The sequence below is a fragment of the Sulfitobacter sp. LC.270.F.C4 genome (assembly GCF_032922545.1).
In the GTDB taxonomy this organism is placed as follows: Bacteria; Pseudomonadota; Alphaproteobacteria; order Rhodobacterales; family Rhodobacteraceae; genus Sulfitobacter; species Sulfitobacter profundi.
The window spans coordinates 1000079-1110882 of sequence record NZ_CP136692.1 but is presented as its reverse complement, the minus strand read 5'-3'; the positions used below and the strand labels follow the sequence as shown (position 1 = coordinate 1110882).

At 61.9% G+C, this 110804-nt stretch carries 113 protein-coding genes (2 of these 113 running past the window's edge); 56 read left to right on the top strand and 57 right to left on the bottom strand.

What is annotated here, in order from left to right; genetic code table 11:
• From R1T45_RS09335 to R1T45_RS09325, 3 genes are all read right to left on the bottom strand, one after another.
• Positions 1-244, bottom strand: the start of a protein-coding gene (locus tag R1T45_RS09335) for a 50S ribosomal protein L11 methyltransferase (protein WP_317390664.1). It extends 629 nt beyond the left edge of the window; 244 of the gene's 873 nt are visible here — the first part of the coding sequence; it begins with the start codon at positions 242-244; its stop codon lies off the left edge, out of view.
• Positions 245-326: 82 nt separating this feature from the next.
• Positions 327-1559, bottom strand: a complete 1233-nt coding sequence (locus R1T45_RS09330) for an MFS transporter (protein ID WP_120351657.1) — start codon at positions 1557-1559, stop codon at positions 327-329.
• A gap of 215 nt (positions 1560-1774) precedes the next feature.
• A complete protein-coding gene (locus R1T45_RS09325) occupies positions 1775-3964 on the bottom strand; it encodes a primosomal protein N' (RefSeq protein ID WP_317390663.1) in 2190 nt (729 codons plus the stop codon).
• A 122-nt stretch (positions 3965-4086) separates the two neighbouring features.
• Between R1T45_RS09325 and fsa the strand changes: the two genes are divergently transcribed.
• A complete protein-coding gene (gene fsa / locus R1T45_RS09320; RefSeq protein ID WP_067623130.1) occupies positions 4087-4740 on the top strand; it encodes a fructose-6-phosphate aldolase in 654 nt (217 codons plus the stop codon).
• Between the two features lie 62 nt (positions 4741-4802).
• Here the strand turns inward: fsa and R1T45_RS09315 are convergent, their stop codons facing one another.
• Entirely contained in the window at positions 4803-5723 is a 921-nt protein-coding gene (locus R1T45_RS09315; RefSeq protein ID WP_317390662.1) for a nitrilase-related carbon-nitrogen hydrolase, read from the bottom strand.
• Between the two features lie 269 nt (positions 5724-5992).
• Between R1T45_RS09315 and R1T45_RS09310 the strand changes: the two genes are divergently transcribed.
• The 3 genes from R1T45_RS09310 (at position 5993) to R1T45_RS09300 (ending at position 8192) form a co-directional block, all read left to right on the top strand.
• Positions 5993-6700: a DUF484 family protein gene (locus tag R1T45_RS09310; protein WP_132444331.1), complete on the top strand. Its 708-nt coding sequence runs from the start codon at positions 5993-5995 to the stop codon at positions 6698-6700.
• Positions 6697-7641: a tyrosine recombinase XerC gene (locus R1T45_RS09305; protein ID WP_206054288.1), complete on the top strand. Its 945-nt coding sequence runs from the start codon at positions 6697-6699 to the stop codon at positions 7639-7641. Before R1T45_RS09310 ends, R1T45_RS09305 begins: the two co-directional genes overlap by 4 nt.
• Positions 7642-7763: 122 nt before the next feature.
• Positions 7764-8192: a PACE efflux transporter gene (locus tag R1T45_RS09300; RefSeq protein ID WP_067935974.1), complete on the top strand. Its 429-nt coding sequence runs from the start codon at positions 7764-7766 to the stop codon at positions 8190-8192.
• Here the strand turns inward: R1T45_RS09300 and meaB are convergent.
• Entirely contained in the window at positions 8189-9163 is a 975-nt protein-coding gene (meaB, locus tag R1T45_RS09295) for a methylmalonyl Co-A mutase-associated GTPase MeaB (RefSeq protein ID WP_317390661.1), read from the bottom strand. The two genes, R1T45_RS09300 and meaB, sit on opposite strands and share 4 nt — an antisense overlap.
• A gap of 80 nt (positions 9164-9243) precedes the next feature.
• Between meaB and hrpB the strand changes: the two genes are divergently transcribed.
• Complete coding sequence (gene hrpB, locus R1T45_RS09290) at positions 9244-11667, top strand: ATP-dependent helicase HrpB (protein ID WP_317391062.1); 2424 nt, start codon at positions 9244-9246, stop codon at positions 11665-11667.
• Positions 11668-11721: 54 nt separating this feature from the next.
• Here the strand turns inward: hrpB and msrB are convergent, their stop codons facing one another.
• From msrB to R1T45_RS09270, 4 genes are all read right to left on the bottom strand, one after another.
• Complete coding sequence (gene msrB / locus R1T45_RS09285; RefSeq protein WP_067625832.1) at positions 11722-12204, bottom strand: peptide-methionine (R)-S-oxide reductase MsrB; 483 nt, start codon at positions 12202-12204, stop codon at positions 11722-11724.
• Positions 12205-12286: 82 nt separating this feature from the next.
• Positions 12287-12841 carry a fasciclin domain-containing protein gene (locus R1T45_RS09280; RefSeq protein WP_120351662.1) on the bottom strand — a complete coding sequence of 185 codons (555 nt, stop codon included), beginning with the start codon at positions 12839-12841 and terminating at the stop codon, positions 12287-12289.
• Between the two features lie 170 nt (positions 12842-13011).
• Positions 13012-13704: an anti-sigma factor domain-containing protein gene (locus tag R1T45_RS09275; protein ID WP_120351663.1), complete on the bottom strand. Its 693-nt coding sequence runs from the start codon at positions 13702-13704 to the stop codon at positions 13012-13014.
• Complete coding sequence (locus R1T45_RS09270; protein WP_132444329.1) at positions 13701-14288, bottom strand: sigma-70 family RNA polymerase sigma factor; 588 nt, start codon at positions 14286-14288, stop codon at positions 13701-13703. Before R1T45_RS09270 ends, R1T45_RS09275 begins: the two co-directional genes overlap by 4 nt.
• 201 nt (positions 14289-14489) lie before the next feature.
• On the opposite strand from R1T45_RS09270, the gene R1T45_RS09265 reads away from it, so the two are divergent.
• The 4 genes from R1T45_RS09265 to R1T45_RS09250 are packed head-to-tail and all read left to right on the top strand — an operon-like array spanning position 14490 to position 18579.
• Entirely contained in the window at positions 14490-15692 is a 1203-nt protein-coding gene (locus tag R1T45_RS09265; RefSeq protein WP_317390660.1) for an FAD-binding oxidoreductase, read from the top strand.
• Complete coding sequence (locus R1T45_RS09260; protein ID WP_317390659.1) at positions 15689-16468, top strand: HpcH/HpaI aldolase family protein; 780 nt, start codon at positions 15689-15691, stop codon at positions 16466-16468. The genes R1T45_RS09265 and R1T45_RS09260 overlap by 4 nt, the downstream gene beginning before the upstream one ends.
• A 12-nt stretch (positions 16469-16480) precedes the next feature.
• On the top strand, positions 16481-17323 hold the full coding sequence (locus tag R1T45_RS09255) for an NAD-dependent epimerase/dehydratase family protein (RefSeq protein WP_120351667.1): 843 nt from the start codon (positions 16481-16483) through the stop codon (positions 17321-17323).
• A gap of 23 nt (positions 17324-17346) precedes the next feature.
• Positions 17347-18579: a mandelate racemase/muconate lactonizing enzyme family protein gene (locus R1T45_RS09250; protein ID WP_317390658.1), complete on the top strand. Its 1233-nt coding sequence runs from the start codon at positions 17347-17349 to the stop codon at positions 18577-18579.
• Positions 18580-18705: 126 nt separating this feature from the next.
• Here R1T45_RS09250 and R1T45_RS09245 read toward each other — a convergent pair whose 3' ends face one another.
• Both R1T45_RS09245 and R1T45_RS09240 read right to left on the bottom strand, forming a co-directional pair.
• A complete protein-coding gene (locus R1T45_RS09245; protein WP_317390657.1) occupies positions 18706-20880 on the bottom strand; it encodes a thiamine pyrophosphate-dependent enzyme in 2175 nt (724 codons plus the stop codon).
• A 130-nt stretch (positions 20881-21010) separates the two neighbouring features.
• On the bottom strand, positions 21011-22234 hold the full coding sequence (locus R1T45_RS09240; RefSeq protein WP_067630156.1) for an acyl-CoA dehydrogenase: 1224 nt from the start codon (positions 22232-22234) through the stop codon (positions 21011-21013).
• 97 nt (positions 22235-22331) lie between these two features.
• On the opposite strand from R1T45_RS09240, the gene R1T45_RS09235 reads away from it, so the two are divergent.
• Entirely contained in the window at positions 22332-23228 is an 897-nt protein-coding gene (locus R1T45_RS09235) for a LysR substrate-binding domain-containing protein (protein ID WP_067938686.1), read from the top strand.
• A gap of 92 nt (positions 23229-23320) precedes the next feature.
• The gene (locus R1T45_RS09230; protein ID WP_067630150.1) at positions 23321-23650 is read left to right on the top strand and encodes a hypothetical protein; all 330 of its coding nucleotides are present in this window, start codon (positions 23321-23323) and stop codon (positions 23648-23650) included.
• 83 nt (positions 23651-23733) lie between these two features.
• Here the strand turns inward: R1T45_RS09230 and R1T45_RS09225 are convergent, their stop codons facing one another.
• Positions 23734-24147 (bottom strand): VOC family protein, encoded by a 414-nt coding sequence (locus tag R1T45_RS09225; protein WP_317390656.1) that lies wholly within the window; start codon positions 24145-24147, stop codon positions 23734-23736.
• A 143-nt stretch (positions 24148-24290) separates the two neighbouring features.
• Positions 24291-25847, bottom strand: coding sequence for a bifunctional metallophosphatase/5'-nucleotidase (locus tag R1T45_RS09220; RefSeq protein ID WP_317390655.1), 1557 nt, complete (start codon positions 25845-25847; stop codon positions 24291-24293).
• 129 nt (positions 25848-25976) lie between these two features.
• Here R1T45_RS09220 and R1T45_RS09215 point away from each other — a divergent pair, with 129 nt between their 5' ends.
• Genes R1T45_RS09215 through arsC form a run of 3 tightly spaced genes read left to right on the top strand, consistent with a single transcriptional unit; the run spans position 25977 to position 27705 of the window.
• A complete protein-coding gene (locus tag R1T45_RS09215) occupies positions 25977-26327 on the top strand; it encodes a DUF952 domain-containing protein (RefSeq protein ID WP_317390654.1) in 351 nt (116 codons plus the stop codon).
• Complete coding sequence (locus R1T45_RS09210; RefSeq protein WP_120352272.1) at positions 26327-27367, top strand: quinone-dependent dihydroorotate dehydrogenase; 1041 nt, start codon at positions 26327-26329, stop codon at positions 27365-27367. Before R1T45_RS09215 ends, R1T45_RS09210 begins: the two co-directional genes overlap by 1 nt.
• The gene (gene arsC / locus R1T45_RS09205) at positions 27364-27705 is read left to right on the top strand and encodes an arsenate reductase (glutaredoxin) (RefSeq protein WP_120351674.1); all 342 of its coding nucleotides are present in this window, start codon (positions 27364-27366) and stop codon (positions 27703-27705) included. The genes R1T45_RS09210 and arsC overlap by 4 nt, the downstream gene beginning before the upstream one ends.
• Here the strand turns inward: arsC and R1T45_RS09200 are convergent.
• Genes R1T45_RS09200 through R1T45_RS09190 form a run of 3 tightly spaced genes read right to left on the bottom strand, consistent with a single transcriptional unit; the run spans position 27702 to position 30008 of the window.
• The gene (locus R1T45_RS09200; RefSeq protein WP_206054292.1) at positions 27702-29039 is read right to left on the bottom strand and encodes an MATE family efflux transporter; all 1338 of its coding nucleotides are present in this window, start codon (positions 29037-29039) and stop codon (positions 27702-27704) included. The genes arsC and R1T45_RS09200 overlap by 4 nt on opposite strands.
• Positions 29040-29076: 37 nt before the next feature.
• Positions 29077-29589, bottom strand: coding sequence for a PaaI family thioesterase (locus tag R1T45_RS09195; RefSeq protein ID WP_067938682.1), 513 nt, complete (start codon positions 29587-29589; stop codon positions 29077-29079).
• Positions 29586-30008, bottom strand: a complete 423-nt coding sequence (locus tag R1T45_RS09190) for a PaaI family thioesterase (RefSeq protein WP_067938691.1) — start codon at positions 30006-30008, stop codon at positions 29586-29588. The genes R1T45_RS09195 and R1T45_RS09190 overlap by 4 nt, the downstream gene beginning before the upstream one ends.
• Positions 30009-30126: 118 nt before the next feature.
• Between R1T45_RS09190 and R1T45_RS09185 the strand changes: the two genes are divergently transcribed.
• Entirely contained in the window at positions 30127-30507 is a 381-nt protein-coding gene (locus R1T45_RS09185; protein ID WP_067630178.1) for a MerR family transcriptional regulator, read from the top strand.
• Between the two features lie 9 nt (positions 30508-30516).
• Here R1T45_RS09185 and R1T45_RS09180 read toward each other — a convergent pair whose 3' ends face one another.
• Complete coding sequence (locus R1T45_RS09180) at positions 30517-30741, bottom strand: hypothetical protein (RefSeq protein ID WP_067630108.1); 225 nt, start codon at positions 30739-30741, stop codon at positions 30517-30519.
• 100 nt (positions 30742-30841) lie between these two features.
• Complete coding sequence (locus R1T45_RS09175) at positions 30842-31603, bottom strand: helix-turn-helix transcriptional regulator (protein ID WP_120351677.1); 762 nt, start codon at positions 31601-31603, stop codon at positions 30842-30844.
• Positions 31604-31786: 183 nt separating this feature from the next.
• On the opposite strand from R1T45_RS09175, the gene R1T45_RS09170 reads away from it, so the two are divergent.
• From R1T45_RS09170 to R1T45_RS09140, 7 genes are all read left to right on the top strand, one after another.
• Positions 31787-32188 (top strand): MerR family transcriptional regulator, encoded by a 402-nt coding sequence (locus R1T45_RS09170; protein WP_067630105.1) that lies wholly within the window; start codon positions 31787-31789, stop codon positions 32186-32188.
• 69 nt (positions 32189-32257) lie between these two features.
• The gene (locus R1T45_RS09165) at positions 32258-34039 is read left to right on the top strand and encodes an acyl-CoA dehydrogenase C-terminal domain-containing protein (protein ID WP_317390653.1); all 1782 of its coding nucleotides are present in this window, start codon (positions 32258-32260) and stop codon (positions 34037-34039) included.
• A 50-nt stretch (positions 34040-34089) separates the two neighbouring features.
• Complete coding sequence (locus R1T45_RS09160; RefSeq protein ID WP_067630099.1) at positions 34090-34302, top strand: hypothetical protein; 213 nt, start codon at positions 34090-34092, stop codon at positions 34300-34302.
• Positions 34303-34319: 17 nt separating this feature from the next.
• A complete protein-coding gene (locus tag R1T45_RS09155; protein WP_132444317.1) occupies positions 34320-35471 on the top strand; it encodes an acyl-CoA dehydrogenase family protein in 1152 nt (383 codons plus the stop codon).
• 138 nt (positions 35472-35609) lie between these two features.
• Positions 35610-36248 (top strand): glutathione S-transferase family protein, encoded by a 639-nt coding sequence (locus R1T45_RS09150; RefSeq protein ID WP_067940122.1) that lies wholly within the window; start codon positions 35610-35612, stop codon positions 36246-36248.
• 18 nt (positions 36249-36266) lie between these two features.
• Entirely contained in the window at positions 36267-37481 is a 1215-nt protein-coding gene (locus tag R1T45_RS09145; protein WP_067630090.1) for an acetyl-CoA C-acetyltransferase, read from the top strand.
• A gap of 21 nt (positions 37482-37502) precedes the next feature.
• On the top strand, positions 37503-39707 hold the full coding sequence (locus R1T45_RS09140) for a 3-hydroxyacyl-CoA dehydrogenase NAD-binding domain-containing protein (protein WP_317390652.1): 2205 nt from the start codon (positions 37503-37505) through the stop codon (positions 39705-39707).
• 201 nt (positions 39708-39908) lie between these two features.
• Here R1T45_RS09140 and R1T45_RS09135 read toward each other — a convergent pair whose 3' ends face one another.
• Together R1T45_RS09135 and R1T45_RS09130 are read right to left on the bottom strand one after the other, a co-directional pair.
• Positions 39909-40550, bottom strand: coding sequence for a sulfotransferase family 2 domain-containing protein (locus R1T45_RS09135; protein ID WP_317390651.1), 642 nt, complete (start codon positions 40548-40550; stop codon positions 39909-39911).
• Positions 40547-41479 (bottom strand): DMT family transporter, encoded by a 933-nt coding sequence (locus tag R1T45_RS09130; protein ID WP_120351683.1) that lies wholly within the window; start codon positions 41477-41479, stop codon positions 40547-40549. The genes R1T45_RS09135 and R1T45_RS09130 overlap by 4 nt, the downstream gene beginning before the upstream one ends.
• Positions 41480-41573: 94 nt before the next feature.
• Here R1T45_RS09130 and R1T45_RS09125 point away from each other — a divergent pair, with 94 nt between their 5' ends.
• Positions 41574-43199 carry an AMP-binding protein gene (locus R1T45_RS09125; RefSeq protein ID WP_317390650.1) on the top strand — a complete coding sequence of 542 codons (1626 nt, stop codon included), beginning with the start codon at positions 41574-41576 and terminating at the stop codon, positions 43197-43199.
• An 84-nt stretch (positions 43200-43283) separates the two neighbouring features.
• Positions 43284-44297 (top strand): hypothetical protein, encoded by a 1014-nt coding sequence (locus tag R1T45_RS09120; protein ID WP_132444314.1) that lies wholly within the window; start codon positions 43284-43286, stop codon positions 44295-44297.
• A gap of 76 nt (positions 44298-44373) precedes the next feature.
• On the opposite strand, the gene R1T45_RS09115 is transcribed toward R1T45_RS09120, so the two are convergent.
• From R1T45_RS09115 to R1T45_RS09095, 5 genes are all read right to left on the bottom strand, one after another.
• On the bottom strand, positions 44374-45840 hold the full coding sequence (locus R1T45_RS09115; RefSeq protein ID WP_120351686.1) for an SPOR domain-containing protein: 1467 nt from the start codon (positions 45838-45840) through the stop codon (positions 44374-44376).
• Positions 45841-45927: 87 nt separating this feature from the next.
• Positions 45928-46569 (bottom strand): uracil phosphoribosyltransferase, encoded by a 642-nt coding sequence (gene upp, locus R1T45_RS09110; protein WP_317390649.1) that lies wholly within the window; start codon positions 46567-46569, stop codon positions 45928-45930.
• A gap of 70 nt (positions 46570-46639) precedes the next feature.
• Positions 46640-47830, bottom strand: a complete 1191-nt coding sequence (locus tag R1T45_RS09105; protein WP_317390648.1) for a phosphopentomutase — start codon at positions 47828-47830, stop codon at positions 46640-46642.
• The gene (locus R1T45_RS09100; protein WP_317390647.1) at positions 47830-49134 is read right to left on the bottom strand and encodes a thymidine phosphorylase; all 1305 of its coding nucleotides are present in this window, start codon (positions 49132-49134) and stop codon (positions 47830-47832) included. The genes R1T45_RS09105 and R1T45_RS09100 overlap by 1 nt, the downstream gene beginning before the upstream one ends.
• Positions 49135-49138: 4 nt before the next feature.
• Positions 49139-49531, bottom strand: a complete 393-nt coding sequence (locus R1T45_RS09095) for a cytidine deaminase (RefSeq protein ID WP_120351689.1) — start codon at positions 49529-49531, stop codon at positions 49139-49141.
• A gap of 221 nt (positions 49532-49752) precedes the next feature.
• On the opposite strand from R1T45_RS09095, the gene R1T45_RS09090 reads away from it, so the two are divergent.
• Positions 49753-52026 (top strand): NADP-dependent malic enzyme, encoded by a 2274-nt coding sequence (locus R1T45_RS09090; RefSeq protein ID WP_067940135.1) that lies wholly within the window; start codon positions 49753-49755, stop codon positions 52024-52026.
• Between the two features lie 58 nt (positions 52027-52084).
• On the opposite strand, the gene R1T45_RS09085 is transcribed toward R1T45_RS09090, so the two are convergent.
• Positions 52085-52195: a malic enzyme gene (locus R1T45_RS09085; protein ID WP_120351690.1), complete on the bottom strand. Its 111-nt coding sequence runs from the start codon at positions 52193-52195 to the stop codon at positions 52085-52087.
• 142 nt (positions 52196-52337) lie between these two features.
• Complete coding sequence (locus tag R1T45_RS09080; protein ID WP_317390646.1) at positions 52338-53099, bottom strand: MipA/OmpV family protein; 762 nt, start codon at positions 53097-53099, stop codon at positions 52338-52340.
• A gap of 190 nt (positions 53100-53289) precedes the next feature.
• On the opposite strand from R1T45_RS09080, the gene R1T45_RS09075 reads away from it, so the two are divergent.
• From R1T45_RS09075 to R1T45_RS09065, 3 genes are all read left to right on the top strand, one after another.
• The gene (locus R1T45_RS09075) at positions 53290-55182 is read left to right on the top strand and encodes a propionyl-CoA synthetase (protein ID WP_317390645.1); all 1893 of its coding nucleotides are present in this window, start codon (positions 53290-53292) and stop codon (positions 55180-55182) included.
• A 228-nt stretch (positions 55183-55410) separates the two neighbouring features.
• Positions 55411-56505: a carboxynorspermidine decarboxylase gene (locus tag R1T45_RS09070; protein WP_132444309.1), complete on the top strand. Its 1095-nt coding sequence runs from the start codon at positions 55411-55413 to the stop codon at positions 56503-56505.
• Between the two features lie 19 nt (positions 56506-56524).
• The gene (locus R1T45_RS09065) at positions 56525-57766 is read left to right on the top strand and encodes a saccharopine dehydrogenase family protein (RefSeq protein ID WP_317390644.1); all 1242 of its coding nucleotides are present in this window, start codon (positions 56525-56527) and stop codon (positions 57764-57766) included.
• A 65-nt stretch (positions 57767-57831) separates the two neighbouring features.
• On the opposite strand, the gene R1T45_RS09060 is transcribed toward R1T45_RS09065, so the two are convergent.
• Both R1T45_RS09060 and R1T45_RS09055 read right to left on the bottom strand, forming a co-directional pair.
• On the bottom strand, positions 57832-58029 hold the full coding sequence (locus R1T45_RS09060; protein ID WP_067937510.1) for a CsbD family protein: 198 nt from the start codon (positions 58027-58029) through the stop codon (positions 57832-57834).
• Between the two features lie 142 nt (positions 58030-58171).
• Positions 58172-58933 carry an NAD kinase gene (locus tag R1T45_RS09055; protein ID WP_120351695.1) on the bottom strand — a complete coding sequence of 254 codons (762 nt, stop codon included), beginning with the start codon at positions 58931-58933 and terminating at the stop codon, positions 58172-58174.
• A 181-nt stretch (positions 58934-59114) separates the two neighbouring features.
• Between R1T45_RS09055 and glyA the strand changes: the two genes are divergently transcribed.
• Both glyA and R1T45_RS09045 read left to right on the top strand, forming a co-directional pair.
• Positions 59115-60392, top strand: a complete 1278-nt coding sequence (glyA, locus tag R1T45_RS09050; RefSeq protein ID WP_067940144.1) for a serine hydroxymethyltransferase — start codon at positions 59115-59117, stop codon at positions 60390-60392.
• Between the two features lie 269 nt (positions 60393-60661).
• A complete protein-coding gene (locus R1T45_RS09045; protein WP_067916484.1) occupies positions 60662-61060 on the top strand; it encodes a cupin domain-containing protein in 399 nt (132 codons plus the stop codon).
• Positions 61061-61078: 18 nt separating this feature from the next.
• On the opposite strand, the gene R1T45_RS09040 is transcribed toward R1T45_RS09045, so the two are convergent.
• Positions 61079-61453 (bottom strand): hypothetical protein, encoded by a 375-nt coding sequence (locus R1T45_RS09040; RefSeq protein ID WP_317390643.1) that lies wholly within the window; start codon positions 61451-61453, stop codon positions 61079-61081.
• A 53-nt stretch (positions 61454-61506) separates the two neighbouring features.
• Here R1T45_RS09040 and R1T45_RS09035 point away from each other — a divergent pair, with 53 nt between their 5' ends.
• Both R1T45_RS09035 and carB read left to right on the top strand, forming a co-directional pair.
• The gene (locus tag R1T45_RS09035) at positions 61507-62283 is read left to right on the top strand and encodes an alpha/beta fold hydrolase (protein WP_120351697.1); all 777 of its coding nucleotides are present in this window, start codon (positions 61507-61509) and stop codon (positions 62281-62283) included.
• A gap of 168 nt (positions 62284-62451) precedes the next feature.
• Positions 62452-65811, top strand: coding sequence for a carbamoyl-phosphate synthase large subunit (gene carB, locus R1T45_RS09030; protein WP_317390642.1), 3360 nt, complete (start codon positions 62452-62454; stop codon positions 65809-65811).
• A gap of 54 nt (positions 65812-65865) precedes the next feature.
• Here the strand turns inward: carB and R1T45_RS09025 are convergent, their stop codons facing one another.
• The 3 genes from R1T45_RS09025 to R1T45_RS09015 are packed head-to-tail and all read right to left on the bottom strand — an operon-like array spanning position 65866 to position 68671.
• A complete protein-coding gene (locus tag R1T45_RS09025; protein WP_132444303.1) occupies positions 65866-66429 on the bottom strand; it encodes a TadE/TadG family type IV pilus assembly protein in 564 nt (187 codons plus the stop codon).
• Complete coding sequence (locus R1T45_RS09020; RefSeq protein ID WP_120351700.1) at positions 66426-66956, bottom strand: TadE/TadG family type IV pilus assembly protein; 531 nt, start codon at positions 66954-66956, stop codon at positions 66426-66428. The genes R1T45_RS09025 and R1T45_RS09020 overlap by 4 nt, the downstream gene beginning before the upstream one ends.
• Positions 66953-68671 carry a TadE/TadG family type IV pilus assembly protein gene (locus R1T45_RS09015; RefSeq protein ID WP_317390641.1) on the bottom strand — a complete coding sequence of 573 codons (1719 nt, stop codon included), beginning with the start codon at positions 68669-68671 and terminating at the stop codon, positions 66953-66955. Before R1T45_RS09015 ends, R1T45_RS09020 begins: the two co-directional genes overlap by 4 nt.
• A gap of 418 nt (positions 68672-69089) precedes the next feature.
• Here R1T45_RS09015 and R1T45_RS09010 point away from each other — a divergent pair, with 418 nt between their 5' ends.
• Positions 69090-70214: a beta-ketoacyl-ACP synthase III gene (locus tag R1T45_RS09010; protein WP_317390640.1), complete on the top strand. Its 1125-nt coding sequence runs from the start codon at positions 69090-69092 to the stop codon at positions 70212-70214.
• A gap of 87 nt (positions 70215-70301) precedes the next feature.
• Positions 70302-70883 (top strand): thymidine kinase, encoded by a 582-nt coding sequence (locus R1T45_RS09005; RefSeq protein ID WP_120351703.1) that lies wholly within the window; start codon positions 70302-70304, stop codon positions 70881-70883.
• Here R1T45_RS09005 and R1T45_RS09000 read toward each other — a convergent pair.
• From R1T45_RS09000 to R1T45_RS08980, 5 genes are all read right to left on the bottom strand, one after another.
• Positions 70880-71830 carry a D-glycerate dehydrogenase gene (locus tag R1T45_RS09000; protein WP_317390639.1) on the bottom strand — a complete coding sequence of 317 codons (951 nt, stop codon included), beginning with the start codon at positions 71828-71830 and terminating at the stop codon, positions 70880-70882. The two genes, R1T45_RS09005 and R1T45_RS09000, sit on opposite strands and share 4 nt — an antisense overlap.
• A complete protein-coding gene (locus R1T45_RS08995; RefSeq protein WP_317390638.1) occupies positions 71827-72165 on the bottom strand; it encodes a tRNA-binding protein in 339 nt (112 codons plus the stop codon). The genes R1T45_RS09000 and R1T45_RS08995 overlap by 4 nt, the downstream gene beginning before the upstream one ends.
• Positions 72158-72973, bottom strand: a complete 816-nt coding sequence (gene proC, locus R1T45_RS08990; protein WP_120351705.1) for a pyrroline-5-carboxylate reductase — start codon at positions 72971-72973, stop codon at positions 72158-72160. Before proC ends, R1T45_RS08995 begins: the two co-directional genes overlap by 8 nt.
• Positions 72974-73004: 31 nt before the next feature.
• Positions 73005-73505 carry a YbjN domain-containing protein gene (locus R1T45_RS08985; protein ID WP_067622761.1) on the bottom strand — a complete coding sequence of 167 codons (501 nt, stop codon included), beginning with the start codon at positions 73503-73505 and terminating at the stop codon, positions 73005-73007.
• A gap of 311 nt (positions 73506-73816) precedes the next feature.
• The gene (locus R1T45_RS08980) at positions 73817-74059 is read right to left on the bottom strand and encodes an accessory factor UbiK family protein (protein WP_067622764.1); all 243 of its coding nucleotides are present in this window, start codon (positions 74057-74059) and stop codon (positions 73817-73819) included.
• A gap of 94 nt (positions 74060-74153) precedes the next feature.
• Between R1T45_RS08980 and lgt the strand changes: the two genes are divergently transcribed.
• From lgt to R1T45_RS08955, 5 genes are all read left to right on the top strand, one after another.
• Complete coding sequence (gene lgt, locus R1T45_RS08975; RefSeq protein WP_317390637.1) at positions 74154-75038, top strand: prolipoprotein diacylglyceryl transferase; 885 nt, start codon at positions 74154-74156, stop codon at positions 75036-75038.
• A complete protein-coding gene (locus tag R1T45_RS08970; RefSeq protein WP_317390636.1) occupies positions 75035-76093 on the top strand; it encodes a class I SAM-dependent methyltransferase in 1059 nt (352 codons plus the stop codon). The genes lgt and R1T45_RS08970 overlap by 4 nt, the downstream gene beginning before the upstream one ends.
• Positions 76090-76845 (top strand): peptidoglycan editing factor PgeF, encoded by a 756-nt coding sequence (gene pgeF, locus R1T45_RS08965; protein ID WP_120351709.1) that lies wholly within the window; start codon positions 76090-76092, stop codon positions 76843-76845. Before R1T45_RS08970 ends, pgeF begins: the two co-directional genes overlap by 4 nt.
• A gap of 270 nt (positions 76846-77115) precedes the next feature.
• Positions 77116-77259, top strand: coding sequence for a hypothetical protein (locus R1T45_RS08960; protein WP_317390635.1), 144 nt, complete (start codon positions 77116-77118; stop codon positions 77257-77259).
• A 272-nt stretch (positions 77260-77531) separates the two neighbouring features.
• Positions 77532-78251, top strand: coding sequence for a Hint domain-containing protein (locus R1T45_RS08955; RefSeq protein WP_317390634.1), 720 nt, complete (start codon positions 77532-77534; stop codon positions 78249-78251).
• Position 78252: 1 nt separating this feature from the next.
• On the opposite strand, the gene R1T45_RS08950 is transcribed toward R1T45_RS08955, so the two are convergent.
• Positions 78253-78753: an Lrp/AsnC family transcriptional regulator gene (locus R1T45_RS08950; RefSeq protein ID WP_040700523.1), complete on the bottom strand. Its 501-nt coding sequence runs from the start codon at positions 78751-78753 to the stop codon at positions 78253-78255.
• A gap of 215 nt (positions 78754-78968) precedes the next feature.
• Between R1T45_RS08950 and trxB the strand changes: the two genes are divergently transcribed.
• Both trxB and R1T45_RS08940 read left to right on the top strand, forming a co-directional pair.
• On the top strand, positions 78969-79973 hold the full coding sequence (gene trxB / locus R1T45_RS08945) for a thioredoxin-disulfide reductase (RefSeq protein WP_067622778.1): 1005 nt from the start codon (positions 78969-78971) through the stop codon (positions 79971-79973).
• 193 nt (positions 79974-80166) lie between these two features.
• Entirely contained in the window at positions 80167-81879 is a 1713-nt protein-coding gene (locus R1T45_RS08940; RefSeq protein WP_317390633.1) for a bifunctional sulfate adenylyltransferase/adenylylsulfate kinase, read from the top strand.
• 59 nt (positions 81880-81938) lie between these two features.
• On the opposite strand, the gene R1T45_RS08935 is transcribed toward R1T45_RS08940, so the two are convergent.
• From R1T45_RS08935 to R1T45_RS08925, 3 genes are all read right to left on the bottom strand, one after another.
• The gene (locus R1T45_RS08935; RefSeq protein ID WP_317390632.1) at positions 81939-82817 is read right to left on the bottom strand and encodes a PhzF family phenazine biosynthesis protein; all 879 of its coding nucleotides are present in this window, start codon (positions 82815-82817) and stop codon (positions 81939-81941) included.
• 79 nt (positions 82818-82896) lie between these two features.
• On the bottom strand, positions 82897-83115 hold the full coding sequence (locus R1T45_RS08930) for a DUF1150 family protein (protein WP_007119022.1): 219 nt from the start codon (positions 83113-83115) through the stop codon (positions 82897-82899).
• Between the two features lie 4 nt (positions 83116-83119).
• Positions 83120-83533: an Hsp20 family protein gene (locus R1T45_RS08925; protein WP_067267324.1), complete on the bottom strand. Its 414-nt coding sequence runs from the start codon at positions 83531-83533 to the stop codon at positions 83120-83122.
• 163 nt (positions 83534-83696) lie between these two features.
• Here R1T45_RS08925 and R1T45_RS08920 point away from each other — a divergent pair, with 163 nt between their 5' ends.
• From R1T45_RS08920 to R1T45_RS08910, 3 genes are all read left to right on the top strand, one after another.
• The gene (locus R1T45_RS08920; protein WP_007119020.1) at positions 83697-83921 is read left to right on the top strand and encodes a YdcH family protein; all 225 of its coding nucleotides are present in this window, start codon (positions 83697-83699) and stop codon (positions 83919-83921) included.
• 95 nt (positions 83922-84016) lie between these two features.
• Positions 84017-84502, top strand: a complete 486-nt coding sequence (gene purE / locus R1T45_RS08915) for a 5-(carboxyamino)imidazole ribonucleotide mutase (RefSeq protein ID WP_317390631.1) — start codon at positions 84017-84019, stop codon at positions 84500-84502.
• Entirely contained in the window at positions 84495-85565 is a 1071-nt protein-coding gene (locus tag R1T45_RS08910; protein WP_317390630.1) for a 5-(carboxyamino)imidazole ribonucleotide synthase, read from the top strand. Before purE ends, R1T45_RS08910 begins: the two co-directional genes overlap by 8 nt.
• A 2-nt stretch (positions 85566-85567) precedes the next feature.
• Here the strand turns inward: R1T45_RS08910 and R1T45_RS08905 are convergent, their stop codons facing one another.
• Together R1T45_RS08905 and R1T45_RS08900 are read right to left on the bottom strand one after the other, a co-directional pair.
• Positions 85568-86710 (bottom strand): alpha-D-ribose 1-methylphosphonate 5-triphosphate diphosphatase, encoded by a 1143-nt coding sequence (locus R1T45_RS08905; RefSeq protein ID WP_120351715.1) that lies wholly within the window; start codon positions 86708-86710, stop codon positions 85568-85570.
• Positions 86697-87497 carry an alpha/beta fold hydrolase gene (locus R1T45_RS08900; RefSeq protein WP_317390629.1) on the bottom strand — a complete coding sequence of 267 codons (801 nt, stop codon included), beginning with the start codon at positions 87495-87497 and terminating at the stop codon, positions 86697-86699. The genes R1T45_RS08905 and R1T45_RS08900 overlap by 14 nt, the downstream gene beginning before the upstream one ends.
• Positions 87498-87560: 63 nt before the next feature.
• Between R1T45_RS08900 and R1T45_RS08895 the strand changes: the two genes are divergently transcribed.
• A complete protein-coding gene (locus R1T45_RS08895; RefSeq protein ID WP_132444428.1) occupies positions 87561-88025 on the top strand; it encodes an NUDIX domain-containing protein in 465 nt (154 codons plus the stop codon).
• On the opposite strand, the gene R1T45_RS08890 is transcribed toward R1T45_RS08895, so the two are convergent.
• The gene (locus R1T45_RS08890; RefSeq protein WP_132444290.1) at positions 87991-88839 is read right to left on the bottom strand and encodes a DMT family transporter; all 849 of its coding nucleotides are present in this window, start codon (positions 88837-88839) and stop codon (positions 87991-87993) included. The genes R1T45_RS08895 and R1T45_RS08890 overlap by 35 nt on opposite strands.
• A 181-nt stretch (positions 88840-89020) precedes the next feature.
• On the bottom strand, positions 89021-89647 hold the full coding sequence (locus R1T45_RS08885; protein ID WP_317390628.1) for a sensor histidine kinase: 627 nt from the start codon (positions 89645-89647) through the stop codon (positions 89021-89023).
• Between R1T45_RS08885 and R1T45_RS08880 the strand changes: the two genes are divergently transcribed.
• Complete coding sequence (locus R1T45_RS08880) at positions 89646-90689, top strand: IS5 family transposase (RefSeq protein ID WP_317389285.1); 1044 nt, start codon at positions 89646-89648, stop codon at positions 90687-90689. The genes R1T45_RS08885 and R1T45_RS08880 overlap by 2 nt on opposite strands.
• Before the next feature lie 453 nt (positions 90690-91142).
• Here the strand turns inward: R1T45_RS08880 and R1T45_RS08875 are convergent, their stop codons facing one another.
• Positions 91143-92483, bottom strand: coding sequence for an extracellular solute-binding protein (locus R1T45_RS08875; protein ID WP_317390627.1), 1341 nt, complete (start codon positions 92481-92483; stop codon positions 91143-91145).
• A 176-nt stretch (positions 92484-92659) separates the two neighbouring features.
• Here R1T45_RS08875 and R1T45_RS08870 point away from each other — a divergent pair, with 176 nt between their 5' ends.
• Together R1T45_RS08870 and R1T45_RS08865 are read left to right on the top strand one after the other, a co-directional pair.
• Positions 92660-94690 (top strand): HAMP domain-containing sensor histidine kinase, encoded by a 2031-nt coding sequence (locus tag R1T45_RS08870; RefSeq protein WP_317390626.1) that lies wholly within the window; start codon positions 92660-92662, stop codon positions 94688-94690.
• Between the two features lie 23 nt (positions 94691-94713).
• The gene (locus R1T45_RS08865) at positions 94714-95142 is read left to right on the top strand and encodes a response regulator (protein WP_067629591.1); all 429 of its coding nucleotides are present in this window, start codon (positions 94714-94716) and stop codon (positions 95140-95142) included.
• A 112-nt stretch (positions 95143-95254) separates the two neighbouring features.
• On the opposite strand, the gene groL is transcribed toward R1T45_RS08865, so the two are convergent.
• From groL to R1T45_RS08850, 3 genes are all read right to left on the bottom strand, one after another.
• The gene (gene groL / locus R1T45_RS08860) at positions 95255-96898 is read right to left on the bottom strand and encodes a chaperonin GroEL (protein WP_120351720.1); all 1644 of its coding nucleotides are present in this window, start codon (positions 96896-96898) and stop codon (positions 95255-95257) included.
• A 64-nt stretch (positions 96899-96962) separates the two neighbouring features.
• A complete protein-coding gene (groES, locus tag R1T45_RS08855) occupies positions 96963-97250 on the bottom strand; it encodes a co-chaperone GroES (protein ID WP_067267338.1) in 288 nt (95 codons plus the stop codon).
• Between the two features lie 166 nt (positions 97251-97416).
• Complete coding sequence (locus R1T45_RS08850) at positions 97417-98097, bottom strand: DUF2161 domain-containing phosphodiesterase (protein WP_317390625.1); 681 nt, start codon at positions 98095-98097, stop codon at positions 97417-97419.
• Positions 98098-98161: 64 nt separating this feature from the next.
• Here R1T45_RS08850 and R1T45_RS08845 point away from each other — a divergent pair, with 64 nt between their 5' ends.
• The 7 genes from R1T45_RS08845 (at position 98162) to R1T45_RS08815 (ending at position 103487) form a co-directional block, all read left to right on the top strand.
• Positions 98162-98515 carry an MmcQ/YjbR family DNA-binding protein gene (locus tag R1T45_RS08845; RefSeq protein ID WP_317390624.1) on the top strand — a complete coding sequence of 118 codons (354 nt, stop codon included), beginning with the start codon at positions 98162-98164 and terminating at the stop codon, positions 98513-98515.
• Between the two features lie 99 nt (positions 98516-98614).
• Positions 98615-99535: a manganese-dependent inorganic pyrophosphatase gene (locus tag R1T45_RS08840; protein ID WP_317390623.1), complete on the top strand. Its 921-nt coding sequence runs from the start codon at positions 98615-98617 to the stop codon at positions 99533-99535.
• Positions 99536-99585: 50 nt separating this feature from the next.
• Positions 99586-100458 carry a TIGR01459 family HAD-type hydrolase gene (locus R1T45_RS08835; protein WP_317390622.1) on the top strand — a complete coding sequence of 291 codons (873 nt, stop codon included), beginning with the start codon at positions 99586-99588 and terminating at the stop codon, positions 100456-100458.
• 90 nt (positions 100459-100548) lie between these two features.
• Positions 100549-100992 carry a MaoC family dehydratase gene (locus R1T45_RS08830; RefSeq protein WP_317390621.1) on the top strand — a complete coding sequence of 148 codons (444 nt, stop codon included), beginning with the start codon at positions 100549-100551 and terminating at the stop codon, positions 100990-100992.
• Positions 100993-101053: 61 nt separating this feature from the next.
• Positions 101054-101986, top strand: coding sequence for a bifunctional riboflavin kinase/FAD synthetase (locus R1T45_RS08825; RefSeq protein ID WP_132444282.1), 933 nt, complete (start codon positions 101054-101056; stop codon positions 101984-101986).
• On the top strand, positions 101983-102453 hold the full coding sequence (locus R1T45_RS08820; protein WP_120351725.1) for a YcgN family cysteine cluster protein: 471 nt from the start codon (positions 101983-101985) through the stop codon (positions 102451-102453). The genes R1T45_RS08825 and R1T45_RS08820 overlap by 4 nt, the downstream gene beginning before the upstream one ends.
• Positions 102453-103487 (top strand): threonine aldolase family protein, encoded by a 1035-nt coding sequence (locus R1T45_RS08815; protein WP_317390620.1) that lies wholly within the window; start codon positions 102453-102455, stop codon positions 103485-103487. Before R1T45_RS08820 ends, R1T45_RS08815 begins: the two co-directional genes overlap by 1 nt.
• 4 nt (positions 103488-103491) lie before the next feature.
• Here the strand turns inward: R1T45_RS08815 and R1T45_RS08810 are convergent, their stop codons facing one another.
• Positions 103492-104289 carry an alpha/beta hydrolase gene (locus tag R1T45_RS08810; protein ID WP_317390619.1) on the bottom strand — a complete coding sequence of 266 codons (798 nt, stop codon included), beginning with the start codon at positions 104287-104289 and terminating at the stop codon, positions 103492-103494.
• Complete coding sequence (locus R1T45_RS08805) at positions 104286-104882, bottom strand: 2-hydroxychromene-2-carboxylate isomerase (RefSeq protein ID WP_120351728.1); 597 nt, start codon at positions 104880-104882, stop codon at positions 104286-104288. Before R1T45_RS08805 ends, R1T45_RS08810 begins: the two co-directional genes overlap by 4 nt.
• A gap of 102 nt (positions 104883-104984) precedes the next feature.
• On the opposite strand from R1T45_RS08805, the gene R1T45_RS08800 reads away from it, so the two are divergent.
• Positions 104985-106004, top strand: a complete 1020-nt coding sequence (locus tag R1T45_RS08800) for a ribose-phosphate pyrophosphokinase (protein ID WP_120351729.1) — start codon at positions 104985-104987, stop codon at positions 106002-106004.
• 80 nt (positions 106005-106084) lie between these two features.
• On the opposite strand, the gene R1T45_RS08795 is transcribed toward R1T45_RS08800, so the two are convergent.
• From R1T45_RS08795 to atpA, 5 genes are all read right to left on the bottom strand, one after another.
• Entirely contained in the window at positions 106085-106435 is a 351-nt protein-coding gene (locus R1T45_RS08795) for an H-type lectin domain-containing protein (RefSeq protein WP_300054943.1), read from the bottom strand.
• A gap of 110 nt (positions 106436-106545) precedes the next feature.
• On the bottom strand, positions 106546-106986 hold the full coding sequence (locus R1T45_RS08790; protein ID WP_067629565.1) for a F0F1 ATP synthase subunit epsilon: 441 nt from the start codon (positions 106984-106986) through the stop codon (positions 106546-106548).
• Between the two features lie 12 nt (positions 106987-106998).
• The gene (gene atpD / locus R1T45_RS08785) at positions 106999-108423 is read right to left on the bottom strand and encodes a F0F1 ATP synthase subunit beta (RefSeq protein WP_067629563.1); all 1425 of its coding nucleotides are present in this window, start codon (positions 108421-108423) and stop codon (positions 106999-107001) included.
• Positions 108424-108441: 18 nt separating this feature from the next.
• Positions 108442-109323 (bottom strand): F0F1 ATP synthase subunit gamma, encoded by an 882-nt coding sequence (locus R1T45_RS08780; RefSeq protein WP_067629562.1) that lies wholly within the window; start codon positions 109321-109323, stop codon positions 108442-108444.
• A 15-nt stretch (positions 109324-109338) separates the two neighbouring features.
• Positions 109339-110804 carry the 3' portion of a F0F1 ATP synthase subunit alpha gene (atpA, locus tag R1T45_RS08775; RefSeq protein WP_132444279.1) on the bottom strand. Its footprint extends 73 nt past the window's final position, so only the last 1466 of its 1539 coding nucleotides appear in the window; the start codon falls outside the window, past its right edge; its stop codon occupies positions 109339-109341.

Below are 110804 nucleotides of genomic sequence, written 5' to 3'. Positions count from 1 at the left end.
AATCGGTTTCGGGCAATTCAGAGACGGTGAAATCCTTCGCGCCCATCGCCTTGGCCAGCACCGCCAGCGCGGCCGTATCGGGTGCTTCTTCGAAATAACCGCCGACTTCCCACAGGCCCGAGCCGTCTTCGACCTCAAACACGCCAACGCCGGTGGGCTCGGGGATCAGCCGCTCCATCGCCTCGCCCAAGGCATAGGCGGGGTCGCGGCCCGTAAGGGTAGTGAGGGCGGTGAAAGTGGGCATGGCGCGGTCCTTTGCTGCGGTGCGGTTGTGCTTCGCCTAGGGCCGCGCGCGTGTCGGGTCAAGCCATGCTGGGTTTCGCGGCCTATTCGGCGGCCTGCGGCACAGCAGTTTGAAAGATCGTCTCATGCCCCGGTGCCGGGTGGCGCGGGATCAACAGTGACAGCATCAGCGACACTGCCGCCATCCCCGCGGCAAGGAAGAACACCGCCGCAGGCGAGACGAGCCAAAGCAGGCCGAGCCCGACTGGTAGGAACACCGCCGCGATGTGGTTGATGGTAAAGGCCACCGCCGCCGTGGGTGCAATATCTGCGGGATCGGCTATCTTTTGAAAATAGGTCTTCAGCGCCAGTGCGAGGGCAAAGAACATGTGATCCAGCACATAGAGCGTCGCCGCGATCACCACGCCCCAGCCGAGGTAATAGACACCGCCGTAAGCGAGAAAGACAAGGATCAGCCCGACATATTCGACCGTGAGCGTCCGGCGTTCGCCAAAATGGCCGACCGCGCGCCCCATCAGCGGAGCAAAGATCATATTGGCCACGAGGTTAATGAGATAGAGCATGGTGATCTCATGCACTTCAAAACCGAAGCGTTCGACCATCATAAAGCCCGCGAAGACCACGAAAATCTGCCGCCGCGCGCCTGACATGAATTGCAGCGCATAATAGAGCCAGTAGCGCTTGCGCAGGATCATCTTTTTGTTCTGCACCGTGGGCGCTTCGAACTGTGGATAGGCCAGCATGGCGATGATGGCCACGGCAACGGTGACGCCGCCGCCGATCATGTAGACGATGCTGTAGCTGAGGTTCAGCGTTTCCCACAGCGCCATGATCGCCAGATAGGCCACCAGCGTCGCCAGCGATCCAGCCGCCATAAGCCAGCCGATCATGCGCGGCGCGTCTTCGATCTTAAGCCATTGAAGTTGCAGCGATTGATTCACCGTCTCGTAGTAATGGAACCCGATCGAGCTGAGCATGGTGATCGTCAGGATACCGCCCATTGAGGGGAAATAAGCCGTGATGGCCGTCGCCGCGCCGAGCAGCGCGAGCGAGATCAGCCCCAGCACCTGTTCGCGGACAAAGAGCAAGATCGCGATGACCCCGATGGCCAGAAAGCCGGGAATTTCGCGCACCGTGTGCAGCAGGCCGATGTCGGACCCGTCGAAGTCTGCCACCTCGATGACGAAGTTATTCAGCAGCGCCGACCATGTGTTGAAGGCGATGGGCATGGCCAGCGCCATGAGGAACAGCAGAGCCACGGGGCGGCGCCAGAACGGCAGGCCCTTGGCCTCTTCGAGGGTGATGAAACGGGTCATGCGGATTTATTACGCCGGGGTTCTGGGAATGGCGAGAGAAAAGGCAAACGCTGAGCCGGGCAGTGCCAGACCGGGGGCTGGCGCATCTAATTTCTCAGCCGGGCACTTTATGGCTGCAACGCATGTGACACATACGCAAGCCGCCACTCCGATTGCAAAAGCGCCAGACCATGGGACGATCTGGCGCTGGCCCTCATCCTGCGATGGCTAAAGCCTCAATAAAAACTCTGCGGATCGATATCCACGGCCAACCGTAAATCGCCCTTCAGCCGCAGCGCACCAACCCACTTGCTCAGCGCCTCCTGCAGCGCCACGCCCTTATCCGCCTTGACCAACAACCGCACCCGATGCCGCCCGCGCACCCGGGCGATCGGCGCGGGCGCGGGGCCAAAGACCTGCGCCCCCACCGCCCGCAACGGCCCGTCATGCCGCGCCAGATGGTTGCCCAAATCAAACACCGCTGCCGCATCGCTGCCGCTGAGGATGATCCCTGCCATACGGCCGTAAGGCGGCACCCCGGCCTGCCGCCGCTCGCCCGCCTCGGCGGCCCAAAATTTCTCCTCCTCGCCTGCGAGAATCGCCCGGATCACAGGATGCTCGGGCTGATAGGTCTGTAACAACGCCGCCCCCGGCGCTTCGGCCCGCCCCGCACGTCCCGCCACCTGCCGCATCAGCTGAAACGTCCGCTCCGCCGCGCGCAGGTCCGACCCGGTGAGGCCTAAGTCCGCATCAATCACCCCTACCAACGTCAGCTTGGGAAAGTTGTGCCCTTTGGCCACCAACTGCGTCCCGATGATGATGTCTGCCGTTCCTTCGGCGATCCCCGCAATCTCGGCCTTGAGCGCCCGCGCCGAGCCGTACATGTCCGAACTCAATGTCGCGATCCGCGCCTCGGGCCAAAGCGCCGTGGCCTCTTCCCCCAGCCGTTCAACCCCCGGCCCGATGGGCGCAAGCTTGCCCTCCACTTTGCACGAAGGACAGGCTTCTGGCATCGGCTTGGTCTCACCACATTGGTGGCAAACGAGCCGCTTGAGAAACCGATGCTCCACCATCCGCGCGTCACATTGATCGCAGCCAATCTGCTCGCCACAGGCACGACACAGCGTAATCGGCGCATAGCCGCGACGGTTGATGAACAGCATCGCCTGTTCGCCGCGCTCCAGCCGCGCATCGACCTCGCGCTTCATCTCGCCCGAGATCCATTTATCCCCCGGCAAACCCGCCTGCCGCATGTCAATCGCGCCCATCTTCGGCATCACCGCCGGACCAAAGCGCGAGGTCAGCTCCAACCGCCGATACTTGCCCGCCTCAGCATTGGCCCAAGTCTCAAGACTTGGCGTCGCACTCGCCAGCACCACCTGCGCCCCGCAGATTGACGCGCGCAGCACCGCCATGTCGCGGGCGTTATAAAGCACCCCATCCTCTTGTTTGTAAGACGTGTCATGCTCTTCATCCACGACGATCAGCCCGAGGTTCTGGAACGGCAGGAACAGCGCTGACCGCGCACCGATCACCAATTGCGCATTGCCCTGCCCCACCATGCGCCAAATGCGGCGGCGTTCGGTCATGGTGACACCGGAATGCCATTCGGCAGGCTTCGCGCCAAAGCGCTCCTCGACCCGGGCGAGAAACTGTTCGGTCAGCGCGATTTCCGGCAGGAGGACCAGCGCCTGCCGCCCGGATTGCACGGCGGCGGCGACGGCTTCGAGATAGACCTCAGTCTTGCCCGATCCGGTGACCCCGCGCAGCAGGGTCGTGCCATAGGTCTCTGCCTTGATCCCTTCGCGCAAAACCGCCGCCGCTGTCGCCTGATCCTCGGTCAGTGCCTTGCCGGGCAACGATGGATCCAGCCGCCGAAACGGCAGATCGCGGGGGCTTTCCTCTTCGCGCACGGCACCTTGATCGACCAAACCTTTGACCACCGAAGAGGTGACCCCGGCCATCTCCGACAACTCCTTTAGCGTGAAGGCCAGATCGCCGTATTCCTCCAACACCGCCATCACGCGCTGGCGCGCGTCGGTCATGCGGGTCGGCAGGCCCTCGCCCGCGCGGTAAATCTTGCGCATCGACGGCGGATCGCCCAAACCCGGCGCACGGGTGGCCAGCCGCAGCATCGCGGGCAGCGGGGTCAGCGTATAGGCCGCCGAGCGCAGCAAAAACTCGCGCATCTCATCGCGCATCGGCGGGGCGTCCAGCACCCGGATGACATGGCGCACCTTGTTGATGTCATAGTCCCCGGCCCCCGGCCCCCAGACCACGCCCATCACCTTGCGCGGGCCCAATGGCACCTCGACGAACGCCCCCGCATGGCAGCCACCTTCGGGCGCGCGATAGTCCAAAGCGCGGCCCAAAGGCTGGGTGGTCATCACCGAGAGCAACTCGCCATGATGGTAGAATTCAGCCATGTCTGCCGCATGCTCCGTGTCGCTAGGGAGAATTGAGGCTTTAAGCATCGCAGATCATGCGGTAAAGCCAAGGCAAGCAATAGACCTGTTAGCGTTCACATTCCAACCCGGAAGGAAAGCCCATGAAATTCTTCGTAGATACCGCCGAGATCGACGCCATTGCCGAACTCAATGACCTTGGCATGGTCGACGGCGTGACAACTAACCCCTCCCTGATCCTGAAATCAGGCCGCAACATCCTTGAGGTCACCAAAGAGATTTGTGACCTCGTCGACGGCCCCGTTTCCGCTGAAGTGGTGGCGCTGGAAGCCGACGCGATGATCGCCGAAGGCCGCAAACTGGCTGAGATCGCCGACAACATCACCATCAAGCTGCCGCTGACATGGGACGGGCTGAAAGCCTGTAAGGTTCTGTCGGGCGAAGGTCACATGATCAACGTGACGCTCTGCTTCTCGGCGAACCAAGCGCTGATCGCTGCCAAAGCTGGCGCGACCTTCATCTCGCCCTTCATTGGCCGTCTGGACGACATCAACCTCGATGGCATGGACCTGATCCAAGACATCCGCACCATCTATGACAACTACGGGTTCGAGACGCAGATCCTCGCGGCCTCCATCCGCAGCGTGAATCACGTGCTCGACGCCGCGCGCATCGGTGCCGACGTGATGACCGCGCCGCCAGAAGTGATCAAGAAACTGGCCTCCCACCCGCTGACCGACAAAGGTCTGGAGCAGTTCATGGCCGATTGGAAAAAGACCGGTCAGAACATCCTCTGATCCGGCCTTGATGCAAAACAACAAACCCCTTCCGCCACTGACGGAGGGGGTTTTTCTTTGCCTCAGGCCGCGTTGCCTTCGACCGTCAGATGGTCACCGGACCACAGACCGGGGCGCACCTCGGCCTCAGCCGCACCAGCGCGAATACGGCGACATTGGCCCACAGGAATCGCAGCGGCCTGCAAAACCAAATCGGTGCCATGCGCCGCTGTTTGCGGCGGCAAGGCCGCGTGCATCCCGTCCAATGCCACCGAAACATCGCAAGGAAGATAGACCGACGCTCCCCCCACGCCGGTATCCTCTTGCCACGGGGTAAGCGGCGCGCCAACAGCGCCAACGCAGCAAACAGCGGTCTGCAATTCAATCGCCCGTGCCCGTGCACAGCTAAACACGCGGTTGTAGCCGGTGATCATGTCGGTCTTGGCGGGGATGATCACCAGATCAAGGTCAAGCTCGCCCAGTTTCGACCAAAGCGCGGTATATTCCGCATCCAGACAGATCGCGATGACACAGCGCAGCCCGTTCCAGTCGAACAGGTTGATCCCGGTGCCCGCGATGGTCACGCCGCTGGCGCCATTTGCCTCAAGCGGCGTCAGGCTCAGTTTGTTTTGAACTTGCATCTCACCATCCGGCGTCAGGAACCACGCCTGATTGAGATACCCCTCGGGCGCGTCGACCGATGGAAAGGCCACAGGAAATGTGCCGGGCAGCAGGGCGACGCCTGTCTGCTCCACCATGCGGCGCATCGGGTCGAGCGCCAGCGCGGCGGTCTGCGCGAGCCAGCCCAGTTGCTGCTCTGCGGGCAGGTCCGCCGGGGCAAAACTCAGCCATTGTGCGCAGCAAAACTCAGGCATCACCAAAAGCTGTGCCTCGCGCGCGGCGGCTTGTTGCAGACGCAGTTCCACACTGGCAAGCCAGCTTTGCAGCGAATCCGGCGTGACCTGAAGGTTGGCGGCCCAAAGATCGACAGAGACATGTTCCATGTAAGATTTCCTCTCCCGGCAAGGGCCATTTCGCCGCATCCGGGGATATGCAGCAGGCTTCGATCAGGCGCGCGCGCCTTGCGGCTGAAATCCGCGCGTCGACCGGGGCCAACACACCCGCGCCGCTTTTGTTCCCGTGGGCTTCGTTCTACATCCCGGCCTGACGCAAGGCGGCAACAAAGACCGCAGGCGGCAAGACCCGTGACCAATTGGGGGCAGATCTTGACGCCCCACCATGCTATGACACCGCAAATCAAAAAGAGACGCCCATGAGCAGCAGCCCCAAAATCGACGACGCCCTGCGCGAGGCGATCATCTCAGCGCCCGATGTCATCCTTGACGACAGCGATGTGATGCAGGCGTTGATTGCAGCGAATGAGAAGGCCATGGGCGGCAACATCGTCGACCTGCGCGGCATCGCGATGGAGCGTTTGGAAACCCGGCTTGATCGGTTGGAAGACACCCACCGCAGCGTCATCGCCGCGGCCTATGAAAACCTCGCCGGGACCAACCAGATCCACCGCGCGATCCTGCAAATGCTAGACCCGGTGGAATTCGAGACCTTCCTACGCAATCTGGGTGGCGAAGTGGCCGACATTCTGCGCGTCGACGCGGTGAAGCTGGTGCTGGAATCAACCCAGAACGACAATGACCCGGCGGTGCAGCGGCTGGGCGACGTGTTGACCGTGGCCGAGCCCGGCTTCATCGACGATTACCTCAGCCAGGGCCGCGGTGGTCTGGTGCGGCAAGTGACCCTGCGTGCGATTCAGGATGGTGCCGAGGCGCTCTATGGCACCAAGGCAGGGTGGATCCGCTCCGAAGCCTGCCTGAAGCTCGATTTCGGCGCGGGCCGCCTTCCGGGTCTGCTGGTCATGGGCGCCGAAGACCCGCATATGTTCGGTCCGCAGCAGGGCACCGATCTGCTCACTTTCTTTACCGGCGTGCTGGAGCGATCCATGCGCCGCTGGCTGTCTTGAGCGAGAAGGCAAATCCCCTGCTGATCAGCCCCGCCGCGCGGGACGCGCTTCAGACATGGCTGGAGCACCAGAGCGCCTTGAAGGACGCGGCAGAGAATACCATCATCGCCTATCGGGGCGATGTGACCGAGTTCCTTACCTTCATGACCCTGCATAAGGGCGACACCCAAGGCCTTGGCGCGCTGGCGAAAATCACCATCAGCGACATGCGCGCTTGGATGGCCAGCACGCGCAGCGGCGGGGTCGGCTCACGCTCTGTGGCGCGCAAACTCTCGGCGGTGAAAGCCTTCTACCGCTGGCTGGCCGAGCGGGAGGGGTTCGAGCCCACTGCCGTCCTGCTTGCCCGGTCGCCCAAGTTTCAGAAAAAACTCCCCCGCCCGCTGGCCGAAGATGCCGCCCGTGCGCTGATCGACTGCGTCGAAACCCAAGCCCGCGCCCCATGGGTCGCGGCGCGCGATGTCGCTGTTCTGACGATGCTTTGGGGCTGCGGGCTGCGGATCTCCGAGGCGCTGGCGCTCAAGGGCGGCGATGCGCCCCTGCCGAATAGCCTGCGTATCATCGGCAAAGGTGGCAAGGAACGGGTCGTACCGGTCTTGCCTGCTGCACGCGCCGCTGTCGAAGATTACCTCGCTGTCTGTCCCTACCCGCAAGAGCCGCAGGCCCCGCTGTTTCGTGCCATTCGCGGCGGCGCATTGGGCGCGCGGGCCGTGGCGCAGGTGATGGCCGATGCGCGGATGCAACTGGGCCTTCCGGCGACGGCCACGCCCCATGCCATGCGCCACAGCTTTGCCACGCATCTGCTCGATGCGGGCGGTGATCTGCGCGCGATTCAGGAATTGCTGGGCCATGCGTCGCTCTCGACCACGCAGGCCTATACCGCCGTCGACACCGCGCGGCTGATGGAAGTCTATAACAACGCCCATCCCAAAGCGGGCCGCTGAGCCCTTCCAAGCCGACCCTCTTGCACCCTGCGCCCCAATCGCCATATTAAGCCCAAGCGAGGACGACCTCCCCCATTTGGGCAGCCACTCGGGACGACCCGACTAATACCGGGACCGACCCCATGCGCAGTACTGCAGACCGCATCCGCCACGCCATCAGCTTTGAAGTTCTCGCCCTGTTGATCGTCACGCCCATGGGCGCTTGGCTGTTTGACAAGCCACTGCATGAGATTGGCGTCGTCACCATCGTCAGCGCCAGCATCGCGACGGGGTGGAACTACCTCTACAACCTTGGCTTCGATCACGCCCTGCGCCGTCTGCGCGGCACGGTGCGCAAGACGGTGCCGATCCGGGTACTTCACGCCGTGACCTTCGAGATTGGCCTGCTCTTCGTGCTGATGCCCTTCATCGCGTGGTACCTGAGCATTTCGCTGATGGAGGCCTTCCTGATCGACGTGAGCTTTGCGCTGTTCTACCTGATCTACGCCTTTGTTTTTAACTGGGTTTACGACGTGCTCTTCCCGGTGCCAGAGCCTGCCCGCCCGTCTTAATCGGCGCGCAGGCGGCTGACGAACTCAGCCGCCGCCTCTGCCGGATCGCGCGCGCCCTCGGCCACGGCGTCACTGAGCCGTGCCAGATCGTCCTTCGCCTGCGGTGTCTCCAACTGCGCCAAGAGCCGGTGCTTCACATCCTGCTCGAACCAATAGCGCGCCTGCGCGGCGCGGGTGTGGTCCCAAAAGCCCTGCGCGCGGCGCCAGTCGGTCAATTCCTGCAAGGACGCCCAAGTCTCCTCCAGACCGTTTTCCTCCAGCGCCGAAACCGCCGTGGCGCGCGGAAAGCCTTCGGGGTCTTGCGGGCGTTTGCGCAGCAGACGCAGGGCACCGGCATAGTCGGCGCGGGTACGCGCAGCGGCGGATTTCAGATCACCATCGGCCTTGTTGATCACGATCAGATCGGCAATCTCCATAATGCCGCGTTTCACGCCCTGCAACTCATCCCCGCCCGCTGGGGCCAAGAGCAACACAAAGGCGTCCGACATCTCGGCCACCACCGTCTCGGACTGGCCAACGCCCACGGTTTCGATCAGCACCACGTCGAAACCCGCCGCCTCGCAGAGCCGCACCGCCTCCCGCGAGCGGCGGGCGACACCGCCAAGATGGGTCTGGCTGGGCGAAGGACGGATGAAAGCGCGCGGCTCACGGCTGAGCCGGTCCATCCGCGTTTTGTCGCCCAAGATCGACCCGCCCGAACGCGCCGAACTGGGATCCACCGCCAGCACCGCCACGCGCTTGCCCTGCCCCGTCAGCATTATGCCAAAGCTTTCGATAAAGGTGGATTTGCCCACCCCCGGCGTGCCTGAGAGCCCGATGCGCAGCGCCTGCCGGTCGGTCGGCAGCTTCGCCAGCAGGTCCGCCGCCGCCGCACGGTGATCCGCACGTCCCGATTCCACCAGCGTGATCGCCCGCGCCAGCGCGCGGCGCTCGCCTGCTATGATGCCCTTGGCCAGATCGTCGATATCCATGGGCCAACTTTTGCGGGGGTGGCGCGGAATTGTCCATCCCCACCCTTGGCGCGGCGGCGGCTTTGCCCGATAACCACGCCATGTCCAACGCTGATTTCGCCCTGCCCATCGACGCCGTTCTGCCTGACGTGATCGCCGCCCTGCGCGACACGGGCCGCGTGGTGCTGCAAGCCCCCCCCGGCGCGGGCAAGACGACCCGCGTGCCGCTGGCAATGCTCGACGCTCGCCTGACCAAGGGCCGCATCCTGATGCTGGAACCGCGCCGCCTTGCGGCCCGTGCCGCTGCCGCGCGCATGGCCGAAAGCCTTGGCGAAGAGACCGGCCAGACGGTGGGTTTTCGCGTGCGCGGCGCTTCGGCGGTATCGAAGAACACCCGCATCGAAGTCGTCACCGAAGGCATCCTGACCCGCATGTTGCAAGACTACCCCGACCTGCCCGGCATCGGTGCGGTGATCTTTGACGAATTCCACGAACGCTCGCTGAACGCCGATCTGGGCCTCGCGCTCTGCCTTGAAGTGGCGGGCGCCTTGCGCGACGACCTGTTGCTGGTCGCCATGTCCGCCACGCTTGATGCCGCCCCGGTGGCAGAGTTGATGGAAGCCCCCATCGTCACCTCCGAAGGCCGCAGTTTTGAGGTAGAGCCGCGCTGGCTCGACAAGCCCATGGGCAAGCAACGGCTTGAGAATGCGGTGGCCGACCTGACGCTGACGGCGCTGGCCGAAGCCCCCGGATCGGCGCTGGTCTTCTTGCCGGGCGAAGGTGAAATCAAGCGGGTCGAGGCGCTGTTGCGTCCTGCGCTGCCGCCGGATTGCACCTTGGCCCCGCTCTTCGGCGCGCTGGAATTCAAAGCGCAGCAGGCCGCCATCGCGCCTGTGCGGTCGGGGCGGAAGGTCGTGCTGGCGACCTCCATCGCGGAAACCTCGCTCACCATCGAAGGCATTCGCATCGTCGTCGACGCTGGCCGCTCGCGCCGCGCGCTGTTCGACCCGGCCTCTGGCATGTCGCGACTGGTGACCGAACGTGTGACCCGCGCCGAGGCCACACAACGCGCGGGCCGCGCAGGGCGGGTTGAGGCGGGCGTGGCCTACAAACTCTGGACGCGCGGCGAAGAGGGCGCGCTGGCCGCCTTCCCCCCAGCCGAGATTGAGGCGGGGGACCTCACCGGCTTCGCGCTGGAACTGGCGCTTTGGGGCGCGCAGGCCGAAGAATTAAGCTTTGTCACCCCGCCCCATCCGGGCCGTTTGGCCGAAGCGCAGGCGGTGTTGCGCATGCTCGGTGCGTTGGACGACACAGGCCGCATCACCGACCATGGCCGCAAATTGGCCAAGCTGCCCCTGCACCCCCGTCTGGCGCATATGGTGGCCCGCGGCGGGCCGCGTGCGCCGCTGCTGGCCGCACTTTTGGCAGAGCGTGACCCGATGCGCGGCGCGCCGGTGGACCTGTCGCTCAGGATGGATGCATTGGACGGAAAGCGCAGCGCCACCCCGCCCCATGCCCCGACACTGGCGCGGATCAAGGCCGAGGCCAAGCGGCTGGGCCGGATGACAAAGGGCGACGGACCGGACGGACTGGGCGTGCTGGCGGCCCTTGCCTACCCAGACCGCGTCGGGCTGCGCCGCAAGGGCGAGGCACCGCGCTATGTCCTATCGGGCGGCAAGGGCGCAATCCTGCCCGCGGCCGACCCGATGGCAGGCACGCGATTGCTGGTGGCCACCGACCTTGACGGCGACCCGCGAGAGGCGCGTATCCGGCAGGCGGCGCTGATCTCGGACGCTGAGCTGCGCAGCACTTTTGCCGACCAAATCCATTGGCAGGAGGTCTGCATCTGGTCGCGCCGCGAGGGGCGCGTGCTGACCCGGCGGCAGGAGGTGTTCGGTGCGCTGGTACTCGAAGACCGCACATGGCCCGATGCGCCCGCGGATGCGGTGGCGGTCGCGATGCTTGACGGTGTGCGGCAATTGGGGCTGAACCCCGGCAAGGCGGCGGCGCTGTTTCTGGCCCGCGCCCGGTTGATGCCCGCGCCCTTCCCCGATTTCAGCGAAGCGCATCTGATGGAGACGCTGGACGACTGGCTGCTGCCGCATCTGGCCGGTGTGCGCAGCACTGGCGATTGGAAAGCGTTCGACATCACCCCGGCGCTCAATGCGCGGCTGACGTGGGAGCAACAGCAAGAGTTGGACCGCAACGCGCCCGCGCATTTCGAAACCCCATTGGGGCGGCGCGTGGCCATTGACTACAGCGGTGAGACCCCCGGCATCGCCCTGCGCCTACAAGAGATGTTCGGCGTTACCCGGCATCCGACGGTGGGCGGGCAGCCATTGCAGGTCACCCTGCTCTCCCCCGCTCAGCGCCCGGTGCAGGTCACGATGGACATCCCCGGATTTTGGGCAAGTTCCTACGGGGATGTGCGCAAAGACATGCGCGGGCGCTATCCCCGCCACCCGTGGCCCGAAGACCCCACGGTCGCGGACCCGACCCTGCGGGCCAAACCGCGCGGCACCTGAAACGACAACGCGCGCCGAAAGCGGCGCGCGGTCTAATCGTCAGAGCGTCCGTACTCAGGCGGCGGTGAATTTCAACGAGACACCGTTGATGCAATGCCGCTTACCCGTAGGCTCGGGCCCGTCGTCAAAGATATGGCCCAGATGGCTGCCGCAACGGTCGCAATGCACCTCGGTCCGGCGCATAAAGAAACTGTTGTCGGACATCGTCTCGACCGCATTTTCTAGCGGTTGGTAAAAGCTCGGCCAGCCGGTGCCGCTTTTGAACTTGGTCGCGGCATCGTAGAGCGGCTGGTCACAGCCTTTGCAAATGAATGTCCCGGCGCGCGTCTCATCATTCAGGGGGCTGGTAAAGGCGCGTTCCGTATCGCCTTCGCGCATGACCGCATATTCGGTATCGCTCAGCATGGCGCGCCACTCGGTTTCCGTTCGCTCAACCTCAAAATCGCCTTCGACATAGGCTGCCAAAGCGCCGCGTGCGCCCAACCCGATGGCGGTGGCGCCCAGAAAGGTCGATGTCAGAAAATGACGTCTGTTCATGGTGTTACTCCTCGCTTTCGGATTAGGTCAACGCCGGACCAGCATGGAGGTTCTGGTCCGGCCACATCGTGCGGGTTGCCTATTACTTGGGCACCAGCACGCTGTTTACAACGTGGATAACGCCGTTGGACTGGTTCACATCTGCGATAGTCACGCGCGATGCGTTGCCGCTCTCGTCGATGATGTAGACGTTTTTACCCTTCACCTGCGCCGACAGCGCGTCGCCGGACACGGCGTTAAAGTGGTAGAACCCATCGCTGGAGGCGCGCGCCTTGGCGGCGATGTCGGCAGCAGACCAGTTGCCTGCGACCACATGCGCAGTCAGCACTTTGGTCAGCATGTCTTTGTTCTCGGGCTTGAGCAGCGTGTCGACGGTGCCAGCGGGCAGCGCATCAAAGGCGGAATTGACCGGGGCGAAAACGGTGAACGGACCTTCGGAGGCCAGCGTGTCGACCAGACCGGCGGCCTTCACAGCGGCGACCAGTGTGGTGTGATCGGCGGAGTTCACGGCGTTCTCGACGATGTTCTTGTTCTCGAACATGGGCGCGCCGCCCACCTCGGGATTGGCAGCGATGGCACCGGTGGCCAACAGGACAGCAGTGGCGGTCGCGGCGGCAAATGTCTTGAGCGTTTTCATCTGGTTTCCTCCTCAGATGCCCCCCGTTGTGGGCGGCGATACTGGACCCACGGGCCAAGAGTGAGAGGAGTTTCAGAATGGTTCAAAAAATTCGGAATAAAAATGTAGCGCGTTGTTTTACCCTAGAAAAGTGAAACGCCCCGCTCGATCAGAGAAGGGCGTTTCGGGGTCTAAAGTTCGGCGACGGTACCGGCAGCCATGATGGTGCCGGTAGGGGCGCCGTCGGGGGCGCCGCCCGGTGGCTCATCCGTGATGGCCAGTGTGATCTGCGCTGCCTCGGGTGCCAAATCGGCGGGCAAGACCACGCGGTTGACTTCACCCTCAGGCAACACGCCCAAAGAGATCGGCGCGCGGTCCGGCAAGATGGCCCAAAGCTCCAGAACGCGGCCTTCTGGTGCGGTGCCCGAGACCCGGCGCAGCGCGATATCGCCGCGCGACATGTCCATGACAGCCAGCAGTTCCAGCGCGCTGTCTTCGGCGGCCATGCGGGTGGCATAGACCTCGCCCGGCGACTGAACCGGCGCCTCGCGCAGCATCGGCAAGGCAAGGAAGGCCACGGTGGCGAGTGCCGCAACCGATATCACTTGCCAGAGCCAGAGCCGCTGCATCAACGGCACCTGCCGCGCGGGGAAGAGCCGCGACATCAGCGTGCGGCGCAGTTTCGCAGGCGGGTCGACGGGCGCGATATCGTCGGTCATCGCCACGAAACGCTCCTGCCAATCGGCGACGCTGCGGGAAAAATCACGGTCTTGAAGTAGGCGCGCGCGCGCCGCCACACGGTCTTCGCCTTCCAGCAGACCCAAGGCCACTTCGGCGGCCAGAAGATCGTCGTCTCCGGCTGGAATGATGGGGGTGTCACTCATGCGCTCATACACTCCCGCAGGCTCATCAACCCGCGACGCAGCCAAGTGCGCATGGTATTGAGCGGCACGTTGAAACGCTGCGCAAGGTCGGCATAGCTGTCGCCGTCGAGATAGGCACCGCGCACTGCGGCACTGCGATCTGCCTCAAGGTCGTCCAGACAGTTGCTGAGGCGCGTGGCCTCGGACGCGGCCACGGCGGATTGCTCGGGGTTCGGCCCCGGCGCGGCCAGTTCCAGCCCCGGCGTATCAATATTCTGATGGCCTTTGCGGGTGGCGCGCAGCCGGTCGATCGCAGTGTTGCGCGCAATGGTGATCAGCCAAGTCATCGGCGACAGGCCATTGGCCTGATAGCGGTCTGAATGGTTCCAGATTTTGACGAAACTGTCCTGCATGGCGTCCTCTGCTGCGGCCCGTGTATCCAACACACGCAGGCAGACCCCGAATAGTTTCGCAGACACACGATCATAAAGCGCCTCAAAGGCGGCACGATCCCCCAATGCAACCTGTGCAATCAGACGTTCAATCTCTTCACGGTCGCTGTCCAAGGGCCACTCCTTCGGGCGGTGATATCTTTTGCGGCACATCGATCATGGTGCGACAGCCGCTACAAAAGTCAACGATGCAATAGAACCGCATCTTTTGAATGCCACACTGCCCCAACCTAGGGCCGTCGCGCAACCCATCGCGGAAAAACGAAAAATCGCCCCGCCGTTCACAAAGATTGCAGGCTCTGGATGCTTAGGCTACCCACAATTCAGAGGGGAATGCGCAAAGGGAGACTGTGCATGCAAAACGCGCTTGAGACGTCATATGACGTGGTGATCGTGGGCGGGGCCATCTACGGTTCGGCACTGGCTTGGTGGCTGACCAACACGCCGGGATTTGACGGTGAGGTGCTGGTGGTGGAGCGTGATCCCACCTATGAATTCGCCTCGACCAGCCACACGAATTCCTGCATCCGGCAGCAGTTCACCGCGCCGGTAAACATCCAGATTTCGCAGTTCGGGGCCGAGTTCATCCGCAACTTCCGCCAGTTCATGCATGACGATCCCGAGGTGCCGGAACTGGCGCTGCAGAGCTTTGGCTACCTCTACCTTGCCGACACGCCCGAGTTTGCCCAGACCCTGCGCGAGGCGCAGAGCATTCAGGCCTCCATGGGCGCGCATACCCAGCATATGACCAAGGATGAAATCGCCGCGCGCTATCCGTTTTACATGCTCGACGACGTGATCGCGGGCAACCACAACACGGTGAACGAAGGCTACTTCGACGGCGGCACCATGTTTGATTGGTTCAAGCGTATGGCCAGGCGCCGGGGCGTGACCTTTATCCATGATGAGGTGACGGGCATGACCCTGAACCCCGCAGGCAGCGCGGTGGATGCGGTGACGTTGAAATCCGGCGCAACGGTCGCTTGTGGCACGGTGGTCAACGCCTCTGGCCCCCGCGCGGCAGCGACGGCGCAGATGGCGGGCATCACCCTGCCCGTCGTGCCACGCAAACGCTACACCTTCATCTTTGACGCCGCCGAGCCGCTAGAGATGGACCTGCCGCTGACCATCGACCCCAGCGGCGTGCATATGCGCCAAGAGGGTAAGTATTATATGGCCGGCTGCCCGCCCGAAGATGACTATGACGCGGCCTATGATGACTTTGCCTTTGATCATTCGATCTGGGAGGAGAAAGTCTGGCCCATCATTGCCACCCGCGTTCCGGCCTTTGAACGGGTCAAGGTGATCAATGAATGGGTCGGGCATTACGCCTTTAACACTGTGGATCAAAACGCAATCGTCGGGCGGCACGACAAGGTCGAGAACTTCGTCTTTATGAACGGATTTTCCGGCCATGGGTTGCAGCAAGCCCCCGCCATCGGGCGCGGCACGGCTGAGTTGATTACCCATGGCGCCTATCGCACGCTAGACCTCACGCCGCTGGACTACGCGCGGATCGTGCGTTCCGAGAAATTCATCGAAAAGGCCGTGATATGAAGCACCCCGAGAATACATTCCTCACGGCCATCCGCGCCGGGAAAAAGCAACTGGGCCTCTGGGTCTCCCTCTCGGATGGCTATGCCGCCGAGGTGGTGGCCCATGCGGGCTATGACTGGGTGATGCTGGATATGGAGCACGCGCCGAGCGACATGAAATCGGTGCTGGGGCAGCTACAGGCGTTCTCGGGCAGCGACACAACGGCGATGGTGCGGCCTGATTGGAACGACGCGGTCAAGGTCAAACGCCTGATGGACCTCGGCGCGCCGGGGCTGCTGTTTCCGATGGTGCAGACGCCTGACGAGGCCCGCGCCGCTGTTGCCGCCTGCCGCTACCCGCCGCGCGGTATCCGGGGCGTGGCCGGGCTGAACCGCGCTAACCAATTTGGCCGGGTCGAGGATTACAACACCGAGGTCGAGAGCCAGACCGCCATCCTGATCCAGCTTGAGACCCGCGCCGCCGTCGGAAACGCCGCCGCCTTTGCCGAGGTTGAGGGGATCGACGGCATCTTCTTTGGCCTCGCCGACATCGCTGCTGACATGGGCCATCTGGGCCAGACCCTGCACCCCGAAGTGTGGGAGGTCATCCGCCCCGCCGCCAAGCTGCTGATGGACAAGGGCATTCCTGTGGGCACGCTGGTCACCGACCCCGATTTCGCCGCCGAATTGCTGAACGAAGGCTTCACCTTTGTCGCCTGCGGCACCGATGTTGGTCTTTTGGCCAAAGGAGCCGATGCCCTGCGCACCCAAGTGCGCGACAAGATTTCTGAGACGTGAAAGGAAGATATTATGAAATTTAAGAAACTGGTCCTGACAGGTGCTGCCGGTCGGCTTGGCTCTTACCTGCGTGAGCCGCTGGCCGCGATGTGCGAAGAATTGGTCAGCTCCGACATCGCCGACGACATCGGCAAGCTTTATGAGGGCGAGCGCTATCAGAAGGCCGATCTGGCAGAATACGATCAGGTCGCCGCCCTGATGGAAGGGGCCGACATGGTGGTGCATTTCGGTGCCATCGTGGACGAAAAACCCTTTATGGAGCTGCTCGGCCCGAACTTTGTCGGCTCTTACAACGTGTGGGAAGCGGCCTATCAAGCAGGCGCACGCCGCGTCGTCTATGCCTCCTCGATCCATGCCGTGGGGATGCACAAGAAATCCGATTTCATCGGCATTGACGCCCCCCACAAGCCTGACACGTTCTACGGCCTCGCCAAATGCTTCACCGAAGACCTCGGCTCAATGTATTGGGACAAACGCCAGCTTGAATCCGTGCATCTGCGCATCCTCAGCGCCGCACAAGTCAACAACTCCCGCGCGCTTGGCTCGTGGCTGAGCTATGACGATCTGATCCAGCTTGTGACCCGCGCAGTCGACACCCCCTCGGTCGGATTCTCGGTGATCTACGGTGTCTCCAACAACGACCGCGCCCCGGTGGACAATGCCAAGGCGGCCTTCCTCGGCTACCGCCCCAAGGACAACGCCGAGCAATTCGCCGAAAAAGTGCTGGCCGAAGAAGGCCCCGTCGACATCACCGACCCCGGCCAGATGTGCCACGGCGGCCCCTTCGCCAAGGTCGATCTGGGCGAAAGCGGCATCGCGCAGATGACCATCGTCGACGACAAGAAAGAGACCTAAGCGACCAGACGAAAGGGACCGTCATGAAACTGCAAGACCTCGACATCATCGTGACGGCCCCGCCCGCCCCCGGCTGGGGCGGGCGCTATTGGATATTGGTCAAGGTGACCACCGACACCGGCGTGACCGGCTGGGGCGAATGCTACGCCGCCAGCGTCGGGCCCGATGCGATGCGCGCGGTAATCAAAGATGTCTTTGCCCGCCACATGCTGGGCGAGAACCCCGAGAACATCGAGCTGATGTTCCGCCGCGCCTATTCCGCGGGCTTTACCCAGCGGCCAGACCTGACTGTAATGGGCGCGTTTTCAGGTCTTGAAATCGCCTGTTGGGACATCCTTGGCAAAGACCGCGACCGTCCGGTGCATGCGTTGATCGGCGGGCGCACCAATGACCGGGTGCGCGGCTACACCTACCTCTACCCGCTGCCGCATCACAGCATGGCGGAGTTTTGGACCTCGCCCGAGATGGCGGCGGAATTGGCGGCGGATTGCGTGGCCCGCGGCTATACGGCGGTGAAATTCGACCCCGCTGGCCCCTATACGCTGCGCGGCGGGCATATGCCTGCGATGTCGGATATCAGCACCTCGGCGGCGTTCTGCAAAGCCATCCGTGAGGCCGTTGGCGACCGTGCCGATCTGCTCTTTGGCACCCATGGACAGTTCACCACCGCAGGCGCGATCCGGCTGGGCCAAGCGATCGAACCCTACAGCCCGCTCTGGTACGAAGAGCCGATCCCCCCAGACGCGCCTGAGCAGATGGCCAAGGTCGCGCGCGGCGTGCGCATCCCGGTGGCAACGGGCGAGCGGTTGACGACGAAGGCCGAGTTCGCGCCACTGTTGCGCGCCGGTGCGGCAGAGATTTTGCAACCGGCACTTGGCCGCGTGGGCGGCATTGCAGAGGCCAAGAAGATCGCCGCCATGGCCGAGGTCTATAACGCGCAGGTGGCACCGCATCTCTATGCCGGGCCGGTGGAATGGGCGGCGAATGTGCAGCTTGCCACGGCGATCCCGAATATCCTGATGTGCGAGTGCATTAAGACGCCATTTCATGACCAGCTGATCAAGGGGGCGATCCGGGTGGAGGATGGGTTCATCACCGCCCCCGACGCGCCCGGTCTGGGGATCGAAGTGGACGAAGACCTTGCCCGCGCGCATCCCTACACAGGCGACGGGCTGCATCTGGAGATGCGCGAAGAGCCTTGCGATTATGTGAACGGGAATAATTTTCAAGGCGGTGCGCCAGCGGATAGCCACTAGGCGCGCCCACCCGGCCCGGATTCAAGCCGCAGGCGCCGGGCCATCGCCTGCCCGCCCGTCACGCCGAAGGCGTGCCGGCAGATACTGGCCCACCTCTGGTGTGACCGGGCAGGCGCTGGCCCTCAACTACCCCAACAACTCCCGCGCCGCCGCCACAATACCCTCGCGCGAGGGCAGGGTCGCCGCATAGGCCGGACCCGTCGCGATAAAACTGTCCTCCGCCGTTAGCCGCGCAAAACGCTCAACCCCGCGCTCTGCCATCAGCGCCATCAACGCTTCGGCCTGCCCGCCGGTGCGGCGACATTCATCAACGATCAGCACAGGCCGATCCCCGATGGCCGCCATCAACGCCTCATCTGGCATCGGAGCCAGCCAACGCAGGTCAATCACCCGCGCCGCGACACCCTGCTCTGCCAGATCATGCGCAGCCTGCTGGCTCAGGTAATGCCCGTTACCATAGCTCACGATCGCCAAATCGGCCCCCTCGCCCGTGACACCAACCTCGCCCAGACCAATCCGCTGGTCCGGCGCCGGATAATTCCGCATCCAGCCGCCGTCCCCGGCCTCCAACAAATCCCGCATCGGGTAAAGCGCGATGGGCTCGACAAAGACCACCACCCGCTGCTCCTCACGCGCCAAACGGTGCGCCTCGCGCAGCATCATCGCGGCGTCATCCCCGGCCGAGGGGCAGGCAATGACGATTCCCGGAATGTCGCGCAGCACGGCCAGCGAATTGTCGTTGTGGAAATGCCCGCCAAAGCCTTTCTGATAACCCAGCCCGGCGATGCGCAGCACCATCGGATTGGTCCATTGCCCGTCCGAGAAGAAGGGCAGGGTGGCCGCTTCGCCGCGCAACTGGTCTTCGGCGTTGTGCAGATAGGCGAGGAACTGAATCTCAGGCATCGGCACGAAACCGTTATGCGCCATACCGATGGCGAGACCCAGAATGCTCTGTTCATCCAACAGCGTGTCGATCACACGCCCCGGCCCAAACCGGCCCTGCAACTTTTGTGTCACGCCATAGACCCCGCCCTTGCGGCCCACGTCCTCGCCCATCAACATGGTCTCGGAATGCGAGAGCATCAGATCATGCAGCGCCCAGTTGATCAGCCGTGACATCGGCTGCGGGTTGTCCATTTGCGCCATGTCGCTGCCAAAGGTTTCGGCCCGCACTTCCGCGCTCGGCCCATTGCTCGGCGCGCAGTCGCGTTTGGGCGGCACGAGGCTCGCCATCACATCCGATGCAGTCTTGAGCCGCGGGCGTTTGACCACCTCTGCCGCCGCTTTCGCCACGGCATCTTGGGTCTCACGGTAAATCGCCAGCGCCTCATCGGCGTTCATTCCGGCCTCCACCAACAGGCGCGCGGAATGCAGCAGCGGATCGTTCGCCTCATCTGCCTCGACCTCTGCACGCGGCAGATAGGAAGTCGCCACATCCGCCCCCGCATGACCATAGAGCCGCACAGTGCGCAGATGCAGGAAGGCGGGCTTGCGGTGCACCCGCACGTAATCCGCCGCCTCTTGCGCCGCAGCGAAAGCGGCATGAAGGTCCAGCCCGTCGCCCTCGAAATACTTCAAGCCCGGACGGGCAGACATGGAGGCTTTGATCCAGCCCGTCGGGGTCTTGGTTGAGATACCGATGCCATTGTCCTCACAGACGAAAAGCAGCGGCAGCGGCACGCCCTGTACGGCGGTCCAACAGGCGGCATTGATCGCGCCCTGCGCGGTGGAGTGGTTGGCCGAGGCATCGCCGAAACTACACATGGCAATCGCATCGCGTGGCAAGATTGCGTGCTCAGGCCGGTTGCGCCGTGCCATGCCGATGGAATGCGCAGCCCCCACGGCCTTGGGAAGGTGGCTGGCGATGGTCGAGGTTTGCGGCGGGATCATCAGCGGGCGTGAGCCAAGCACCTTATGCCGCCCGCCGCTGATCGGATCCTCGGCGGAACAGGCGAAACTCAGGAGCATATCGCGCAGCATGTCCTGCCCCTCGGCCTGATCGGCGCGGGCGATCTGGAACGCCGCATCACGGTAGTGCAGGAAGGCGATGTCATCGACCCGCAGCGCCGCCGCCACCCCCGCCATGCCTTCGTGCCCGGACGAGCCGATGGTGTAAAACCCCTGCCCCTCTTTCTGCATCACGCGGCTTTGCAGGTCGAGCGCGCGGCTCAGCACCTGCGCGCGGTAGAGCTGCTCCAACGCGGCACGATCAAGCGCCTTTTTGTCGGAGGTGGAAACGGGAAAATCCCCCGCCGCGACGCGACGGAGGAAGTTTTCATGAACGATGGCAACGCGGTCCATGGGGCCTCTTGGAATAGGAATTAAACGCCGATGGCGAAAGTATTTCGGCCAGAAAGAAAGGCGCCGCCTCTCTTTCTGGCCATAAGTATTTGGGAGTGGCCGGGGGAACAGTTCCCCCCGATGCTGGTCTTTAGAAGAACGCCTGCAGGCCGGTCTGGGCGCGGCCCAGGATCAGGGCGTGCACGTCATGGGTGCCCTCATAGGTGTTCACTGTCTCAAGGTTCATCATGTGGCGGATCACTTGGAATTCACCCGAGATACCGTTGCCGCCGTGCATGTCACGCGACATGCGCGCCACGTCGAGCGCCTTGCCACAGTTGTTGCGCTTGACGATCGAAACCATCTCGGGCGCGGCATTGGCGGCATCCATCAAACGACCCACTTGCAGCGAGCCCTGCAGGCCGAGCGAAATCTCGGTCATCATGTCGGCCAGCTTCTTCTGGAAAAGCTGGGTTTGGGCCAGTGGCTTGTTGAACTGTTTGCGGTCCAACCCGTACTGCAGCGCGGCGTGCCAGCAGAATTCCGCAGCACCCATCGCACCCCAAGAGATGCCATAGCGCGCGCGGTTCAAACAGCCGAACGGCCCCTTCAGACCCTGCACGTTGGGCAGCAGCGCGTCTTCGCCCACTTCGACGCCGTCCATCACGATCTCGCCGGTGATCGAGGCGCGCAAGGACAGCTTGTTGCCCACTTTCGGCGCGCTCAGGCCCTTCATGCCCTTCTCCAGCACGAAGCCGCGGATCTTGCCGTCATGCGCCTCGGACTTGGCCCAGACCACGAAGACATCGGCGATGGGGGAGTTTGAGATCCACATCTTGGAGCCGGTCAGCTTATAGCCATTCTCGGTCTTCACGGCGCGGGTTTTCATGCCCGCAGGGTCGGAACCTGCGTCAGGCTCGGTCAGGCCAAAACAACCGATCCATTCGCCCGAGCAGAGCTTCGGCAGATACTTCTGGCGCTGCTCTTCGGAGCCATAGGCATAGATCGGGTACATCACGAGGCTTGCCTGCACCGACATCATCGACCGGTAGCCGCTGTCGACCCGCTCAACTTCGCGCGCGACGAGGCCGTAGGAGACATAGCTGCCGCCCAGCCCGCCGTATTCCTCGGGGATGGTAACGCCCAGAAGGCCCATCTCGCCCATCTCGCGGAAGATTTCGGGGTCGGTCTTTTCTTCGGCAAAGGCTTCGATGACGCGCGGTTGCAGCTTTTCCTGCGCATAGGCACGGGCGCTGTCGCGGATCATGCGTTCGTCTTCGCTCAACTGGCTGTCGAGGCGGAAGGGATCCTGCCAATCGAAGGTACCAAGATCGGGTTTGTCCTTGGCGCGCAGCTTGGGGGCGTCTGCAGTCATGATGCATCCTTTCGGGTGATGTGATTTGCGGCAGTATTGCAAATTGGCGGCGCAAACTCTATCGCTGCTTTGTCCTGAGTTCATGAGAAAAAGTCATATGATCGCGCCCCGCCGCTTCCTGCCCTCGATCTCGGCCCTGCTGTCCTTCGAGGCTGTGGTGCGGCTGGGCACCGCCACGGCGGCGGCGCAGGAACTGAACCTGACGCAGAGCGCGGTAAGCCGCCAGATCAAGACGCTGGAGGAACAACTAGGCGTGTCGCTGATGATCCGTCAGGGGCGGCGGCTGAGCCCGACGCAGGCGGGGTTGGATTATGTAACGCAGGTGCGCGACATCCTGAACCGGCTGGCGCAGGCCTCGGTTTCGGCCCGGACGAACCCCACGGGCGGCACGCTGGATCTGGCGATCTTGCCCGCCTTTGGCATGCATTGGCTGGCCCCCCGGCTGCGCGATTTTGCAAGGGATCATCCAGAGGTGACAGTCAACCTCTCCACCCGGTTGCGGCCCTTCGCCTTTGCAGGCAGCCGATTCGACGCCGCCATTCATTTTGGTCATGAAGACTGGCCCGGCGTGCGCTATCTGCCGCTTTTGCCGGAAACGGTGGTGGCCGTCTGTGCGCCTGATTTGCTGGCCGAACCGTTGGAGGATGCGCGCGATGTGCGGCATCTGCCGTTGTTGCATCTGGAAACCCGCCCGCGCGGGTGGGCGCGGTGGTTGTCCTCGCTTGGGGTAACCGATGAGCCGCCGGGCGGGATGATGTTCGACCAATTCTCGACCATGGCGCAGGCGGCGATCCACGGGCTGGGGGTGGCTCTGCTGCCGACCTTTTTCGCCCGCCCCTACCTGCGCGACGGGCAATTGGTGCTGGCCGCGTCGCAAACCACGCAGAGCATCGGCAATTACTACCTCGTCTGGCCCGAAGACCGGGATGAGACCGCGGCGCTTGCGTCTTTCCGCGGCTGGCTCGCCCAGCAGGCAGAGCCCGCGACAGACTGATAATCCGGCCCGAACCGGCCAAAGTTATGCCGCATTTACATTGTATAAAACCGGCTAGCCCGCCCGCATCGGGCGATCCAAAGGAGCAGATGATGCTAAGTTCATATCGCAAAAGCGCCGGTGCTCTGGCCCTCGCCCTGAGCGTTTGCGCCGCCAGTGCCATGGCCGAGAACCGCAACGTGCTGATTGTTGACGGTGCCTATTTCCCAGCGCTTTCGCATGTGCAGCCGGGCGATCAGGTGGTCTTTACCAACAATGCCACGGGCAGCCACACGATCACCGGTGAAGGCGATGCCTGGACCAGTGACGCGATCCCCGTGAACGGGAGCTATACGCTCGACATTACGGCAGAGACCCCGACGACCTTCAGTGGCCAGACCTTGGAAGAGCCTGCCTTTGAAGGGGCGATCAGTTTCGACTAACCGGCCCCGCGGTTGCACGGCCCATTCAGACTTACCAAAGCCCCGCCCTCAACCGCGGGGCTTTGGCGTTTCATCGCTTGGCCTTACTGGGCAAAGACACGTTCCATATCGGCAAAGCCTTTGACCTCGATCGGGTTGCCCGAAGGGTCGCGGAAGAACATCGTCGCCTGTTCGCCCGGCTCCCCTTCGAAACGCAGCGACGGTTCGATCACGAAATCAACCTTCGCGCCTTTCAGCCGCTCGGCCAGCGCCTTCCAATCGTCCATCTGCAAGACCACCCCCAGATGCGGCATCGGCACCATATGTTCGCCCACCTTGCCGGTGGCTTCTGTGGCGAAAGGCTCCCCCAGATGCATCGAAATTTGGTGGCCAAAGAAGGAATAATCGACCCAAGTCTTGGTCGAGCGGCCCTCGGTGCAGCCCAGCACATCGCCGTAGAAGGCGCGGGTCTCATCAAGGTCGCGGACGTTATAGGCAAGGTGGAAGGGGGTGAGCATGGAGGGTCTCCTATCTATCTGCTGCCCCCTGTGTATCCTGCCCGGTGGAAGGTGCAATAGCGCGGCGTTTCTCAAGGATCACCAAACCAAAAGGGCGCGCCCCTTTCAGGACGCGCCCAAGTCAATCAGGCCAAAACCTGTCCTTATTTCATGGTGATACGACCGTCGGTATAGGGCTTGTATGTGCCATCCTTGGCCAGATACTCGGCCGTGACATCCGCCAGATCGGGGCCGTAGTCATAGGCATTGGCGGCGTCCTTGAACATCGCATAGCCATCGCCACCGTTGCGAACGTAGTTGTTCGAGACGGCACCATAGGTTTTCTCAAGGTCAATCGGCGCACCCGCGACCATCACGTCGCTGATCCGGCTGCCAGCTTCTGCCTTGGGATCAAAGGCAAAGGACATGCCCGCCACTTGGGGGAAACGCCCTGCGCCCTCTTCATGCTGGCTCACGCCGTTTTCCAACGCCTCGATCAGTTGCGCGCCGGTGACTTGGAAGGTCGACAATGTGTTCTGGAACGGCAACACGGTCAGCACTTCACCCATCGTCACCTCGCCCGCGTCGATAGAGGCACGCAGCCCGCCCGAGTTGGCAATCGCCACGTCGATGCCCTGATCCTTCACCCGGTCAAGCATCGCGTCGGCCACAAGGTTGCCCATTGAGCATTCCTGCGCGCGACAGTTGCCGCGCTCCCCGTCGATTGCCTCGGCTGTATCGGCCACCACCCGGTTGCGGATTTCCTCAAGCGGCTTGGCAGCTTCGGCGATACGGTCAACGGTGTCCTGATCTTCGGTCACGGCAGCGTCCATGATCAGCGGCTCGCCCTCGGCCTTGGTGATATTGCCCTCATCGTCAAAGGTCACATTCAACTCGCCAAGGAATTTGCCATAGGCATAGGCCTGCACGATTGCCGTCTCGCCCACCATCGTCGGATAGGGACCCTCGGCACGCTCGTTCGTATTGCTGAGCAGCGTGTTGGTATGGCCGCCCACGATCACATCGACCCCAGTGGTTTCCGCCGCCACTTTCTGGTCAACGCTATAGCCTGAGTGGCTGAGCACGATGATCTTGTTCACGCCCCTAGCAATCAGCAGATCAACCTCGCCCTGCACGGCGGCAACAGGATCAGAGAAGGTGATATTGTCGCCGGGGCTGGCCAACTCATGCGTGTCTTGCGGCGTCAGGCCGATCAAGCCGATCTGTTCGCCTCCCTTTTCGATCACGGTCGATTTGGCCAGCTTGTCGGCCAGAAGCGGCTCCGCCGTAACATCAGCGTTGGACATCAGCACCGGGAATTCCAAGGCGTCCATAAAGCCGCGCAGCACTTCGGGGCCATCGTCGAATTCATGGTTGCCCACGGTCATCGCGTCATAGCCCATTTGGTTCATCATCTCGGCGGCCAATGCGCCCTTGTACTGGGTGTAGAACAACGTGCCCTGAAATTGGTCACCGCCGTCCACAAGGATGCTGTTGCCTGCCCGCTCGCGCGCCTTGGTGATCGCGGTCATCAGCCGGCCAGAGCCACCGAAGCACTCGCCTGCTGTATTGTCTTCGGCACCGCAGGGACCGTCATATTTGCTGATCGGCTCAAACCGCGCGTGAAAATCATTGGTGTGCAGAATGGTGAGGTTATATTCAGCTGCCGCCATGCCACTGGTCAAAGCCAGCGCTGCGGTCGCGGTCAGGAATTGTTTCATGATAGTTCCCCTGTTGGTTGTTATGCCGGTATCGTGGCGCGGGGTTTGGTCTGTGTCAAAGGTCATATCACCTGCCCTATGGTCACCCGCGGGTCTTGACCCCGCCCCGCCCGGCGGGCATCACAAGCCATGCTGATTTTCAAGATATTCCGCGCAGACGAATGGGCTGCGCTGCGCAAGAACGGGGTCTCAGACGGGGCGCCGATTGATGTCACCGATGGCTATGTGCATTTCTCCACCGCCGAACAGGCCGAGGAAACCGCCGCCAAGCATTTCAAGGGCGAAGAGGGTCTTTTCCTGCTCGCTCTTGAGGCCGAAAGCTTGGGCGATGCGCTGGAATGGGAGCCGTCGCGGGGCGGCGCGCTTTTCCCGCATCTCTACCGCCCGCTCAAGATCGAAGACGTGGTCTGGGCACAGCCCCTGCCCTTGGTGGATGGCGCTCATGAATTCCCCGCCGGTCTGGGCGCAGCAAGCGCATGATGCCGGTGATCGAAAAAATGGGCCTTAACGCGCTGCACCGGATTGACCCCGAAGCGGCGCATGGGCTGGCGATCCGGGCTTTGCGGGCGGGTTTGGCCCCGGCCCCCGGGCCGCAGACCTCTGCACGCTTACACACAACGGTTGCTGGGCTGGATCTGCCGAACCCCGTCGGGCTGGCCGCGGGTTTTGACAAGAACGCGACCGCGGTCGCCCCGCTTTCCCGCGCCGGTTTCGGCTTTATCGAAGTGGGCGCCGCCACGCCCCTACCCCAGCCCGGCAACCCGCGCCCGCGTCTGTTTCGCCTGACCGAAGACCGCGCCGCGATCAACCGCTTCGGCTTTAACAACGAGGGGATGGAGGCGATCTGCGCCCGGCTTTCGCGCCGCGGCGCCGGTGTGCCGGTGGGGCTGAACCTTGGTGCGAACAAGACCAGCCCAGACCGCGCTGCCGACTTTGCCCGGGTGATGACCGCCGCGCGCAATCACGTCGATTTCGCGACGGTCAACGTTTCCTCCCCCAACACCGAGAAGCTGCGCGATCTTCAGGGCAAGGCGGCGCTTTCGGCCCTGCTCGAAGGGGTGATGGACGTGCGCGGTGCCACGCCCGTTTTCCTGAAAATCGCCCCCGATCTCAGCGAAGCCGAGATTGAGGACGTGGCCGAGGTTGCTCAAAATTCAGGCGTTGCTGCCATCATTGCGACCAATACCACGCTCGACCGGACGGGTCTTGCCAGCGCCCATGCGGCCGAGGCGGGCGGCCTCTCCGGTGCGCCGCTGTTTGAACGGTCGACTCGCGTCTTGGCGCGGCTGGCGGGGCTAACGGATATTCCGTTGATCGGCGTTGGCGGGGTGTCGGATGCGCAGACCGCCTATGCCAAGATCTGCGCCGGTGCCTCGGCGTTGCAACTTTACACCGCGCTGGTCTTTGGCGGTCTTGGGCTGGTGCGTGAGATCACCACGGGGCTCGATGCGCTTTTGGCGCGCGATGGTTTCGCCACCGTGGCCGAGGCCGTGGGCAGCAAACGCGAGGATTGGCTATGATCACCCTGTGGCACAATCCGCGCTGTTCGAAATCGCGGCAGGTGCTGGCCTTGATCGAAGAGGCGGGCGTGGACGTGAGCCTCCGGCGTTACCTCGAAGACGCCCCGACGCGGGATGAGATCATCGCCGCCCGCGACGCTCTTGGCCTCCGCCCAATTGAGATGATGCGGACCGGCGAGAAGGTGTTCAAAGAGATGGGTCTGACCAAGGACAGCCCCGAAGAGACGCTGATCGACGCCATGGCCGCCCATCCGATCCTGATCGAACGCCCCATCGCCTTTGGCCAAAGCGGCGCCGTGATCGGGCGCCCGCCGGAAGCGGTGCAAAGGCTGCTCTAGCCCGCCGCGCGTTCCAGTGCCGGATAGCGCAGCGCCAAGGTTATGCCCCGCACCACGAAGGACACCAAGAGCGATATCCACAGCCCGTGGTTGCCCAAGCCAGGCACCAAAATCAGCGCCGTCACGGCATAGACCAGAAATGACACCAGCATCATATTGCGCATGTCGCGCGACCGCGTGGCACCGATGAAGATGCCGTCAAACATATAGGCCGCGCAGCCCAGAACCGGGGCCGCGACCATATAGGGCAGATAGACCCGCGCGAGGTCTTGCACCTGTGGCGCCTTGGCCATCAGATCAATGATCCCCCCGCCCGAAACGGCAAAGACCAGCGCCAGCGCCAAGCTGACCAGCAGCGCCCAAGCGGAGGTCAGCACCGCTCCGCGCCGCAGGACATCACGCTGCCCCGCGCCGTAGGCCCGGCCAATGATCGCCTCGGCGGCAAAGGCGAAACCGTCCAGCCCGTAGGAGGTGATCATCAGGAATTGCAGCAGCACCTGATTGGCCGCCAGCGTCACATCGCCCAAGCCCGACCCCATGAAGAGGAAGGACACAAAGATCGCCTGCAACAGCAGTGAGCGGATCAGGATGTCGGTATTCACCCGCATCATGCGCGTCCAGCGCGGTCCGTCAAAGACCTGCGCCCAGTCGCGCCAGGCTACCCCGGCAAAGGCCGCCCGGCAGAACCACAGCCCCAAGGCCGCCCCGCTCCATTCCGCGAGGAAGGTGGCGATGGCCACGCCCTCGACACCCCAGCCGAGGCCCAGCACGAACCACAGATCCAGCAGGATGTTCAGCCCGTTCATCCAGACCTGCAACACCAGCACGGCACGGCTGCGCTCCTGCGCGATGAGCCAGCCGGTGATCGCATAGATCGAGATGGCAGCAGGCGCGGACCAGATGCGGATCGCCATATATTGCCGCGCCAGCCCCTCTACCTCCGGTGATCCGGGGGCGAGTTGAAACGACGCCCAAAAGAGCGGCAGTTGCAGCGCCATCAGCACCAGTCCGGCGCCCGCGCCGATCAGCAGCCCGCGTGTCAGCAGCGCCGCGACCTCGCCCTCTTCGCCATTGCCCGCCGCCTGCGCAGTCAGGCCCACGGTGCCCATCCGCAGAAAACCGAAAATCCAGTAAAGCGCCGACAGGATGATCGCCCCCAGCCCCACCGCGCCGATGGGTGCCGCGGCCCCCATCTGCCCGACCACGCCGGTATCGACCGCGCCGAGGATCGGCACGGTGGCGTTGGAAATGACAATGGGAACGGCGATCTTAAGCACGCGGCGATGGGTCACCACATCGCGCGCCACCAGCGTGCCACGCTTAACCGCGCGCACCTCTGCCTCGCTGAGCGGCTCGGCTTCTGATTTAGAGTCAGCCACGCCGCTGCGGCATCAGGAAATGGCCCGTGGCCTGAGCGAAAATGCGGCTGCGGTTGTCCTGCCACGCCTCAACATGAACAGAGGCATAGCGCCGCCCCGACCGGTTGATCCGCGCCCGTGCATAGGCATCGCGCGGCAGACCGGAGCGCAGGTAATCCACGGTGAAATCGATCGTTTTGGGCAGCCGGGGCAAATGATCGGCATCCAGATTGTCCAGATCAAGCGCGCCGCTTTCCATGTCCTCCCAGATCAGCCCCCAGCTTAGGGTGATGATCGCGGTCACCTCCAAGAAGGCCGCCGTTGCACCGCCATGCAACGCAGGCAGGATCGGGTTGCCGATCAACTGTTCGGAAAAGGGCATGATGCCTGTCAGCTCATCCCCACGGCGCTCAAACTCGATGCCCAGAAAGCGGATATAGGGCACACCTTCGACCATGGCGCGCAGCACCCCGTCGCGGCGTTGCTTGATCACCTGAACCGGCTCTGGCTTGCGATGTTTGGTCATTTGTGGCCCTCCACGGTGAAGGTTCCTGTGGCGGTGGCCACGAAATTCTCGGCGTCCTCATCCGTCGCCGTAGCGCGCACAAAGGCGACCGAGCGGGTGACGTGATAGCAGGTCGCGCGGGTGGTGATCGTTTGGCCCGGCGTGGCGGCGCGCAGGTATTCGATCCGCAGATCCATGGTGGCGGTAGCCGAGGGATTGCTGGGGTGGCTCATCACCGCCGCGCCACAGCAAGTGTCCATCAAGGCCGAGACCGCCCCGCCGCTGATCACTCCGGTTTTGGGGTCGCCCACCAGTTTGTCATCATAGGGCATGGTGATCACGGCAGAGCCATCGCCCAACTCCTGCAGCTCCATCCCGAGCGCCATGGAATGGGGCAGCGCCTGAATGAACTGTCGCGCCATTTTCAACTTATCCGACATGCAGCCCACCCCTTTGCGTCTGGTTTTGACCTTTATCATGGGGGGATGGCGAAAGGGCAAGACCACCTGTTGCGCATCCCCGCGCGTGACCATAGTTTGCCTGAAGGGAGTAGATGCTTTGGACGATGAACGCCTGACATTCAAAGAGATGTGCGCGGCATTTGACGTGACGCCACGGACGTTGCGCTATTACGAGTATATCGAATTGCTGCAACCGCACCGCGAGGGGCGCTCGCGCTTCTATGGCCCGCGTGAACGGGCGCGGATGAAGCTGATCCTGCGCGGCCGCAAGTTCGGCTTTGCGCTGGAAGACATCCGGCAGTGGCTGTTGATCTATGAAAAAGAGGGGACCGAGGCGCAGATGCGCACGTGGGTCACCATGGCAGATGGTCAGCTAGAAGAACTGGCCGAGCAGCGCCGCCAGTTGGACGAAGCCATGGCGGAACTGCAAAAGCTGCGCGACGACACCGCCGCGGCAATCGCTTCGAACGAGGGCTGACCCGCAGCCTCAGCGGCCGCCGGGCTGCGACAACTGCGCGATCAGCATCTGCAAATCCGCGGTGATGCGGATGAGGTCTGAAACCACATCTGGGCTCGCATCGCCCGCCAAATCGAATGCGCTGTTCTCGATGGTTTCGGAAGCGGCTTTCAAATCCGCGACCACGCGTACGCGCGTCTGCGCGTCGGAACCGTTGCCAGCCCCATTACCTGTCTGTTCTTGTTTTTGTGACATGCTTCGAACCTCTTTGGGTGAAGGACCCGCACCTACAGCCGGTCCGACGCAGGGTCATGTCACGCAGTCACGCGACAATAACGCGGGGTCAGCATACCGCCTAGGGCGGCCCTTCTTTCGGACGGCGCAGCAGCCCCGCGCCCAGGCCCCGGATGGCGGCGGTGGTGCGGTCATTCACGTCAAGCTTGGAAAAGATCCGCCGCACGATCGTATCGACCGTATGAGGCGAAATCCCCAGTATCTCGGCAATGACGCTGTTGCTCTTGCCGGTGGCGATCCACTCCAGCACCTCAACTTCGCGCGGGGAAAGGCCGAAATCGCGTGCCGATTGGCTTTCGGCCAAGGCGCAATAGCGCAGATGCGCGATTTGGGCCGCGCTGAGAAGTTTGTACAAGGCCCCCGGCGACAGACGCGCCTGTTTGGCGGCAAACCCCAGCCCCACAACGGCGGAATCCCCGCCCGGGCCATGCACTTTGAGGGAGATGCCGTCATTCGGGTAGCGCCGCATCAACCCTTTCATATAGACGCTTTCCGCAGGGGTCAGCCGCGCCGCGCCTGCCACATCCGACCAATAGAGCGGCATCACCTGTTGTCGGGCCAGCGCTTCGACAGGGCTTTCGCGCAGCTTCTCGACATCCAGAAATTGCGAATGCCACTGCGGCCCCTCCGCGCCATTGCCGTTGAACTTATAAAGGATCGCAGGCGCGCCGGGGCTGTCCCCGTGATAGCTGACCAGATCAATCCCAAGCCCTTGATAATAGCCTAGACCGCAGGCCAAAATACCCGCAGCGGAGGTGGCGTTCTGCGCGCAGTGAACCAGTTCGTCCAGCGTTTTCGGCCCGTTTTGATCGAGGTTCGCCATCTCCTACCCACTTTGATGCCCAAGCCCATCGGGGGCGGGGGCGCCCCACCTGTCCCAACCTACAGGAAATCCCCCCGCGTATAAAGTGACGCAACGTATCGCTTACGTCAACGTCAACTCCCGTTGTATCAGCAAGGTCAGCCCCCAACTGAAGTCTCGAAACGACGATTGGAGAGTGAAGAGATGACCGCCGACACGCTGACCATTCGCCAGATGTGCGACGCTTTTGAAGTGACCCCGCGGACCCTGCGGTTCTACGAAGCGAAAGAGCTGCTCTTTCCGTTGCGCGAGGGCCAAAAACGCCTTTTTACCAAAAGCGACCGTGCCCGGCTCAAGCTGATCCTGCGCGGCAAACGCTTTGGTTTCAGCCTCGAAGAGATCCGTCAGTTGCTCGACCTTTATCACATGGGCGACCAGCAGCAGACGCAAATCGCCGCAGCCTATGAAATAGCCCGCGCCCGTCTGGCCGACCTCGAGTCGCGCCGCGAAGAGCTGAATGAAGCAATCGAAGACCTTAAAGACCAGTTAAAATGGGGGGAAAAGATGATCTCCTCCATGAACCAACCCCGCCGCGCCGCTGAATAAACGCAGCCGAATAACCCCGGCGGCAAGGCCCGCACCCACATCCATAAAAAGACGACCCGGAGAGCAAAGATGCCCAGTTACACAGCCCCCACCAAAGACCTGCAATTCGTTCTGCACGACGTGCTGAAAGTGACCGAAAGCAAGACCCCCGGCTATGATGAGCTGGAGCCTGATTTCACCTCCGCCATTCTTGAAGAAGCAGGCAAGCTGACCTCCGAAGTCCTCGCCCCGCTGAACGCCGTGGGTGACCAAGAAGGCTGCCGCTTGGAGAATGGCGTCGTCTATACGCCCAAAGGGTTCAAAGAAGCCTTTGAAAAGGTGAAAGAAGGCGGCTGGACGGGCCTCGACATGCCCGAAGCTTATGGCGGGCAAAACATGCCCTATGTCCTCGGCACCGCCGTGGGCGAAATGTTCTCCGCCGCGAACCAAGCCTTCACCATGTATCAGGGCCTGACCCACGGCGCGGCCTCGGCGATCCTCGCCCATGGTACCGACGCGCAGAAAGACACCTATCTGCCCAAGATGGTCTCTTGCGAATGGACCGGCACCATGAACCTGACCGAGCCGCATTGCGGCACCGATCTGGGCCTGATGCGCACCAAAGCCGCGCCACAGGATGACGGCAGCTACAAAATCTCCGGCCAGAAAATCTTCATCTCGTCGGGTGAACACGACATGGCCGACAACATCATCCATCTGGTGCTCGCCAAGATCGAAGGCGGCCCCGAAGGCATCAAAGGCGTGTCGCTCTTCATCGTGCCCAAGTTCATGGTGAACGAAGACGGCTCCTTGGGTGAGCGCAACGGCGTCTCCGTCGGCTCCATCGAAGAGAAGATGGGCATCCACGGCAATTCGACCTGCGTGATGAACTACGACGGCGCGACCGGCTACCTGCTGGGCACCGAACACAAGGGCATGCGCGCCATGTTCACCATGATGAACGAAGCCCGCGTCGGCGTCGGCATGCAGGGTCTGGCACAGGCCGAAGTCGCCTATCAGAACGCTGTGATCTACGCCAACGACCGCCTGCAGGGCCGCGCCGTGACCGGTGCCGTGGCCCCTGAAAAGCCCGCCGATCCGCTGATCGTCCACCCCGACATCCGCCGCTCGCTGATGGACCAAAAAAGCTTTGTCGAAGCCGCCCGTGCCTTCATCCTTTGGGGTGCGACGATGATCGACGCCGCCCACCGCGCCGAGGATAAAGACGCCGACGGCCTTGTGTCGCTGCTGACCCCCGTCATCAAAGGCTTCCTGACCGACCAAGGCTACGATATGACCGTGAAGGCCCAGCAGGTCTACGGCGGCCACGGCTATATCGAAGAATGGGGCATGTCCCAGTTCACCCGCGACGCCCGCATCGCCCAAATCTACGAAGGTGCCAACGGCGTCCAGGCGCTCGACCTCGTGGGCCGCAAACTGGCCCAAGACGGCGGCAAACATGTGATGGCGTTCTTCGATCTGATCAAAGGCTTCATCAAGGACAACGCGGGCCAAGATGCCGAGTTCGACGCAGCCTTCCTCGACCCGCTAAAGGCGGCCAGCAAAGACCTTCAATCGGCGGGCATGTACTTCATGCAGAACGGCATGAAGAACCCCAACCACGCGCTCGCAGGCTCCAACGACTTCATGCATATGTTCGGCCATGTCTGCCTTGGCCTGATGTGGGCCAAAATGGGTCTCGCGGCAAAAGAGGCGTTGAAGAACGGCAGCGGCGACGCCACGTTCTATAAGACGAAGTTGGCCACCGGGCGCTACTATATGGCACGGCAACTGCCCGCCACGGCGCTGCACCTGACCCGCATCCAATCGGGCGCGGATACTGTCATGGCGCTGGAGGCAGCAAACTTCTAAAACGGGTGGTGGGGGCCTGTCCCCCACCCTGCCCAACACCCGGAGAGACCATGCCAAAACGCTTCCGCCTGACCCGCCGCTTCCCCGTCGCCATGACCGAAGAGGGCTACCGCAGGCTGAAGAAGTTCAGCACGGATGCAGGTCTTGATGAAGGGGAAGCACTGTCGTTCCTGTTCGAGAATTTCAACTCGGTCATGAACGAAGAAAACCTGACCGCGCGGCTGCGCCTGTTCAACGCCGAACTGGAAAGCCGCAAACGCTGAACCCTGGGGAGGGGCGGATGACGCAAGGCAAGACATCCAGCTGGATGACCGACGAACACCAGATGATCGCCGATATGACGGCGCAATTCATCAACGCCGAATGGGCGCCCAAGTTCGAGAAATGGCGCAAACAAGGCCAAATGGACCGCGAGACTTGGGCACAGGCGGGTGAGCTCGGCCTGCTCTGCCCCTCGGTGCCCGAAGAATATGGCGGGGCCGGCGGTGATTTCGGCCACGAAGCCGCCATCCTGATCGAAGGCTCACGCGCCAATCTCGCCTCTTGGGGCCACGGCATCCACTCGGGCATCGTGGCGCATTACATTCTCGCCTATGGCACCGAAGACCAGAAAAAACGCTGGCTGCCAAAAATGGTCTCGGGCGAGCTGGTCGGCGCGCTGGCGATGACCGAACCCTCTACCGGCTCGGACGTGCAGCGGATCAAAACCAAAGCGATCCGCGACGGCAACGCCTATAAGCTGTCGGGCCAAAAGACCTTCATCACCAACGGCCAGCACGCCAATCTGATCATCGTCGCCGCCAAAACCGACCCCAAGGAAGGCTCCAAAGGCGTCTCGCTCGTTGTCGTCGAAACCGACGGCGCACAGGGTTTTCAACGCGGCCGTAACCTCGACAAGATCGGCCTGCATGCGGCGGACACCTCAGAACTGTTCTTCGACAACGTCGAAATCCCACCAGAAAACATCCTTGGCCAAGACGAAGGCCAAGGCTTCTACCAAATGATGCAACAACTCCCGCAAGAACGCCTGATCATCGGCTGCGGTGCGGTCGGCGCGATGGAAGGCGCCGTGGCGCGCACGATTCAATACTGCAAAGAACGCGAAGCCTTCGGCGGCCCGCTGACCCAGTTCCAGAACACCCGCTTCCAACTGGCCGAAGTGAAAACCAAAACCATGGTGGCCCGCGCCTTCCTCGACGAATGCATCAGCGAACATCTGCGCGGGGAGCTAACCGTCGATAAGGCCGCGATGCAAAAATACTGGCTGACCGACACCCAAGGCGAAGTGCTTGATGCCTGCTTGCAACTGCACGGTGGCTACGGCTTCATGCAGGAATATGCGGTCGGCGAAATGTGGGCCGACGCGCGGGTGCAGCGCATCTACGGCGGCACCAACGAGATCATGAAGGAACTGATCGCGCGCAATCTCTGACCGCGCGCCCAGCCCCGGCCGCCGCGCAGAGGTATTTAAGAAAGGATGAAAATAAGGGCGCAAGACCCCCTCTTCATCCTTTTACCAAATACCGTCCGACCGTGCCGCGAACGATGACAGATTGAGGAGGAATGATACGTGACCATCCAGCTTTACTGCTTTGGCGAATCCGGCAACGCCTATAAGGCCGCGCTTGCCTTGGAACTCTCAGGCTTGGACTGGAAGCCGGTGAAGGTCGACTTTTTCGGCGGCCAGACGCGGCAGCCCGACTATCGCGCGCAGATCAACAACATGGGCGAGGCCCCGGTGATGATCGACGGCGATCTCCGGCTCACGCAATCGGGCGTGATTCAGGATTACGTCGCGGAAAAGGCGGGCAAATTCGGCGGCGGCGACGCGACGGAACGGCGTGAAATAATGCGTTGGGTGCTATGGGATAACCACAAGCTGAGTGGTGTTGCTGGGATGACCCGTTTCTTGATGAATTTCCTGCCCGAAGACAAACGCCCCGCCGAGGTTATTGCCTTTAGCCAAGGGCGGCTCAAGGCAGCCTACGGCGTGCTGAACGACCATCTCGACGGCCGCGACTGGATCGTGGGCGACGAATTGACCAACGCAGACCTCAGCTGCTGCGGGTATCTTTATTACCCCGAGCCTTTTGGCTTTGACCGCAGCGACTGGCCCCATATCGACGCGTGGCTCACGCGTTTGAGCGAAACACCGGGCTGGAAGGCCCCATACGACCTGATGCCCGGCAGCCCTGCTGACCGCGCCTGACCCTCGGAGGACATGAACATGACCCAAGACGTTTACATCTACGACGCGATCCGCACCCCACGCGGCAAGGGCCGCAAGGACGGCGCGCTGCATGAAGTCACCTCGCTGCGGTTGTCGGCACAGACATTGAACGCGCTGAAAGAGCGCAACAACCTTGAAGGTCATGCCGTTGAGGACGTGATCTGGGGCAACGTCACGCAGGTGATGGAACAGGGCGGCTGTCTGGCACGCTCAGCGGTGCTGGCGTCCGATTTGGACGAGCGTATCCCCGGTTTGGCCATCAACCGTTTCTGTGCCTCCGGCATGGAAGCCGTGAACCTTGCTGCCAACCAAGTCAAAGGCGGCGCGGGCAATGGTTATATCGCCGGCGGTGTCGAGATGATGGGCCGTGTCGCGATGGGCGCTGACGGTGCCGCGATTGCCGTAGACCCGACGCTGGCGATGGAGAAATACTTCGTGCCGCAGGGTATTTCGGCCGATATCATTGCCACCGAATTCGGTTTCACCCGTGACGAGGCCGACCAGTTGGCCATGCAGTCCCAGCAGCGCGCGGCGCGGGCTTGGGAAGAGGGCCGCTTTGACAAATCCGTCATCACCGTACGTGATCAGAACGGCCTCGCGATCCTTGACCGTGACGAATACATGCGCCCGCAAACCGACATGCAGTCGCTTGGCGGCTTGAACCCGGCGTTCCAGCAGATGGGTGAGGTCATGCCCGGCTTCGACAAGGTCGCGCTGATGAAATACCCGCATCTGGAGCGGATCAACCACATCCACCACGCGGGCAACTCGTCGGGCATCGTCGACGGTGCTGCGGCTGTTTTGATCGGCAACAAAGAGTTCGGCGAGCAGCACGGGCTTAAGCCCCGCGCCCGCATCCGCGCCACCGCCAAGATCGGCACCGATCCGACCATCATGCTGACCGGCCCGGTGCCGGTGACCGAGAAGATCCTGAAGGACAACGGCATGACCATCGGCGACATCGATCTGTTTGAGGTCAACGAGGCTTTTGCCGCCGTGGTCCTGCGCTTCATGCAGGCCTTTGATGTGGACGACAGCAAAGTGAACGTGAATGGCGGCGGCATCGCCATGGGCCACCCTCTGGGCGCCACCGGTGCCATGATCATCGGCATTCTGCTCGATGAGATGGAGCGCGCTGACAAGGAAGTGGGGCTCGCCACGCTCTGCATCGCCTCCGGCATGGGTGCCGCCACCATCATCGAGCGCGTGTAAGCCGCGTAAGGGAGCAAGAGAATGACCGATTTTACATTGAATAAAGACGCCGACGGCATCGCCACGATCACATGGGACGTGCCGGACAAAAGCATGAACGTGATGTCCTTTGACGGGTTGCGCGATCTGGAGAAGCATATCGACGACGCGCTGGCCGATGACGCCGTGAAGGGCATCGTCATCACCTCGGGCAAGGAAGGGTCTTTCGCCGGGGGGATGGACCTGAACCTGCTGGCCAAGATGAAGGAAGACGCGGGCGACGATCCGGCCAAGGGGCTTTTCGAGGGCACGATGCAGATGCACGCTCTGCTGCGCAAGATCGAGCGCGCGGGCATGGACCCCAAGACCAACAAGGGCGGCAAGCCCGTGGCCTGCGTGATCCCCGGCACCGCCGCGGGCATCGGGCTGGAACTGCCGCTGGCCACGCATCGCACCTTTGCGGCGGATAACCCGAAGGCGCGGATTGGCCTGCCGGAAATCCTTGTGGGCATCTTCCCCGGGGCCGGTGGCACCACGCGGATGGTGCGCAAGCTCGGCGCGATGGCGGCATCGCCCTTCCTCTTGGAAGGCAAAATGGTCGCCCCTGCTGCTGCCCAGAAGGCCGGCATTATTGATGAGGTCAGCGAAGACCCGATGGCCGCGGCACGCGACTGGGTGCTGAATGCCAAGGACGCCGATATGGTGAAGCCGTGGGATGCCAAGGGTTATAAAATGCCCGGCGGCGCGCCTTATCATCCGGCGGGTTTCATGACGTTCGTCGGCGCCAGTGCGATGGTCAACGGCAAGACGCAGGGTGTCTATCCGGCGGCCAAGGCGCTTTTGTCGGCGGTCTACGAAGGCGCGCTGGTGCCTTTCGACACGGCTCTGAAAATCGAGGCGCGTTGGTTCACCAATGTGCTGATGAACCCCTCCTCGGGCAATATGATCCGCTCGCTCTTCCTTAACAAAGAAGCGCTTGAGAAAGGTGCCGTGCGCCCCGAAGGCGTGCCGGACCAGCGCGTCAAGAAACTGGGCGTGCTGGGTGCGGGCATGATGGGCGCGGGCATTACGCTGGTGTCGGTTCAGGCGGGCATCGAGGTCGTGCTGATCGACCAAACCCAAGAAGCCGCCGACAAGGGCAAGGCCTATTCCGCGAGCTATTTCGACAAGGGCATCGCCCGGAAGAAATCGACCGAAGAGAAGAAGGCCAAAGCGCTCGACTTGATCACCGCGACCACCGATCTGGATGCGCTCAAGGGCTGCGACCTGATCATCGAAGCGGTGTTTGAAGACCCCAAGGTCAAGGCCGAGATGACCCAGAAGGTCGAAGCCGTGATCCCCGAGGATTGCATCTTTGCCTCCAACACTTCGACCCTGCCGATCACCGATCTGGCGAAGGCGTCGAGCCGTCAGGAGCAGTTCATCGGCATCCACTTCTTCTCTCCGGTCGAGAAGATGTTGCTGGTGGAAATCATCAAGGGCGCTGAGACCGGCGACCGGGCCGTGGCCAAGGCGCTCGACTATGTGCGCCAGATCCGCAAGACCCCAATCGTGGTCAACGACGCGCGCTTTTTCTACGCCAACCGCTGCATCATTCCCTACATCAACGAAGGTGTGCGCATGGTGCAGGAGGGTGTTGAGCCTGCGCTGATCGAGAATGCGGCCAAGCTCGTCGGCATGCCGCTTGGGCCATTGCAGTTAATGGATGAGACCTCGATCGATCTGGGCGCCAAGATTGCCCGTGCCACCAAGGCGGCGATGGGGGCAGACTATCCCAACGACGATATCGACCCGCTGGTGTTCTGGATGGAGAAAGAGGGCCGTCTGGGCCGCAAGGCGAATGCCGGTTTCTACAGCTATGACGCCAAGGGCAAGCGGATCGGTCTGTGGCAGGGCATGGGCGACAAATACCCCGTGGCCGAGGAACAGCCCGATCTGATCGAAGTGCAGCACCGTCTGCTGTTCTCGCAGACGCTGGAAGCCGTGCGCGCGCTGGAAGAAGGCGTGTTGATGGACATCCGTGAGGGTGACGTCGGTGCGATCCTTGGCTGGGGCTTTGCGCCTTGGTCCGGTGGGCCGCTGAGCTGGCTTGATATGATCGGCGCGCCCTATGCGGCGGAGCGTTGTGATCAGTTGACCGAGAAGTTCGGTGAGCGGTTTGCATGCCCCGAATTGCTGCGCGAGATGGCCCAGAAGAACCAGTCGTTCTACGGGCGGTTCAACCCGGACGCCAGCAAGGCAGCATAAAAGATCGGGGCGCTTCGGCGCCCCTTTTTCGTAGAGCTATGAGGGCCATCGCCTGCCCGCGGGTCGGCGATCCAAGGTGGCCTCGTGCCACTTTATGGCGCAGCAGTGATGTGTGCCCGCAAAGTACCGCCCAGCCTCGCCAAATCGCCTACCCGGGGGGCGGGCAGGCGATGGCCCGGCGCCTGCGGCTTGATTCCGGGCCTAGGGGCCGTCGTCAGCGTAGCCAAATCGCGCGATATCCTCGGCGCAAACCTCCGCCACAATATCGCGCAACTCAGGCGTATAGGCCGCAGCCCCTGCTGAGGCATTCACTCGCGGCAATTCCAATTCAAAACCCAGATGCTCGAACAACGGCTGCGCATCCGCTGGGAAATGCTCCAACCGAATATAGAGATCACAACGCTCCCGCCCCGCCGCATCCGCCATATAGCGCCGCGCGGGCCAAGCGCGCAGGCTGGCGCGGGTCTGCGGATGGGTCACAAAACCGGCAAAGTCATTCGCCTTCGCCAGACCCACCGCCGGATGATCAAACCCCTGCCCGCGCAGCCAGCGGTAATAGCTCGCCACCCGGTCCCAAGGGTTGCGCACCAGCGTGAAGCAAAACAGCCCATCCAACTCCTCAGGCCGCAGCAGCCCGTCGACATCCGCCAGCGTTGAGTGTTTCCAGAGCCGCCCCGCCGCCTGCACGCCTTGCAACCGCCGCCGCCGTTTCAGCGCCTTCGGCGTGTCACCCAGCATCAGGTCGTCCTTCATCGCCCGCCCTTCCAAAGCCAGCGCGAGCGAGGTGCCCCCCGTTTTGGGGATATGCACAAAGACATAGCGACGGCCCCGGCTGATGATCACTCCACCGCCTCCGGCGCGCGCAAGGTAGACGGCTCATCACTGCGCAGCGCGATGACCGCCCCCGCCAGTGCAATCAACGCCATGCCCGCAAAGCCCATGGGCGGCACCTGCTGGTCCCATAGGACATAGGCCCAAAAGCTGGCGAAAATCAGCAGGGAGTATTCGAAAATGGCGACATGTCCGGCCTCGCCCAATTGGTAGCCGCGCACCAGAAACCCGATGCCGATGAGCGAGCCTACCGCTTGCACCGCGATCCAGAACCACATCGCGCCATCCAGCGGCCCCCATGTGCGGCTGACGAAACCTTCGGGCCCTGCCACCTCCGCACCCGGCAAAACCATGACACCGATGCCGCCCATGACCGCCAACATGCCGAAAAAGCCTGCGGTCATGACCATCGTGCTCTCCCCTTCGCACCATGCCCGCGTCGCCACGGCGCCGATCGCATAGAGCGCCCCGGCCAAGAGCGGCAGAAAGGCCACGGGGTCAAGATCGCTCGGGTCGGGGCGGATCACCATCAACGCTCCGGCAAAGCCCACCGCCACGGCCCCCCACCGCCATGGCCCGACACGCTTGCCTTGGAACAGGGCCGAGATCATCAGCACGAAGAGCGGCGAGGTGAAAAGCCCGGCCACCACCACGCCGATGGGCAAAAAGGCCAGACAGCCGAAATAGATCAACATGGCCCCGGCCTGAAACAAGCTGCGGCCCGCCACGGCCCAGAACCGCTTTGGCCGCAGGATGCCGAAACCAAGGGCCGCCAGCACCATCAGAATGGCCACCGCCATAACACCGCGCACAAAATGAAACTGCCAGAGCGAGCCGCGCTCGGTTATGAAGGGGACGAAGTTATCCGTAAGCCCCAAAGCCGCCATACCGCTTACGGCGCAAAGCGCCGCCAAGCCTGATTTCACCGCTGCGTCTTGCATCTGCCCTCCTTTTCGCTCCTGCCCTCTTTTCAAAGTCACGTCCCGGCAGCAATACTCAACCCCAAATCGCAACCAATGCCTTGGGAGGGGTCACATGGGGTGGATGACGGATGAGCGCGGGCTTGAAAAATGCGCAGCGAATTTTGTGGCGCTAACGCCACTGTCGCATCTGCGCCGGGCGGCAGAGGTCTTCGCCGGGCAAACCGCGGTGATCTACGGTGACCACCGCGTCACCTATGCCCAGTACCATGACCGCTGCACCCGCCTTGCCGCCTTGTTGGCCGAGATCGGCGTGGCTCCGGGCGACGTGGTCGCGACCCTGATCCCCAACCTGCCCGCGCAGGCCGAGGCGCATTTTGGCGTGCCGGCCTGCGGGGCCGTGCTCAACACCATCAACATCCGCCTCGACCCTAAAACGGTGGCCTATATCCTCGACCACGGAGGGGCCAAGGTGCTGCTCGTCGATACCGAATTCCTGGCGCTGGCCGAAGACGCTTGCGCGCGGATGGACGGCACATGCCCTGCGATCATCGAAGTGCCCGACCCCGCCGTCGGCCTCCCTCCCAGCGGGCGGCATCCGCAATACGAAGACCTGCTGGCTGAGGCCAATCCGAACTTTAGCTGGATCATGCCCGACGACGAATGGGAGAGCCTCGCGCTGAACTATACCTCCGGCACCACCGGGCGGCCCAAGGGCGTGGTCTATCACCACCGCGGGGCCTATCTGATGACCATGGGCACGGTCGTCTCTTGGCAGATGGTGCTGCGCCCGGTTTTCATGCAGATCGTGCCGCTGTTTCACTGCAACGGCTGGAACCACACTTGGATGATGCCACTGCTGGGCGGCACGCTGGTCTGCTGCCGCGACATCACAGCGGGCGCGATCTATGACGCCATCGCGGATCACGGGGTCACCCATTTCGGCGGTGCGCCCATCGTGCTGAACATGCTGGTCAACGCCAGCGCAGAAGACCGCCGCGCCCTCGATCACCGCGTCGAGGTTTTCACCGCAGGCGCGCCCCCTGCCCCCGCAACCCTGTCGAAGATCGAGAAACTGGGTTTCAACGTCACGCAGGTCTACGGGCTGACCGAGACCTTTGGCCATGTCACCGAATGTCTGTGGCAAGGCGATTGGGACGGGCTGCCCGAGGCTGAGCGCGCCGGGATCAAAGCCCGCCAAGGCATCGCCATGCCGATGATGGAAGAGATCACGGTGATGGACGCCGAGATGGCCCAGACCCCGCGCGACGGCACCGCACAGGGCGAAATCATGATCCGCGGCAATGCGGTAATGAAAGGCTACTTCAAGAACCCCGAGGCCACCGCCGAAGCCTTTGCGGGCGGTTACTTCCATTCCGGCGACATCGCGGTGCAGCATCCCGACGGCTATATCCAGATCGCCGACCGCGCCAAGGACATCATCATCTCCGGCGGAGAGAATATCTCAAGCGTTGAAGTCGAAGGCGTGCTGATGGGCCACGGCGCGGTCAATCTGGCTGCCGTGGTGGCCCAACCGCATGAAAAATGGGGCGAGGTGCCCTGCGCCTTTGTCGAGTTGAAGCCGGGGTCGGAGGCCAGCCAAGAGGCGCTGATCGCCTTTGCCCGCGAACGTCTTGCCGGGTTCAAAACGCCCAAGCGGGTGATTTTCGGGGAGTTGCCCAAGACCTCCACCGGGAAGATCCAGAAGTTTGAACTGCGCAAGCAGGCGGCGGACCTCTAAGGCGGGGCATTATGTCACCTGCCATTGCTGATCCCGCAGCGCGTGGTAGAGTGGCGAAAACTGACAGGCCCGCAGCAGAACCCCATGACCGCCTTGACAAAATACGCCCGGCTCGAAGCGACGGGCCTTTGGCGCGCCACGCCCGATGCGCAGCGGCGCGAGGTGATCGTCTCTATCGGTGATGCGACACTGGTGATCAGCGATCTCAAGGATCAGGCGCTGACCCATTGGTCGCTGGCTGCCGTCGACAGGACCAATCCCGGCCAGACCCCCGCGCTCTATCATCCGGACGGCGATCCGGGAGAGACGCTGGAACTGCCCGACAATGAAACCGAGATGATTGAGGCCATCGAAAAGCTGCGCCGCGCCATTAGCCGCAGCCGCCCGAAGCCGGGCCGCTTGCGGTGGGTGGGCATGGTCGCCTCTGTCGCCGTGGTGGCGGCGCTGGCGGTCTTTTGGATGCCCGGCGCGCTGCGCGATCACGCGATCAAAGTGGTCCCAGAGGTCAAGCGCGTCTCATTGGGCACGGCGCTGCTGAAGCGGCTTGAACGGGTATCCGGCCCCGCCTGCGAAAGCCCCGGCGGCAGTGCCGCGCTGTCGCGGCTCACCAAACGCTTGGAGGTGGGGCGCGTGGCGATCCTGCCCGATATGACCCGCGCCAGCCTGCATCTGCCGGGGCGTCTTATCGTACTCGACCGCGCGGTGCTGGAGGATTACGAAGAACCCGATGTTGCTGCGGGCTATGTGCTCACCGAAGATGTGGCACGCAGCGAACATGACCCGCTGCGCGCGCTGCTAGAGGCCGTGGGCCTGCGCGAAAACTTCCGCCTGCTGACCACCGGCGATATCTCTTCGGAAGCGCTGGACGCCTATGCCGAGCAACTGCTGATGCGCCCCGCCGCGACACCGAAAGTCGACGCCCAGTTGGCACGTTTTGCCAAGGCCGAGTTGCGCAGCAAACCCTATGCATTTGCCCGCGACATCACCGGCGAAAGCACCCTGCCCCTAATCGAAGGCGACCCGATGAACGGCAAGCTGACCGCGCCGCTGATGTCGGATGCCGATTGGCTGCGACTGCAAAGCATCTGCGGCGGCTGACTGAACGATCCGCCAAAGAAAAAGGCCAGCCGGGGGGACACCACGGCTGGCCTTTTTGCTTGTCCTTGCAACGCGCTTAGCGGCGCAGATAGGCGTCCCGGTATCCCGCCCGGCGCAGCTGACCAAGCGCCGCTTGGGCCGAGCCACCTGCGATGGGGCCCGCCTGAACGCTGTGATAGGTCTTGCCGCCGCGTGTCTGTTTGCCGATGCGGGCAGGCATGCCCATGGATGCGATCTGACGCGCCGCGCGCTGCGCATTGGCTGGGCTACCAAAGACACCAACCTGCACATAGCCTGCCTTGGTGCTGACCTGCGCCGCCGGGGCCGACCGGCTGGAATAGACCGGTGCAGCCTTAACCGGCGCGGTCTTCACCGGCGCTCTCTTGACGGGGCGGGCATCGCGGTGGATCGGCGCGGCATTGCGGTAGCGCAGAACACGTTTCACCACTTGGCCGTCCCGTTCAACAATCTTGACCACCCCCAGTTTGCGGCGCTGCGTTTCGATATCGAGATAGGGGTAGATCAGCGGCACTTTGGCGGTCACGTCTTCGCCGGTGGCCTTGTTCACCAAACGGCGCGGCACGGTCTGGGTCCAGACCAGCAGCATATCGGCGCGGCCTTCCAAGGTCTGCTCGGCGCGGTGCGGGTTCAGACGGTCGTCCTCCCAGACCTTACGATAGCCGTGGGGAACTTTGACGTTTGTCGTGTTCAATCGGTTGATCGCCACATGTTTCGGCACGATCCGTGTTTGGGTGCCCACGGCCCGGGCAGGCGGCGCGCTGACCACCGGCGCCGCAACCACGGCGGGGGCGACGACACGTGCGGGCGCTGCGGCCACGCCGGGCATCATCCCTGCGCTACGGTAAGGCTGAGGGGCCGTGCCGCGCTGTGGGGTGGTGGGCGCAAGACGGCCTGTCACGATAGGTTCGGCCTGCGGGCCACAACGCACGCTATAGCCATCCCCGCGCCGCATATAGCGCTGCGACAGAGGCGAAGCGCCGGGGCAAGCGGTGACGAACCCAGCCGGTGCCGGAGCAGCCAGAGCGACGGGTTTGCTCGGCACCACGGGCACGGGGCGCGGTGCGGTTTCGCGCACGACTTTGGGGGCGGATGCGCGAACCGGGGCCGGAGCCACACGGCGCACCACCTTTTGCGGTGCGGGCCGGGCCACGGGGGCTTGCGGTTTCACCTTGGGCGCTTGCACTTCGGCGACGCGGGTCGGCGGCGTTTTGGCGGGGGCGGCTTCGACCTTGGTCTTCGCTGCTGTTGTCGCCTGTGCAGCCGCCACTTGCACGCCGTTCGTGGGCTGGAAACCACAGATCTGCTGGCGCGCGCGGCTCATGCGGGGGACCCATGACACATCGCCGTCGATGCCCGCACGGATGAACACACATCCCGCGCTGTCGACATATTGCTTGCCCTTGTAGGAAGACGGCGGAAACTCCGCTGGCTGGCTGCGGCTGTCTTGCGCTTGGGTCTGCGATCCGCCGACGCCCAAAGCGGCCACGATCACTGCCATGGCAATACTTTTGGTAAGTGTCATCTAATGCCCCCACACTATCTAGTAGAACGATGCCTCAGCGCGCGGCCTGAGTAAAGCACCACGCGCTGAATAGCGAAACTTACCGGATCACTTTGTGCCGAACATCCGGTCGCCCGCGTCGCCCAGACCCGGAATGATATAGCCCTTCTCGTTCAGCGCCTCATCCAGCGAGGCCGTGACGATGCGCACGTCCGGATGCGCGGCCTTCATCGTGGCCACACCTTCGGGCGAGGCGAGCAGGCAAAGGAAGATGATGTTGGTGGCCCCGGCCTCTTTCAGCAGGTTGATCGCCGCGACCGAGGAGTTGCCGGTGGCCAGCATCGGATCCACAGCAATGACCAGACGATCTTCCATCGCCTCGGGCACCTTGAAGTAATACTGCACCGGCTGCAGCGTCTCTTCGTCACGGTAAAGACCAACAAAACCGACCCGTGCCGAGGGGATCAGCTCCAGAACCCCGTCCATCAGCCCGTTGCCCGCCCGCAGGATCGAGATCAGCGCAAGCTTCTTGCCGTCGAGCGTCGGCGCGTCCATCTCCTGCATCGGGGTCTCGACCCGCTTGGTCGTCATCGGAAGGCCGCGCGTCACCTCATAGGCCAAAAGCTGGCTGATCTCGCGCAGCAATTGCCGGAAGGCGGCGGTCGAGGTGGTTTTGTCGCGCATGATGGTCAGCTTGTGGTGCACCAGCGGATGGTCAACGATCGTCAGATGATTGGGGGTATCGGTCATGCGGCAGGCTCCTTTATTTGCCTCGCTTCTAGCCGCACAAGCGCCCCGCTCGCAAGCAAAGGCTGCGCGGCTAGGCTGGCACCTCTACCCCCAGATGCCCGGCGACAAGCGCTGCCACATCGGCAAAGCCGATCTGACCCAGCTCCCCTGCCCCGGTCCCGGCGACCAGCACCGGCACCCTTTCGCGCGTGTGATCGCTGCCTGCCCATGTCGGATCATTGCCGTGATCCGCCGTCACGACCAGCATGTCCCCCTCGCGCAGCGCGGCGATCACCTTGCCGATCTCGGTGTCGAACCACTCCAACGCGCGGGCATAGCCCGACACATCGCGGCGGTGACCATAAAGGCTGTCGAACTCCACGAAATTGGCAAAGGTCAGGCTGCCGTCTTCGGCCTCTTCCACCAGATCATGCAGGTGTTCCATCAGCTTGGCATCCGGCCCTTTGCGCAATTCATCAATGCCTTGCATGGTAAAGATGTCGCCGATCTTGCCCACCGCATAGACCCGCCCACCGGCGTTTTGCACCCAATTGGTCAGCACTGGTTTCGGCGGCATGATGGCATAGTCGCGGCGGTTCGCGGTGCGCTGGAATGCGCCCGGTTCGCCGGTGAAAGGCCGCGCGATGACACGGCCCACCTTCATCTCATGCAGGCGGGGTGCGATGTCTTCGCAAAGCTTCAGCAAACGGTCGAGGCCAAAGGTCTCTTCATGCGCGGCGATCTGGAAAACACTGTCGGCTGAGGTATAGCAGATCGGCCAGCCGCTTTCGCAATGCGCCGCCCCCAGCCGCTCAATGATCGCCGTGCCTGAGGCATGACAATTGCCCAAGATGCCATCGGTGCCCGCCAGCCGCGCGACCTCTTCGGTCAGGTCGGCCGGAAAGGCCGGTGTTTCATCCGGGAAGTATTGCCAAGCCCAAGGCACCGGCAACCCCGCCAATTCCCAATGACCCGAAGGGGTATCCTTGCCCTGCGAAACCTCCGTCGCAGCACCCCAGCGGCCCTCTGGTGTCGCCCCCAAACCCGGCGCTTCCATCCCGCTGGCGAGCGTCAGCGCGGCACCCAGCCCCAACCGGTCAAGATGCGGCAGGGCAAGCGGTCCGCTGCGGCCCTCTTCGGCCTCTCCCGCGGCACAGGACTGCGCGATATGGCCCAGCGTGTTGGCCCCGGTATCGGGCAGATCGCCGTTAAAGAAATCCCCCGCGTCCGGCGCGCCGCCGATGCCCACGGAATCGATCACGACCAAGAATGCACGTCCCATCAGCCGATCCTTTCCAAAATCAATTCCGGCACTTTGCCCGGCGTATCGCCCAGCGTGATTGCTGCCAAAACCGCCGCCTCTGCCGCATCCGCCGCCTCTGGCCCCGCCGCGTGGATCAGTGCCAAGGGCTGGCCCGCAGGGACCTCATCGCCCAAGCGCAGCACTTCCGACAGGCCCACTGCCGGGTCGATCTGGTCCGCTTCAATCACCCGGCCACCGCCAAGATTGACCACCGCCATCCCAAGCGCCGCGCCGTCGATCTCGCTGACGGTGCCGCCGCGCGGCGCAGGCACAGCGCGGATCACCGGAGCTTTGGGCAGGATGCGCCCCCAGTTTTCGGCGAAATCGGCGGGCGCGCCCATGGCGCTCAGCATCCGAGTGAAATGTTCCAATGCGCGGCCATCGCGGACCGCCGCGCGCAGGGCATCGGCCCCGGCCTCGGCACTCGCGGCCAGTCCGCCATTGGCGAGCAGACCGCCCCCTAGTTCAGCCGTTACATCAAGGATTGGCCCGGTGGCCGCCCCGGTCAGCACCCGCATCACCTCGGCCACTTCCAGCGCGTTGCCAAGGCTCGGCACCAGCGGCTGGTTCATGTCGCTGATCACCGCCGTTGTGGGGCAACCCGCCGCCGTGGCGGTGCCGCTCAGCGCTTCGGCCAAGGCGCGCGCCTGCGACAGTTCTTTCATGAAAGCGCCCGAGCCGACCTTTACATCCAGCACCAGCCCATCCAGCCCAGCGGCGAGCTTTTTCGACAGGATCGAGGCGGTGATCAGATCGAGCGAATCCACGGTCGAGGTCACATCCCGCACCGCATAAAGCCGCCGATCCGCCGGGGCGATGTCGCCGCTGGCGCTGACGATGGCGCAGCCCACGTCGCGCACGACCGCGCGAAACTGCGCCTCTTCCAACTGGGTGCTGACGCCGGGGATCGCCTCCAGCTTATCCAGCGTGCCGCCCGTGTGCCCCAAACCCCGGCCCGAGATCATCGGCACGTAAGCGCCGCAAGCCGCCAGCGCCGGGGCAAGGATCAGCGACACGCAATCGCCCACGCCGCCGGTGGAGTGTTTGTCGAGCACCGGACCGTCCAAATCCCAGTCCAACACCTGCCCCGAATCGCGCATCGCAAGGGTCAAGGCCACACGGCCCGGTTGGTCCAATCCATTGAGGCAGATGCCCATGGCAAAGGCCCCGGCCTGCGCGTCGCTGACACGGCCGTCGGCCAGCGCTCGGGCCATCCACGTCAGCGCCTCTGCGTCCAGTGCCTCTCCATGGCGCAGCCGCGCCAGAATGTCCCGCGCGCTCATGAGGTTAACCCTGCATATGGGCGGCGCCAAAGGCCCCCGGAAGCAGGTCGCCCATGGTCATCTGCTGCTCTTTGCCCGCCACGGTCGCCATGGTCACCGACACCTTGTCGCCCGAAAACTCGGCCAGTTTTTGGCGGCAACCGCCGCAGGGGGTCACCGGCAGATCGCTGCCCGCCACCACATAGACCTCGGCGATGTCACGCTCGCCCGCTGCGACCATGGCGGCAATCGCCCCAGCCTCGGCACAGGTGCCCTGCGGGTAGGCGACGTTTTCGACATTGCAGCCGCTGAATACCGCGCCCGACGCCGTGCGGATCGCCGCACCGACCTTGAAATTCGAATAGGGCGCATGGGCATTTTCCCGCACCATCACAGCCGCTTCGCGCAAATCAGTCATTAGGCTCTCCCCTTTTCTCGGACTATAGAAAATTGCCCCGCCCTGTGCGATGCAAAACCACATGTCACCTCAATCGCCTCATAAAGCCTGCGTAAAATGACCTGCAAGGACGACGCTGGGGCAAAGCCACCCGCCGCCAAGACCGACCCGCCCAAATGCCGCTTTGCTTGCGCGCAAAAATTAGTTTAACGCTAAACCATTATTCGGGAGGAGCATGAACGATGTCCGACACCCCCAACTTGCGCCAAGCAGCATTGGACTACCACGAACACCCCCGGCCCGGTAAGCTGGAGGTCCGCGCGACCAAACCGCTGGCCAATGGCCGCGATCTGGCGCGCGCCTATTCGCCCGGCGTGGCCGAGGCCTGCATCGAGATCAAGAACGACCCCGACACCGCCGCCCGCTATACCTCGCGCGGCAATCTGGTGGCCGTGGTCACCAATGGCACCGCGGTGCTGGGGCTGGGCAATATCGGCGCGCTGGCCTCGAAACCGGTGATGGAGGGCAAGGCCGTGCTCTTCAAGAAATTCGCCAATATCGACTGTTTCGACATCGAGCTGGACCAAGCCGACCCCGAAAAATTGGCCGAGATCGTCTGCGCGATGGAGCCGAGTTTCGGCGCGATCAACCTCGAAGACATCAAAGCCCCCGATTGTTTCGTCGTCGAGAAAATCTGCCGTGAGCGAATGAACATCCCCGTTTTCCACGATGACCAACACGGCACCGCCATCGTCGTCGGCGCGGCTGCGAAAAACGCGCTACATGTGGCGGGTAAGAAGTTCGAGGACATCAAGATCGTCTCGACCGGTGGCGGGGCGGCGGGGATCGCCTGCCTCAACATGCTGCTGAAACTCGGCGTGAAGCGCGAGAACGTCTGGCTGTGTGACATCAACGGGCTGGTCTATGAAGGCCGGACCGAGGACATGAACCCCAGCAAAGCGGAATATGCGCAGAAGTCCGATCTGCGCACGCTGGACGATGTGATCGACGGGGCGGACCTTTTTCTTGGCCTGTCGGGCCCCGGCGTGCTGTCGCCTGAAATGGTCGCGAAGATGGCCAAACGCCCGATCATCTTTGCGCTGGCGAACCCGACGCCCGAAATTCTGCCCGATCTGGCCCGCGCCGTGGCACCCGACGCGATTATCGCCACAGGGCGCAGCGATTTTCCCAATCAGGTCAACAACGTGCTCTGCTTCCCCTTCATCTTCCGGGGCGCGCTGGATGTGGGCGCGACCACGATCAACGACGAGATGAAGATCGCCTGTATCGATGGTATCGCCGCCCTCGCCCGCGCGACGACAAGTGCCGAGGCGGCAGCGGCCTACCAAGGCGAACAGCTGACCTTTGGCGCGGAATACCTGATCCCGAAACCCTTCGATCCGCGCCTCATCGGTGTGGTATCCTCTGCCGTGGCCAAGGCCGCGATGGAGACGGGCGTGGCGGCGCGGCCCATCGAAGACCTCGACGCTTACAAACGCAAACTTGACGGGTCGGTGTTCAAATCCGCGCTGATCATGCGGCCGGTCTTCGAATCCGCCCGCTCCTCCCCCCGCCGTCTGGTCTTTGCCGAAGGCGAGGACGAGCGCGTGCTGCGCGCCGCGCAAGCGATCATCGAAGAGACGGTGGAACGGCCCATCCTCATTGGCCGCCCCGAGGTGATCGAACGGCGCATCGAAAAGGCCGGGTTGAACCTGCAACTGGGTCAGAACGTCGATCTGGTGAACCCCGAAAACGACCCGCGCTACCGCGACTATTGGGAGACCTATCACAGCCTGATGTGCCGCCGCGGCGTCAGTCCCGACATCGCGCGGGCGATCATGCGCACCAACACCACCGCCATCGGCGCGGTCATGGTGCATCGCGGAGAGGCCGACAGCCTGATCTGTGGCACTTTTGGCGAGTTTGGCTGGCATCTGAACTACGTCAATCAGGTGCTGGGCCGCGACGGTTTCCGCCCGCATGGCGCGCTTTCGATGATGATTCTCGAAGACGGGCCGCTTTTCATCGCGGATACGCAGGTGAACCTACACCCCACCCCCGAACAGATCGCCGAGATCGCCATCGGGGCTGCCCGCCACGTCCGGCGCTTTGGGATTGAGCCGAAAGTCGCGCTGTGTTCGCAAAGCCAGTTTGGCAATCAGGGCGAAGGGTCGGGCAAACGTCTGCGCGCGGCGCTGCAAATCCTCGACGCAGGCAACCACGATTTCGTCTATGAAGGCGAGATGAACATCGACACCGCGCTTGATCCAGAATTGCGCGCGCGGCTGCTGCCTTGCAACCGGATGGAAGGGGCCGCCAATGTGCTGGTCTTCGCCCATGCCGATGCCGCCTCGGGCGTGCGTAACATCCTGAAAATGAAGGGCGATGGGCTTGAAGTCGGGCCGATCCTGATGGGGATGGGCAACCGGGCGCATATCGTCTCGCCCTCAATCACCGCGCGCGGGCTGCTCAATGTGGGCGCCATCGCGGGCACCCCGGTCGCGCATTACGGCTAAGCCCCCAAGCCAAACGCCGCCCCCTTCGGGGGACGGCGCTGCGTGGTCGGGGATAGGTTTATTTACGGGGCGTGGCGGGTTTGATGTCCGCGACGGAGGACGGGGCCTTGGCGGCGGGTTTTGCCGCGGCCTTGGCTTGCTTCTTCTTGTTGCTGATTTTGTCACCCATGGTCGGGCCCTTTGTCATGCGAGGGGCGCTGGCCTCATGCCGCGCCTAACCTCATCATGACAAGAATCCTGCCGCAAACTGATCCGTTTTCGACCGAGATGTCGCAAACAACGCGCCGCCCCGAGAGGCGGCGCAATGCCGCTTAGAACCGCCAGTTGAACGCGCGGCTAACGCCGATGCGCATGGTCCATTGATCATCAGAACCGGCCTGCGTGATCGGGCTGTCGGCGGCGTCATTCAGCAGACGCTGATAGGCCACGGCCCCCTCAAGCGCCCATGCCTCGTCCAGACGGTAGGTCGCCTGCACTTCGACGCCCGCCCCCAGCAGGCCGCCTTCGGCCTCATAGGCCGCCAAGGTCGGTGTGGCCGTGTCGACGCCGAAATAAGTGTCGGCATAGGTGTCATTGCCAAGGCTGAAACGCGGGCCTGCGGTGATGGTCCAACGCTCATCGGGGCGGAAAATCAGGTCAGCGCCGATGTCGCCGGTCACGCCTTCATGCCCGCCAAACCCTTGGCGCACTTTGCCGAAGACCTGCCAGTTCACCTCGCGGTAGACCACGCCAAAGCCCAGTTCGACCGCCGCATCGATGTCCTCAAGCCCCGCCAGTTCGGGGTGATCGGAACTGTCACGCTCGCCCAGATAGCGGAACGCGCCAGTAAAGCCGAAACCGGTTTTGGGCGCTTCACCGATTTTGGTGCCGATCTTGCGCCCGCCCCATTCGAGCGAGCCAAAGGTAAAGGCCAAATCCGGCGTCGCGCGGTAGCTGCTGGCGCCCGGATAATCCGGTGCCGCCCCCACCCCGCCGCGCAGGGCGAAGTTGAAGGAACGGTCCTGCGCCGCAACCGGCAGCGCGGCAACCATGGCGAGGCAGGAAGCAAGGGGCAGAGAAAGGGCGAGACGCATGTGGGCAGGCTCCAAAGGTAATAGGGTTTCCGCCCAACCTAGCATGACGCGCCGCAACTGACAGGAACAATAGCGATCCGCTTGCTGAATTCTTTCTAAGCGGCCAGAGTGGCTGGAAATATTTGCGCGTCAGTACAGCTATACCCGGCCCGCGGGTTTGCCCCGCCCGTGCAATAAGAGGAGGATCACCATGGGATACCGCGACACCTACGACCGTTGGAAGGCCGACCCCGAAGCCTATTGGCTGGAGCAGGCCGAGGCGATCGATTGGGACATCGCGCCGAAACAGGCGCTGTTTGACCGGGGCGACGACCTCTATGAATGGTTCGCGGACGCGAGCGTAAACACCTGCTACAACGCCGTGGACCGCCATGTGGAACAGGGCCACGGCAAGCGCGTCGCGATCATCTATGACAGCCCCATCACCGGCAAAAAATCGACCCTGACCTATAGTGAGCTGCAGGCCCATGTCGCCTCGCTCGCCGGGGCGCTGGTCGCGCAGGGCGTGGAAAAAGGTGACCGCGTGGTGATCTATATGCCCATGGTGCCCGAAGCGGTTGAGGCGATGCTGGCCTGCGCACGGATCGGCGCGATCCATTCGGTGGTGTTTGGCGGCTTTGCCTCCAGCGAGCTGGCGGTGCGGATCGACGATTGCAAACCCAAGGCGATCATCGCCGCCTCTTGCGGGGTCGAGCCATCGCGCGTGGTCGATTACAAACCCTTGCTGGACGGGGCTATCGAACAGGCCACGCATAAGCCCGACACCTGCATCATCCTGCAACGCGGCCAGAAACCCTGTGAGTTGAACCCCGAGCGGGACATCGATTGGTATGCCGCCCAAGACGGCGTGCGCCCGGCCCCATGCGTTCCGGTTGAGGGGAACCACCCCGCCTATATCCTTTACACCTCTGGCACCACCGGCGCGCCCAAAGGCGTGGTACGCCCCACGGCGGGGCATCTGGTGGCGCTAAACTGGACGATGAAAAACATCTATAACGTCGAACCCGGGGAGGTGTTCTGGGCCGCGTCGGACGTGGGCTGGGTCGTGGGTCACAGCTACATCTGCTACGCGCCGCTGATTGCGGGAAACACCACCGTTGTGTTCGAGGGCAAGCCCGTGGGTACCCCGGATGCGGGCACCTTCTGGAGGGTGATCGAAGAACATAAGGTCGCCAGTTTCTTCACCGCCCCCACCGCGATCCGCGCCGTGAAACGCGAAGATCCCAAGGGCGAGGAGATCAAGAAATACGACCTGTCGAGCCTGCGTGCGCTTTACCTCGCGGGGGAACGGGCCGATCCCGATACCGTCGAATGGGCGCAGGAGAAACTGGGCAAGCCGGTCTACGATCATTGGTGGCAGACTGAAACCGGCTATACCATCGTCGGCAACCCGGCGGGGCTTGAGGCGCTGCCGGTCAAGGTCGGCTCGCCCACCGTGCCGATGCCGGGCTATGACGTGCAAATTTTGGATGAGCGGGGCGAACCGCTGCCTGCCGGAGAGTTGGGCGCGATTGCCATCAAGCTCCCCCTGCCCCCCGGCACCCTGCCCGGCCTGTGGAACGCCGAAGACCGCTTTCGCAAATCCTACCTCGCCACCTTCCCCGGCTATTACGAGACCGGCGATGCGGGGCGGATTGATGAGGACGGCTATGTCTGGATCATGGCGCGCACCGATGATGTGATCAACGTCGCGGGCCACCGCCTGTCGACTGGCGCGATGGAGGAGGTTCTGGCAGGCCACCCCGATGTGGCCGAATGCGCCGTGGTGGGGGTCAGCGATGACCTCAAGGGCCAGTCGCCCGTGGGCTTTTTGTGCCTCACCAAGGGCGTCGACCGCCCGCATGAGGAAATCGTCGCGGAATGCGTCACCCGAATGCGCGAACAGATCGGCCCCGTTGCCGCCTTTAAACAGGCCGTGGTGGTGGACCGCCTGCCCAAAACCCGCTCGGGCAAGATCCTCCGCGCGACCATCGTGAAAATCGCGGATGGAGAGGATTTCAAGCCGCCCGCAACCATCGACGACCCGGCAATCTTGGACGAAATTCGTGACGCGCTGAGAGGCATCGGCTACCCGCAAAGCTAACCAATCAGACCTATGGCGGTGGACCTTTGCAGGACTGGCGCTAAACTCAGACCCAAGGAAACGCACGGGCTTGCCTGCCCGCGCGTTTTTTTTACAATTGCGCTGCTTGCGCGAAATATGCGAAGCGCCCTCGGAAATGCCCCGCAGCGGGGCCAACCACGACAGCACATCCAGTGGGTCTTTTCCCTCCCGGAGCATGCCCTCCGGCCGCGCAGAAAGGTTTTCGACGTGCAGACACCTTATTACCTGATCGACAAGGCCAATCTCCGCGACAATATGGAGAAGATCGCCCGCCTCCGCGCGCTTTCGGGCGCGCGTTGCCTGCTGGCGCTGAAGTGTTTCGCCACATGGTCGGTCTTCGACTTCATGTCGGAGTATATGGACGGCTCGACCTCCTCATCGCTCTACGAAGTGCGGCTGGGGGCCGAGAAATTCCCCGGTGAGACCCACGCCTACTCCGTCGCCTATGCCGAGCATGAGATCGACGAGGTGCTGGGCCACGCCGACAAGATCATCTTCAACTCCATTGGCCAGCTCGACAAGTTCGACGCGCAGTCGCGCGGGCATATCCGGGGGCTGCGGGTGAACCCCGGCGTCTCCACCTCCGACTTCGATCTGGCCGACCCCGCGCGGCCCTTTAGCCGTCTGGGTGAACACGACCCTGCGGCGATCGACGCGGTCGCAGACCGGATCACCGGGCTGATGTTCCACAACAATTGCGAGAATGATGACTTCGCGCGTTTCGACGAGATGCTGACCCTGATCGAAGAGCGCTTTGGCGCTGTGCTGCACAAGATGGACTGGATCAGCCTTGGCGGCGGCATCCATTTCACCGGCGCGGACTACCCGCTTGATGATCTGGCGCTGCGGCTGAAATCCTTCGCCGAAGCCTTTGGCGTGCAGGTCTACCTAGAGCCGGGCGAGGCCGCGATTACCGGGGCGGCGACGCTGGAGGTCACCGTGCTCGACACGATGCACAACGGCAAGAACCTTGCCATCGTCGACAGCTCGATCGAGGCACATATGCTTGACCTGCTGATCTACCGCGAACCGGCCAAGATCGCGCCCGACACCGGCGACCACGAATGGATGATCTGCGGCAAGTCCTGCCTTGCCGGCGATATCTTTGGCGAGTTCCGTTTTGACGCGCCGCTAAAGGCGGGCGACCGCCTCTCCTTCCAAGACGCTGCCGGTTACACGATGGTCAAGAAAAACTGGTTCAACGGCGTCAAAATGCCCGGCATCGCAGTACGCGAGTTGGACGGAACCACCCGAATGGTGCGCGATTTCGACTATGACGATTTCGCCGCCGCCCTGTCGTGACAAGAAAGAGGTCAACACTATGAAACGCAATGTTCTTATCATCGGCGCGGGCGGCGTCGCACAGGTTGTGGCGCATAAATGCGCTCAGAATAATGATCGTTTGGGTGAGCTTCATATCGCCAGCCGCACGGTTTCCAAATGCGAGGCGATCATCGCCAGCGTGCATGAGAAAAACGCGATGAAACAGGACGGCGTGTTCAAGGCGCACGAAGTCGATGGCATGGACACCGACGCTGTCGCCGCCTTGATCAAGGAAACCGTCTGCCAGATCGTGATCAACGTGGGCTCGCCTTTCGTGAACATGACCGTGCTGCAGGCCTGCATCGACACCGGTGCCGCCTATATCGACACCGCGATCCACGAAGACCCCCGCAAAATCTGCGAGACCCCGCCGTGGTATGGCAACTACGAATGGAAGCGCCGCGAGGCCTGCGCCGAGGCGGGTGTGACCGCGATTCTAGGCGCTGGCTTTGATCCGGGTATGGTCAACGCCTTCGCCCGTTTCGCAGTTGATGAGTTCATGGACGAGGTCAAATCCATCGACATCGTCGACATCAACGCAGGCGACCACGGCAAGTATTTCTCGACCAACTTCGACCCTGAGATCAACTTTCGCGAGTTCACCGGCACGGTTTACAGCTGGCAGGAAGGCGAGTGGAAAGAGAACAAGATGTTCGAAGTCGGCCGCGAATGGGATCTGCCCGTCGTCGGCAAGCAAAAGGCCTATATGTCAGGCCATGATGAGGTCCATTCGCTGGCTGCCAACTACCCGGACGCCGACGTGCGCTTCTGGATGGGCTTTGGCGATCACTACATCAATGTGTTCACCGTCTTGCAGAACCTCGGCTTGCTCTCCGAACAGCCCGTGACCACCGCCGAAGGGCTTGAGGTCGTGCCGCTGAAAGTGGTGAAGGCCGTACTCCCCGATCCCTCGAGCCTTGCGCCGAACTACACCGGCAAAACCTGCATCGGTGATCTGGTGAAAGGCGTGAAGGACGGCGAAGAGGTTGAGGTTTTTGTCTACAACGTCGCCGATCACAAGGACGCCTATAACGAGGTCGGCAGCCAAGGCATTTCCTACACCGCAGGCGTGCCGCCCGTGGCCTTTGCGATGCTGATCGCCGATGGCACCTATGATGGCGGCACCATGGTCAATGTCGAAGAACTGGACCCCAAGCCGCTGTTCGGTCTGCTGGATGACATTGGCCTGCCGACCCGCGTGAAAGACGACAAGGGCGACCGCGCTTGGCACGAGGCCTGAGCCTCTCTTGAAACGCAAAAGGCGACCCCCGAGGGGGTCGCCTTTTTTTATGCCAGCTACGAAAATCAGTATTTCGCAGCGAAGTCATCGACTTGACGCTCGGCCTCATCTTTGGCGATGCCATAGCGTTCTTGAATCTTACCCACCAGCTGCTCGCGGTTGCCGCGCGCTTCGGTGATTTCATCATCGGTCAGATCACCCCATTGCGATTTCACCGCGCCGGTCATCTGGTTCCAATTGCCTTCGATACGGTCCCAATTCATGTCAGGTCTCCTTTCACAGGCTGTGAAGATGCGGGATTGTCCCGCTCTTGCAGGTACAACGCTGGCGCGAAGTCAGGGTTCCCTGTCCGAGGAGCGCAGAGGCGGAAAGACGCCGTCTGCAGGGCCGCAGTGACGGGGGACGTTAGTTGAACTGTTCCGAGATCAACCGCTCTTCCAACCCATGACCGGGATCGAAGAGGATCCGATGGCTTACGCTTGGATCCGAAGAGACCTCAACCGTGGTCACATCGCGGTGCGATTGCCCGTCGGCATCCGCCATCACGGGGCGTTTTTGCGGTTCTTGCACGTCAAAGCGCACCGTCGCCCGTTTCGGCAGCAACGCCCCGCGCCAGCGGCGTGGGCGGAAGGCGGCGATCGGGGTCAAGGCCAGCACATCCGACCCAATCGGCAGGATCGGCCCATGCGCGGAATAGTTATAGGCGGTGGAGCCCGCAGGCGTCGCCACCAGCGCCCCATCACAGACCAGTTCCTCCATCCGCTGCCGCCCGTCTATCGTGATGCGCAACTTGGCCGCCTGCGGCCCGGCGCGCAGCAGGGACACCTCGTTGATCGCCAGCGCGGTCGAGATGGTCCCGTCGATATGGGTGGCGCGCATGACCAGAGGGTTGATCACCGCCTCTTCCGCCGCCGCCAGCCGCGCTTGCAGGTCGCCCTCGCGGTAAGCGTTCATCAAAAAGCCGATGGTGCCGCGGTTCATCCCATAGACCGGCGCGTCCATGTCTTGGGTGCTGTGCAGCGTGTGCAGCATGAAGCCGTCACCCCCCAAGGCCACGATCACCTCGGCCTGACGCAGGGACACGTCACCATAACGCCCGATCAAAGCGGCGCGCGCCGTTTGGGCCACGCTGGCCCGGCTGGCCACAAAAGCGATCTTTAGAGACATGTCAGCAGGCTCATTCCGGCGAAGTTTCCGATCATCGGCGTTTGGGGCCAAAACAATCACATTATTCCGCGCGCCACCAGTGTTGACGCACATATCTTGCAACCTGTCGGTTTACAGCCTTCACCTCGGCCCGCGTTTCCGATAGGCAACACGCGAAACCAGCCCCAATGAGGATCCCCTGATGTCCGATTTCTTCACCAAATCTCTTGCTGATTCCGACCCGGCCCTCGCCGCTGCGATTGACGCCGAACTGGGCCGCCAGCGCGACGAGATCGAGTTGATCGCCAGCGAGAACATCGTCTCTGCTGCGGTGCTCGAGGCGCAGGGCAGCATCATGACCAACAAATACGCCGAAGGCTATCCGGGCCGTCGCTATTATGGCGGATGCGAGCATGTCGACGTGGCCGAGAACCTTGCTATCGAACGCGCCTGCGCGCTGTTCGACTGCGCATTCGCCAACGTCCAGCCGAACTCGGGCAGCCAAGCAAACCAAGGTGTCTTTACCGCGCTGCTGCAACCCGGCGACACCATTCTGGGTATGAGCCTTGATGCCGGGGGTCACCTGACCCACGGGGCCAAGCCGAACCAATCCGGCAAATGGTTCAACGCCGTACAATACGGTGTGCGCAAACAGGACAACCTGCTGGATTACGATCAAGTTGCCGAACTGGCGGCTGAGCATAAGCCCAAGATGATCATCGCCGGTGGCTCCGCCATTCCACGCCAGATCGACTTTGCCAAAATGCGTGAGATTGCCGACAGCGTCGGCGCCTACCTGCTGGTCGACATGGCGCATTTCGCGGGTCTCGTGGCGGCGGGTGAGCACCCCTCCCCCTTCCCGCATGCGCATGTGGCCACCACAACCACCCACAAAACCCTGCGCGGCCCGCGCGGCGGCATGATCTTGACCAATGACGAAGCGATCTCGAAAAAGATCAACTCCGCCATTTTCCCCGGCATTCAGGGTGGCCCCCTGATGCATGTGATCGCAGCCAAGGCCGTGGCCTTTGGCGAAGCACAGCGCCCCGAGTTCAAAACCTACGCCAAGCAGGTCATCGCCAACGCGCAAGCGCTGTCGGACCAGCTGATCAAAGGCGGCCTCGACACCGTGACACATGGCACCGACACCCATGTGGTGCTAGTCGATCTGCGCCCCAAAGGCGTGAAGGGCAATGACACCGAGAAGGCTCTGGGCCGGGCGCATATCACCTGCAACAAGAACGGCGTGCCGTTTGATCCCGAAAAGCCGATGGTAACCTCGGGCATTCGTCTCGGCTCCCCTGCAGGCACGACGCGCGGCTTCGGTGAGGCCGAGTTCCGCCAGATCGCCGATTGGATCATCGAAGTGGTCGACGGGCTTGCGGCCAATGGTGCTGAAGGCAATGCCGAGGTTGAGGCGAAAGTCGCCGCCGAAGTCGAAGCGCTGTGCCAGCGTTTCCCGATGTATCCGAACCTTTGAGAAGTTTGGCCCTCGCAGCGATGCGGGGGCCTTTCTTTGCCCGGAATCAAGGCGCCCTGCGCCGCCGGGCAGCGCCCGACCGCCCCATGGGCGGGCGCTTCTGCGACGAAGCACGTCAAATCACCCCCACATCAAACTTGAGAAATAAAGTGGTCTCGGCGCGGTTGCGATGCCCACCCGCGGTCGGGCGCTGCCCTCTGATGCTCTGTCACGCTCCCCCTTGCCGATCCCCCCTCCCCGCGCCACATTCTTCTGCAAAGGAGAACCGCATGATCATTCACCCCAAAGGCAGCCGCCCCTCTGAACCCGGCCCCGAAGATTACTTCACCGGAGAGGTCGAGATGGCCCCGCTGATCTCTGCCCCGGCCCCCGCCCGCCTGCGCGGGGTGACGGTGACCTTCCAGCCCGGAGCGCGCACGGCGTGGCATGTCCACCCCTTGGGCCAGACCCTGATCGTCACCGAAGGCACCGGCCGCGCCCAGACCGAAGGCAGCCCGGTGCAAACGCTTAACAAAGGCGATGTCGTCTGGTTCGGCCCCGGAGAGAAACACTGGCACGGCGCCGCGCCAGACAGCGCCATGACCCATATCGCCCTGCAAGAGGCGCAGGTCGGCGAGGCTGTCGAATGGATGGAAAAGGTGACGGACGCGGATTACGACCCGGCCTAAGCCCTTGGGCGCGGCGGCTTAAACGTAGCCGCGCCACCAAAGCCAGATCACGAAGCCCACGAAAACCACGAGGATGTTAAAGGCCACCACCGCCAAACGATCCAGAATGATCCCGCGCCGCCGGGCCTTGGGGTCGATCTCACGCAGATGCGCCGTGACCCGGTTGAAGGCCGCCCAAACGGGGGCATCCTCCAGCTGACGGGCGATATGAGGGTTTGCGACCAGATGTTCGGTCTTGCTCAGCAACACCCCATCGCCGCGAATGCCGCGCGGCAGTTCCGGCCCGGTGCGGTGAAACGCCTCGCGCAGATCGCGGGCTTTGATGCGCAGCCGATCCTCGAACAGGGGGCGCAGCGCCTCGGCGCGGGTGTTGAAATCTTGGCGGTCAATCATGCGCGCATCTAATCGCTCTGGTCCCCGGGCTGCAATGCCCGTAATTTGACCGCATGTTGAATTACACCGAATATGGCGAAGCCGCCGCCGACCGTCCGTCCCTGTTTATCGTTCATGGCCTCTATGGCTCTGGCCGCAACTGGGGCGTCATCGCGAAACGTCTTTCCGACAATCGCCACGTCGTCACGGTGGACATGCGCAACCACGGCAGCAGCCCGCATCACGACACCCATAGCTATCCCGAGATGGCGCAGGACCTGGCCGAGGTTATCACGCATCTGGGCGGCCCGGTGGACATCTGCGGTCACTCCATGGGCGGCAAGGCGGTGATGATGCTGGCGCTGACCCAGCCCGATCTGCTCCGCCGGGTGATCGTCGCCGATATCGCGCCCGTCACCTATGGGCACACACAGCAGATGTTCATCGACGCCATGCGCGGCGTGGACCTCACCCAGATCGAACGCCGCTCGGACGCCGAAGCGCAACTGGCCACAGCCGGGGTAGAGCGCGCGTTGCAGAGCTTCTTTACCCAATCGCTCGACGTGCCCGGAAAACGCTGGCGGCTGAACCTTGACGCACTCGAGGCTGAGATGCCCAAGATCATCGGCTGGCCCGATGATGTGAGCGGGCAATTCGAGGGACCGACCCTGTTCCTCTCGGGGGGGGCCTCGGACTATGTTCAGCCCGAACACCGCGAGGCGATCAAGGCGCTTTTCCCGCAAGCGCGCTTTGCCAAAATTCCCGGCGCGGGGCATTGGCTCCACGCGGAAAAACCGCGCGAGTTCGAGGCGACGCTGCGCATCTTCCTTAATACCGAAGGGTCTGACTAGCCAAGCTGATCCCTTCAGCAGCCCCCTAAGGCCCCCCGGATCGTTGCCCTTGAGGGGGTGAAGCCACAGCGCCACCCTTATTTCTCGGGCCGTGATGGCCATTCCCCCCTTGCAGCCAGAGCCGCCTTGCCTATAAGGCAGGACAATTTGCAAATTTAGGGGGCCGCCATGCCGAAACGTACCGACATCCAGTCGATCATGATCATTGGTGCGGGGCCGATTGTCATCGGACAAGCCTGCGAGTTTGACTATTCCGGCGCTCAAGCCTGTAAGGCGCTGAAAGAGGAAGGCTACCGCGTCATCCTCGTCAACTCCAACCCGGCTACGATCATGACCGATCCAGGGCTCGCCGATGCCACCTATATCGAGCCCATCACACCTGAAATCGTCGCCAAGATCATCGAAAAAGAGCGCCCCGATGCGCTGTTGCCCACCATGGGCGGCCAAACCGGGCTGAACACCTCGCTCGCGCTCGAAGAGATGGGCGTGCTTGAGAAATTCGGCGTCGAGATGATCGGTGCCAAGCGCGAAGCCATCGAAATGGCCGAAGACCGCAAACTCTTCCGCGAGGCGATGGACCGTTTGGGCATCGAAAACCCCAAAGCCACCATCGTCACCGCGCCCAAGCGCGAGGACGGCAAGAAAGACCTCGCCGCTGGCGTGAACCTCGCCCTTGAGGCGCTGGAATACGTCGGCCTTCCCGCGATCATCCGCCCCGCCTTTACCATGGGCGGCACCGGCGGCGGCGTGGCCTACAACCGCGAGGATTACGAATTCTACTGCCGCTCGGGCATGGATGCCTCGCCGATGGGGCAAATCCTCGTCGATGAGTCGCTGCTGGGCTGGAAAGAATACGAGATGGAAGTGGTGCGCGACACCGCCGACAACGCCATCATCGTCTGCTCGATCGAGAACATCGACCCGATGGGCGTGCATACCGGCGACAGCATCACCGTGGCCCCGGCCCTGACGCTCACGGACAAAGAGTACCAGATCATGCGCAACCACTCCATCGCCGTGCTGCGCGAGATCGGGGTGGAGACCGGCGGCTCCAACGTGCAATGGGCCGTGAACCCCGCCGATGGCCGCATGGTCGTGATCGAGATGAACCCGCGCGTTTCGCGCTCCTCGGCGCTGGCGTCCAAGGCCACCGGCTTCCCCATCGCCAAGATTGCGGCGAAGTTGGCCGTGGGCTTTACGCTGGACGAGCTCGACAACGACATCACCGGCGTCACACCCGCGTCTTTCGAGCCGACCATCGACTATGTGGTCACCAAGATCCCCAAATTCGCCTTTGAGAAATTTCCCGGAGCCGAGCCTTACCTCACCACCGCGATGAAATCGGTGGGCGAGACCATGGCCATCGGCCGCACCATCCACGAAAGCCTGCAAAAGGCGCTGGCGTCGATGGAATCGGGCCTCACCGGCTTTGACGAAGTGGCCATCACCGGTCTCAACAGCGACCTGCCCGGCGACGCGCCAGAGAATATGGCGGCGCTGATCAAAGCCGTGTCGGCCCCGACCCCTGACCGGATGCGCACCATTGCCCAAGCGATGCGTCACGGCATGTCCGACGACGATCTGCACGCGCATACCATGTTCGACCCGTGGTTCCTTGCCCGGATCCGCGAGATCATCGAAGCCGAAGAGGGCATCCGCGCCAGCGGTCTGCCCGACGATGCAGATACCTTCCGCGAGTTGAAAATGATGGGCTTCACCGATGCCCGGCTCGCCATGCTGACTGACAGCCGCGAGGCGCAGGTTCGCGACGCGCGGCTTGCTCTCGGCGTCAAAGCCGTCTTCAAACGCATCGACACCTGCGCCGCCGAATTCGAAGCGCAGACCCCCTACATGTACTCCACCTACGAAAGCCCGCTGATGGGCGAGGCGGAATGCGAAGCGCGGCCATCGGACCGCAAGAAGGTCGTCATCCTCGGCGGTGGCCCGAACCGCATCGGCCAAGGCATCGAGTTTGACTACTGCTGCTGCCACGCCTGCTATGCGCTCACCGACGCGGGCTATGAGACCATCATGGTCAACTGCAACCCCGAGACGGTCTCGACCGACTATGACACCTCGGATCGCCTGTACTTTGAGCCGCTGACCTTTGAACACGTGATGGAAATCCTGCGCGTCGAGCAGGAGAACGGCACGCTGCACGGCGTCATCGTTCAGTTCGGCGGCCAGACCCCCTTGAAGCTTGCCAATGGCCTGCAAGAGGCCGGCATCCCGATCCTCGGCACCACGCCCGACATGATCGATCTGGCCGAAGACCGCGAGCGTTTCCAGCAGCTTGTGCTGAACCTTGACTTGAAACAACCACACAACGGCATCGCCCATTCCGACGCCGAAGCGATGGAAATCGCCAAGGAAATCGGCTTTCCGCTGGTGATCCGCCCCTCCTACGTTCTGGGTGGCCGCGCGATGGAGATCGTCCGCGATCAGGCCAGCCTCGAGCGCTACATCACCAATGCGGTGGTCGTGTCCGGCGACAGCCCGGTGTTGCTCGACAGCTACCTGTCGGGCGCGGTCGAGCTGGATGTCGACGCCCTCTGCGACGGCGAGAATGTGCATGTCGCGGGCATCATGCAGCATATCGAAGAGGCGGGCGTTCACTCCGGCGACAGCGCCTGCTCCCTGCCGCCCTACTCGCTCCCGCGCGAGATCATCGCAGAGGTCGAAGAGCAGACCCGCGCGCTGGCAAAAGCGCTCAACGTCGTGGGCCTGATGAACATCCAGTTCGCGGTGAAAGACGGCGAGATTTACCTCATTGAGGTCAACCCCCGCGCCTCGCGCACCGTGCCCTTCGTGGCCAAAGCGACGGACAGCGCCATCGCCTCCATCGCCGCGCGGATCATGGCCGGGGAGCCGCTCAGCAACTTCCCGCAGCGCCCGCCCTACCCCGATCAGGCCGCATATGAAGACACCCTTCCGCTTGGCGATCCGATGACACTGGCCGACCCGAATATGCCGTGGTTCTCGGTCAAAGAAGCGGTGCTGCCCTTCGCCCGTTTCCCCGGCGTCGACACGCTTTTGGGGCCGGAAATGCGTTCCACCGGCGAGGTCATGGGCTGGGACCGCGACTTCCCCCGCGCCTTCCTCAAGGCGCAGATGGGCGCTGGCAACCCACTGCCGCGCAACGGCTGTGCCTTCCTCTCGGTCAAGGACGCCGACAAGGGCCAAAACATGCTGGAGGCCGCGGAAATCCTGCTGGACCAAGGCTTTACCTTGATCGGCACCCGCGGCACCGCGGAATGGCTCACCGCCAATGGCCATGCCTGCGATGTGGTGAACAAGGTCTACGAGGGACGCCCCGACATCACCGACATGATGAAAAACGGCGATGTACATCTGGTGATGAATACCACCGAAGGCGCGCAGGCGGTCGAAGACAGCAAGTCGATCCGCTCTATCGCGCTTTACGACAAGATCCCCTACTTCACCACCGCCGCAGGTGCCCATGCCGCGGCACTGGCGATCAAGGCGCAGGCCGAGGATGCAATCGGTGTGAAAGCGCTTCAGGGGTAAGAAATCGGGGCTGTCCATTGGGCAGCCCCTTTTTTCAGGCGGCGCAGTGCCCGCTTAGCTGATGACGCACCTTATCCAGCAAAGCTGGGGCGCGAAACGCATCCTTGTGGCATGCGACACGCTGACCTCTTTGGCTTCCAAGCCGATCTGCGCAATCGGTTCGTGGGTAAAACTTGTCTCGACCAGCACCAGACGGTCGCCATCGGCCATCAGCGGCACGCGCTCACGCGAGAGACCGGCGATAAAGTCGAGATCAAGCAGGCTGTCCAGACCGATCCCCTGCGAGAAATCCACCGCGAGGATCCGACGGCCCAGACTGTCACAGTCCAAAATGCAGCGCACCTGAGTGATCCGCAAAGAGACCTCATACCCGGTGAGTTGCTCTGCGACCGATTGCAGCCCCAAGAGGTCATTGGCGGTGATTGGCGTCGTCTGGCGCGACAGGCTGTCGGCGATGACGGCGGTGGCATCGGTCGCCATCCCGCGCACCCGAAAGGCATCCGTGAAGGTCAGCATCGCCATGATCGACCAAACCAGCAAAGGCAGCAGCACCAAGAAGGCAATCGTCTGGCTGCCCTCTTCGGACTGGAAAAAACGCTTTAAAGAAATCGCCCTCATCCGCGTGGCTCCGTTACGAAAGCGGTTGTGACCCGCACGCCGTATTGCCCGTCGGAGCCTTCGGGCAGTTGACGGCCTAAACCGGTCCCCGGCAAAAGTGGCTCAAAAAGACGACATACGCGCATCATCATCAGATTGTTCTGCTGGCCGGGCAGAAAGCCGTTTGCCGGGTCGAAATCTTCGTCCCGGTCCACGCAAGGCGCAGGGCCGCCCAAGTCAGCCCAATCGGCAATCGGCAAGGCGCGCATCTCGATCCGGATATTCTCTAGGCAGCCCGCATCAAAGACCGAACGCTCGCAAATCAGCGCTTTCATCGCGTCATAGCCCGGCGTGGCGCCAGTCGCCAAACGCACGTCCCGCACGGCCAAATTGGTAGCACGGCGCAGCATGATCTCACGCGCGCTCCACAGACCGGTCTCAAGCGCAAGGAAGAAGAAGTAAAAGACCAGCGGTAACAGGATGACGAACTCAACGGTGACCCCGCCCGCCTCGGACCGGCGAAAGCGGTCTTTGAGAAAGCGGATCATTTCGTCAGCCTCAGCATAGAGATGGACGCGGCGATCATGTCGAATGCGGTTTGGATTTCCAAACCCTGAACGTCGAAGTAATGGGCCTCGGATGAGGCGCAATCCTTCAGGAGGTTGAGTGAGTTGGTACTGTCGACATCCATGCCGATGGAATAGACCACGACCCCAGCGGTATTCGCGACACCGCAGATTTGGCGGAGGCGTCGGTCCTTCTCCCCAGAATCTACGGTCCAATGTATATCATTCCATAGGCGGTTCTTATAGGTGCTAGCCGTGTACCATTCTCCCCACCAATTCGGATTGAAACGGCGTCCATACAGAAAGTACCCATAGTAACTCGGCGACATTTCTGCCCAGACTTCAGGCCAATCCATACGTTCCTCCCGCGCAGAAGCGCGGTCCCGAAAATCAGGATGTTCAATAAGCCGCCGATCGTCCCACATCCGGGAAGAGCCAAACGGATATGTCCCATAGAAATACGATTCAGGATACCTTGAGTCGCTATCATACTGTCCGGAAGTTTCTGAAGTGATGGCTGTATAATACTGATTTTGCCCAACCGTGGTCTTTATGATATCGGAAGCACCTGAGGCGTACGCTGTTCGAAGACGATACTCGGCGTTGTTCGCACCGTCCGTCATCAAGACCAAAACCTTCATGCTGTTATCGGCATCGAATTGATGAGGGCGGCCTTGGAAAAGGGGATCAACCTGTCCCGCAGTGATAAGCGCTCCAATTGGGGATTGCGCGGAAGGATCAAGAAGCGCCAATCCCCACTTAGCACCGACATCAATAGAGGTGGAGCCTTCATCGGTTAGGGCCCTAATCTGGGCTTGAAGTTGTGAAACGGAACCCGATAAAGGCGTGATCGGAAAGCCAGCATCGTGCCTGCAAACCCACTGTCCCGGTCCAGTATATGGGTACGGATCATCCTGCTCCCGGAGCCCACCCATCATAAAATGGCCCGCCCGCTGGAGTTGTTCATTCGGATCGATCGACAGATTCGCAAAATCACTACCAGCAAACTCGATACAATGGGAATAATCGTGCTCTTGGGTAGTGGAATATTGATTTAGCAGCGCCTCGCCAGCGTTTACTTGGGTCGCATAGGGCACGATAGAAATCGACACCCGCCCCTCCTCGGAATCGCTCAGGATCGTCTCAACAAAATCACTGGCCGCATTCTTGAGCAGATCAAGCTTTATCTGCCTACTGCCATCGCTGGTCTCCCACCCCATTGAGCCCGACACGTCGAGCACGAGCGAAATCTCGATATCTTCCACCCGCTCGGTCGCCTCTGACGTGATCGTCATGCCAAGCGTGTCGATGTCGAAAAATCGAAAGAAATAGGTGTTCAGCCCGGCAGGAAGCGAGGCTTCGACCGTCCGCCCCACCAAAATGCCGCCGATCTTTTCTTCGCTCGTGTCGATCGCCACCTCGGATGGGTCAAGCCCCGCAGACGTCAGGTAGCTGCGCACGACCTCTTCGGGGTCGAGGTTTTGCGACAGGCTGGCCGCGGCCAGCACGGCATTGTCGAGGTGGGTCTGAAATGTGGTCCGCGTCCGCTCGTGGTTCGCCAGATCCACGGCCAGACCGCCAAAGATCGTAATGCCGAAAAACACGACCAACATGAGGACCAGCATCCCGCCGGCCTCGTCCTTGGAAAAACGCTTCACTCGATCGAAAAGCATTCGACTAATAACTTTGCGCCTCATGACACCTCTCTTTTTCGGAGGTTGAATTCGTGAGCAAATTCTGTGCTCTAGGCTGCAGCATCCGTCATTGATGGACCTGTAAATCACGCACCGAAATGGCCGCTGCCCTGAAAAAAATCTGTCTGTTCTTGTTCAATTAATGATTACTAACGAGCGATCACTGCGCCCTGCTGGTTGCATAGTCAAGCCAGCGCGTATCGTCATAGGCGATCAAATTTTTCAACTGTAGCGGCATTCACACGCCTGCCACCTCAAAGCCGTGGCAAGTCCCGCGCGGTTTCGCTAAAGTATGGAACCTGCACCTTGCTGCCCCCTGCGTCAGCGTGCGCCGACCATGACAACGGCCCCTTGCAATTCCACCGGGGCTGCTCAGCTTTAGTAGACCAGCCACGCCGTTGGAGAGAAAGGGATCACACCGATGTATCAAGCCGCTATCACCGGCACGGGCGTTTTCACGCCTCAGCAAACCATTACCAACGCCGAACTGGTCGAAGCCTTCAACGCCTATGCCGACCTCTACAACGCCGAGAATGCCGAGGCGATCGACGCGGGCACCCTAGAGGCCAAGGCGCATTCTTCGGAAGAGTTCATCGTCAAAGCCAGCGGCATCGAGCAGCGCTATGTCATGGACAAATCCGGCGTGTTGGACCCCAATGTCATGCATCCCCTGCTGCGCCAGCGCGCGGATGAGGAACCCTCCCTGATGGCGGAAATGGCCGTTGATGCTGCGCAAAAGGCGCTCGTTGCCGCTGGAAAGACCGCCGATGATGTGGATGCGGTGATCTGCGCGGCTTCCAATCTAGAGCGCGCCTACCCCGCCGTGGCCATCGAAATTCAAGAGCTTCTGGGCGTGAAGGGCTTTGCCTTCGACATGAACGTGGCCTGTTCTTCGGCCACATTCGGCATTCAGGCGGCGGCGGATATGATCCGCTCCGGCTCCATCCGCTCCGCCCTCGTGGTGAACCCGGAAATCTGTTCCGCCCACCTCGAATGGCGCGACCGGGATTGCCACTTCATCTTTGGCGATGTCGCCACCGCCACGCTGCTGGAGCGTGCCGAAGATGTCGAAGGCCCCTGTTTCGATGTCATCTCAACCCGCTGCGCAACTGAGTACTCCAACAACATCCGCAACAACAACGGCTTCCTCCGCCGGTCCCGCCCCGACGGGCTGAGCGACCGACGCGACATGCAGTTCATGCAGAATGGGCGCAAAGTGTTTAAGGAAGTGTTGCCCATGGTGGCCGATCATATCGGCGGGCATATGGCCGACAATGGGCTGGAGTCCGACGACCTTAAACGCATTTGGCTACATCAGGCGAACAAATCGATGAACGATTTCATTGGGCGCAAGGTGCTGGGCCGGGAGCCTGAGCTAGGCGAACAGCCCAACATTCTACAAGACTACGCCAACACCTCCTCCGCTGGGTCGATCATCGCTTTCGCGAAGAATTCCGATGACCTGCAAGACGGGGACACGGGGCTGATCTGCTCTTTCGGCGCGGGCTATTCCGTCGGATCGGTGATCGTTAAAAAGCGCGGTTAACCGCCCGCGCCTTGCCCCGCCCGCCAGCGAGATCGAGGCGGGGTTTCTATCTTGATCCGCTGTCATGGGCGGCGTAACACCCTGCCCATGGCAAAGCTCTACTTCAATTACTCCACCATGAACGCTGGCAAATCCACTGTGCTGCTACAGGCGGCGCATAACTATGTGGAGCGCGGGATGGTGCCCTTTTTGCTGACCGCGCAGTTCGACAATCGCGCAGGCGAAGGGCGCATCGCCTCGCGCATCGGCATCGGGCAAGAGGCCGATACTTTTGCCCCGGGCGAAGACCTTTTGGCCAAGATCGAAAGCCGGTTAGAGCAAGGCCCCTGCGCCTGTATCTTTGTCGATGAGGCGCAGTTTCTTGAGGTCGAGCAGGTCTGGCAACTGGCCCGCGCGGTGGATGATCTGGGCGTGCCGATCATGTGCTTTGGGCTGCGGGTCGATTTCCGTGGTGAGCTTTTCCCCGGCTCTGCCACGCTGCTCGCGCTGGCCGATGAGATGCGCGAAGTGCGCACCATTTGCCATTGTGGGAAGAAAGCCACGATGGTCGTCCGCCGCGACGCCGAAGGGCAAGCGATGCGCGACGGCGCGCAGGTGCAGATCGGCGGGAACGAGACCTATGTCTCACTCTGCCGCAAACACTGGCGCGCCGCCGTGGGCGATGGCTAAACCCGGTTCGGCGGGGTGCTTCCGTCAATGAAGGCTTGTAGATTGGCCACAGCCATCAGCCCCATATCGACGCGGACCTCATGCGCCGCCGTGCCCAGATGCGGCAGCAGCACAGCATTGTCGAGATCCCGCAGCGCCTGCGGCACTTTGGGCTCGAATTCATAGACATCCAGCCCGGCGCCACCGATGCGCCCCGCTTGCAAGGCCGCGATCAACGCCGCCTCCTGCACCACATCGCCGCGGGCGATGTTGATCAGATGCGCATGGGGCTGCATCGCGCCGAGCACGGTCTCATCGATCAAATGCCGCGTGGCACCGCCGCCGGGCACGGCAACGACAAGCACATCCACGGCCTCGGCCAGCGCAGTCAGGCTTTCGACACGGGTGGCCGGGAAATCCAACTCCTTCGCGCTGCGGTTAAAATAACTGACCTGCATCTCGAAGCCATAGTGACACCGCCGCGCGATGGCCTGCCCGATCCGGCCCATGCCGACGATGCCGACCCGCTTGCCGGTCAGGTGCAGCCCCAGCATCTGGGTCGGGTGCCACCCTTCCCACGCGCCCGAGCGGACCAACCGCTCCCCTTCGCCGGCGCGGCGGGCGGACATCAGCATCAGCGTCATGGCGACATCCGCCGTCGCATCGGTGACCGCGCCGGGGGTGTTAGTTACCTCCACCCCCGCCGCGCGGGCCGCTGCCGCGTCGATGTGGTTATAGCCGACGCCAAAATTGGCGAGGATCTTGCAGCGCGGAACGGGCACATCGGCAAAGACTTCGGCCGAGAATACATCCCCCAAGGTCGGCATTACCCCGTCATAGTCGCGCAAAGCCGCGCGCATTTCATCGGCCGAGAGGGGCGCGGTTTCCTCGCGAACGGTTACTTCGCAGCCCGTCAAGGTGCTGGTGACCTCGTCGGGCAAGGGTCTGGCAATTAGTATCTTTTTCAATGCATCCGCCCTCCTTCGGGCACTTTTTGATCGGGCGACAACAGCACGATCTCTCCGCCCTTATCCGGCAGGCCAAGCACCAGCACTTCGGACATGAAAGGCCCGATCTGGCGCGCGGGGAAGTTCACCACGGCCATGACCTGCCGCCCCACCAGCGTTTCGGAGTTATAATGCGCCGTGATCTGGGCAGAGGTCTTACGCTCCCCGATCTCCGCGCCGAAATCCACCCAGAGTTTGATCGCCGGTTTGCGCGCTTCGGGGAAGGCTTCGGCCCGGGTCACGGTGCCGACGCGAATGTCGACCTTGAGAAAATCGTCAAAAGTGATCTCAGCCATTGGCCAACTCCCGCGATCTGTCCGCGGCAGCGGCCACGGCGCGTTTCAACAAGGGCGGGAAGCCTTCGGCCTCATCCATCAGAACCTCAAGCGCCGCTTGGGTGGTGCCATTGGGGCTGGTCACGTTGACGCGAAGCTGGGCGGGGTCTTCTTCGGCCTGCATCGCCAGCGCCCCTGCCCCGGCCACGGTCGCCTTGGCCAATTGCATGGCCAGTTCTTCGGGCAAGCCTTGGGCCACACCGGCGGCGGCCATGCATTCGATCATGTGAAAGACATAGGCTGGGCCCGAGCCGCTGACCCCCGTGACCGCGTCGATCTGCGCCTCTTCGGTCAGACGCACGACCTCACCCACGGCGCTGAGCAGGGTCTCGGCCTCATCCAAAGATCGGCTGCCCGCCTTGGCGTTGCCAACGATGGCGGTGATCCCTTTGGAAATGGCAGCGGGGGTATTGGGCATGGCCCGCACGATGGGTGTGTCGCCGCCAAGGACGCTTTCGAAATAGCCGATGGTGGTGCCCGCTGCGACGCTGACGAATAGCGTCTCGCCGTTGCCCATCGCCTGAAGCGTCGGCAGCGCATCCGCCATCATCTGCGGCTTGACCGCCACCAGCACCACGGCCGGAGCGGCAGGCAGCGTGGCGTTAAGGTTCACGCCCGCGCTTTGCAGCCAATCGGAGGGCTTGGGGTCCACCACCCAAACCGAGCTTGCAGGCAGTCCCTTTGCCAGCCAGCCTTCCAACATGGCCGATCCCATTTTGCCACAGCCCAGCAAAACCAAGCCGTCGCGCGCCACTCTGCCGTCTTTCATCGTCATCCCCCGAAGTTGTTCGGGGACTTTGTTACGCGCGGCCGTAAGCCTCTGCAATGGCGACGTCCATCGCGGCCTTGGGGGTTTGATCGCCCCAGACGAGCAATTGCAGCGCGGGGTAGTAGCGTTCGGCGCTCATGACAGCGGCACCGATCATCGTATCAATCTGCTCTGGCCCCGCGACCTGCCCACCGGCCAGCACCAAGCCGTAACGGTAGACCATCAACTGCTGATCCGGCCAGAAACTGAACGCCCCCGCCCAGCATTGATCGTTGACGAGGTTTAACAATTCGTAAAGCTGAGGCAGTTTTTCGGCAGGCGGCTCCATCTCGAAGGTGCAAATCAGGCGCAGCGTTTCGTCATAGGCAGACCATGCCAGCGTGATCGAATAGGTTCGCCATTGGCCTTCGACAGCCATGGCGATCTGGTCATCCGCCACGCGGTCAAACTCCCAATCATGGTGCGCCGCGATATTTTCAACGATATCAATCGGGTGAACGTCTTCTTCAAGGTAATGCTCGGACAGGGCCATTTCGCCACCTCTCAATCTGTTCCACGGGGCGGGACGTGGCCCACCATTCATGGAAGCCTGCACAAATAGGCGTGTAGGTTCACATCACCTATACAAGATATGGTGCTTCTAGCGGAACAGTCTGGCAAGGTTTTTCTTGGGGATAACCACAATTGATAGGGGATAACCGCAATAACTTGTGGGTAAATCGCGGAAAACGTCTACAATTTGGAGAGAGGTGCTGCGCCGGGGCATAATTAGCCTCAGTCGGCGCGGAGGATCGCCGCCCCAACCTTGGGGGCGGCAGATCAGATTTGGCCTGGGCTCGGGCCTCAGCCCTTGGTTTCGAGCTTGTCGAGCCGCGCTTTCAGCGCTTCGTTCTCTTCGCGGGCCTTTTGCGCCATGGCACGCACCGCGTCGAATTCTTCGCGGGTGACAAAATCACGATCAGCGAGCCAACGGTCGAGCATGCCCTTCATGGCAGTCTCGGCCTCATCCTTGGCACCTTGGGCGACGCCCATCGCGTTTGTCATCATCTGTGAGACGTCATCGAAAAACTTGTTACGGGTCTGCATGTCTGGCCTCCGGAGGTTTGTTAGCCTCTATATGGGGCGCGAAGCCCTTACTCGCAAGGTTGACTTCCCCGCGTGGCCTTGCTCAATCAGCACCATGATAGCAATGCTCCCCTTCCCCGATATCGCGCCGGAAATTTTTTCGGTTAACCTGTTTGGTGCCACCTTCGCGCTGCGCTGGTATGCGCTGGCCTATATCGTGGGCATTCTGCTGGGCTGGCGCATCGCCACCGCGGCGGTCAAACGCCCACAACTGTGGAAGAATGACACGCCCGTCATGAAGCCCGGTCAGGTCGAGGACCTGCTCTTTTGGGTCATTCTGGGCGTCATTCTTGGCGGACGGTTGGGCTATGTGCTGTTTTACCAACCGGCCTATTACCTGTCGAACCCCGCCGCCATCTTGCAGCTCTGGGAGGGCGGCATGTCCTTCCATGGTGGGGCGCTTGGGGTCATTCTGGCCGGGCTCTTCTATACTTGGCGGCATCGCATCCCGGTGATCTCGACCGGAGATATGGTGTGTTTGGGGTTGGCGCCGGGCCTGTTTCTGGGGCGGCTGGCGAATTTCATCAACGCCGAGCTCTGGGGCCGTCCGACCGATCTGCCTTGGGGCGTGGCCTTCCCCGGCGAGGCAGCGCAGTTCTGCCCCGACGTGGCCGGCATCTGCGCCCGGCACCCCTCGCAACTCTATGAGGCGCTGCTGGAGGGGCTGGTCTTGGGCGGCGTGCTGATCTGGATGGCATGGAAACGCGGTGCGCTGAAAATGCCCGGCCTGATCGGCGGCACCTTCCTTGCGGGCTATGGCGCGGCACGTTTCGCGGTTGAGTTCCTGCGCCAGCCAGATGCGCAATTCGTCACCCCCGGCAACCCACTGGGGCTGGCGTGGCATATCGGCGGCTGGGGGCTGACCATGGGGCAGATCCTGTCGCTGCCGATGATCGCCGCAGGCATCTTTTTAATCATTCGGGCGCGGCGGCAGGCATGAGCCTGAAGGACCATCTGCTGGCGCGGATCGCCTTGGAAGGGCCGATGCGGCTGGACGACTATATGCAGTCCTGCCTGCTGCATCCCGACTGGGGCTATTACACGACCCGCGCGCCCTTTGGCGCAGAGGGGGATTTCATAACGGCGCCGGAGATCAGCCAGATGTTTGGCGAGTTGATCGGCCTGTCGCTGGCGCAAAGCTGGCTGTATCAGGGTGCGCCCGCGCCTTTTACATTGGCCGAGCTTGGGCCGGGGCGCGGCACATTGATGGCCGATATGCTGCGCGCCTGCGCGCAGGTGCCGGGATTTCTGGCCGCTGCGAAGATTACGCTGGTCGAAGCCTCCCCCGCTCTGCGCGACGTGCAGCGTGAGACGTTGCAAGGCCATGACATCACTTGGTTGGATAGCGCTGCAGACTTGCCCGATGCGCCGCTTTTCCTGATTGCGAACGAGTTTTTTGACGCGCTCCCGATCCGCCAGTTCATCCGCCAAGGCGCAGGCTGGGCGGAGCGGCGGGTCGGCGCGGCAGAGGGCGCGCTGGCCTTCGGCCTTGGGCCCGTGACCCCGCAGCCCGCCCTCACGCACCGGCTGGAGGATACGAAGGACGGCGATCTGGTCGAGCGTTGCGCCCCAGCGGCAGAGATCTTGCAACAGATCGGCAGCCGCATCGCAGCCCATGGCGGCGCCGCACTGATCGTCGACTATGGCGATTGGCGGGCCTTGGGCGACACCCTGCAAGCCTTGCAGAATCACGCCCCCGTAGACCCGCTGGCCAGCCCGGGCCATGCCGATCTGACCGCTCATGTCGATTTCGAGGCGCTCGCCCTCGCCTGCCCCTGCCCCCATAGCCGCGTCGTCACCCAAGGCGTTTTTCTTGAGCGTTTGGGCATCACCCCCCGCGCGCAGAAATTGGCCGAACTCCTGACCGGTGACGCGCTTGGCAGCCACATTGCCGCACATCGGCGGTTGACGCACCCGGCGGAAATGGGAAACCTGTTCAAAGTAATGGGGCTCTACCAAAAAGGTCAGACCCCGCCCCCGGGGACAGAAGTATGACGCTCGAAATTCTCACATCCGATGCGCTTGCCCCTCTGCGGCACGGGTTCTTCACCCGCCGTGGCGGCGCGTCATCGGGAGTGTTTTCCGGGCTGAACTGCGGCAGCGGCAGCTCGGACCAGTCCGAGATTGTGCGCATCAACCGCGCCCGCGCTGCCGAGGCGATGGGCCTGCCCGCTGACCACCTTGTCGGGGTGCATCAGGTCCACTCTGCCACCGTCGTCACCGTGACAGAACCGCGCGACGACAAGCCCCGCGCCGATGCGCTGGTGACCAAAACCCCCGGCATCGCCCTGTCGATCCTGACCGCCGACTGCCAGCCCGTGCTCTTTGCGGATGCGCAGGCCGGTGTGGTCGGCGCGGCCCATGCGGGCTGGCGCGGCGCGCTTGATGGGATACTTGAGGCGACCGTCGATGCGATGGTTGATCTGGGCGCCACGCGCGAAAAGATCACTGCGGTGATCGGCCCCTCGATCAGCCAGCGCGCCTATGAGGTCGGGCCAGAGTTTCTTGACAACTTCATGAGCGCCGACCCAGAGTTTGCCCGTTACTTTGCCCAAGGCGAAGGTGACCGTCTGCATTTCGACTTGCCGGGCTTTGGCCTGAACCGTCTGCGCGCGGCGGGTGTGGGCCATGCAGAATGGACGCGGCATTGCACCTATGCCGACGCCTCGCGATTCTATTCCTACCGGCGCACGACCCACGCCAAAGAGGCAGACTATGGCCGCCTGCTCTCGGCCATCACGCTCTGAACGGGGCGAGATTGGGGCGAGGGTCGCCCGTTTCATGCCGCATTACTGTCGCCAGACTGGACGTAATCGCATCCGGTTTGCTCAATTGTTTCCTGAGCTGGCGATAACTGTAGGATTTTAAACACTTTATAGATTTTGGCCTACGCGCCCCAAAGCGCCCAACTTAGCCGTCAAATTTGCGCAAGTTTCTCACCCATCGTCAAAAACCGGCCCGATTGCACTGCGATAGTGAATGGAACGATGCCCGCATGACCGAAGAGGAACCGAGCCATGAAAAAGAACCCGCGCTTCATCAAGTCCGTCGTCGAGACCGCCGCAAAGACGGACACCGTCATGCCATGGGCGCGTGGCGCGCGCCGCGCCGCCTTTATCGCAAAGCGCGCTAGCAACGCCCCGGTCCGCAAGACCGCCTGAAAAGTTTCCCCCGGTACCGGCGCCAAAGCGTCCGGTACAAATGACCGCCCCTCAGGACGTTGATTCGTTTCGGGGGGCGTTTTCCTGCAAATATGGCAGCCAAGAGCCGAGCCAAGAAACATACCGCGGTTTTAGCCGAAATTGGCGCGGGATGGGCTGTGAATATCCCGGATATTTTGACAATTCCGGCAGAACATGGCGAATTACCTGTCAGTCCGCGCCTAAAAGGGCCGCGTTCCGCCCCGCTGCGCCGGGTAGATAAGGGGTTTTGCATGACACAGACCGCCGCCACCGATCTTGAAGTTCCGCCGCCTGCGCCAATGCGCAGCTATGAAGTTGCCGCCCTGCGCGCCGATGGTTCGCTCTATATCGGGCAAGACACTGCGCCCGCCGCGCCGCTTTTCGAATCCGCCTTTGCGGCCTTCGCCCGTGGGACGCTGATCCAGACGGTGCAGGGCGACATCGCCATTGAGGACCTTCAGCCCGGCGACATGATCAATACCTCATCGGGGGAACCGGCGCGATTGATCTGGATCGGGTCCAGCAGCTTTATCCCGGCGGACAGCGGGCAGCGGCTTTCGCTGATCCGCATCATGCCCGACAGTTTCGGAGAGGGGCGCCCCAGCTCGTTCCTCACCCTTGGTCCCGCCGCACGGGTGCTACAAACGCCGCCTCACCTGCGGGCAGAGGCGGGCAGCACCCGTATGCTGACCCCGGTTCGCGGGTTTTTGGATGGGGTCAACGTGATTGAGGTCGCCCCGCCGACCCCGGTGCGCCTGTTCCATATCTGCCTGTCGCGCCATGCGGCGATCAAGGCAGGCGGGTTGGAGATGGAGACCTTTCACCCCGGTGCACAGGCTCTGCGCGACGCCGCGCCCAACCTTCGGGATCGGTTTCTGTCAATGTTTCCGCAGATCGCGCATGCGACGGATTTCGGCCCCCTCGCCCATCCCCGCGCGCCTGAAACCACAGAAGACAGCCCAAAGGACTGATTCAGGGCGCGGTCGACAGCCGCGCTTCCAGCACGTCGAAGGGCACGCCGGGATCATCCTTGGCCCCACGGATCACAAGGCTCGTCTTTACGCTTTCCACATTCGGCGTCGTCAGCAATTGCCCCGTGAGGAAGCTTTGAAAACTCGACAGGTCCGGCGCCACGCATTTCAGGATGAAATCAACCTCACCGTTGAGCATATGGCACTCGCGCACCAACGGCCAACCGCGACATTTCTCTTCAAAAGCGCTCAGATCGGCCTCGGCCTGACTGGCAAGTCCGACCATGGCGAAAACCTGCACCTCAAAGCCCAGTTCGCGCGCATCTACATCGGCGTGATAGCCTTTGATGTAGCCTTGTTCTTCCAGGGTGCGGACCCGGCGCAAACAGGGCGGCGCAGAGATGCCCACGCGCTTGGCCAGTTCGACATTCGTCATCCGGCCATCCGATTGCAATTCGGCCAAGATCATCCGGTCGATCGGATCTAGTCGTGTACCCGCCATATCATCCTCAGTGAATTTTCGATTCTTATAGCAGCCTGCGTGGTACGCGCAATAAAGTTTCACGCAGGCGCAATATTCTTTATCTCACCCATCGAGCCGATCCAGCCGCCTGCTCACGCAAGCGTAATGGCAGGGCGGTGACGGTGGGGGTTTAACGGCTTCCCCGCTATCGCTATATGAGGCGGGCAATATCAATGACAGCCCGGGGGCGCCAGATGGCCGAGACACGTAAAACCAAGGTACTGATCATCGGCTCCGGCCCTGCGGGCTACACCGCCGGGGTCTACGCGAGCCGCGCCATGCTGGAGCCGATCCTCGTTCAAGGGATTGAGCCCGGCGGCCAGCTGACCACCACCACCGAGGTCGAGAACTGGCCCGGCGACAGCGAGGTCCAAGGCCCCGACCTGATGATCCGCATGCAGGACCACGCCAAGGCGATGGGCACCGAGATCATCGGCGACATCATCACCGATCTCGACCTCTCAAGCCGTCCGTTCCACGCCAAAGGCGACAGCGGCACGACCTATGTCGCCGACGCTGTGATCCTTGCCACCGGGGCGCGGGCCAAATGGCTGGGGCTGGAGAGCGAGGAAAAGTTCAAAGGGTTCGGCGTGTCGGCCTGCGCCACCTGTGACGGCTTTTTCTACCGGGGCCAAGAGATTGTGGTGATCGGCGGCGGCAACACCGCCGTGGAAGAGGCGCTGTTTCTGACCAACTTCGCCTCCAAGGTCACGTTGATCCACCGCCGTGATGAGCTGCGCGCTGAGAAAATCCTGATCGACCGGCTGATGAAGAACCCCAAGATCGAGCCGCTGTGGTTCCACGAGCTTGAGGAAGTCTATGGCACCGACAGCCCGCTGGGCGTCGAAGGCGTGAAGGTTAAACACGTTAAGACCGGCGAAATCACTGATATCCCGGCCAAAGGTGTCTTTGTGGCCATCGGTCACGCGCCCTCGAATGAATTGGTTAAGGACACGTTGGAAACCCACATGGGCGGCTATGTCGTGACCAAACCGGACAGCACCGAAACCTCTATTCCGGGCGTCTTTGCCGCGGGCGATCTGACGGACCACAAGTATCGCCAAGCGGTGACAAGCGCTGGCATGGGCTGCATGGCCGCGCTGGAAGCTGAGCGTTTTCTGGCCGAAGTGGGCGATGATGAGGGCAAAGACACCTCCCTTCCGCTTGGCTATGGGGCCGAAGTGAAGGAAGACGTTTAAGTCAACCGAAGGCGCGGCGGAGATAATTCTGGTTTCCGCCGCCCTTGAACACCCGAATTGCAGGCCATCCCGAGATCGCGGGATAACAGCCTTTAACGATACGATTCCCCCTAGAACTATAGACTTTTTACGCCTTTTGCAGCTATGGCAGCCAAGACCGAAGCCGCCTGCCCCCTGAAGAAAAGTGATAGTTATGATGCCCAGCAACCTGACGCCGATCCCCGAACTCTATGTCTCTTACGAGTCTGCGCAGAAACTGAAGATCGAAGCCGGCAATCTGGTGAGCCTTGATCTCACCCCGCGTCAGATCTGCGATCTGGAGCTTTTGATGAACGGCGGTTTCAACCCGCTCAAAGGTTTCCTGTCCGAGGAAGACTATGACGGCGTGGTCGAGAACATGCGGCTGGCCGATGGCACGCTTTGGCCCATGCCGATCAACCTCGACGTAAGCGAAGCCTTCGCCGAAAAGCTGGAACTGGGTCAGGACATTGCCCTGCGCGACCAGGAGGGCGTGATCCTTGCGACCATGACCATCACCGACCGTTGGACCCCCAATAAGGCACGCGAGGCCGAGAAGGTCTTTGGCGCGGATGACGATGCGCATCCGGCGGTGAACTACCTGCACAATCAGGCCGGTAACGTCTATCTCGGCGGCCCGGTGACCGGCATCCAGCAGCCCGTGCACTATGATTTCCGCGCGCGCCGCGACACGCCTAACGAGCTGCGCGCCTATTTCCGCAAGCTGGGCTGGCGCCGCGTCGTGGCCTTCCAAACCCGCAACCCGCTGCACCGCGCGCATCAGGAACTCACCTTCCGTGCCGCCCGTGAGGCGCAGGCCAACCTGCTGATCCATCCGGTCGTCGGCATGACCAAGCCCGGCGACGTCGATCACTTCACCCGCGTGCGCTGCTATGAGGCGGTGCTCGATAAATACCCTGCCGCCACCACCTCGATGAGCCTCTTGAACCTCGCCATGCGCATGGCTGGCCCGCGTGAGGCCGTCTGGCACGGGCTGATCCGCAAGAACCACGGCTGTACACACTTCATCGTCGGCCGCGACCACGCTGGCCCCGGCAAGAACTCCGCCGGCGAAGATTTCTATGGCCCCTATGATGCGCAGGATCTGTTCCGCGCGCATCAGGAGGAAATGGGCATCGAAATGGTCGATTTCAAACATATGGTCTGGGTGCAGGAACGCGCTCAATATGAGGCCATGGATGAGATCAAGGACAAAGACGATGTCACCATCCTGAACATCTCGGGCACCGAGCTGCGCCGCCGCCTGCGCGAAGGGCTGGAGATCCCTGAGTGGTTCTCCTTCCCCGAGGTCGTCAAGGAACTGCGCCGCACCTCCCCGCCGCGCTCGAAGCAGGGCTTCACCGTGTTCTTCACTGGTTTCTCCGGCTCGGGCAAATCCACTATCGCCAACGCACTGATGGTCAAGCTGATGGAGATGGGCGGCCGCCCGGTGACGCTGCTGGATGGCGATATCGTGCGCAAGAACCTTTCCTCTGAGTTGGGCTTCTCCAAAGAGCACCGCGATCTGAACATCCGCCGCATCGGCTATGTCGCGTCAGAGATCACCAAGAACGGCGGCATCGCCATCTGCGCGCCGATCGCGCCCTATGCCACCACCCGCCGGGCGGTGCGTGAGGATGTGGAAAACTTCGGCGCCTTCGTCGAGGTCCATGTCGCGACCTCTATCGAAGAGTGCGAGCGCCGCGACCGTAAGGGGCTCTACAAGCTGGCGCGCGAAGGCAAGATCAAAGAGTTCACGGGCATTTCTGACCCCTACGATGTGCCGCAGAACGCCGAACTGGTGTTGGAAACCGAGAACGTCGAGGTCGACAACTGCGCGCATCAGGTGTTGCTGAAGCTCGAAAACATGGGGCTGATCGCGGGTTAAACCGCTCGGCCTTCCTAGAATGGAAACGCAGCCCCTCGGGGCTGCGTTTTGCGTTTGGGTCAGGCCGTTTCCGGCATGAAGACCTGCCCCGACATCACCACACGCCCCTGCCCCGCGACGCGCACCCCGGAGATCGCATCGCGGGGGCCCAGCACTTCGACCTCTGCCCGCCCCGGACGGCCCATGAGGTGCCCCTGTTCGGCGACAAATCGGGGGCTATCGATCAGCCCCCGCGCCCAGAGATAGGCCGCCATCGCGCCTGTTGCCGATCCGGTGAAAGGGTCTTCGGCGGGGCTGGGCGGGGCCAATAGCAGCCGCGCATAGGTATCGCCCGTCGAAGTTGCGCCGTCGAGTGTTACCCAAAAAGGCTCCATCATATCGCTGTCTTGCCCCAGATGGGCGTTGTAATCCGCCAGCGCCCGGGGATCGAGTTTCAGCCTTTCCAGCGCCCTGCGGCTGCGCAAGACCGTGATGCAAAAGGGCAACCCGGTAGAGACCACCTGCGGCTGCCCGATGATATCGGCCGGTTCCAAACCGCCCACGTCTGCGACGAGATCAACAGGCACTTCGACCCCGAAAACCGGCGCGATCTGGGTCATTGCGATCTGGGCACCGCGGACCTCTATCTCCACGATACCCGCGCCCGTCTCCAGCCGCAGCAGTCCCTCACCGATCAGCCCGCGATGGCGCAGGGCCGCGACGGTGGCGATGGTCGGATGGCCGGCAAAGGGTATCTCTCGGCTGGCGAGGTAGTATTTCACCTTGAAGTCAGCGATCTCGGACGGCCCTGTAAAGGTGCATTCTACCAAAGATGTCTCACGCACATAGGCCGTGCAAATGGCATCAGGCAGCACCGCCCCGCCATGCACCACGGCACAGCCGTTGCCCCCAAAGACCTGATCGGTGAAAGCATCCACCCAGTCGAAATCGAAATCCATACGCCCGCTCCCAATAACAAAAGGCCGCAGCGGACTGCGGCCTTGCATCGGGCTTAGCGTATCGTCGTGAATGTCGGCGTCAATGCACCATGACCGGGCGGTAGTCATGCTCACGTGCCAAAGAGAACGCGAGCTTTTGATCGCCAACCAGCGCCAACTGCTGCCCTTCGGCGTCATGGACCGCATAAAGAAGCTCGAGCCCTTCTGCCTGATCGCGCACTTCGCGCGGCAGATCAGCGACAGCGATCGTTTTGACATAGACCATACGGTCATTCCCGTGGGTGATTGCGTCTTGCATGATATTACCCCTTCTTGATCTTGATGGTTTGAACCACTGTTTCAGGCTTGGCGCGGGTCAGGTCGACATGCAGCAGACCATTCTCCATAACGGCTTCGCCCACATCGACCCCATCGGCCAGTACGAACGAGCGCTGAAACTGTCGCGCAGCGATCCCACGGTGCAAGAACACCCGGTCTTCGCCATCGTCAGACTGACGCCCACGGATCACGAGCTGTCTATCCTCAACTGTTATCGAGAGATCCTGTTCCGAAAAACCCGCAACCGCCAGTGTGATCCGGTAGCTGTAATCAGAGGTCTGCTCGATGTTGAACGGCGGATAACCTTCGTTTCCGGCCTTGGCGCTGCGTTCCAGCACCCGTTCCAATTGTTCAAACCCCAGCATGTGAGGGTAAGAGGCAAGCGTTAGTTTCGTCATGCGACACGTCCTTATCAGGTCAAGCGACAGTGTTTCACAGGCCCCGCAACCGGCAACCCGTTGCATTGAATATGGGGGGGCTTAAGCAGGGGCGCAAGGGCTATGCCAAATGATCTCAAGCGCTTATATTCAAGGTTCAGATGCCCAACGGAATCACCTACCCATGAATGCCCCTACCGATCTGTCGATGAAAACGGATGAAGTGCTGCGTGTTGAGCTTGAGGTCTTCCGACGGGAACATCGCGATCTGGATGACGCCATCCACGCTCTTGTTGAAAAAGGAACTGGCGATCAATTGACCCTGCAGCGGCTGAAAAAGCGCAAGCTGCGGCTCAAGGATCTTATCGCCCAGATCGAAGACCGCCTGACCCCCGATATCATCGCCTAAACTTTGATCTCTGTTGCCTGCGGCAATCATCGTTGCCACATGGGCCGGGATGGGTATAGTGCGCGCTCTGATCCACCAAGAGAAGGCCCTGCGCAATGACCACGCCCCCGGTTGGCATCATCATGGGGTCCCAGTCCGACTGGGCCACCATGCGCGAAGCAGCAACCCTGCTGGAAGAGCTTAACATCCCCTTTGAGGCGCGCATCGTATCTGCGCATCGCACGCCCGACCGGCTGTGGGACTATGGCAAAACGGCCGTCGACCGTGGCCTGCAAGTGATTATCGCAGGCGCTGGCGGTGCGGCGCATTTGCCGGGCATGATGGCCTCCAAAACCCGCGTGCCGGTGATTGGCGTGCCGGTACAAACCAAAGCGCTGTCGGGTGTGGATTCGCTTTATTCCATCCTGCAGATGCCACGCGGCTTTCCGGTCGCGACCATGGCCATCGGTGCCGCGGGCGCGGCCAATGCGGCCTTGATGGCGGCGGGCATCCTTGCCTTGCAAGATGCGGAACTGGCCAAGCGGTTGGACGATTGGCGCGACGCGTTTAGCGCCTCAATCCCCGAGGTGCCGCATGACTGAGCCACTGCAAACCGGCGCCACCATCGGCATTCTGGGCGGCGGTCAACTGGGGCGCATGCTCTCGGTCGCCGCCGCGCGGCTTGGCTTTCGCACCCATATCTTTGAGCCGGGCGCCAACCCGCCTGCCGCCGATGTGGCCCATGCGGTGACCACCGCAGGCTATGACGACCACAGCGCGCTAGAGGCTTTCGCCCGCGCCTGTGACATCGTCACTTTCGAGTTTGAGAACATCCCAACCGAGGCGCTCGACGTGGTTGAGGCGATCACCCCGCTCCGTCCGGGCCGCGAAGCCCTGCGCATTTCCCAAGACCGGCTGACCGAGAAGACCTTCCTCGGTGACCTTGGTTTGCGGGTGGCGCCTTTTGCCGATGTCACCGACGCCGCGACTTTGAAGGCCGCCGTGGCGCAGATCGGCACGCCCGCAATCCTCAAGACCCGACGTTTCGGCTATGACGGCAAGGGCCAAGCGCGGCTGAAAGACGATACCGACCTCGACACCGCTTGGGCCGAGATGAACGGCGCGCCTTCGGTGCTCGAAGGGTTCGTGAATTTTAGCGCCGAGATTTCCGTCATCGCCGCGCGCAGCGCCACGGGCGAAGTCGCCTGTTTCGATCCCGGTGAGAACGTCCACCGCGATGGCATCCTGCACACCACCACCGTCCCGGCAAAGATCAGCAACGCGCAGCTCACCGATGCGGTTTTGCTGGCCGGTCGGGTGCTTAACGCGCTTGAGTATGTCGGCGTCATGGGGGTTGAGCTTTTCGTCACCCCGCAGGGGCTGATCGTGAACGAAATCGCCCCACGGGTGCATAACTCGGGCCATTGGACCCAGAATGGCTGCGCGATCGACCAGTTCGAGCAGCACATCCGCGCCGTCGCGGGCTGGCCCTTGGGCGATGGTCAGCGCTATGCGGATGTGGTGATGACCAACCTCATCGGTGACGATATGGACCGCGTGCCAGAGCTTGCCCGCGCGCGCGACACAGCGCTGCATCTCTACGGCAAGGCCGAGGTGAAACCGGGCCGCAAGATGGGCCATGTGAACCAGATCATTCGCGCCTGAGGTCAGGCGACGAAACGCTCCGCAACCGCGCCGGACATGAAGCTTACCCGCCCCGCCACGAAAGTGGCGGCGACGCGGCCTGTGGCCTTGTCCAACACAACGATATCGGCGCGCTTGCCCGGCGCCAGCGTGCCACGATCGGTAAGCCCTAGCACCTGCGCCGGCCCGGATGAGACCAGCGCCCATGCCCCCGCAAGGTCGAGCAGCCCGCTTTGCGCCAGCATGAGGGCGGCACGGCGCGGCGAAGGGTAATGGTAGTCTGACGCCAAGGCGTGACACAGCCCCATGCTGATCAGGTCCAGCGCCGACAGATTGCCGTTATGCGACCCGCCGCGCACCACATTGGGCGCGCCCATGATCACCGCATCGCCCGCCCCATGCGCGGCCTCGGCGGCCTCCTGCGTTTCGGGGAATTCTGCCAGTGTCACACCCCGCGCCCGCCACAGACCGCGCCCCTCGGCGGTCTGATCATCATGGCTGCCCATCTTGACCCCGCGCTGCGCCAGTTCTGCGCACAGTCGATCCAAGGCCGCTGGCACCTCATCGCGCCGAGCGTGCATCTCCTGCATCTGCGCCAGATGGCTCTCGGGGCTACGCCCGGCCTTCAGCGCCTGCCCCACCAGCCGTTTCGGCATCCTACCCGCCGCCAAGCGGTCATGCGGCAAGTGATCGTTGAACACCACATAGCCCACGCCCCACTCCGCCATACGCCGCGGCAGACTGTCGTAGAGGTCGAGAATATGGGTCTCAAAGCGCAACTGCGGGCGGATATCAGTGACCAATTCCGGCGCCGTGTCGCGGATGCCGCTAAAGACCTGATCGGCAAATCCCAGCCCCCGCAGGCCGCCTTCCCAGCTGACGAACTGGGCCAAAACAGCCGTGGTCATGCCGTTGGCCGCCAGTTCCGCCTCTGCGGCGACCAGCCCTTCGGAAAGCTGCTTCATCGCCCCGCGGCGCGGTGCCAAATGCCGCTCGAACGCATCGCCATGCAGATCGACAATCCCCGGCAGCACTTGGAAGCCGGTTAAATCAACGCTCCGCCCCACCGGGCGGTCATTAATCACCCCCTCGGCAAAAGACAGCGGCGCGCGGCTAAGCCCTTCGGGATGCAGGACCTCTGCGTTCATCAGGTCAAGGTTTGGCATCGTCCCCTCCCAACCCCGGCAGGCACCCGCCTTCGGGGCAGCCAATCGCGTTCAATACGCCATCGATAAAGGTCATCGACCGGTCAAAACTGCCGGTTCTCAAAAACGCCATGGTCTGGGCGATAACGCGCGGGTTGTTCATCATGAAAGTGTGGGTCACGGGCAAAACGATATGCTCTTTCATCCCCGCCACACGGGTCGACGCGACCGAGACCTTCCCGTCATCCGGACCCGGCAAAAGGCTTGAGAAATACGGGTTTAGAGACTGTGACCCCGCGATCACGCCCAACTCAAACGGCACAGGCGGCAATTGGTTCGGGAGCGCCCCATCCCCGGTGCCGATCTCGGCCCCGGCCGGGCCGTTCAACCACTCAAAGGCGGGGTTCTCGACCAACTCGTCGACCACTTCGCTGCCGTGATTGGGCGGCCCCAGCATCACCACGCGGCCGACACGGTCGGCGCCAGCCTCTGCCACCCATTTGCGCACCAGAATACCACCCATAGAATGGGTCACGAAATCAATCTGCGCGGTGCCACAAGCGGCAACAGCCTGTGGCAAGGTCTGCTTGGTCAACTCTGCGATATTGGCTTCGGTCGAGGGATAGCCGGGGCGCACCACGCGGTATCCTTCGGCGGCCAAGGCGGCTTCCATAACAGCGAAAGACATCTCGGTTCGTGCCAGCCCATGCAGCAATACAACACAGCGGCCCGCAGCCGTTTCAGCCGCCGCAGGCAAAGGGATTGTCAGCCAAATCGCGGCGATCAGCAAGGTGAGAGGTTTCATCATGCCCTCCAGATAGACTGATTGGCGGGACTGTGAAATGGTCTTGGCGCGTTACCTGACGAAAGTATGCCGATGCCCCGCCCCTGCCCCCGATTGGCCGCCCGCGCAGTCTTGCTGCACGAGGACCGCCTCCTGCTGGTCAATGCCTATGCCGACAATCGGCTGGGTTTGATGTGCGCCCCCGGCGGTGGGGTAGAGGCCGGCGCCTCCGTGCCCGACAACCTGCGCCGCGAAGTGTTCGAAGAGACGGGCCTGACAATCTCGGTCGGCGCGCCCTGTCTGGTCAACGAATTCCACGACCCCAGCGGCGATTTTCATCAGGTGGATATCTATTTCAGGTGCCATATCCTCGGCCCCGCCCAGATCGCGTCAGACTGGAAGGATCACGAAGCCATCGTCACCCGACATCAATGGGTCACCAAATCCGAATTGGCGCAGATTCCACACAAGCCCGACAGCCTCGGCGCAGTCGCCTTTGGTCCGGCGGAGGCGGCGATCACCTACGATCCGTTGGAGCCGATCTTGCGCTGATCGCCCAAGCAATCCCGCCCAAAACCAACGCCGTCGCGATAAGCAGCGTGAGGTCCAGCGGTTCACCCAAAAGCAGCGCGCCAGCAAGGATGGCGATGATCGGCACGCTAAGCTGTGCCACCGCCGCCGTGCCACCGTCGATCCGGGCCAGCACCGCATACCACAATGCGTACCCAAGGCCCGAAGTTACCCCACCGCAAAGCGCGCCCAACAGCAGGCCCGTCATACTGAAATGCGACCCTGTCAAAGCAGGCAGGATAAGCATGAAAGGCAGGCAAAGCAGAAAATTCGCCGAAGTCGCTGCTAAGGGATCGCCCGATGTGCGACCAATGATCGTATAGGCGGCCCAGCCCATCCCCGCGGCGACCATCAACCCAGCGCCGATGATATCTGTCGAACCCTGCCCATCCGGCCAAAGAACAAGCACCAATCCGGCAAAGGCCGCGGCGGCGCCTGTGATTTGCCGCGCGGTGGGGGCCGCGCCGGTCATCGCGGCGTAGGTAAACATGGTAATCTGCACGACACCAAAAAGAATAAGCGCACCGAGCCCGGCATCCAACGTTAGATAAGCGAGGCTAAAACCAATCATATAGACAGCAAGGCTGACAGCGCCGCCGATCCTGTTGCGTCGCAAGAGCGGCAGTCGCCCGCCCCGTAGCGCCACCATGACCCCCAAAACCAAAGCACCTGCGGCGACGCGAACGAGCGCAAAGCCCGCAGGATCAATATGCCCACCATCTACTGCCATCCGTGTTAAAATGGAGTTTGCCGCAAAAGCGCACATGGTGAGAGCGGAGAGAAGGAAAAGCTGCATGACCATTCGCTTAGCCCCACTACCCAGCTGCGCCAAGCGCTGATTTTCCCCTACATAGCAATCTAACTGGGTCGTGATGACAAACCCCCTCGATTTGACCAGCGCGATCGGATGAGGCGATCCAATCAGCGCATCATTCCGACAGGTGAAACCAGATGCCTTTGCCAGGATCATTCGAGTTTCATGTTGCACTGCCTATATTGCCTCCCTCCAAACGCACCTCTACCAACGCACCGCGTTCGGCACCGGTCGAAATCAAACGGGCATGTCCGTCATAATTCCCGGCGATTTTTCGAACCAAAGCCAGCCCAAGCCCGGAGCCTTCCACCTCGTCCCGGGATCGCAACGTGGTCATCGGCTTGAAAACACGCTCGTGAAATCGCGGATGAATCCCCGGCCCATCGTCTGAAACGGTCAACATCAGGGCAGACCCTTCGCGCCATGCCGCCACCTTGACCCTTCCTGAAAACTTATCATGATGCTTGATCGCGTTTCCGATCAATGCCGAAAGGAGCGTGTGAAGGTCTGCTTCATCAATAAGAAATGAGCCGCAACCAAAGTCATGATCGATCCGGAAACCACTGGTCGGCCCAATTTCCTTTACCACAGCATCGAATTTCTCTTGGAGACTAACCTCTTGTATATTCGCCATCTTCCCTGCGCGGGAATACTGCAACAGATCGAACAGCATCCGATCCAAACGCTGCGTATGCCGCTTCATCAAAGTAATGGGCACCTCTAAAAATTGCGCTGACCTTGGCGCTGCTTTATGATTGAGGCGACGGATCGGCACAGGGGATGCAGCCATGGCGCAGATGGGTTTTTTCGATCTTTCCGACCGCTATGCGAGCTTGGATGTCAAGAGGGACCCGCTGGTCGCGATCGACGCCGTGGTGCCATGGGAGGAATTCCGGCCAACGCTTGAGGGGGTTTGGCGCAAACCGGATTCAGAGCGTAAATCGCGCGCGGGGCGCAAGCCGATCGACGCGATCGTGATGTTCAAGGCGCTGGTTCTGAGCGCGCTCTACAACCTGTCGGACGATCAGATTGAATATCAGGTGCGCGACCGGCTGTCGTTCATGAGGTTCCTGGGCCTCGGACTGGAGGACCGTGTGCCGGACGCCAAGACGGTCTGGCTCTACCGCGAGGCGCTGGCTCAGGCGGGCATGGTGGAGGCGCTGTTCAAGCAATTCGACGGCCATCTGGCGCGGCAGGGCTACATCGCGCGGGGCGGACAGATCCTGGATGCGTCCATCGTGCCGGTGCCGAAGAACCGCAACACCCGCGAGGAAAACAAGACCATCAAGAGCGGCGAGGTGCCCGAGGACTGGGAAAACAAGCCCGCGATGCGCTCACAGAAAGACTTGGACGCGCGCTGGACGAAAAAGCACGGCAAGAGCCATTACGGTTACAAGAACCATGTGAATGTGGACCGCAAGCACAAGCTGGTGCGGCGCTATGACGTCACTGACGCAGCCGTGCATGACTGTCAGGCGGTGGATCACCTGCTGATGCGGGGCAACACCGGCGCGGGCGTCTGGGCGGATTCTGCCTATAGGTCCGAGGAGATGGAGGCGAAGCTGCGAGCGCGCAAGCTGACCAGCCACATTCACCGCAAGGGCAAGCGGGGCAAGCCGCTGACCGAACAGGCCAAGGGCAGCAACCGAACCAAATCCACGGTGCGGGTCCGGGTCGAACATGTCTTCGGCGCGCAGACCAACGACATGGGCGGCACGCTGGTGCGCACGATCGGCATGGTGCGGGCCAAGGCGAAGATCGGAATGAAAAATCTTGCCTATAACATGCGCCGCCTCGTCCAGTTGCGCCGCATCAACCCGTGCCCGGCATGAAGACCGGGCAAACCAGCGACCAGATCAGGCCGCAAGGCCGTAAAAGCCAGGCGTGAAAGGCGCCGCGCCGTGACCGTCCCGGGGCGCCAGGCACCAACCGACTGCCTACCTCCCGCTTCTAGCCACACGCACTGCTGTGCGGCTACGAAAATGGTTAAAAATCGAGGTGCCCTAATGGAACTATGCACCGAAGGACTTACCTCAAGCCCAAACTCCTCGATATCCTCGGCAATCCATTCTGGCAGTTCCAATAGCGCGCGGATGGAACCGCGCAGATCATGGCTTACCAAATGGATAAACTCCTCTGCGTCCGGCGCCGTATTTGGCTGTTTCCCCAAAGGGATTTCAACGTCGAGTGACGAATATAGCTGGGGATGGGTCATATCACTAACGCCCTACGCTTGACCGTTGGACAGAGCCCCGCACCTGCCGGATCGAAGAGTAAAGCTGCCATTACGTGATATCCCTCAGCAAACGCCGCGCATTTGGCGGATACTTTCGACGAAGGCGCGCCCATCTTTGTATTTGCCTCTCCCGCCCCGCCCGGCTGGTGATAAGCTGCCACTGCTGCGCCACACGGCTCAGGGCTATTTTCGGCGCAACCTCGCCCTGCAGCGCCCGATCCAATCCTCTTCCTAAAGCCTGAAAATACTCAGATTGCCCTTTTAGGTAGAAATCTGGAATTGCCCCGTCAAGCGACGCGCGATGTACCTTAAGAAACGATTTTGAATAAGCATCTTCTACGCCCGGATCGCTGTAGTGTTCCTTTCGGTAAGGGTCGAAAAAGCCATCTGCCTGCCGAACGGCCAGTGTCGACATCTCAGGTGTGACGGCAAATAGGGCAAATAAATAGGCGAGTTCCTTCTGTGCCGATGTTGCGCTGACCACAAAGCTCCACCCCCAGTTGAAATAGGGTGTTGCAAGGAGTTCCCCCCCAACCTTCCCACCGGGCGTCGGGCCGTAAATCATCCGCCCTCTCATCAACGACCGGGGAGAATTTAGATATTTCTGCGTACCGCCCCAGCCAATATTGCAATAGACATCGCCTTTCGCGTATCGCGCCCAGTTTTCAAACAGCCCAAGGTTAGAGGTATCGGGGACGAGGCTGTCTGAAATCGCAATCAACTCCTCCAACGCCGCTACACCCGGGTCTTCAGCGATTTGCGGGGTCATATCGGGGGACAACGGCCAATACCCTTTGGCGTGAAATCGAATCCACCACTCCCACGCCAGATACCCCGGCGTGCGAAACGACAACCCGCCATATCGACCCGCTTCTGGCGCATGAAAAAAACGTATTTGCCGATCCAGCTCCACCCAAGTCTCTGGCATGGCGAGAGAATAACCAAAACGATCCGCATAGCGCGCCTGCTCATCCGGATCGTGAAGCATTTCGCGATGGTAAAACATCACATAGGCGTCGCCATCTGTTTGGAAACCATAGTTCTGACCGTCAAACCTATCCCCTTCCTGATAGAGCATAGGGTCGCGAAATCCCGTCGGCTCATAGCGTGCGGCGTAGTCATCCAAAGCGTGGATTGCCCCTGCGGCAACGAGGTCTGCCACCCCAAAGGTCGCAGGCAGGGCAACGTCATATTTCGCCTCCCCAAGTACACTATTTAGCATTAGCTCCGCGTTGATCTGATCGACATGCACCTCTTGAAGGTCGACTTTCACCCCGGTTCGCTCCGTAAACACCGCCGCGACCGGTTCAAGATTGGCACGTGACCCTTCCGGAAGCAGCACAGAGAGCGTTCTGGCATCTCCAACCAAACCACGGGCACGCGCGGCCACTTTTATATCAATCGTCTCCCCAAATACCGGACCGGCGATAAGCGTGCTAAGACCGGCACCCAGGCCGATAGAGAACCTTCGCCTTGTCAACCTGCGCCCGCCTAACACACTGCAATCCTCCAATCAGCGGGAGGAGGGTGACCCCCTCTCGCTTAGATGAACCCGGTTTTAGAGCCGTGGCGATTAACATTGCGTTAATTGGTCCCAGCTATTTAGTCAGCATGGTTACGATGCATCCCCCATGGTCGCTGCGGCAGTTTCTCGGCAGTCGTATCAGCACCCGCCTAAGGGCAGCGCTCCTTCTCGTGGCGGCCATTATTGGCGTTGCGGGATGGGCTGCTACGGGTCAGATGCGATCTGTGCTGGTCAGTCACGCTCATTTGAGCCAATCGGCCCTTCCTACATTGGCTATTTCCCAGCAAATTGAGCGGTCCTTGAACGGTGTATTCCTTTCGATTGAGCAGCTTAATCAATTAGATACCTCCGTGTCGCCAGATACGCTCGGGAAAGACATCACAACAAAAATCGACAAAACTTTTGAGCTTTTAGAAAATCTAAAGACAATGGAGATCGCGCTCCCGCTGGCAGCGCGGCTGGAGGGACGGCTGCATATGGCGCGGCGGGCATCTGATGCGACAGTTTTCAGCCTTCAGGAAATGCGGCGCGCCGAGGGCCAGATCCTCACAACGCTTGATATTGTCGAGCAAATCCAAGTACAGAATCATACTATTATTGATGAGTTAGCCTACCGACTTTCACGGCAAACCGAAGCCCTGCTGAGTGAAGTCTCAGGAAGCTTTGCATCCGGTGATGTTGCCCCAGAAAATCGCCCTTCAGGCTTTCCCGACATGTTGTTGAGCGCAATTAATCTCAATGACATTCGGCTAAGTCTCGACACGCTTATTAACATCATCAATTCACAAGGGCTACAGAACCAACTTCTTCAACTTGAGCGCGCGCGACTTCTTGTCGAAGAGCATTTCCAGGATGCCATCACCCGGTTACCGCGCATTCATGAAGCAGCCAGTAGACGGTCGCTGGCCCGCCAAATCGACGCGCTGCGCGACGTGCTGCTTGATCCCGAAAATGGCTTCTTCGCACATTCAACGGCACGTCTGCAGTTTCACGAGAGCGTTCAAACGCTACAAGCCGAACACCTGCCCATGATCGTGGGGATTTCGGACATATCCTCCGATCTTACTCAGAACACTTTGCGGCGGGTGGATCTCGCGACAGATGAGCTGCGCGACACCATCCATCGGGTCATATGGACTGTTGGCCTTACCGTTGGAAGCGCGCTTCTCGTGATTGCCCTTACCAACGGCTTTGTTGTTGAGCGGCAGTTTAACCGTCGCATCAATCGATTGACCAATTCCGTCACGGCTATCGCTCAGGGTGACCTTGATCACCCCGTCACCGTGCGAGGGCAGGACGAACTAGGAGAGATGGCACGTGCATTAGTTGTGTTCCGCACAACTGCGGAAGAGTTGCGGCGCTCGAACATCGAGCTCGAGAAATTCGCCTATGTGGCCGCCCACGACCTGCGATCTCCCCTCCGTGCGGTGCATGAACTAAGCCTTTGGGTCCTTGAGGATGAGGAAAATGCGCTGAGTGCGGAAAGCCGAAGCTATTTGCTTATGTCACAACAACGGATCGATCGGCTCAACCGCCTTCTTAGCGATCTTTTGGACTACGCCCGGGCGGGACAGGACCAACCCGCGCCAGAGCCGGTGCACCTTGCCCGATTGGTGGCAGACCTTGCCCGATATACCGACACCGAGGGTCGGTTCAAAATTAGCTTTGCCGGGACAAACCAAATCATCGACGTACAGCTTACGCCGTTGCAGCAGATTTTGGGCAACCTGATCTCAAATGCAATCAAACACCATGACCGGGATCATGGCACCATCCATGTTAATGCCGAGGTGCAGCAGGACCGTGTTGTTCTAAGCGTGCGCGATGACGGGCCTGGAATAGAACTTCGGCACCAAGAGAAGATATTTGAACTGTTTCAAACACTTAAATCTCGTGATGAGGTTGAAGGGAGCGGCTTGGGCCTCGCCATCGTAAGCAAGCTTGCGTCTCACCAGAAAGGGAAGATCACGCTGGTCTCCGACCCCAACAAAAAGCGCGGATCGACCTTTGTTGTGGAGCTTCCATTGGCAACGCAAACGCACCGCAATCTGGCCGTGGCGGCGGCGGCGTGACCCAAGCCGAAAAGGAATATTGGATGAAAACGACGCCCGCGAAATTTCTTATCGTAGACGATGACAAAGTCAGCGTGATGGCCATGCAACGGGCGATGCGCAAGTTGAAGATCGTCAACGAAACGGCGGTTTGTCACGACGGGCAACATGCGCTCGAATTTTTAGCGGAGGAGGTGAAGCGGCATGGGCGATTGCCGCCCTATATCGTCACACTTGACCTCAACATGCCGCGCATGGGCGGGCTTGAGTTCTTGGAAGTTGTCCGAGCCGATCCGGCGTTGGAGCGGATGGTGGTTTTTGTTTTCACCACCTCCGATATGCCCACGGACGTGCAATCCGCCTATAGCAAGAATGTCGCGGGCTATATCGTGAAGGAAAACCCGTCAGAGACCTTTGCCAATGCGCTCGGCATGCTCAATGCCTATTCGCGGATCGTAGAACTGCCAGCTTGATCACCGTGAGAACCAGATAAAGGGCCATCGAACCCGGATAGTCGCTGCCTTTAAACGGAAAGAGGCGCGCCATTGCTGGCACGCCTCCTGAACTTTAGCCAATAGGGCTGGCTTACATCATGCCGCCCATGCCGCCCATGTCGGGCATGCCGCCGCCGGCGGGTGCGCCGTCTTTAGCAGGCTTGTCGGCGACCATCGCTTCGGTCGTGATCAGCAGACCAGCGATCGAAGCCGCGTCTTGCAATGCTGTACGCACCACTTTCGCCGGGTCGATGACGCCGAACTTGAACATGTCGCCATATTCTTCGGTCTGCGCGTTGAAGCCGAACTTCAGGTCGTCGCTTTCGCGGATTTTGCCGGCAACAACCGAACCGTCCACACCAGCGTTCTCAGCAATCTGACGCAGCGGTGCTTCCAGTGCTTTGCGCACGATGGAAATACCAACGTTTTGATCGTTGTTGTCGCCGGTCAGACCTTCGAGCTTTTTGCCCGCCTGAACCAAAGCAACACCACCGCCAACAACGATACCTTCTTGAACAGCGGCACGTGTCGCGTTCAGGGCGTCGTCAACGCGGTCTTTGCGCTCTTTCACTTCGACTTCGGTCATGCCGCCGACGCGGATCACGGCAACACCGCCTGCCAGTTTGGCAACGCGCTCTTGCAGCTTCTCACGGTCGTAGTCGGAGGTGGTTTCTTCGATCTGGTTACGGATCTGAGCAACACGTGCTTCGATCTCGGCCTTCTCGCCTGCGCCATCAACGACAGTGGTCTCGTCTTTGGTGATCGCGACTTTCTTGGCAGAACCCAGCATGTCCATGGTCACGGACTCAAGCTTCATGCCGAGGTCTTCGGAGATCACCTGACCACCGGTCAGAACCGCGAGGTCTTGCAGCATCGCTTTGCGACGGTCACCGAAGCCCGGTGCCTTCACAGCAGCAATCTTCAGACCGCCGCGCAGTTTGTTCACGACGAGTGTCGCCAGGGCTTCGCCCTCAACGTCTTCGGCGATGATCAAAAGCGGCTTCTGCGACTGGATCACTTGCTCAAGCAGGGGAACCATCGGCTGAAGGCTCGACAGTTTCTTCTCGTGCAGCAGGATGATCGCGTCTTCCAGCTCGACAGTCATCTTGTCGGAATTGGTGACGAAATAGGGGCTCAGGTAGCCACGGTCGAACTGCATGCCTTCGACGACATCGGTCTCTGTTTCCAGACCTTTGTTCTCTTCGACGGTGATCACGCCTTCGTTGCCGACTTTCTGCATCGCGTCTGCGATCTGACGGCCGATCTCTTTTTCACCGTTGGCGGAGATTGTGCCAACCTGCGCGACTTCGTCGCTGTCGGATACGTCACGGGCAGCGGCTTTGATCGCTTCGACGACCTTGGCTGTTGCCAGATCGATACCGCGCTTCAGGTCCATCGGGTTCATGCCAGCGGCAACCGATTTCATGCCTTCTTTGACGATGGCCTGGGCCAGAACAGTCGCGGTGGTGGTGCCGTCGCCTGCTTCGTCGTTGGTCCGGGAAGCAACTTCCTTGACCATCTGTGCGCCCATGTTCTCGAACTTGTCTTCCAGTTCGATTTCCTTCGCCACGGATACACCGTCTTTGGTGATGCGCGGTGCGCCGAAGGATTTGTCCAGAACCACGTTCCGGCCTTTGGGGCCGAGTGTGACTTTCACCGCGTCGGCAAGGATGTTCACACCCTTGAGCATCCGGTTACGGGCATCGGTGTCAAATTTGACGTCCTTAGCAGCCATGTTGTCTTCTCCTAAAATCTTGGATTGATGTGAGCGTCTTCAGAGGGTCGGCAAGCCGGGTGGCTTACGCGATGATCCCCATGATGTCGCTTTCTTTCATCATCAGCATTTCTTCGCCGTCGACGGTGACCTCTGTGCCGGACCATTTGCCGAACAGGATTTTGTCGCCGGGTGCGACGGCCATTTCGATCAACTCGCCGTTGTCTTTGCGTGCGCCGGTGCCCACGGCAACAACTTCACCCTCGGAAGGCTTTTCTTTGGCGGAATCAGGAATGATCAACCCGCCGGCGGTTTTTTCTTCGCTTTCGGTACGCTTTACCAGCACACGGTCATGAAGCGGTTTCAATGCCATCTTTGCAGCTCCTTAAGGCTCAAAGTTACTCTTCCAAGCCACCCCCTCCGGGCGAGGGGTGCAGCCGTTAGCACTCAACCCTTGTGAGTGATAACGATGCATAGCTAAGCAGCAGTCTGCGTTCTGTCAACAACGGCTTCGAAAAATTTTGCAGGGCCGGGAACTGTTAGCCAGCACCCAAAACACGGCCCGCTGTGGCCACCGCTTCGGCCCCCGTTGGCGTTAGTCCGTATATGCCTTTGTCGACCTTTTCAAACCAACCGTAGTGGTCATCCCGCATCATGCGGGTTGCCGCCGAGACACCGGTTGCGCGGGCCACATGCGCGCCTTTGCTTGCGCCGGCTTCGAACAGATAGACCGCGATTTTCAACGCATCCTGACGGTAGGCGGTCACCAGCCCCGCGCGGGTCTGGCCGCCGTCGTTCGGATCCCCCTGCCGCCGGGCGAATTCGCGCAAAAGCACCGCCGCCCGTTTGGCATTCTTGCGCGGCGCATAGGGGCCGGGATCGCAATGCACCTCGACCAACCCATCCGACAGCCGCACGGTAATCAGCCCCAACCCCAGCCGCCGCGCCAGCGTGACGTTGTCCTTCACCGCCTTGGCAAAGCGTTTGCCCGGTTGCCGCGCAACGGCGAGGTAAACATCATCCGACACCTTCAGCCGCGCCAGACACTGATGGAACAGCGCCAGCGAAAAGCCGAGCTTCAGCTCAACCACCACCGGCGGCTCGGCCCCGCGCAGGGCCACCACATCTGCCGCGCCGACTTCGGCCTTCACCACATAGCCCTGATCCTCAAGGAAAGCCTTGATCGGCGGGTAAAGATCTGTTTCGCGCGGGTTGCTCATGGCGCGCAACTTGCCCCATCGCGCGGCGCTATGCAAAGGGGCCGCGCGGCCCTAGACTGACGCGATGACCCGCGACGAATTCAACGCCTTCTGCGCCGCCCTGCCTCAGACATCCCACGTCGTGCAATGGGGCAATGCTGACGTCTGGAAAGTCGGCGGCAAGGTCTTTGCGATCTGCGGCTGGGCCGAGGATGCGTCCGCCTTTACTTTCAAGGTGACTGAACTGGGGTTTGAGGTGCTCTCCGACAGCCCCGGCTTGCGGCCCGCGCCCTATCTGGCTTCGCGCGGGCTTAAGTGGATACAGCATTACGCCGCGCCGGGGCTGAGCGATGACAGCCTGCGCGACCACATCCGCGCCTCTTATGACATGATCGTCGCCGCGCTCTCCAAAAAGAAGCGCGCGGAACTGGGGCTTTAGCCGCTGGCGCGCAATGCCGCATTGCAGCAGGCGCAGGTGACAAGCCAATTGAACCTGTTATAAGGCCCGCAAATCCACCCGAACAGACAGGACCACCCCATGACAACGCTTGTTTTTGGCCATAAATCCCCCGACACCGACAGCACCGGCAGCCCGATCGTCTGGGCTTGGTATCTTAACGAGATTAAGGGCATCCCCGCCAAACCCGTTCTGCTGGGCGAGCCGAACACCGAAGCGCTGTTCATGCTCGACAAATGGAACCTCGATAAGCCGGAAATCCTGACCGCGCTTGAGGCCGACACCAAGGTTGTCATCGTCGACACCGACAACCCAGCCGAGCTGCCCGCCAACATCAACGAGGCCGACATCACCGGAATCATCGACCACCACCGTCTGGTGGCAGGGCTGGAAACACGCGGCCCGATTGAGATCAACATCCAGCCGCTTGCCTGCACGGCAACCATCATGTTCAAGATGATCGGCAAAGACTGGGCGCAAGCCCCGCGCGGCGTCAAAGCGGCTGCCTTGTCCTGCATCCTGTCTGACACGCTGGAATTCCGCAGCCCCACCACCACCCAAGAAGACCGCGCCATTGCCGAAGACATCGCGCGGGACCTGGGCGTCGACATCAGCGACTACGCTGCAGAGATGTTCGCCGCGAAATCCGACGTTTCGTCCTTCAGCGAGGCGGAACTGCTGCGCATGGACAGCAAGGAATTCGACCTCGATGGCACCAACCTGCGCGTGAGCGTGCTGGAAACCACCTCCCCCGCACCGCTGCTGGAGCGCAAGGACGCGCTGATGGCTGAGATGCCGAAAGTGGCCGAGGCCGACGGTGCCGCGCAGGTGCTCTTGTTCATCGTCGATATCCTGAAAGAAGAGGCGACGCTGCTGGTGCCCAACGACATGGTCAAACATATCGCCGAGCAGAGCTTTGGCGCTGAGGTCTCGGGCGACACGGTCGTGCTGCCCGGCGTGATGAGCCGCAAAAAGCAGATCATCCCCAACCTCAAGATGTAAGCCAATCGGGCGGGCCAAGTGCCCGCCCTCGCTTTTTGAAAGGCCGCCCCATGACCCGCATTATTTCTGCCCTGCCCGACGTATTCGATCAATATGACGCGCTGTTCGTCGACCTCTGGGGCTGCGTGCATGACGGGCGCAAAGCGCTGCCCGATGCGGTGGCGGCCTTGCAGGCCTATCGCAAGACCGGCGGCAAGGTCGTGCTGGTCACCAACTCCCCCCGTCCGCGCACGGGCGTGGAGAAACAGTTGCAGCAGTTTGGCGTGCCAGAAGACGCATGGGACAGCATCGCCACCTCCGGCGATTCCGCGCGCTCTGCCATGTTCCGCGGTGCTGTGGGCGAAAAGGTCTGGTTCATCGGCCACCCCGCTGAGCGCAAGTTTTTCGAGCCGCTTGCGATCCTCGAAAACCCGGTAAATGTAGAAACCGTCGGGCTGGCCGAAGCCGAAGGCATCGTCTGCACCGGCCCGGTCGACCCGATGGCCGACCCCGAGATCATGCGCCCCGAGTTCGAACAGGCCATCGCCCGCGGGCTGAAACTGCTCTGCGCCAACCCCGATATCGTCGTGGACCGGGGCGAAGTGCGCGAATGGTGCGCCGGGGCACTGGCCGCACTCTATACCGAGATGGGCGGCGAGAGCCTCTATTTCGGCAAGCCGCATGGCCCGATCTACGATCTCGCCCGCCGTCGCCTTGCCGCCCTTGAGGTCGACATCCCCGACAATCGCATCCTCGCCATCGGTGACGGCATCCTGACGGACGTCAAAGGCGCGATGGACGAAGGCATCGATTCGCTGTTCATCACCGGAGGACTGGCCGCCGCGGAAACCGCGACCACCGAGCAACCCGACGAAGACAAGCTCCGCGCCTATCTCGATCGCGAAGCCTCGGCCCCGACCTATGCAATCGGATTCCTGCGCTAACTCAGAAAAGGGCTTGATTTTCTGCAGCTGCAAAGTAATAAAGTTGCATCTTGATGCGCGAACGCGCCACTTTGTTACCAAGGAGCCGTCATGTTGGACAATATGCCACGCGGGACGATCTGCATCGAAGACATCGAAATCGGGATGACACGCCATCTGCGTAAGGTCGTGACCGATACGGATATCGAGATGTTTGCGCAGGTCTCTACCGACCATAACCCAGTGCATCTGGATGACGATTACGCCCGCGACACGATCTTTGAAGGGCGCATCGCCCATGGGATGCTGACCGCCGGGCTGGTCTCGGCGGTGATTGGTGAACAGCTTCCCGGTCACGGCACAATCTACCTCGGGCAATCGCTCAAGTTCCTTGGCCCCGTGCGCCCCGGCGACATGGTGCTGGCCGAAGTCACCGTGACCGACATGGACATCGCCAAACGTCGCGTAAAAATGGACTGCCGCTGTTCGGTCGATGGCAAACCGGTGCTCGCCGGTGAGGCCACGGTGCTTGCCCCCTCGACCAAGCTGGACTGAGGGGACGGTTTCGCGGCCTGAGCATCTTGCCCTTGCGCCGCCGCGCAGCTAGGCAAGGCACATGCGGATCATCCGAGATTATCAATTCGTCGACCTTGCAGATCGCGGTGCCACCGCTGCGATTGGCAATTTTGATGGCGTGCACCTTGGCCACCGGTCGGTGATCGAACTTGCACAGAGTGCCGCCCCCGATGCGCCCCTTGGCGTCGTCACCTTCGAGCCGCATCCCCGCGAATATTTCGCCCCCGATGCCCCGCCCTTCCGCCTGATGGGCCGCGAATCCCGCGCGCATCGGCTGGAAAAGATCGGCGTTAAGCGGCTCTATGAGCTGGCATTCAACAGCACACTGGCCAGCCTGAGCCCCGAGGCATTCGCCCGCGACGTGCTCCACGACGGGCTGGGGCTGGCGCATGTGGTTGTGGGCGCTGACTTCTGCTTTGGGAAGGGCCGCGCGGGCACGGCGGAAGATCTCGCCCGTTTCGGCGCGCAATATGGTTTCGGCGTCACCATCGCCCCGCTGATGGAGCGCGATGACCTCACCGTGTCCTCAACCGCGATCCGCGAAGCGCTGACCCGTGGTGAAACCCGCGAAGCGGCGGCGATGCTGGGTCACTGGCACCGCATCGACGGACCGGTGATCTCGGGCGAGCAGCGCGGGCGCGAGTTGGGCTTTCCTACCGCGAACATGTCGATTGACGGGCTGCACCCGCCTGCCTTTGGTGTCTATGCCGTGTTGGTGGATGTGCTCGCGGGGCCGCATAAGGGCAGCTATCACGGTGCGGCCAGCATTGGTGTGCGGCCCATGTTCGGTGAGAACAAAGCCAACCTGGAAACCTATCTCTTTGACTTCAAAGGTGATCTCTACGGCGCGCCGCTGTCTGTCGGGCTGGTCGAACACCTGCGCGGCGAAGAAAAGTTTGACAGCCTCGACGCGCTGATCACCCAGATGGGGGCCGACTGCGACCGCGCTCGAACCATTCTGGCGGCGCTATGAGCGATCCGATACCCCGCAAGGGCCTGACCCCGAAATTCTGGGAGAAGAAGCCGCTCAAAGAGATGTCGCAGACCGAATGGGAGGCGCTCTGCGATGGCTGCGGTAAATGCTGCCTGAACAAGCTAGAAGACGAAGATAGCGGCGAAGTGGCCCTGACCCGCGTCGCCTGCCGCCTGCTTGATGATAGCACCTGCCGCTGTGTGCATTACGAAAACCGGCATGAATTCGTGCCCGACTGCATCGTGCTGCGCCCCGACAACCTCGATACCCACGCCTATTGGATGCCCCAGACCTGCGCTTACCGCCTCCTGTGGGAGGGCAAGCCCCTGCCCGAATGGCACCCCCTGCTGACCGGCACTCCCGACAGCGTCCATGACGCCGGGGTCAGCGTGCAATTTGATACCGTGTCCGAATTTGATACCCCGTTCGAAGAATGGGAAGACCATATTATCGAGGAGCCCACCTGATGTTTTTCGCCTCTGACAACGCTGGCCCCGTCCACCCCAAGGTGATGGAGCGCGTGATCGCGGCCAATAGCGACTACGCGATGCCCTACGGCAAAGACCAGATCATGGATGAGGTGCGCGCGCAGATTCGCGAACAGTTTGAGGCACCTGAGGCGGAGGTCTACCTCGTCGCCACCGGCACCGCGGCCAATGCGCTGGCGCTGGCCTGCTACACCCAGCCGTGGCAGACGATCTTTTGCTCCAAGGTCGCGCATATCGAAGAGGATGAGTGCAACGCGCCGGAGTTCTACGCAGGTGCGGCCAAGCTGACACTGGTAGAGACCGACGACAAAATGTCCCCCGACGCCCTGCGCCGCGCCATCGTCGCGCGGGCGGCGGGCGATGTGCACACGCCGCAACGCGGCCCGGTGTCGATCACGCAGGTTACGGAACGCGGCGGGGTGCATAGCCTTGAAGAGTTGCAGGCGCTGACAGCGGTGGCCAAGGAATACGACCTGCCCGTACATATGGACGGCGCGCGTTTTGCCAATGCGGTGGTGGCTCTGGGCTGCACCCCGGCTGAGATGACGTGGAGATCGGGCGTTGATGTGGTCAGCTTCGGCGGCACCAAGAACGGCTGCATTGGGGTCGAGGCGGTGGTCTTTTTCGACCCCAAAAAAGCATGGGAATTCGAGCTGCGCCGCAAGCGCGGGGCGCATCTGTTTTCCAAACACCGCTTTCTGTCGGCGCAGATGGCGGGCTACCTTGCGGATGGGGCTTGGCTGGAAACGGCCAAGACGGCCAACGCAAATGCGGCGCATCTGGCCCAAGGGCTGCGCAAAGCGGGGGCGGAATTCCTACATGAGCCTGCGGCAAACATGATCTTTGCCCGCTTCCCCCGCGCCATTCACCGCAAGTTGCATGACGCAGGCGCGCGCTATTACCTTTGGGATGGCACGCTGGACGGCGATGGTAACGAGATGCTGGCCGCGCGGATGGTCTGCGACTGGTCGATCAGCCGTGACCAGATCGACCAGTTCCTAAGCCACTTCTAAGCAGTCACGCCAGCGGCACGTCGTTCAGGAAATCGCGTATCGCTTCGGCGACTTCGGCGGGGTGCGTGATCGGCACCATATGCCCTGCCCCGTCGACTGAAACCCGCCGCGCGTTCGGCAGACGGCGCATCAGCGACGCATTGATCGCATGCGCCGCTTTGGGCGACCCGCTCCCCTCCACCAGCAGTGCGGGCATTGACGCGCGGTCGAACCTGCCCGGCGCCAGCAACCCGGCGCTGTCCTCTCCGAGGAAGGGCGAAGAGGCGGGGATGAAACCGATCCGATCCACCATATAGGCGCGGGTCGGTTCGGGAATTTGGTCCCATTTCGTGCCATCGCCCCAGACCCGGTTGAACAGCCGTGCAGCGGTCTCCTTGTCGCCCTCGGCCAAGGCGGCCTCAAATGCCGCGTTCTGTTCATTGTATTCAGCCATCGCGTCAGGATCGTCCTGCTTGGCAGCGGCGAAATAGACTGGCTCAATCAGGGTAATGCTGCGCACCAATTCGGGGTGCTCGATCGCCAGCCGCAGCGCGACCGTCGCACCAAAGGAATGGCCAATCAGATCCATCGGCGCTTCGAGCAAGCTGAGCGCCATGTCGGTTGCTACGTCGTGGATATTGCCCTGCCCGTCCCAATCGCCGGACCGCCCGTGCATCGGCAGATCGAAGGCCCGCAGGGTCAGCTCGTCCGATAGGGCAGCCCCAACGCCCCGCCACGCACCGGAGTGCGCAAGCGAGCAATGGATCGCCAAGGCCGGGCGCGGGCCGTGACCGAAACGGCGCGCGTTGACCTCTGGGATCACAGCTTGCCCCCGAGGTGCAGATCAAGGTCTTCCAAACGGTCCTGTCCCCAGAACCGCTGATCCCCAACGATATAGAAGGGGGCGCCAAAGACACCTTGAGTGACGGCTTCCTCAAGGTTGGCGGCATAGGTCTCGGCCCCCTGCAGCAAGCCGCTGTTCGCCAGATCGGGGTCAAAACCGGCCTCTTCCAAACAGGCCCGGACCACATCGTCATGGCCGATGTCCTTTTCTTCGGCCCAGACGGCGCGGGTGATGGCATGGGTCAGCTTGCCCAGATCACCGCCCCCGGCATTCTGCGCGGCGATCACCGCATAGGCCGCAGGCGCGCCGTTGGTGGGCCAATGCGCGGGCTTGAGGTTGAAGGGCAGACCCAGCTTGCGCGCCTGACGCGGCAGGTCTTGCGCGCGGTACTCATTGCGGCTGGGGTGACGCTCTGCCGGGGGCATGCCGCCGGTGCGCGGGAAGGCCGCGATAATGTCGAAAGGCTTGTACACGATCTCAGCACCGTGCTTTTCGGCGATCTCCTCAAGCCGATTCCCGGCGAGGTAGCAATAGGGTGACAGGGTCGCGAAAAAATAGTCGATCCGGGCCATTTGGCTCTCCTTCGGGGGCGGTGCAGCTTTGCCCGACCGTAAGCGCATGCTAAGCGGTGTCAACGTCACGAATCTGCAACCTACCGCTGCCCCGGAGCCCCTATGCCACGCACTTCAGAACCAAAACTGATCTCAGGCAATGCCAATATGCCGCTTGCCAAGGCCATCGCGCGGCGCATGTCGCTGCATCGCGGCGTTAACGTGGGGCTCGTCGATGCGCGGGTCGAACGGTTCAACGACGGCGAGATTTTCGTCGAAGTCTACGAGAACGTGCGCGGCGAGGATATGTTCATCATCCAGCCCACGTCGAACCCCGCGAACGACAACCTAATGGAACTGATGATCATGGCCGACGCGCTGCGCCGGTCCTCGGCGGCGCGTGTGACGGCCGTTTTGCCCTACTTCGGCTATGCCCGTCAGGACCGCCGCACCAAGGCCCGGACCCCGATCACCGCCAAGATGGTCGCCAATATGCTGACCGGCAGCGGTATTGAACGGATCCTGACGATGGACCTGCATGCGGCGCAGATTCAGGGCTTCTTCGACATCCCGGTCGACAACCTCTACGCCTCGCCGATCTTTGCACTGGATATCAAAGACGCCTTCAAAGACCGGATGGATGAGCTGATGGTCGTCAGCCCCGACGTTGGCGGCGTGGCCCGTGCGCGTGAACTGGCCAAGCGGATCAACTCGCCCCTGTCGATCGTCGACAAACGCCGCGAGAAGGCAGGCGAAGTGGCTGAAATGACCGTGATCGGCGACGTGAAAGGCAAGACCTGCCTGATCGTAGACGACATCTGCGACACGGCTGGCACGCTGTGCAAAGCTGCCGAAGTCCTGCTGGAGAATGGCGCGAAGGAAGTACACTCCTACATCACCCACGGTGTCATGTCCGGCCCTGCGGTTGAGCGGGTCGAGAACTCGGTCATGAAATCGCTGGTCATCACCGACAGCATCGCGCCGACCCCTGCGATCAAGAAAGCGCCGAACATCCGCATCGTCCCGACCGCGCCGATGTTTGCCCAAGCGATCTTGAACATCTGGAACGGCACCTCGGTCTCTTCTCTGTTCGAGGCGGAAACGCTGGGCCCGATCTATGACGGGATGTACGCGGCAAGCTAGGCCGCAGACTGTGATCTAGGGCTGGCCTCCGCGGGCCGCCCTCCCCCTGCTGGGCCGCTCTCCCCCACCGAGCGATGCACCTAGCCGACGACCCAGTCGTCATCCCCCCCCACCGCGCCAATCGCTGTCCATGCCAAACGCGCCCGTGCAACGCGGGTGTCGCCCCATGTGCGAAACACCATGTCAAAGCCAGTCTCGGTCACCGCCTCGGCGCCGATATCGGCGCGGGTGACGGTGCTGGCGTCGATGTCCCAAAGCGACATGCTCACCTGAACATGCGGCGGCTCCCGGAAGGGTTCTGAAAAGCTGATCCGGCGGCGGCGTTCGCGCTGGCCCTCGCCCGTCCACATCGATCCGCCGTCTTCGAACTCAGAAAACAGCATGACATCGCCACTGTCCACGCCGATGGTATGGCTGCGAAGTCGTTTCATATCTCGGGCCTGCTTGAATTTAGGGTCACCGCGCAATGATGCCGCAGCAGGGGGAGGCATAAAAGCAAAAAGCCCCGCCGAGGCGGGGCTTTTCACTGATTTTCAAAGCATTACAGGCTGGGCTGCTTGCTCGACAATCCGATGTGATCGCCAACGGCAACCATATCGGCCAGAAGCTTGGCTGCGTCATCCACGGGACCGGGTTCGTTTTCCCAGTTGTCCTTGGCGCGGGTGTAGACGGCATGCGCCTCTGCCACCATGCTGTCCATCTGCTCCTGCGTCATGTCGGCACGCGCCACGGCACGTTCCGCCAGCACAGACACGCCGCCCTGACCGCCGATTTCGGCGAAACCGCCGGTCACGACATATTCAGACGTGCCCTCCGGCCCTTCCACGCGCAGAAGGCCCGGACGCAGGGTGGTGATGGTGGGCGCATGATCGGCCATGGCCGTCATGTCGCCCTCAGTGCCCGGAATCTGCACGGCCGTCACCTGCATCGATGCCAGCCGCCGTTCCGGCGAAACGAGGTCGAATTGCATTGTGTCTGCCATTGTCAGCGCTCCTTAAGCGGCGTCTGCCGCCATTTTCTCGGCTTTCGCCTTCACGTCTTCGATGCCACCAACCATGTAGAAGGCACCCTCGGGCAGGTGATCGTATTCACCGGCAACCACGGCCTTGAAGGAGGCGATGGTTTCTTCCAGCGGCACCTGAACACCGTCGGAGCCCGTGAACACTTTCGCCACGTCGAAGGGCTGGCTGAGGAAACGCTCGATCTTACGCGCACGTGCCACGGTCAGTTTGTCTTCTTCGCTCAGTTCATCCATGCCGAGAATGGCGATGATGTCCTGAAGCGATTTGTAGCGCTGAAGCACCTGCTGCACGTCTGTCGCCACCTTGTAGTGCTCGTCGCCGATGATCAGCGGGTCGAGCAGACGCGAGGTGGAGCCAAGCGGGTCAACCGCCGGGTAGATGCCCTTTTCCGAGATCGAACGGTCAAGAACCGTTGTCGCGTCGAGGTGCGCAAAGGAGGTCGCAGGCGCCGGGTCGGTAAGGTCATCCGCAGGAACGTAAACGGCCTGAACGGAGGTGATCGAACCGGATTTGGTCGAAGCAATACGCTCCTGCATCACGCCCATGTCCGTTGCCAGTGTCGGCTGGTAGCCAACAGCGGAAGGAATACGGCCCAGCAGAGCGGACACTTCGGAACCGGCCTGCGTGAAGCGGAAGATGTTGTCGACGAAGAACAGAACGTCGGAACCGGATTCGTCGCGGAACTGCTCGGCCAGTGTCAGGCCGGTCAGGGCGATCCGCATCCGCGCACCGGGAGGTTCGTTCATCTGACCGTAGACCAGTGCAATTTTCGAATCGACGAGGTTGTCAGGAACGATAACGCCGGATTCGATCATCTCGTGGTAAAGGTCGTTGCCCTCACGGGTACGCTCACCCACGCCCGCGAACACCGACAGACCGGAGTGCACTTTGGCGATGTTGTTGATCAGTTCCATGATGAGAACCGTCTTGCCCACGCCGGCACCGCCGAAGAGACCAATTTTACCACCCTTGGTGTAAGGCGCCAGAAGGTCGATGACCTTGATGCCTGTCACGAGGATTTGTGTCTCGGTGGACTGCTCAGCGAACTCAGGCGCTTCGCCGTGAATGGCGCGTGTCGCGTCAGAGTTTACCGGACCCTGTTCGTCAACCGCGTCGCCGGTGACGTTCATGATACGGCCCAGTGTGGCGTTGCCCACGGGCACGCGGATCTGGTCGCCTGTGTCTGTCACGGCCTGACCGCGCACCAGACCTTCGGTCGCGTCCATCGCGATGGCGCGAACCGTGTTTTCGCCAAGGTGCTGCGCCACTTCGAGAACCAGCGTTTTGCCCTGGTTTTCGGTGTGGAGCGCGTTGAGAATCTCCGGCAGGTCGCCTTCGAATTGAACGTCAACGACAGCGCCGATGACCTGTGTGATTTTACCGACAGCATTTGCCATGTCGTTTCTCCGATTTGCTTACAGCGCTTCCGCGCCGGAAATGATTTCGATCAGCTCGTTGGTGATGACAGCCTGACGCGAGCGGTTGTATTGGATGGTCAGTTTGTCGATCATCTCACCCGCGTTGCGTGTGGCGTTGTCCATCGCCGACATCCGCGCACCCTGCTCGGACGCGCCATTCTCCAGCAGAGCCGAGAAGATCGCCGTGGCGACCCCGCGCGGCAGAAGATCGGCCAAGACCGCCTCTTCGCTGGGTTCATAGTCGAACAATGTGGACGCACCACTGTCTTCGTCCGCGTCTGCTTCGAATTTGGCGGGGATGATCTGCTGCGCCGTCGGCGTCTGCATCACCACGTTCACGAACTTCGCATAGAAGATCGTCGCCACGTCAAATTCGCCCGCGTCAAAGCGGTTCAGCACGTCCTGCGCGATGTTTTGCGCATCACCATAGCCGATCTTTTTGACTTCGCTGAGGTCAACGTGACCGACCAGATGGTCGCCCAAGTCACGCCGCAGCGCATCACGGCCTTTTTTGCCAACGGTGAGGATTTTCACCTCTTTGCCCTGGGCCAGCAGTTCACGCGCATGGGCTTTCGCCTTCTTCGCGATGTTGCTGTTGAAGCCGCCGCACAGCCCGCGTTCGGCGGTCATGACCACCAGCAGATGCACTTTGTCTTCACCCGTGCCGCTAAGCAGCTTGGGCGCGCTATCGGAGCCGCCGACACTGGCCGCGAGCCCTGCCATCACGGCATTGAACCGCTCAGTATAGGGACGCGAAGCCTCGGCAGCCTCCTGCGCGCGGCGAAGTTTCGCCGCGGCAACCATTTGCATGGCCTTGGTGATCTTGCGGGTCGATTTGACCGACGCGATCCTGTTCTTCAGGTCCTTGAGATTTGGCATTGCCTTATCTCCCGTTTAAGCGAAGTCGGCGGCGAAACCGTCAATGGCGGCTTTGATCTTCTCTTCCAACTCGCCTTTGACCTTGCGGTCATTGTTGGTGATGTCCTTGAGAAGGTCGTCGTGCTTGCTACGCAAATGCGCCAGCATGCCTGCCTCAAAACGGCCGACATCTGCCAGAGCAACCTTGTCGAGATAGCCGTGTGTACCAGCGTAGATCACGCAGACGATTTCCGAGTTGGTCAGCGGCGCGTACTGCGGCTGCTTCATCAGTTCGGTCAAACGCGCACCACGGTTCAGCAGCTGCTGAGTTGCGGCGTCAAGGTCGGAGCCGAACTGAGCAAAGGCCGCCATTTCGCGGTACTGAGCCAGCGACAGTTTCACCGGGCCAGCTACGCTCGACATCGCCTTGGTCTGAGCCGAGGAGCCAACGCGCGAAACCGACAGACCGGTGTTCACAGCAGGACGGATGCCTTGGTAGAACAGTTCGGTCTCAAGGAAAATCTGACCGTCGGTGATCGAGATCACGTTGGTCGGAATAAACGCGGAAACGTCGCCACCTTGGGTTTCGATGATCGGCAGAGCCGTCAGCGAGCCGTTGCCAGCTTCGTCACCCAGCTTCGCGGAACGCTCAAGCAGGCGGGAGTGGAGGTAGAAAACGTCGCCCGGGTAAGCTTCGCGGCCCGGCGGGCGGCGCAGCAGCAGGGACATCTGACGGTAGGACACGGCCTGCTTGGAGAGGTCATCATAGATGATCAGCGCGTGGCGGCCGTTGTCGCGGAAGTGCTCGGCCATCGCGGTGGCGGCATAGGGTGCGAGGAACTGCATCGGCGCAGGCTCGGACGCGGTCGCGGCCACAACGATGGAGTAATCAATTGCGCCGGTTTCTTCGAGCTTTTTCACAAGCTGAGCAACGGTCGAACGCTTCTGGCCGATGGCGACATACACGCAGTACATCTTTTTGCCTTCGTCGTCGCCAGCAGCAGCGTTAACCTGCGCTTGGTTCAGCATCGCGTCGAGGGCGACAGCGGTTTTACCGGTCTGACGGTCACCAATGATCAGCTCACGCTGGCCACGGCCGATTGGGATCATCGCGTCAACGGACTTGAGGCCAGTTGCCATCGGCTCATGCACCGATTTACGCGGGATGATGCCCGGCGCTTTGACGTCGGCGATGCCGCGCTTGGTGGCGCCAATGGGGCCTTTGCCGTCGATGGGATTACCCAGACCGTCAACAACGCGGCCCAGCAGTTCGTCACCGATTGGCACGTCCACGATGGAGTTGGTGCGCTTGACGGTGTCGCCTTCTTTGATGTCACGGTCGGAACCGAAGATAACAACACCGACGTTGTCCGCTTCGAGGTTCAGGGCCATGCCCTGAATGCCACCGGGGAATTCAACCATCTCGCCGGCCTGAACGTTGTCCAGACCATAGACGCGGGCGATACCGTCACCGACGGAGAGAACGCGACCCACTTCGGCCA

Excerpts from the sequence above, each read along its gene's own strand:
- R1T45_RS09165 (WP_317390653.1), top strand. The coding sequence starts at position 32,258 with ATGCCCAGTTACACAGCCCCCACCAAAGACCTGCAATTCGTTCTGCAC.
- R1T45_RS09210 (WP_120352272.1), top strand. The coding sequence starts at position 26,327 with ATGCCGGTGATCGAAAAAATGGGCCTTAACGCGCTGCACCGGATTGAC.
- R1T45_RS09195 (WP_067938682.1), bottom strand. The coding sequence starts at position 29,589 with ATGACCAAACATCGCAAGCCAGAGCCGGTTCAGGTGATCAAGCAACGC.
- R1T45_RS08850 (WP_317390625.1), bottom strand. The coding sequence starts at position 98,097 with ATGAGCAACCCGCGCGAAACAGATCTTTACCCGCCGATCAAGGCTTTC.
- proC (WP_120351705.1), bottom strand. The coding sequence starts at position 72,973 with ATGAAAGACGGCAGAGTGGCGCGCGACGGCTTGGTTTTGCTGGGCTGT.
- R1T45_RS09010 (WP_317390640.1), top strand. The coding sequence starts at position 69,090 with ATGTATCAAGCCGCTATCACCGGCACGGGCGTTTTCACGCCTCAGCAA.
- R1T45_RS09140 (WP_317390652.1), top strand. The coding sequence starts at position 37,503 with ATGACCGATTTTACATTGAATAAAGACGCCGACGGCATCGCCACGATC.
- msrB (WP_067625832.1), bottom strand. The coding sequence starts at position 12,204 with ATGAACAGACGTCATTTTCTGACATCGACCTTTCTGGGCGCCACCGCC.
- R1T45_RS08780 (WP_067629562.1), bottom strand. The coding sequence starts at position 109,323 with ATGCCAAATCTCAAGGACCTGAAGAACAGGATCGCGTCGGTCAAATCG.
- R1T45_RS09260 (WP_317390659.1), top strand. The coding sequence starts at position 15,689 with ATGAAGCACCCCGAGAATACATTCCTCACGGCCATCCGCGCCGGGAAA.
- R1T45_RS09020 (WP_120351700.1), bottom strand. The coding sequence starts at position 66,956 with ATGATCCGCTTTCTCAAAGACCGCTTTCGCCGGTCCGAGGCGGGCGGG.
- R1T45_RS09225 (WP_317390656.1), bottom strand. The coding sequence starts at position 24,147 with ATGCTCACCCCCTTCCACCTTGCCTATAACGTCCGCGACCTTGATGAG.
- groL (WP_120351720.1), bottom strand. The coding sequence starts at position 96,898 with ATGGCTGCTAAGGACGTCAAATTTGACACCGATGCCCGTAACCGGATG.
- R1T45_RS08960 (WP_317390635.1), top strand. The coding sequence starts at position 77,116 with ATGAAAAAGAACCCGCGCTTCATCAAGTCCGTCGTCGAGACCGCCGCA.
- R1T45_RS09230 (WP_067630150.1), top strand. The coding sequence starts at position 23,321 with ATGCTAAGTTCATATCGCAAAAGCGCCGGTGCTCTGGCCCTCGCCCTG.
- R1T45_RS09275 (WP_120351663.1), bottom strand. The coding sequence starts at position 13,704 with ATGAGTGACACCCCCATCATTCCAGCCGGAGACGACGATCTTCTGGCC.
- carB (WP_317390642.1), top strand. The coding sequence starts at position 62,452 with ATGCCGAAACGTACCGACATCCAGTCGATCATGATCATTGGTGCGGGG.
- R1T45_RS08925 (WP_067267324.1), bottom strand. The coding sequence starts at position 83,533 with ATGACGAAACTAACGCTTGCCTCTTACCCTCACATGCTGGGGTTTGAA.
- R1T45_RS09245 (WP_317390657.1), bottom strand. The coding sequence starts at position 20,880 with ATGGACCGCGTTGCCATCGTTCATGAAAACTTCCTCCGTCGCGTCGCG.
- groES (WP_067267338.1), bottom strand. The coding sequence starts at position 97,250 with ATGGCATTGAAACCGCTTCATGACCGTGTGCTGGTAAAGCGTACCGAA.
- R1T45_RS08940 (WP_317390633.1), top strand. The coding sequence starts at position 80,167 with ATGATGCCCAGCAACCTGACGCCGATCCCCGAACTCTATGTCTCTTAC.
- R1T45_RS09270 (WP_132444329.1), bottom strand. The coding sequence starts at position 14,288 with ATGTGCCGCAAAAGATATCACCGCCCGAAGGAGTGGCCCTTGGACAGC.
- R1T45_RS08845 (WP_317390624.1), top strand. The coding sequence starts at position 98,162 with ATGACCCGCGACGAATTCAACGCCTTCTGCGCCGCCCTGCCTCAGACA.
- R1T45_RS09240 (WP_067630156.1), bottom strand. The coding sequence starts at position 22,234 with ATGACTGCAGACGCCCCCAAGCTGCGCGCCAAGGACAAACCCGATCTT.
- R1T45_RS09045 (WP_067916484.1), top strand. The coding sequence starts at position 60,662 with ATGATCATTCACCCCAAAGGCAGCCGCCCCTCTGAACCCGGCCCCGAA.
- R1T45_RS09015 (WP_317390641.1), bottom strand. The coding sequence starts at position 68,671 with ATGAGGCGCAAAGTTATTAGTCGAATGCTTTTCGATCGAGTGAAGCGT.
- R1T45_RS09220 (WP_317390655.1), bottom strand. The coding sequence starts at position 25,847 with ATGAAACAATTCCTGACCGCGACCGCAGCGCTGGCTTTGACCAGTGGC.
- R1T45_RS09040 (WP_317390643.1), bottom strand. The coding sequence starts at position 61,453 with ATGATTGACCGCCAAGATTTCAACACCCGCGCCGAGGCGCTGCGCCCC.
- R1T45_RS09300 (WP_067935974.1), top strand. The coding sequence starts at position 7,764 with ATGCGCAGTACTGCAGACCGCATCCGCCACGCCATCAGCTTTGAAGTT.
- R1T45_RS08955 (WP_317390634.1), top strand. The coding sequence starts at position 77,532 with ATGACACAGACCGCCGCCACCGATCTTGAAGTTCCGCCGCCTGCGCCA.
- R1T45_RS08980 (WP_067622764.1), bottom strand. The coding sequence starts at position 74,059 with ATGCAGACCCGTAACAAGTTTTTCGATGACGTCTCACAGATGATGACA.
- fsa (WP_067623130.1), top strand. The coding sequence starts at position 4,087 with ATGAAATTCTTCGTAGATACCGCCGAGATCGACGCCATTGCCGAACTC.
- R1T45_RS08815 (WP_317390620.1), top strand. The coding sequence starts at position 102,453 with ATGTTTTTCGCCTCTGACAACGCTGGCCCCGTCCACCCCAAGGTGATG.
- R1T45_RS09130 (WP_120351683.1), bottom strand. The coding sequence starts at position 41,479 with ATGCAAGACGCAGCGGTGAAATCAGGCTTGGCGGCGCTTTGCGCCGTA.
- R1T45_RS09265 (WP_317390660.1), top strand. The coding sequence starts at position 14,490 with ATGCAAAACGCGCTTGAGACGTCATATGACGTGGTGATCGTGGGCGGG.
- R1T45_RS08805 (WP_120351728.1), bottom strand. The coding sequence starts at position 104,882 with ATGGCCCGGATCGACTATTTTTTCGCGACCCTGTCACCCTATTGCTAC.
- R1T45_RS08790 (WP_067629565.1), bottom strand. The coding sequence starts at position 106,986 with ATGGCAGACACAATGCAATTCGACCTCGTTTCGCCGGAACGGCGGCTG.
- R1T45_RS08835 (WP_317390622.1), top strand. The coding sequence starts at position 99,586 with ATGACCCGCATTATTTCTGCCCTGCCCGACGTATTCGATCAATATGAC.
- R1T45_RS09215 (WP_317390654.1), top strand. The coding sequence starts at position 25,977 with ATGCTGATTTTCAAGATATTCCGCGCAGACGAATGGGCTGCGCTGCGC.
- R1T45_RS08830 (WP_317390621.1), top strand. The coding sequence starts at position 100,549 with ATGTTGGACAATATGCCACGCGGGACGATCTGCATCGAAGACATCGAA.
- pgeF (WP_120351709.1), top strand. The coding sequence starts at position 76,090 with ATGACGCTCGAAATTCTCACATCCGATGCGCTTGCCCCTCTGCGGCAC.
- glyA (WP_067940144.1), top strand. The coding sequence starts at position 59,115 with ATGTCCGATTTCTTCACCAAATCTCTTGCTGATTCCGACCCGGCCCTC.
- R1T45_RS09180 (WP_067630108.1), bottom strand. The coding sequence starts at position 30,741 with ATGTCACAAAAACAAGAACAGACAGGTAATGGGGCTGGCAACGGTTCC.
- R1T45_RS09105 (WP_317390648.1), bottom strand. The coding sequence starts at position 47,830 with ATGGGACGTGCATTCTTGGTCGTGATCGATTCCGTGGGCATCGGCGGC.
- R1T45_RS08900 (WP_317390629.1), bottom strand. The coding sequence starts at position 87,497 with ATGATGAAACCTCTCACCTTGCTGATCGCCGCGATTTGGCTGACAATC.
- R1T45_RS08840 (WP_317390623.1), top strand. The coding sequence starts at position 98,615 with ATGACAACGCTTGTTTTTGGCCATAAATCCCCCGACACCGACAGCACC.
- trxB (WP_067622778.1), top strand. The coding sequence starts at position 78,969 with ATGGCCGAGACACGTAAAACCAAGGTACTGATCATCGGCTCCGGCCCT.
- R1T45_RS09310 (WP_132444331.1), top strand. The coding sequence starts at position 5,993 with ATGAGCAGCAGCCCCAAAATCGACGACGCCCTGCGCGAGGCGATCATC.
- R1T45_RS08910 (WP_317390630.1), top strand. The coding sequence starts at position 84,495 with ATGACTGAGCCACTGCAAACCGGCGCCACCATCGGCATTCTGGGCGGC.
- R1T45_RS09160 (WP_067630099.1), top strand. The coding sequence starts at position 34,090 with ATGCCAAAACGCTTCCGCCTGACCCGCCGCTTCCCCGTCGCCATGACC.
- R1T45_RS09155 (WP_132444317.1), top strand. The coding sequence starts at position 34,320 with ATGACGCAAGGCAAGACATCCAGCTGGATGACCGACGAACACCAGATG.
- R1T45_RS08950 (WP_040700523.1), bottom strand. The coding sequence starts at position 78,753 with ATGGCGGGTACACGACTAGATCCGATCGACCGGATGATCTTGGCCGAA.
- R1T45_RS09095 (WP_120351689.1), bottom strand. The coding sequence starts at position 49,531 with ATGACTGATTTGCGCGAAGCGGCTGTGATGGTGCGGGAAAATGCCCAT.
- R1T45_RS08885 (WP_317390628.1), bottom strand. The coding sequence starts at position 89,647 with ATGGCTGCATCCCCTGTGCCGATCCGTCGCCTCAATCATAAAGCAGCG.
- R1T45_RS09120 (WP_132444314.1), top strand. The coding sequence starts at position 43,284 with ATGACCGCCTTGACAAAATACGCCCGGCTCGAAGCGACGGGCCTTTGG.
- R1T45_RS09175 (WP_120351677.1), bottom strand. The coding sequence starts at position 31,603 with ATGGCGAACCTCGATCAAAACGGGCCGAAAACGCTGGACGAACTGGTT.
- R1T45_RS08880 (WP_317389285.1), top strand. The coding sequence starts at position 89,646 with ATGGCGCAGATGGGTTTTTTCGATCTTTCCGACCGCTATGCGAGCTTG.
- purE (WP_317390631.1), top strand. The coding sequence starts at position 84,017 with ATGACCACGCCCCCGGTTGGCATCATCATGGGGTCCCAGTCCGACTGG.
- lgt (WP_317390637.1), top strand. The coding sequence starts at position 74,154 with ATGATAGCAATGCTCCCCTTCCCCGATATCGCGCCGGAAATTTTTTCG.
- R1T45_RS08800 (WP_120351729.1), top strand. The coding sequence starts at position 104,985 with ATGCCACGCACTTCAGAACCAAAACTGATCTCAGGCAATGCCAATATG.
- R1T45_RS09100 (WP_317390647.1), bottom strand. The coding sequence starts at position 49,134 with ATGAGCGCGCGGGACATTCTGGCGCGGCTGCGCCATGGAGAGGCACTG.
- arsC (WP_120351674.1), top strand. The coding sequence starts at position 27,364 with ATGATCACCCTGTGGCACAATCCGCGCTGTTCGAAATCGCGGCAGGTG.
- R1T45_RS08895 (WP_132444428.1), top strand. The coding sequence starts at position 87,561 with ATGCCGATGCCCCGCCCCTGCCCCCGATTGGCCGCCCGCGCAGTCTTG.
- R1T45_RS09170 (WP_067630105.1), top strand. The coding sequence starts at position 31,787 with ATGACCGCCGACACGCTGACCATTCGCCAGATGTGCGACGCTTTTGAA.
- R1T45_RS09250 (WP_317390658.1), top strand. The coding sequence starts at position 17,347 with ATGAAACTGCAAGACCTCGACATCATCGTGACGGCCCCGCCCGCCCCC.
- R1T45_RS09085 (WP_120351690.1), bottom strand. The coding sequence starts at position 52,195 with ATGGGTGACAAAATCAGCAACAAGAAGAAGCAAGCCAAGGCCGCGGCA.
- R1T45_RS09025 (WP_132444303.1), bottom strand. The coding sequence starts at position 66,429 with ATGAGGGCGATTTCTTTAAAGCGTTTTTTCCAGTCCGAAGAGGGCAGC.
- R1T45_RS09080 (WP_317390646.1), bottom strand. The coding sequence starts at position 53,099 with ATGCGTCTCGCCCTTTCTCTGCCCCTTGCTTCCTGCCTCGCCATGGTT.
- R1T45_RS09315 (WP_317390662.1), bottom strand. The coding sequence starts at position 5,723 with ATGGAACATGTCTCTGTCGATCTTTGGGCCGCCAACCTTCAGGTCACG.
- R1T45_RS09330 (WP_120351657.1), bottom strand. The coding sequence starts at position 1,559 with ATGACCCGTTTCATCACCCTCGAAGAGGCCAAGGGCCTGCCGTTCTGG.
- meaB (WP_317390661.1), bottom strand. The coding sequence starts at position 9,163 with ATGGATATCGACGATCTGGCCAAGGGCATCATAGCAGGCGAGCGCCGC.
- upp (WP_317390649.1), bottom strand. The coding sequence starts at position 46,569 with ATGACCGATACCCCCAATCATCTGACGATCGTTGACCATCCGCTGGTG.
- R1T45_RS09190 (WP_067938691.1), bottom strand. The coding sequence starts at position 30,008 with ATGTCGGATAAGTTGAAAATGGCGCGACAGTTCATTCAGGCGCTGCCC.
- R1T45_RS08920 (WP_007119020.1), top strand. The coding sequence starts at position 83,697 with ATGAATGCCCCTACCGATCTGTCGATGAAAACGGATGAAGTGCTGCGT.
- R1T45_RS08890 (WP_132444290.1), bottom strand. The coding sequence starts at position 88,839 with ATGCAGCTTTTCCTTCTCTCCGCTCTCACCATGTGCGCTTTTGCGGCA.
- R1T45_RS09065 (WP_317390644.1), top strand. The coding sequence starts at position 56,525 with ATGAAACGCAATGTTCTTATCATCGGCGCGGGCGGCGTCGCACAGGTT.
- R1T45_RS09090 (WP_067940135.1), top strand. The coding sequence starts at position 49,753 with ATGTCCGACACCCCCAACTTGCGCCAAGCAGCATTGGACTACCACGAA.
- R1T45_RS08795 (WP_300054943.1), bottom strand. The coding sequence starts at position 106,435 with ATGAAACGACTTCGCAGCCATACCATCGGCGTGGACAGTGGCGATGTC.
- R1T45_RS09075 (WP_317390645.1), top strand. The coding sequence starts at position 53,290 with ATGGGATACCGCGACACCTACGACCGTTGGAAGGCCGACCCCGAAGCC.
- R1T45_RS09125 (WP_317390650.1), top strand. The coding sequence starts at position 41,574 with ATGGGGTGGATGACGGATGAGCGCGGGCTTGAAAAATGCGCAGCGAAT.
- R1T45_RS09325 (WP_317390663.1), bottom strand. The coding sequence starts at position 3,964 with ATGGCTGAATTCTACCATCATGGCGAGTTGCTCTCGGTGATGACCACC.
- hrpB (WP_317391062.1), top strand. The coding sequence starts at position 9,244 with ATGTCCAACGCTGATTTCGCCCTGCCCATCGACGCCGTTCTGCCTGAC.
- R1T45_RS08995 (WP_317390638.1), bottom strand. The coding sequence starts at position 72,165 with ATGGCTGAGATCACTTTTGACGATTTTCTCAAGGTCGACATTCGCGTC.
- R1T45_RS08970 (WP_317390636.1), top strand. The coding sequence starts at position 75,035 with ATGAGCCTGAAGGACCATCTGCTGGCGCGGATCGCCTTGGAAGGGCCG.
- R1T45_RS09060 (WP_067937510.1), bottom strand. The coding sequence starts at position 58,029 with ATGAATTGGGACCGTATCGAAGGCAATTGGAACCAGATGACCGGCGCG.
- R1T45_RS09145 (WP_067630090.1), top strand. The coding sequence starts at position 36,267 with ATGACCCAAGACGTTTACATCTACGACGCGATCCGCACCCCACGCGGC.
- R1T45_RS09115 (WP_120351686.1), bottom strand. The coding sequence starts at position 45,840 with ATGACACTTACCAAAAGTATTGCCATGGCAGTGATCGTGGCCGCTTTG.
- R1T45_RS09035 (WP_120351697.1), top strand. The coding sequence starts at position 61,507 with ATGTTGAATTACACCGAATATGGCGAAGCCGCCGCCGACCGTCCGTCC.
- R1T45_RS08985 (WP_067622761.1), bottom strand. The coding sequence starts at position 73,505 with ATGGCCCTGTCCGAGCATTACCTTGAAGAAGACGTTCACCCGATTGAT.
- R1T45_RS09255 (WP_120351667.1), top strand. The coding sequence starts at position 16,481 with ATGAAATTTAAGAAACTGGTCCTGACAGGTGCTGCCGGTCGGCTTGGC.
- atpD (WP_067629563.1), bottom strand. The coding sequence starts at position 108,423 with ATGGCAAATGCTGTCGGTAAAATCACACAGGTCATCGGCGCTGTCGTT.
- R1T45_RS08930 (WP_007119022.1), bottom strand. The coding sequence starts at position 83,115 with ATGCAAGACGCAATCACCCACGGGAATGACCGTATGGTCTATGTCAAA.
- R1T45_RS09235 (WP_067938686.1), top strand. The coding sequence starts at position 22,332 with ATGATCGCGCCCCGCCGCTTCCTGCCCTCGATCTCGGCCCTGCTGTCC.
- R1T45_RS08935 (WP_317390632.1), bottom strand. The coding sequence starts at position 82,817 with ATGGATTTCGATTTCGACTGGGTGGATGCTTTCACCGATCAGGTCTTT.
- R1T45_RS08825 (WP_132444282.1), top strand. The coding sequence starts at position 101,054 with ATGCGGATCATCCGAGATTATCAATTCGTCGACCTTGCAGATCGCGGT.
- R1T45_RS08865 (WP_067629591.1), top strand. The coding sequence starts at position 94,714 with ATGAAAACGACGCCCGCGAAATTTCTTATCGTAGACGATGACAAAGTC.
- R1T45_RS08820 (WP_120351725.1), top strand. The coding sequence starts at position 101,983 with ATGAGCGATCCGATACCCCGCAAGGGCCTGACCCCGAAATTCTGGGAG.
- R1T45_RS09055 (WP_120351695.1), bottom strand. The coding sequence starts at position 58,933 with ATGTCTCTAAAGATCGCTTTTGTGGCCAGCCGGGCCAGCGTGGCCCAA.
- R1T45_RS08905 (WP_120351715.1), bottom strand. The coding sequence starts at position 86,710 with ATGCCAAACCTTGACCTGATGAACGCAGAGGTCCTGCATCCCGAAGGG.
- R1T45_RS09280 (WP_120351662.1), bottom strand. The coding sequence starts at position 12,841 with ATGAAAACGCTCAAGACATTTGCCGCCGCGACCGCCACTGCTGTCCTG.
- R1T45_RS09005 (WP_120351703.1), top strand. The coding sequence starts at position 70,302 with ATGGCAAAGCTCTACTTCAATTACTCCACCATGAACGCTGGCAAATCC.